Source organism: Methylovorus mays, from assembly GCF_020531915.1.
GTDB lineage: Bacteria > Pseudomonadota > Gammaproteobacteria > Burkholderiales > Methylophilaceae > Methylovorus > Methylovorus mays.
In genome coordinates this window covers 1-114,615 of sequence record NZ_JAJAVG010000003.1, presented here as the reverse complement: position 1 = coordinate 114,615, position 114,615 = coordinate 1, and the positions used below count along the sequence as shown (strand labels likewise).

Genomic DNA, 114,615 nt, shown 5'->3' with positions numbered 1-114,615 from the left:
TTCAAACTACGTGGTGTTGGTGGACACGGCGAACGCAGACGCACGCAAGCCCGCACCTGATCAGTAAAGTGTTATGCGCTTGATATAACCGACTTTTAGAAACAAAACGCCAACACAAGCTGCCCGATTTTTCCTCAGCGCGGTCATTGGAGTTGAGAGCTTCTCAATTCCAATGACCAAACTCAGGGAGTCAACCATGACAACATCTCCAGCGTGGGGCCGTGCCTCACTTTTACATCTCGCCATTGTGGCGTGCCTGTGCCAGATGACACAGGCCCATGCCGCCGATGCCAGCCCAGCCAGCCATTTACAAATCGCCGCTCAGCCTCTGGGGCAGGCTCTTACCGAACTGGCCGCCAAAACGGGCATGCTGATCGGAGTGGATGCCGACCTGGTGCGCAACAAGCAGGCCAAATCTATCAACGGGCAATACCAGCCGGAAGACGCCCTGACCGCGCTTCTCGCCGGGAGCGGTTTGCAGGCCGTAAAGGGCAGCAATGGCAGCTACACCCTCAAGCCCAATCCTGCCAATGTGGAAAAGCCGCAAAGCCATGCCGAACCCACCACGCTACCTGAAGTCAGCGTGTCAGCCGCCAAGGAATCCAGCGCTAACGTGCAAGATGAGGGCAAAGCCGCAGATGGCTATCGGGTCAAGACCATCTCCTCCGTCGGCGCACTCGGCAGCATGCGCCTGCAGGATACCCCGTATGCCATCAGCGTGATTCCGCAGGAGCTGATCCAGAATATCCAGGCACAATCTCCGGACGATGTGTACAAGCTGAACCCATCGACCCGCACCACCACGCCGCAGATCACGGGTTTCAGCCCCAATGTGAATATTCGCGGCTTTGACGGCTATAACACAGCGGAAGATGGCATGCGCCGCGCCTACAACCATGCTGCCACCATGGAAGACAAGGAACGGGTGGAAGTGTTGAACGGCCTTTCCGGCTTTTTATATGGCGCAGCAAACCCGGGCGGCATGATCAATTTCGTATACAAACGCCCGACCATGGAGCGGCTGAACAGCGTGACGGTAGGGAACTACGGTGGCAGCCAGGCCTATGTGCATGGCGATTTTGGCGGCCGCATTGACGACGAAGGCCGCGCAGGCTATCGGCTGAACGTGGTCAAGCAGGATGGTGGCACGGCGCTGGATCATCAGAGCATACAGCGCGAACTGGTCAGCGGCGCCATCGATTGGCAGATCACCGACAAGCTGCTGCTGGAGTTGAACGCGGTCTACAACCACTACAAAATTGATGCCGTCTCACCCTACTGGTATGTTGCCAGTGGCATTCAGCGCCCTTCCGCCCCGGACACCAGCAAATACTGGGGCCAGAAATGGAGTGGTGATGAGTTTCACAATACCAAGCTCATGAGCAAACTGACCTACCAGTTGAATGACCACATCACCCTGCGCGGCGCCTATATGCGCGACTACATCCATCGCGAAGGTACCGCAGGCACCTACAATTACCCGCAATCGGCCACCACTTATCAGCAACTGGCACTGGCCGGCGCCGACACCGAGGATGTCTATAACGCGGGGCAGGCGTTTGCCGATATCCGCTTTGATACCGGCAGCATTTCGCACAAGGTCACCACCGGCTACTACATGAATTCCGATCTTTACCGCGGATCGGATTACGACAGTGGCGCCAGCATGCTAGGGCCATTTTCCATGCGCAGTCCGACCTATGTCGCTAAACCAGCCTTTGCTGCGGACACCGCCTCGCTTTATACCAAAGGCCGCGATATCAATGAAAACCTGATGCTGGGCGACTTGGTCACCTTTAACGAGCAATGGTCCATGCTGGCCGGGGTAAACCGCAGCCGTATCCTCTCGCTGAGCTACAACGAAGACAACAGCAAGAGCTCCTCCTATGACAAGAGCCGCACCTCGCCTGCGATCTCCCTGATTTACAAGCCCATGCCATGGCTGACCTCTTACCTGAGCTACATCGAAGGACTGGAGGCAGGTGGTCGCGCGCCAACTTCACTGATTTATACAAACCATGGTGAGGTTATGCCACCCATGGTCAGCCGTCAGCAGGAGTTCGGCCTGAAAGCCAGTGTGGGCAAGGTATTGCTGACCACCGCCATCTTTGAGATCGAAAAGGCCTATCAATACACGGAGGTCATCGACAGCTCAAGCAGTGTCTATCGCCAGAATGGTCGCCAGAATCACAAGGGCATAGAATTCGGCGCCACCGGCAAAGCCACGGATAGACTCACCGTCATCACCGGCCTGACGCTGATGGATGCCACGGTGAAGAAATCGGAAAATGCAGGCAACGTGCCGATGAATGTGGCGCAACAGTTTGCCAAGGTCTATAGCGAGTATCAGATTCCTGGCGTTGAAGGCCTGACGCTCACCGGCGGGGTTTACTACACCGGCAAGCAATATGCGGATGATGCCAACACGGATCGCCTGCCATCCTTTGTCACGGCGGATATTGGCGCACGTTACCAAACCACGGTATCCAATCGCCCCCTGACCTTGCGCTTGAATGTGAATAACCTGTTCGACAAGGATTACTGGCTGAACGCCTACTACCTCGGCACCCCGCGCAGCCTGGCCTTCTCGGCACAGATGCAGTTCTAAGCCCCTCCCCCAGCAAACTGCCCGGTGCAATATCGGGCAGTTTGCCCTTTAGCCCCGTAGCGTCGAAATCTGGTCAGTTGGCATGGTATTTCGGCAGCGTTCTCTCCGGCGCCCGGATGTCGTCCGATAACACAACTATTAAAAATCAATTGTGCTATAAGACACGGTATTGTCTCTTTATTCGCACAATGATACATTGTGGTTTAATAACTTGGCATAAGTGCCTTAATTTGTTGGCAAATTATAAAAAAACATCGGTTTTTAGTAAAAAAATTAATGCACTCTAATTGGTGTTTTTCTAAGGGGGGTCTATATACCATGCGCCTTGCGAGCACGATTCTTGCGTCCTGCCCTTTTGTAGCCTCTTTCTGAAACGCGGACGTTGAATCCCTAAACCCATGCAGCAATCGCCTCACTACATGCCGGACCATCACGCGCAGATCGTACTGAATCACGTTACGATCAGCGCGTTGCCGTCCATTCCGCAGGTGCTGACGCGCATTCTGGAAATGCTGCAGGATGAAGATACCGACATGCGCAAGCTGGCGGACCTGATGGAAATGGATGTGGTGATCAGCGCCCGTATCCTGCAAGTGGCCAACTCGGCGGCCTTCCAGCGCGGGACCCAGGTATTGTCGGTGTACAGCGGCATATCCAATCTGGGCTGGGATCTGGTCAAGACCCTGACCCTGAGCATTATTTTCCAGCGCATGCTGAGCGATTACTTCAAGAGCAATCAGCAGGATCTTGCCAGCTACTGGTATCACTCGCTGCGCACCGCCGTGCTGTGCAAGGCACTGGCCGCCCGCACCAGCGCGGTTTCTACCGACGAAGCCTATATTTCCGGCCTGCTGCACGACATCGGTCGTCTGGGGCTGTTGAGCGGATTCAACGCCCAGTACCAGGCGTTTTTTGCCATCGACGAGTCCCTGCCCAACTACATCGAAAGTGAAGCCGCGCGCTTTGGCATCGACCACTGCGAGCTGGGCGCCTGGGTCATTAAGAACTGGCAGGTAAAATCCTTCCTGGAAGATGCGATTGCCTATCACCACCTGCCCGCGGCACAGCTGGAGCATTCCCCGGCGCTGATCAAGATTGTCTACCTGGCCAATCTGCTGGCGCAGCAGAATATCCGTGACAAACCCGCCCTGGCCGAACTGGCCGAGCGCTGGTTCAATCTGAGCGAAACCGCGCTGGATGAAATTGTCAGCATCAGCCACCAGCAGATTGATGTGCTGGCGATCTCGCTCAACCTGGAAGCCGAAAAACCGGCGCTGGGCATGGACAGCGCCCCGGAAGCCGAAGATATCGAAGCCCTGCTGGGCGCGCTGGGCAACCGCGCACAAGCGCCCCTCGCGCCGTCGTCCAATATTGATGACCGCCTGATGCAGGGCGTGGCAAGCAATGCGCTGATCAACCACATGGAAAGCACGCTCAGCCAGCAGCCGGATGAAGAAGCCCTGCTGCTGCAACTGCAAAAGCTGGCGCGGCTGATTTGCCACAGCAAGCAGCTGATGCTGTTTGTGCCAAATGAAACCCAGACCACCCTCATCGGCAAGCCGCTGCAGGCAGACCAGAAATGGGTGGCCGATTTCATTCTGCCGACCCAGCAGGATGTCAGCCTGATTGCCGATACCTGGCTTGCGCAGGCGGCCCGCCATAGTTTTGAGGCCTTCCGTGGCAGCAAAGCCACCCTGCCAGACAAGCAGATGATGCGCATGAGCAATGCCGCCGGCATGCTGTGCGTGCCCATGATGCTGAAAGGCAAGCCCATGGGCGTGATGGTGCTGGCACTGGATCAGCCCGAATTTCTGCTGCTGGACACGCAGATGTCCATCCCCACCGCCCTTGCCCGCATTGCCGCCAGCCGCCTGGCCGCCAGCGGACAACCAGCCGATGACATGCTGGCAGGCGAAGCGCAAAAAGAACGCCTGCGACGGTTTGTGCATGAAACCAGCAACCCGCTCACCACGGTTAAAAACTACCTCGCAATTTTAGAGCAGCGCATGCTGAAAAACGGCATGCAAAGCGATGACATCAGCATCGTCAATGAAGAGATTGACCGCATCGGCGTCATGATCGGCGAGCTGTATTCCAATGGCCAAAGCTACAGCGCCGCCAGTGTGGATATCAACCAGATGGTGCTGGACCTGATCACCCTGCATCGCCAGACTTACCTGGAACCCGCCGGTGTGGATGTGGTAGAAGCCTTGCATCCGAATCTGCCCGAAGTCACCACCATTCCATACCAATTGCGGCAAGTGCTGGTCAATCTGATCCGCAATGCCGCCGAAGCCATGCCGAATGGCGGCACATTAACCATTGCCACCCATGTGGAAAACCGCGCTGGCGAAGAACCCATGCTGCTGATTCAGGTCAGCGATACCGGCCACGGCATCCCGGATGAGGTAATGGCACGCTTGTTCAGCCCGCAAACCAGCACCAAGGGCGGCAACCATGGCGGCATCGGGCTCACCATCAGCAACGACATCATCAAATCCCTGCATGGCAGTATGGCCTGCCGTACATCCCCCCAGGGCACCAGCTTTGACGTGCGCCTGCCTCTGCAATCCGAAGCCAGCGATCTGGCATTAATGGAATAAAAGGGCACCATGTCGAGCATCTACCCCATCAACGCCACACCCAAGCCGGTTGCCGAGCCAGCACCGCTGGCAAGGCTGCTGATTGTCGATGACAATGTGCGGCTGGCCGAAAGCCTGAAATACCTGGTCGAAATCCATGGCTATGTCGCCCAGGTGTGCAACTCCGGCCAAGCCGCGCTTGATCTCGTGGCCGAGCAGCGCTTTGACCTGATGCTGCTGGATCTTTCCATGCCGGGCATGACCGGGCATGAGGTGCTGATGCAGCTGCCCAAGGGCAAGCAACGCATCCCCGTGGTCGTCATCAGCGGCACCAAAACCCTGAATGCCGCCATTGATGCCATGCGCCACGGCGCCTATGACTTTTTGCGCAAACCCTACCAGCCGGAAGAACTGCTGCGCACCATCGAAAATGCGCTGGAACATTCGCGGCTTGAGCTGCAGAACAAATCCATCCACGCCCGGCTGGAAGAATCGGAAACGCTCTACCAATACCTGATCGACAGCTCGCCCGACATCATCTACACGCTGGATGACAACGGCAACTTCACCTTCATCAACAACCGTGTGGAAACCCTGCTGGGCTATTCGCGCGAGACCATGCTGGGCAAACACTACACGCTGCTGATCCACGAAGAAGATTACGAGCGCGCGCACCACGCCTTCAATGAGCGCCGCACCGGCAACCGCGCCGCCAAGAACGTGGAGCTGCGCCTGCGCTGCCAGGAGCGCCGCAGTGAACGTCGCCAGCCCGACCAGAACTTCATCACAGTCGTCATCAATGCCATGGGCATTTATGGCACGCACCCGGAACATGGCACGCCATTCAATGGAACCTACGGGGTGGCGCGTGACATTACCGAGCGCAAAAAAGCCGAGCAGGCCATCACCCACCAGGCCTACCACGATACGCTGACCGACCTGCCCAACCGCATGCTGTTCAAGGACCGCTTGACGGTCGCCATCCATCACGCCAAACGCAACAAGCACAAGCTGGCGATCATGTTTCTGGATCTGGACCGTTTCAAATGGGTAAACGACACCCTGGGCCATCTGTATGGCGATGAGCTCTTGAAGCAAGTCGCCGCACGCCTGCGCAATTGCATGCGCGAGCAGGACACGCTGGCGCGCATGGGCGGCGATGAATTCACCATGCTGCTGCACGAGCTGAATCAGCCCGACGATGCGACCGTCATCGCCCAGAAGATTTTTGATGAACTGAAGCGCCCCTTCATGCTGGATGACCGCGAAATCTTCATCTCATCCAGTATTGGCATTGCCATTTACCCGGACCATGGCGACTCCATCGAAAACCTGATCAAGCGCGCCGATATTGCCATGTACCACGTCAAATGGCGCGGCAAGAATGGCTTCCAGTATTACGATCCAAGCATGAACAGCATGTTCCACAAAAAGCTGTCGCTGGAAAACGAGCTGCGACGCGCCATCGAAAAACGCCAGATCGTGCTGTACTACCAGCCCAAGATTCATCTGGATGGTCATTGCGTCATCGGCCTGGAAGCCCTAGCGCGCTGGCATCACCCTGAGCTAGGCCTGGTATCGCCGCTGGAATTCATCCCGCTGGCTGAAGAAACCGGCCTCATCCACGCCCTGGGCGAAATGCTGCTGGAAGAAGCCTGCGTGCAGATGCGGCAATGGCAGGATGCCGGGCTCAACAACTTCAGCCTGGCGATCAATATCTCGCCGCAACTGGTGGAAGAAGATGCCTTTGTCAGCCGTATTTTGACGCCGATACGCCACCACCAGCTGAGCGAAGACCTGTTTGAAATCGAGATTACCGAAAACCTGCTGATGCGCGATGTCGAAAGCTCCATCAGCAAGCTGAAAGAACTGGGCAGCCACGGCATCAAGATCGCCCTGGACGACTTTGGCACCTGCTACTCCTCACTTGCCTACCTGCGGCGCTTCCCCATTCACAGCGTCAAGATCGACAAATCCTTCGTCAGCGACATCAGCAGCACCAGCGAAAACGCCTCCATCATCTCGGCGATTGCCGGTATCGCCAACGGCTTCAAGCTCGACCTCATCGCCGAAGGCGTGGAAACCCTGCCACAAATGCACACCCTGCAATCCCTGGGCTGCACCAAGATGCAAGGCTTCCTGTTCAGCAAACCCCTGCCCGCCAAGGAAATGACACAGGTGCTGCACAATCCCTCCCTGTTATTCCAGGATGTCCCCGCGCCGCCACAGATGCTGCCCTTGTTATAGGGAAATCACGGCCACAGCCTCGGCAATCTGGCGCGTATCCAGTCCAACCGGGTGGGTGGCATGGCCATCCGCGTCTCAAATCCAGCGCCGTCACCATCCGCATAGATCAGGTAGTTGTTGCCATACTCAAGCTCGCGGAGTTCCCAGGCAAACTCGAAGTAGCGCTCGGCCAGTAGTTCGCCTTGCATGGAGTAAACACTGAGAAGGATTTCGTCATCCTGAATATTGCCTGGATCAATACCGCCAGCCAATCCACAAAGAACAATGTTGTATTGCTGCCCCTGAAAAGTATGGATGCCACCATTCATTTCTTCTGTATAGAGTTCACACTTTTGGTAATAAATGGGATCGGCCCGAATTAGAACTAACCAGAAAAAATAAGGAATAGCCGTCAGAATGAGTAGCCCTCGAAGTAATCGTTTGATAATCATCGTTTGAACTCCCAACAGATTTCACCCAGATCAACCACGATGGGTTTGTCTAATTTGATGCGCTTTAAATCCGAGTAGATCACAAAGTCACCTCCTCGATTTTTTAGCTCACGCCATTGACGGAAATCGCGGTTGCGGACCGGGTAATACACCTCCCCTTGGCGCAATTGGCTTTTGATGTCCACTGGCTTGTCGAGGTGGCCTGGAATGGAAGGCAGGTAGTAGCGGGCATCGTTGCCAAGTTCAAACTTCACGTTCGGAGAGACTTTTTTTGAGATGACATCAGCAATTGCTCCATCTAGAGCAATGATGACTCCGTTGCGGTTCCAATGGCCCAGATATTGAGAGACCGAGCTTACCCGATCGTTAAAGGAATACCGATCCATCACATAAACATACACATGGGTGATGGTAACGGTGGAATGCAGGCAATGCCGCCATGGGGCAGGATCATAACGGTTGTAACGGGCCACCCTGATTTCAGCACTGGCAATGGCGGCATACAGGGTGAAGTTGCCAATGGCGGCGGCGAGGTCGTTCATGCCCACGCCCTGATAGACGGTTTTGAGATTGGCAATCACATCCAGCATGGGGACATCGGCATGCTGAAACTGGAAGCGCTTGTGCAAAAGCTGCTTGTCATGGCCGCAGTTCGCCAGCGTATCCAGAGTGCCGGTGTACTGGTAATCGTAGCGCTTCATAAAGCGCTCAAATTTATTCACCAGCTCTTTTCGAGCAAAGCTGTTGTAAATATTTTCATGCGCCGTGGACTTCAGCTCGCTGTCCAGCAGCCAGTCGTAATGCTTGCGCACATCGCCAAAGCCCAGCACCCAGCTTAGTTTGAGGCTGTCGGTATCCACAAACGCTTCATCAAACATGGTGTCGGATTTATCGGGGATGACATGGGCACGGCCATTGAACCAGCGCCGGGCGCAGTAGGCGGCGTATTTGAAGCCCATGGCTGCCATGCCTTTTGGCAGATCGAGCATGTCGAACGGCGGCGGGCAGTCCTCTTCATCTTCTTCTTCGTCATCATCCACTTGCGATGACCGGGACGTTTGCGCGGTGGCGATTTATCCATGGCGATGCTGGCCTGGGCCTTGACCGGGCGGCAGCCAGCGACATGTTGCTTTAACACCCAGACCCGGCTTAAGCCGGACGTTTCGGTGGCAAGAAAGGGGTACCGCTCTTTTTTCAGTTCCTGCTGGTACTCTAAAAGTCTATCTGCAAGCCGCTCTAGCAATGACATGGTTCACCCCTGGGAAATGGAACAAATGGTTGAAATGCCCAAGGATGCTATGCAAGGAGAAAAGACGGCTCAAGAAAAGCCGTCACGCGCTTATTGGATAGTGATGGTCGCCCCTGCAGATATGCGAGTTGCTCAGTGAGCCTGGCCTGACGAATACGCCAGACTGAATGTCTGCGCTTTTTCAGGCTCGGCACGTTCATGCGCTTCCATGGGGGTGATCACGGCGGTAAAGCCTTGCAGGGTTTGCGCTACCTGCGGTGACAACACAATGCTGAAGGCGCTGGCGTAGGTTTTGCCGGAGGGCACGTGCATGACATGCCGGGCAGCGGCAGCATCCGTTGGCAAGCCTTGCAGGGTGAGCACATAGGTCTGCGCCTGGGCTTCTTTATTAGTGAGGCGCACGATATAGCGGCTCTTGAGATCACCATTGGACATGCGGGTCACCAGCGGCTGGTCTTGCTGGATATTGGCGACAAAGGGCTCCAGGTGCTGAATCTTGTAGGCAAAGAAGACAATCGCCAATGCCATCAGCGCCAGATAGCCATATTGCTTGAGGCGGCTGGCAAAACCGACGGTAGCGGATTTTGCCGCAGGCTCCACCGCCGCCGCCTGGCGGAAATCGATCAGGCCAGTCGGCAGCTGGATGGATTTCATGATGGTATTGCAGGCATCAATACACAAGCCACAGGCAATGCAGTCAATCTGAAAGCCTTTGCGGATATCCACCCCGGTGGGGCAGACATTGACGCAATAGCCGCAATCAATACAGTCACCCACGCCCTGCTGCTGACGAGAACCCGGCTCCTTGAGCGCTTTGGCAGGCGGCTGGCGGCCTTGGGTGCGTTCACCGCGGCCAGCATCGTAAACCACGGTTTTGGTCAGCGGATCCTGCATGGCGCTCTGGAATTTGCCATAGGGGCAAGCCACGCGGCATATGTTCTCGCGGGCAAAGCCGGCGGCGACATAAGTAGTGGCGGTAATGGTAGCAATCGCGGTATAGGCCGCCATGGGGGCATGGCCCTCCCAGATGGCGGATATCAGCTGGCGGGCATCGGCAAAATACAGGGTAAAGGTCACGGCAGTTGCCAGTGCCAGGACAAGCCAGAGTGCGTGGGTCAGCCCCAGCTTGGCGATTTTCTCCAGCCCCCAGGGCTGTTTCATCAAGCGGATGCGCGCTTGTGCTTCCCCCTGCACCCAGCCTTCTATCATGCGGAAGGCATCGGTCCACAGGGTCTGGAAACAGAAAAACCCGCAGAACACACGCCCGTACAGCGCCGCCGACACAAACAGCATGGTGGCCGCCATGACCATGATCGCCATCAGCACCATCAGGTCCTGCGGGAAGATCACGATATCAAACAAAAAGAAGCGGGAGTTGGCGAGGTCAAACAGCAAGGGCTGGCCGCTGCGCGCAGCGCCATGCCAGGTAAGCCAGGGCAGGCCGAAATAGACCGTGTAGGCCAGGAGCAGAATCCCAGTCTTGAGATGGCGATAGTTGCCCTTGACCGCATACGGCACGATGGGAATGATTTTTCTGGCGGGCTTGGCAGCACCGGCAATAACCGCTTGCATGGCTGGCTCCATTCATTTGAGTGTGTGCCATGTTAAAACTCGCCATCAAGATAAAACAGATGCAGAAACCACATAAAAAACCATATCAGATTTATACTGCCTGCATGATCAGCTGCAAGGCCCAGCCATGAAAAAATACGAGAAACTGGCGGAAGAGATTGCCGAATCCATACGCACCGGTGTGTTGCACAAGGGCGATAAACTGCCTTCGGTACGCCAGGCCAGCGCCAGCCATGCGGTAAACGCTTCCACCGTGTTTGAAGCGTATTACCTCTTGGAAGCGCGCGGCCTGATCACGGTGAAAGAACGCTCTGGCTATTACGTCAGTGGCGGCAGTCCCAACCTGCCTGAGCTGGCCGCGCACCCGGTGGCGCATCCCTATCTGACGCCGGTGGATGTGAGTGAGCTGGTGTTTGATATTCTGGGGGCCACCCGCAATCGTACGGTGGTGCCACTGGGATCTGCCTTTCCCAGTCCGTTGCTGTTTCCGCTGAAAAAACTGGGGCGCACCATGGCCTCCATCGCCCAGCACATGGATCCGTGGAGCTCGGTGCGCGACTTGAGCCCGGGCGATGAACACCTGCGTCGCCAGATTGCCGTGCGTTACATGATCGATGGGTTCAGCGTGCCCACCGATGACATCGTGATTACCAATGGCGCACTGGAGGCACTCAATCTCTGCCTGGCCGCGGTCTCCAAACCCGGCGATAGCATACTGATCGAGTGCCCGACCTTTTATGCCGCGCTGCAGGCGATTGAGCGTAACGGATTGAATGCCATTGAAATCCCCAGCCACCCCAAAACCGGCGTCAATCTTGATGCCATGGCGGCAGCGCTGGAACAGCACAAACCGGCGGCCTGCTGGCTGATGACCAATTTTCAGAACCCGCTGGGCAGCCTGATGCCGGAAGAGAAAAAGCAGGCCTTGGTGGCCTTGCTGCAGCGCTATCAGGTACCGCTGATCGAAGATGATGTGTATGGCGAACTGTATTTTGGGCAGCAGCGCCCCAAACCTGCCAAGGCCTTTGATACCGAAGGTCTGGTCATGCATTGCTCGTCGTTTTCAAAATGCCTGGCGCCGGGCTACCGCGTAGGATGGGTGGCGGCAGGTCGCTTTGCCAAAACCATAGAGCGCATCAAGCTCACCACCACACTTGCCGCGCCCGCGCCGGTACAGCAAACATTGGCGGCCTATCTGGCCATGGGCGGCTATGACCGCCACTTGCGCTCACTCAGGCATACCTTGCTGATGCAGCAGATTCGCTTTATTGAAACCGTCGAGCAGGTATTCCCCGCCGGTACCCAGCTGACGCGCCCGGCAGGTGGTTATTTTCTATGGCTGAAACTGCCGGAAGGCACCGATGCGCTCTCGCTGCATCAGCATTGTCTGGAGCATGGCATCAGCATTGCGCCGGGCCCCATGTTCTCGGCACAGCGGCAGTTTTCAGAATATATCCGGCTGAATTACGGTCACGAATGGACCAGCGAAATCGAGCAGGCCCTGCACACGGTGGCCAGGTTGATTCCCGAGCATATCCGCTGATCAGGCCAGCGCCAGCGTGGCCTGCATCTCATCCGGCACGCGCACGCTGCCATTGGTGTAGTACTGAAACAAGGCAATCGCAGCGCGGCCGGCATCGGCCAGCTGCTCGCGCGGCATGGCCGTGCTGATGGAGGCGGCGGAGAGCCGGTACAGGGGGGGCAATTCCAGGTTATTGAGCGAAGACAAGGCCTCAAAGCGAATACGTGCCACCTCGGCAACGCCCTCGTAAATACCGACCTCAAACATGCGCTCCACCGAAATGCGCAAGGTATTGCCCGAGGCAAACAGCAAGTCCTGATCTTTTTTGGTTACTGCCACAATCTGCATGAAAGCCCCAGCCTGGATAAACGAAGAGGCATCATAGTGCAGCTCGTAAAACATCAACAGATGCAGATGTCTCAACAAAAACCATATCAGTCACGCTAAAACCACGGCGCCATCCAGCTCAATCTACATGAAATAACGCGCAAGCCAGGTATACGCAGGAATCCCGATCAGGATATTGAGCGGAAACGTAATGCCCAGCGACATGCCCATATACAGCGCAGGACTCACCTCAGGTACCGCCTGACGCAAGACGGCAGGCACCGCAATGTATGAGGCACTGGCTGCCAGCACCATCAGCAGGATGGTTTCGCCCAGCTGCATGCCCACCAGCTTGCAAATGCCCAACGCCAGCATGGCATGCACGGGTGGCGCCACCAGACCATACACAATGGTCAGCCTGGGCACGCGCCTCAGTTGGCTGAGGTTTCTCGCCACCTGCAAGCCCATATCCAGCAAAAAGAATGACAACAGGCCCTTGAACAGATCGATCGAAAACGGCGTCATGGCTTTATGTCCGGCATCGCCACTCAGAATGCCGATCGCCATGGCTCCCAGCAGCAGCAACTGCCCACCATCGGTAAACGACTCATGCAGCACCTTGGACAGACTGGTGTGAGTGGACGTGCCGGCCGATTGCTGGGCTCTGGCCTTATTGGCGAGCACAATCGCCAGCACAATCGCGGGCGACTCCATCAGCGCCATCGCCGCGGCCATGTAGCCGCCGTAATGAATACCCTGCTGGTCCAGGCTTTGCGATGCCGTAATAAAGGTTACCGCACTGATGGAACCATAAGTGGCCGCAATCGCCGCTGCATCCAGTTTATTGAGCCACTTGCCCAGGATGAAATACGCCACAATGGGAATAAACACGGCAAGAAAAATCGCGAGGCCCAGGGCCAGGCTGACTTCGGAGGTAATGCCGGAATGATGCAGGGCAAAGCCGCCTTTCAAGCCCAGCGCCATCAGGAGATACAGCGATAAAAAGCGGGAAATGGCATGCGGGATTTCCAGGTTGGACCGGGCAAACCCGGCCAGCACCCCGAATATGAAAAACAGTATGGCTGGATCAGCAAAATTGCTCACGTATACACCCCCCTTGAAAGTGAGCGCAGTATAAGAAGCAATATCCATAGTGTAAAATAGATAATAATCAACATTTGCATAGATAAAAACTATGAACGTCACTTTTCGCCAATTACGTTTGCTGCTGGCCCTGGCTGATACCGGTAGCGTGACAGCCGCAGCGAGGCGGATGCACATCACCCAGCCTACCGCCTCCATGCAACTGAAGGAACTGGCGAGCACTGTAGGGCTGCCGCTGTTTGAGGTCATCGCCAAAAAAATCCACATGACCGAGGTAGGGCTGGAGCTGGCCAACAGCGCACGCATCATGGCCGCTGAATGGGAAACCTTTGAGCAAAAGGTCATGGCGCTGAAAGGCGTGACGCGCGGCCGCCTGAAGATTGCAGTCGTCAGCACCGCCAAATACTTTGTGCCACGGGTATTGGGGTCGTTTTGCCAGCGTTATCCGGAAATTGATATTGCGCTGGAAGTGTTGAATCGCGAGGGGGTTATCGAGCGTCTCGAAAAAAACATGGATGACATGTACATCATGTCGCGGCCGCCGCTGCATATCGAGATTGAGGACGAAGTCTTCATGCCCAACCCGCTCGTCATCATCGCCAATAAAGCCCACCCCTTGGCGCATCAGCCTCACATCACGCTGGATCAGCTCAGCCAAGACCGGTTTATCCTGCGCGAAATGGGCTCAGGCACGCGCATGGCCTGCGATATGCATTTCAAGGATATGAAATTCACGCCGAACATCCGGCTGGAGCTGGGAAGCAATGAAGCCATCAAGGAAGCCGTCGCCAGTGACCTCGGCATCGGTGTGATCTCCATTCACGCCATTCATGATTACCCCCATCAAACCGACATCACCGTGCTGGATGTGACGGGATTTCCCATTCATGCCAACTGGCACATCGTCACGTCCAAGGGCAAAAAGTTATCGCCCATTGCCAGCATTTTTCATGATGAGCTGCTGCTTGAGGGGCAACGACTTTCCGCCAGGCACCCCACCGACGACCCTGTGTTCGCTGTGGCAACCTGAGCGATTCATCCGGGCTTCAGGCACTTTTACCAGCAGGCGCTGGTCATCAAGTACATCTCCCTCCGCGGAAAGCATGCGATGCCCGATACCCCGCTTGATGAATGTACGGTCCAGCTCAACGACGCCCTTGGCGCCGAATTGCATGGCGACATGGCGCTCTCTGCCGAAGCTGCGCGGCTGCGCTATGTGAATGACGGCACGCCCGGCTTTGCCCGCAAGCGCACGGCCAAGGGCTTTCGTTATGTGGACCGGCAAGGCCGCCCCTTGCATGACAAAACGCATCTGGCGCGCATCCGGGCACTCGCCATTCCGCCCGCCTGGCAACAGGTGTGGATATGTCCGTATGCCAATGGGCATATCCAGGCCACCGGGATAGACGCCAAGGGCCGCAAGCAGTATCGCTACCACAAGGAGTGGCGCGCCATTCGCGATGAAGCCAAATATGCGCATATGCTGGATTTCGCCCTGCATCTGCCGCTGATACGCGAACAGGTAGATGCGGACCTTGCCAGGCCAGGCTTGTGCCGGGAGAAAGTGCTGGCGCTGGTCATCGCCCTGCTGGAAAAAACCATGATACGCGTGGGCAATGATGAATACGCCCGCACCAACCGCTCTTTTGGCCTCACCACGCTGCGCAACCGCCATGTGGATGTGCAAGGCGGCCGCATCGCCTTTCACTTCCGCGGCAAAAGCCGGGTAGAGCATGCCATCGAGTTGCAGAACGCCAGGCTCGCAAGACTGGTGCGCAAGATGAAAGACCTGCCCGGGCAAGCGCTGTTCCAATATGTGGATGATGCGGGCGAACATCATGCGGTAAGTTCATCGGACGTGAATGCCTATCTCAAAAGCATCACTGGACGCGACTACACCGCCAAGGATTTCAGAACCTGGTCTGGCACCTTGCATACCTTTCAGTCGCTCACCACGCTGGATGCCTTTGAAAACCAGACCCAGGCCAAAAAGAATGTGGTGCAGGCCATCACCGAAGCCGCCCGCAAGCTGGGCAACACCCCCACCATCTGCCGCAAATGTTATGTGCACCCGCTGATTATCGAGACCTATATGGCCGGGAAATTACTGGCGGCCGTGGAGCTGGAAACCACGGATAAGGATGCGCCCTGGGCGCTGGATGCCATTGAGCGGCACGTGCTGCATTTGCTGCAACACCAGATCGCCGATGCACGAAAAAGCGAGGCGGCCTGACGAGGGTTGAGTTGCTGGATTGGGCTGCTTCAACATGCCCGGCAGCCCGGGCCGAAAGCCTTAACGGATATCCCACCAGGTGGGCAGCAGGGCGCGCACCTCGGCTTGCGAATAGCGGTCATCAATCAGGTAGATGGCCCCCGTGTCCTCCCGCGTGCGAATCACACGGCCCGCGGCCTGTACCACTTTCTGCAGGCCGGGGTAGAGATAGGTGTACTCATAACCCGCGCCAAATATTTCTTCCATGCGTTCCCGCATCTGCTCGTTTACCTCGTTGATCTGCGGCAAGCCTATGGTGGCGACAAAGGCGCCCACCAGCCGATCACCCGGCAAATCGATGCCCTCGCCGAAAGCGCCGCCCAACACGGCAAATGCAATGCCTTCTGAGGTTTCAGTAAAGCGATTGATAAAGGCTTCCCTGTCCTGCTCCGTCATCATGCGCGATTGCTGCCGCACCGGAATATCGGGATAACGCTCGGTGAATAGCGCGTATACCTGCTGCAGATAATCAAAGCTGCTCACGAACAGCAGATAGTTGCCCGGCCGGGCTTTGTATTGTTTGGCCATGAGCTGGGCTATCGGCATCACCGAGTGGCGCCGCCGCAGGTAGCGCGTGGAAATATGCGTCACCAGCCGCACATCCAGCTGCTCCGGGCTGAATGGCGATGGCACATCGATAAACGGCGTTTTATCCGGCAGGCCCAGCATGTCACTGTAAAAATGCGAGGGGCTGAGCGTAGCGGAAAACAGCGTGGCCGATTGCGCGGCGTCAAAGCGCGTCTTGAGAAATGGCGCGGGCACGATATTGCGTATGCACAGCACGGTGTTTGCCTGCAACAGATTAGCGCGCCCCTCTTTCAGCGTGATATCGAACATGGAATGTGGGCCAAAGGCATCGGCCAGCGTGACAAACTGCAGCGCATCAAAATAGAAATTCAGCAGGCTGGCGGCGTTATCGGTCGGGTGCAGCGCCAGATAATCGGTGATGCGCGTGACTACCCGCTGCAGGGAAAGCTCAAAGTCTTCCTCAATCGCCGGATAGACTTCATACGGCGCCACCTGCGGCTGCACCATGCTGCTCCAGGCCTGGCTGAGTTTTTCCAGCGGCGTTTTCAGCGACTTGGGGGCTTCCTGCCGCATGGCTTCAAACGCCTGCTGATCCAGCTCGGCGCTATACATCTTGCGGCCGCGCTCTATCATGTTGTGCGCCTCATCCACCAGGATACTGACGCGCCATTCATTCATCACCGTGCCCGCATACAGCACGGCATAAAGATCAAAGTAGTAGTTGTAATCGCCCACCACCACATCACTCCAGCTCACCAGATCCTGCGCCAGATAATAGGGGCAGATCTGATGTTGCCGCGCTACCGCCGCCAGTGCCTCGCGGTCCATCATGCCGCGCTCAAGTGCTTGTATGCGCGCTTGCGGCAAGCGATCGTAAAAACCCTTTGCCAGCGGGCAGGAATCCCCATGGCAGCTTTTGTCAGGATGTTCGCAGGCTTTTTCGCGCGCCACCAGTTCCAGCGTGCGCAAGCTGAGGTCAGGGTTGGCCGCGTGAATCACATGAATGGCATCGAGCGCCAGTTTGCGCCCGGAGGTTTTCGCGGTGAGAAAGAAAATCTTGTCCAGCTTCTTTTCCGGCATGGCTTTCAGTAGCGGGAAAAGTGTTCCCAGCGTTTTGCCGATGCCGGTGGTGGCCTGCGCCATCAGGCATTTGCCCAGGCTCGCGGTCTTGTATACCGATTCCGACAGCACGCGCTGCCCGGTGCGAAAGGTGGGATGCGGAAACTGCAAGGCCGTAAGCTGCAGGTTGCGGCGCAAACGATGCGCCACCTCGCGGTCCGCCCAAGTGCGCAGCTGAGCACACTGCGCGTTGAAATACGCCGCCAGCGCCTCCGCCGTATAAAGCTCGCTTAGCGGCTCTTCCGTCTTGCTCGATACGTTGTAATACACCAGCGCGGTATTGATCTCGCGCAGCTCGCGCTCCTGCGACAGCAACGCGGCATATACCTTGGCCTGCGCCCAGTGCAGGAAGCGATGATTTTCCGGCATGCGCTCCAGCAGGCCCTTGAAGGTCTTGATCTCCTCCAGCTGGTTGAGCTCCGGGTCATAGCCATCTGCCCGGCCCCGCACAAAAATATTCTGGTATTCGCCGGTGAGCGCAATCTCGGTCTCGTAGCTGGCATTGCGGTTGGACGTGACCGAGGTATGCCCCATCATCCCCTCCAGCGCCGTGGGCGCAGGGGTAAAGCGCTGATCCAGATCGCCGCGACGGGCAACCAGATCGCACATGGCACGTACAGAAATAATGTACCGGAACGGATCCGCAGGATTTTCGGAAACGACCAGGCTGGGAGCGAGCTTAATGTTGAATCCTTGTGAGGTCAGGCAATGTGGAGGCCAGACGAGTGAAGATCACATCACGATTTTCCACCTGACTGGCGTGAGGTCTCATTGTATCGCGAAGCGAAGGAGGCATGCCCGCGATCCAGCCCGACAACACTACTCGACCTTGACGAAGCTGCCCTGCGGCTTGTCTTGCAACAGATTCAGCAAGTCCGCTGACTTCAATGCCAGCGCATAACCCAGCACGCCACTGCCGATCACCACCGTCTCATACGCAGAAACACTGCTATCCACCAGCACCCGCAAACCCTCAGGCAAAGCAATCGGCGGCACCGCGCCCACCACATACCCGGTCGCCTCCGGCACCTCGGCATACTCCGCCATGCGGCACTTGCGCTCCCCCAGAAAGTTACGCAACAAGGCCCAATCTGCCCGTCCACCACCGGCCACCGCCAGCAGGCAAAACCCGCTCTGTTCCCCTTTGAATACCACGCTACGCACCACCGACTGCGGGTCCAACCCCTGCGCAGAAAGCAATTCCTCAAGACTGCGGATGGGCTTTTTGTCTTCGCTAAGGGGAATTTCGATGATCTTGAAATCGATGCCTTTGCTTTCCAGCAAGGCAGTGACATTGGATTGAATCGACATGCTCGTGTGTTCCTTTCAAATTGCCAGATAGCGTTGTTTCATGCGTCGCCAACACCGGTGGGATGTGTTGTCTGCCCCATCCAGGCTCGGCCAGGCATTTATCGTAACATCCCGATTGTACTGCTGCCTTCCTCTAAGACGTGTCACGTAAAAGCTTCCGCAGTTGACATTGCCCGCAAAGTTTGATGAACTGACCGCCGTCATTAAAAGGCAAACCTGCTGAAAGGCAGGGACGCAAAGTTACCGGTCTAAGGGCATCAGCCTAAGACAGCGGGACCGCCGTTTACCGCAAGGGTGAATGTATCCGGCGTTTTTCACTTTTCATGATGTGCCCAAGCAGACGATGGCAAACGACCACCATGGCCTGGGGGAAGTATTGTCATATGGATGACCTTGCCCCGACGGTGGTCATGCCTAACCAGATACGAAAGTATTAAGTGATCAGCAGAATAAAAACACGCCATCAGCATGCCGCAGAGCACACCGCGGCTCGCCCCACCCGACGAAGACCAGCGCCATCTTTTCATTCAAGTGTTTGCCAACCGCCATGCCACATTTAAAAAACCTACCCATGCAATTCCGGCTCCTCTCCAGACTGCTCAAAGGTGATTTTTTGTCATACCCGCAGGAGCCGCACAACCTGCGCGTGAGACTGTTGCTGGCCATCGGCGCCTGGTCACTGATCATCCTGGGGGGTACTTGGGGGGTGTATTACCTGTGTCATGCAAAATGGCTGTTAATGGCATGCCATCTGTCACTCGTCAGCCTCGGCTTGTATGCCCTGAGGCTAATCAACGCCGGGCGCGAGCGGTTTGTCGCCATCTGCATGGCGCATGGATTATTCGTCATCATTTCGATGATCTGCATTCTGGATGTGCCCATAGAGAATGCGGTCAGGTCAGTGCACATGTATTTTCTGCCGGTGGCCGCGGGTGCTTCCCTCATCTTTCGCAAGGACAATCTCTATTTAAGGCTGATTCTGCCCTTCATCATACTGGCGGCCTGCCTTGCCTTCGGGCCATCCCACATCGGCATTACACGGCCAGACTTGATTGCTGATCAGGAAATCCGCTCGATCGGGGCGTGGATCAACAACCTGGCCGCCCTCGCGATTCTGGGCGTGGCGCTCATCGTCATGCAGACCGACATCACCATTCGCAACTCGCTTTACGCCGACATGCGCGAAGCCCTGGCGAAAGGCCATTTCTGCTTGCACTATCAGCCCCAGGTGGATGCCGAGGGGCATATTTTCGGAGCCGAAGCGCTCCTGCGCTGGCAACACCCGACGCGCGGCATGATACCGCCCGGCGTATTCATCGCCGTGGCAGAAGAAACTGGCCTGATCCAGCCCATTGGCACCTGGGTACTGAAAGAAGCCTGCGCCCAATTGGTAAAGTGGTCGAAAGACCCGCAGACGGCACATCTCAGCATCGCCGTAAATGTCAGCGCATCGCAGCTCAGGCAACCCGACTTTGTGCAGGAAGTCATCGAGATCGTCACGCGCAGCGGCGCCACGCCCGCCCACCTGAAACTCGAACTCACCGAAAGCATGCTGGCAAAGGATGTCGACACCACCATCCAGAAAATGAAAGCCCTGCGCGCCTTCGGCATCAGCTGGTCACTGGATGACTTTGGCACCGGCTACTCCTCACTCAACTACCTCAAGCACCTGCCGTTTGAGCAGCTGAAGATAGACCAATCCTTTGTGCGCGACCTGCTGACCAACGAAAGTGACAAGGCGATTGTGGAAACCCTGGTCGTGCTCAGCAAAAACCTCAACATGATGCTGATTGCAGAAGGCGTGGAAACCACCGAGCAGCTGAACTACCTGCTAAATAAAGGTTGCATGAAATACCAGGGGTATCTGTTCAGCAGGCCCCTGCCGATTAATACGTTTGAAGAGTTCCTGCCCGCATTTCATGCATCCAAGGCTTACATGCAACTCAAGGCGCAACTGACATTGCTTTAGGACGGATGGTGCCATCTACAACCTCACTGCCAACCGGTAAAATAGCATCTGAAGTGTATAGCCATGACTCATGGCCATACACTACCGCAAGAAAAAGACTCACCCCTCTCTTGAAAAAACCCACCCTCGCCCTTATTATTAGCACTCTATAGGGTTGAGTGCTAAACATTATCCTGACCCTACCCGAATACTGATCAACCCAATGTCAAAAAATGACTTTATTAAGGAGAGTAACTCATGGCAATTCGTCCTTTGCATGACCGCGTGATTGTTAAGCGCTTGGAAGAAGAACGTAAAACAGCATCCGGCATCGTCATTCCAGATACTGCTGCAGAGAAGCCCGATCAAGGCGAAGTGATCGCTGTTGGTCCTGGCAAGAAAGATGACAGCGGCAAGGCTATCGCTCTGGATGTGAAAGTGGGCGACAAGGTGTTGTTCGGCAAGTATGCAGGCCAGGCTGTGAAGGTTAACGGCGAAGAAGTGCTGGTGCTGCGTGAGGAAGACATTCTGGGCGTTGTGGAAGCTTAATTGCGACGCATCCCTTAACCGAATCTAGATTCAGGAGAATTAACAATGGCTGCAAAACAAGTAATTTTTGGCGATGAGGCACGTGCCAAAATCGTTAACGGTGTGAACATTCTGGCAAATGCCGTTAAGGTAACGCTGGGCCCTAAAGGCCGTAACGTGGTGCTGGAGCGCTCTTTCGGCGCCCCTACCGTGACCAAGGACGGTGTATCCGTTGCCAAGGAAATCGAGCTGAAGGACAAGCTGGAAAACATGGGCGCGCAACTGGTGAAGGAAGTGGCTTCCAAGACTTCCGACAACGCTGGTGACGGCACCACGACCGCTACCGTACTGGCTCAAGCCATCGTGCGTGAAGGCTTCAAATACGTTGCTGCCGGTTTTAACCCAGCTGACCTGAAGCGTGGTATCGACAAGGCTGTTGTGGCCATCGTGGAAGAAATCAAGGCGATCTCCAAGCCAACCACCACCAGCAAGGAAATTGCTCAAGTGGGTTCCATCTCCGCCAACTCGGATGCTGACATCGGCCAGATCATTGCGGATGCCATGGACAAGGTAGGCAAAGAAGGCGTGATCACCGTGGAAGACGGTTCCGGCCTGGAAAACGAGCTGGACGTGGTTGAAGGCATGCAGTTTGACCGCGGCTACCTGTCTCCTTACTTCATCAACAACCCAGAGCGTCAAATCGCCCTGCTGGAAAATCCATTCGTGCTGCTGCACGACAAGAAGATCTCCAACATTCGTGACCTGCTGCCAGCCCTGGAGCAAGTAGCGAAGTCTGGCCGTCCTCTGCTGATCATTGCAGAAGATATCGAAGGCGAAGCACTGGCTACCCTGGTAGTGAACAACATCCGCGGCATCCTGAAGACTGTGGCTGTCAAGGCTCCTGGCTTTGGTGACCGTCGCAAGGCCATGCTGGAAGATATCGCCATCCTGACCGGCGGTACCGTGATTGCTGAAGAAGTGGGCCTGAAGCTGGAAAGCGTGACCCTGAACGACCTGGGCCAAGCCAAGCGTATTGAAGTGGGCAAGGAAAACACCACCATCATCGACGGTGCTGGCGTTGAAGACACCATCAAGAGCCGCATTGACCAGATCAAGAAGCAAATCGAAGACGCTACCAGCGACTACGACCGTGAAAAACTGCAAGAGCGCGTAGCCAAGCTGGCTGGCGGTGTTGCTGTGATCAAGGTTGGCGCGGCTACCGAAATCGAAATGAAGGAAAAGAAAGCACGTGTGGAAGATGCATTGCACGCTACCCGCGCTGCTGTTGAAGAAGGTATCGTGGCTGGCGGCGGCGTTGCTCTGCTGCGTGCTCGCGCTGCCATCAAGGAACTGAAGGGCGACAACGCTGATCAGGACGCCGGTATCAAGATCGTGCTGCGCGCGATTGAAGAGCCTCTGCGCCAGATCGTGGCTAACGCTGGTGACGAGCCATCTGTGGTGGTTAACAAGGTACTGGAAGGCAAGGGTAACTACGGTTACAACGCTGCCAACGGCACTTACGGTGACCTGGTTGAACTGGGCGTTCTGGACCCCGCCAAGGTAACCCGTTCCGCACTGCAAAATGCAGCTTCTGTTGCATCCCTGATTCTGACCACCGATGCACTGGTGGCAGAACTGCCTAAGGAAGACGCGCCTGCGATGGGCGGCGGCGACATGGGCGGTATGGGTGGCATGGGCGGCATGATGTAATCAAGCCCTGATGCAGAGGCTGCAAGCCTCGCCATCAAAGTAAAAAGCCCCGGGAAACCGGGGCTTTTTTTATGGTCAGTGGCAATGGCCTGAGCGACATGTCCCGTCACCCCATCGTCATGACATCAGCCTTGCATCGCGATGCTGACTCAGGGCGCCGGATTTGACGATGAACTGGCTGCCCCCTGTTTCTGGATGGCAATGACCATCAGCACCCCGTTCAGCCGCTCGGCACGAAACACCACCTGATCGCCTTCAGCCAGACCATTCAGCATGGCTTTATCCTGCGCGACAAACACCATGGTCATGCCCGGCATCCCCAGATTTTTGATATCGCCATGGCGCAGCGTGATAGTGCCTTGCTCCAGATTGATCTTGCGCACTTCGCCTGGGGTAGCGCTGATGTCGGCCTCTGCGGTAGCCGTCGCCGGTGCATCATGCGTCACTCCTTCATGCGCGAATACCGTTAGCGGCAAGGCCATCATGCCGATCAGGTTAAAAGTCCATAAAACACGCTTCCCAGTTTTGCTCATCCGTAACATCCCTTCAGATTAATGCTGCATGTGGTCGCCAGGTTTGCGCACCTGCACTTCAACACCACCCTGGGCATCGTTGTCTGCGGGACGCTCAACTGGCGGAAGATCATTTTCCACTTCCCAGGCCACGGTACCGGCGGGATGCTGGTAGTGGCCGGGGTCGCGATAATCATGTTTGGCGATGCCCTTGCGGATTTTGACGGTGGTAAACATGCCGCCCATTTCCACCCCTCCAAACTGGCCCTGGCCCGACATCATCGGCAGGGTGTTATCCGGCAGTGGCATTTGCATCTCGGCCATCTCCGCCATGCCGTGCTGACCCATGGCCATGTAATCCGGCAACAAGCCTTGCAGCTGTTGTTTCAGATCGCGCTGCTCCACGCCCAGCATGGTGGGCACCTCATGCCCCATGGCATTCATGGTGTGATGGCTTTTGTGGCAATGAAACGCCCAGTTGCCCGGCGCATCCGCCTTGAATTCCAGTGCCCGCATCTGGCCCACGGCAATGTCGGTCGTCACCTCGGGCCAGCGCGCGCTGGGCGGCACCCAGCCACCATCGGTACCCGTCACCATGAACTCGTGCCCATGAATATGAATGGGATGATTGGTCATGCTGAGATTGCCCACGCGAATGCGCACGCGGTCGCCCTGATTCACCACCATGGGGCTGATCCCCGGAAACACCCGGCTGTTAAAGGTCCACAGATTGAAATTCAGCATGGTGTTAATGCGCGGTGTGTAGGCACCGGGGTCGATATCGTAGGCATTGATCAGGAACACAAAATCGCGGTCCACCGCCATGGTGGCGGGGTTTTTCGGATGCGTGACCCAGAAGCCCATCATGCCCATCGCCATCTGCGTCATTTCATCGGCATGCGGGTGATACATAAAGGTGCCTGCGCGTTGCGCGACAAATTCATAGGCAAAGGTCTTGCCGGGCTTGATACCCGGCTGGGTCAGACCGGTGACGCCATCCATGCCATTGGGCAGGCGCTGGCCATGCCAGTGCATGGAAGTATGCTCGGGCAGACGGTTGGTGACATAAATGCGCACGCGGTCACCTTCCACCACTTCGATGGTCGGGCCGGGGCTCTGGCCGTTGTAGCCCCACAAATGCGCTTTCATGCCGGGCGCCAATTCGCGCACTACCGGCTCGGCCACCAGATGAAACTCCTTTACGCCATTGCGCATGCGCCACGGCAAGGTCCAGCCATTGAGCGTGACGACCGGGTTATATGGGCGGCCAGTATCCGGCATGCGTGGCGCCTGGGTGTCGGCATCGCTCACCGAGATGATCTCCGGTAACGCCGCCATGGCGACCTTGCTGACCGTGGCGACGGTAGCGGCTACCCCGGCCAGACTGGCCCCTTTGAGAAAATCACGCCTAGACACCATATCGTTATCCTGTCCTGTTGATCACTTGCGCCTGGGTTGAGCTGGCTTTATTGGGCGACCATAGCCGGACCTGGCGCGGAAAAATCCGGCTTGCCGATCAAGGCCATTTCCATATCGCTTTGCGACAGCCAGAAATCGCGCAAGGCTTCGATGTAGCTATTCACACTGGCAATCTGCGCCCGCGCATCCGCCAGCAAATCAAACACGCTGACCAGCATGCCGTTATAGCGCAGCTGGTTTTCTTCGGCGATTTTCTGACGGATAGGCACCACACTATCGCGATAATGCCGGGCAATATCGTAGCTGGCACGGTAACGCCCATAGCCCTCACGCACTTCTGATCTGGCTTCCACCGCCACCTGTGCCAGCTGGTTCACGACCTGCATGTAGGTGGATTCCGCCCTCGCCACGCGAGCACTGCCCCAGTCAAACAGGGGAATCTCCAGCGAAATCTCCACCCCATTTTTGTAGGGATCCGAGCGCCGTCCTTCCAGCACGCGGGCAGGGCCCAGCTCCAGCACATTGATAAACCGCGTGGTTTTGGTAAGGCCCAATTGACCGGCCAGGGCTTCGGTTTGCAGCTTCATCATCTGCACATCCATGCGCTGTTGCAAAGCAGTCTGCTCCAGATTGGCCGCCTCTTCTGCATGCGCGGGCAAATCCGGCATGCGCTCGGGCAAGGTGTAATGCGTGTGATCCAGGCCCATCAAGCGGGTGAGTTGCTCGGTGGCCTGCAAGCTGGCCTGGCGGGCACGGCTTGCGCCTAACGTGGCATCGGCATAAAAGCCCTGTTCACGCGCTTCATCCAGTGTGCTCCAGTTGCCGGCCTGCTTCATGCGTTGCGCCAGCGTGGCACTGGTCTCGGCTGCCCGCATCACCTGCTGCATGTAGCGTTCGGATTGCGCGGCAGCCAGCGCGGTGAAATACGCTTTGCGGGTAGCCGTCGCCAGTCGCAATACCTCCAGCGATACCTGACGCTGGGTTTGCTCAAAGCGGCGACGCTCGATGGCAGTGGCCTTGGGCATGGTCACCAGCGAAAAGATATTGAAGGTCAGCGCCTGTTCGATCTTGTATTCGCCGTCACGGCTGGCGCGCAGCATGGAGAAACGCGGATTGGGCAAGCGGCCGGCCTGCACCAGGTCAGCCTCTGAAATACCCAGCTCGGCATACGATGCCTGCAGGCCACGGTTATTCAGCAAGGCAATCTGCACGGCATCGTCCACGCTGATGGGCTGCTGCAACAATTCCGCGATACGCGCATCCAGGGCGTGGCGCTCGTCTTCAGATTTGACCCAGCGTATCTCCTTGCCGGTTTTGGCTTTCACCGTGGAAGCCACCTGATCAAATCCACCATCACGCGAAAATGTGGCGCAGCCGGGCAACAGGCTGACAAACATCAGGGGCAGCAACAGCCGCACACTTGCCATGCGTATCATGTCAGCGCGGGGCGAGCGGATAGACGGGGACAATTTCATGCTGACCAGCATGGCATGGCCCGCCCAACAGCCAGCTGACACCCAGATTACATTTTTGTCATCTTGCTGCCAGGCAGCATGGTTTGCGGCACAATCACTGTCTACACCACAACCTGACCACTCCATGCGAATTCTTGTAGTCGAGGATGAACACAAAACCGGCGAGTATTTGCGCAAAGGCCTGACCGAGGCAGGATTTGTCACGGACCTGGTTCATGATGGCCTGGATGGGCAGCATATGGCGCTGGCTGAACACTACGACCTGATCATTCTTGATGTCATGCTGCCGCGCGCCAGTGGCTGGCAGATCATCGCTGCCCTGCGTGAGGCGGGCAATCATACGCCCGTGCTTTTTCTGACGGCGCGCGATCTGGTTGAAGACCGGGTAAAAGGCCTGGAACTGGGCGCGGATGATTACCTGGTCAAACCGTTTGCCTTTTCTGAATTGCTGGCCCGCATACGCACGCTGTTGCGTCGCGGCAGAACGCGCGAAGCCGATGTGCTGCAGGTCGCCAATCTTGAAATCGATGTGCTGCGGCGGCGCGTGCAGCGCGATGGCAAAAAAATCGAGCTCACGGCCAAGGAGTTTGGGCTGCTGGAATTGCTGGTACGTCGCCGTGGCGAAGTGTTATCGCGCTCGCTGATTGCCTCGCAGGTGTGGGACATGAATTTTGACAGCGACACCAATGTGATCGAGGTGGCCATGCGGCGCCTGCGCGCCAAGATTGATGATCCGTTCGAGCCCAAGCTGATTCACACCGTGCGTGGCATGGGCTACGTGCTGGATGTGCCCGAGGCATCCTGAACATGCACGCCTCCATCATTACCCGCATCACCCTGATTTTTGCAGCGCTCTCCACGGTGGTCATGATCGCCATCGGGGCGATTGCCAGCTACGCGGTCGGTAGCCACTTTGCCGAAGAAGACCTGATCGAAATAGAAGGCAAGCTTGAACTCATCCATCATGCATTGAACTCGGCGCCAGAGATGGAAGGGCAACCTCTGCCACAGCGCCTCAACGACGCGCTGATCGGCCATCACGCTCTTTCTGTCATGGTCTATCGCCCGGACAAGCAGCTGATCTATCGCTCCATGGAGGCCAGCTTCCCTTCCGGGTTGCTGCTTCCGAATCCGCCGGCTTATGCTCCGCGTAGCGCGCATCTGCAGCGCTGGCAGCAAAACGGGCACGCCTATCGCGGCCTGGTGGTGCAGTTTCCGGCAAGCGCTCAGCGCACTTCCTTGAATGTGGCGATTGCCGTCGATATTGGTCACCATGACCATTTCATCCATCACTTCCAGCGTTCCTTGTGGCTTTATCTCACCACCGGCATTCTGTTTCTGGTGGCGGTCGGCTGGATCGCGGCCCGCCGTGGCTTGCGGCCGATTCGCGACTTCGTGCGCATGGCGGGCAATATCTCGGCCAGCCGTCTGGGTGAAAGAATCGACGTCACCTCCCTACCGCGTGAGCTAGTCGAGCTGGGGGTATCGTTCAACGCCATGCTGCAGCGTCTGCAGGAGTCCTTTCTCCGGCTATCCGAGTTTTCATCCGATATTGCCCATGAGCTGCGCACGCCGGTCAGCAACCTCATGACGCAAAGTCATGTGGCGCTCTCCCAGGCGCGTTCGGCGGGGGAATATCAGGAGATTCTCTATTCGAATATTGAAGAGTATGAACGGCTCTCGCGCATGATTGCGGACATGCTGTTTCTGGCCAAGGCAGACAATGGCTTGCTGGTACCGCATCGCGAAACCATGGATGTGGGCATGGAAATTGATGCCGTCATTGAGTTTTACGAGGCGCTCGCGGCTGAAAAACAGCTGTTGGTCAGCCGCCATGGCACCGCCACCTTGGCCGGAGACCGGCTGATGATACGCCGCGCTTTCAGCAACCTGCTCTCCAACGCCGTGCGCTACACCCCGGTGGGGCAGACCATTACGATCACCATCCAGAATGCCAATACCGAATGGATAACAGTCTGGGTGGACAATGCCGGCGAGCCTGTCCCGGAAGACGCATTGGCGCGGCTATTTGACCGCTTTTATCGGGTGGACCCATCGCGCCAGCGCGAAAGCGAAGGCACAGGCCTGGGGCTTGCCATTACCAAGTCGATAATCGAAGCGCATGGCGGCAACATTCGTGCATTGTCCCTGGACCACTCCATGCGATTTGAACTCAACCTACCCAGCGCCTGAGATGATCCATCTCTCGTAAAAAAGCGCTTCAGGGCATAATCGCCAACGGTCTGCACAGGCTGATATCTATGCAGCTCATCCATTTCAGGCCATACTTACACGTATAAATAAAGAACGGGCGCTTACGGGTAACCCGTCATGTTTGATTGACTAGGGGTTGTTAAATTTACCGTTTCGCATCATTTCCAGGCCTCCACTGCGGCCGCCTTGATTCTTTGCTACTGGCATGGCTGGGTTTTGCCTGCCTGCTGCTAACGAGCCAGATCAGCCATGCCGCCGCCAGCGATGACATCGCACGCGGCAAACAGGTGGCGCAAATTGTGTATGGCATCGTCAGCTATACCCGCTGGCCTGCGCCATTTCCTGAACTCCAGCTATGCATTACCGGCAACTCGCGCTATGCCGATGCCTTGATAGCGGGCACACCCAACCCCATGCACCCCCGCATTACGGTCCGCCAGCTTGGCCTGCATACCCCCGAAGCCGTGGCCCAATGCCAGATTGCCTACATAGGCACCATGGAAAACAGCGAGCGTGAATCGCTGCTGACCCAACTCATCGGCCAGCCAGTACTCATCATCAGCGAACCGCCGCCTTCGTGCAGCGCAGGTGGCATGTTCTGCCTGCTGTTCCGGGAAAACAATGTCTACTTCGAGGTCAATCTTGATACGATTGCGCGCAGCGGTTTGCGTGTACACCCCAATGTACTCCAGTTAGGAAAGCGCCAATCTTCGCCATGACCATTTCCCGCTCTTCACTCCCAGGACTGGATCAGGTATTGCGGCGCGCGCATCTAAGTGTGGCGCTGATCGCGGTCATTTCCTCCGGGCTTACCCTCACGCTAGCCGGCATCTATGCCTTGCAGGCGTATGCCACGCAAAACATGCAGCTGGTCGCGCGCTCCCTGAGCTATACGGTCGAAGCAGCCGTCGTGTTCAACGATGCGCTGGCGGTGCAGGAAGCCCTGGACAGGGTCGGAAAACGCGAAGATGTTGCCGAGATTCGTGTGGTCGGACGCAGCGGCATGCCGCTGGCAAGCTGGAAACGGCGGGAGACCGGCCCGTTTGTGCAGCTCGAAAACTGGCTGGCGAGCATCGTCATGCCTGAACCTTATTACTATCCGGTCACCCACGACAATATCACCATTGGCCGTATTCGACTGGTGCCCCACAGCCGCCTCCTGGTGCAATATCTGATGACGGGTGTGGCCAGCGTGCTGGCCTGCATGGCATTCAGCACCTTGCTGGCACTAGCCTTCTCGCGGCGCATGCATGCGGGCATTTCAGGTCCACTGAGCAAGCTTGCTGATACCGCCCACCGCGTACGCCAATATCGCAGTTTTGGTTTACGCGCCCCTGCCGCCGATATTGCAGAGCTCGATCAGCTGAACCAGGACTTCAATGCCTTGATGGATGAGCTCGCCACCTGGCAACGCCATGTAGAACGCGAACATGACACTCTGGCCTATCGCGCCAATCATGACAGCCTGACCGGACTGTGCAATCGGGGATTGCTCGAATCCGAACTTGAGCATGCTGTGCGCGATGCCCGCTTCCACAACAATTCAATAGCACTGATGTTCATGGATGGTGATCACTTCAAGGAAATCAACGATACTTATGGGCATGGCGCCGGTGATGAAGTCCTCAAGATCATGGCGCTACGCATCAGCGGCCAGTTGCGCGAGAGTGATATTGTGGCCCGCTTGGGAGGAGATGAGTTTGCAGCACTGCTGAAGCCCATCAAGCACCCCGAGGATGCGGTGCATATCGCCGAAAAAATCGCCATCCAGATGCAATCTCCCATCACGCTGCCAAGCGGCGAAAAGGTCACCAGTTCGGTCACCATCGGCATCGCGCTCTACCCTGATCATGCCCGCACCGCACAAGAACTGCTGGCGGCGGCAGACGAAGCCATGTACCGCGCCAAGGATCAGGAGCGTGGCAGCTGGGCCATGGGTTTGTAATTACAGGTTCATAAGAATTGATAAATAAAAGCCATTGATAAGGCTTGGTTTGTGAGCGGACGGGGCTTTCCAACATACAGGGGTATCTGAAGACTCTATCCATGACGAGGTTTAAATTGCATTCTTTGTTACGTTCCATCCTAACTTATGCCATGTTGGCAGTTTCTTTCTCCATGACATTGACTGCCTGCCAGTCCACCCCACCCGCTGAGCCAGTACAGGAAAGCCTGCGGCAAAAGCAGATTCGTACCCTGCAGGAGCAAGGCTTTATACAGACGGATGAAGGCTGGGAACTCAGCTTTGCCGATAAACTGCTGTTTGATAGCAACCAGTATGTGCTGAATGATAAAAGTCGCGCTGTTGTCACCAAAGTGAGCAAGGCACTGCTCTCGGTGGGCTTGGTCAAGATGCGCATTGAAGGCCATGCCGACAAGTCAGGACGCGATGCCTACAATACGCAGCTTTCGGAGCAGCGCGCCAACGCGGTGGCCGACGCTTTCACCCAGACCGGCATTCCGCGTGAAGGTCTGCTCGTGCGCGGCATGGGTACGCAAAAGCCGATTGCGGATAACGCCACCCCTGAGGGAAGGGCTGAAAACCGGCGCGTGTGCATTATTATTGTCACGGATTAACGCATCAGCCTGCCCCATGACAGGCCCTCATGCGGGCCTGTCATGGGACATCAAGCCTGGGCAAGAAGACCTTGTTACATTTTTTTACAATTTAATCTTGCCCGAGGTATAATCAGTTCCAGAAACGCTTCCGCGCCGGAATCCGCGAGGATTTACAAGAGCGACAGGCAAAAAAAACCCCGATTAAAGGGGAGTAAAATCGGGGATCAAGCAGCCTCATCAGATAAGGCTTCCCGCTCAGGGAGGAGAAGCGGGAGATGACTTGCGCCATCTGCAAAGTAAGACGAAGTCACTCGCGTTTAGTTCCGACAATTTCTAAAATTGTCAGACATGATCCCCGATTTTTCATTTTTTAACATTCCCAGCCCTACCCTCCGGTTTTAGGTTCTCTTCCCCAGTGTGACCTGCGATAATTAGCGCATGAACGCACAACACCCCTCTACCTCCCTGCTCGAAGGCCTGAACGACAAGCAACTTGAGGCGGTCACCCTGCCGCACCAATCTGCCCTGATCCTTGCTGGCGCGGGCAGCGGCAAAACCCGGGTACTGACGACGCGCATTGCGTGGCTGATCCAGACCGGTCAAGTGTCGCCCAATGGTTTGCTGGCCGTGACCTTTACCAATAAAGCAGCCAAGGAAATGCTGACGCGGCTGTCCGCCATGCTGCCGATCAATGTGCGCGGCATGTGGGCCGGCACATTCCATGGTCTGTGCAACCGTTTGCTGCGTGCGCATCATCGCGAAGCCTTGCTGCCTGCCACCTTCCAGATTCTCGACACGGCCGATCAGTTATCCAGCATCAAGCGCCTGATGAAGCAGATGAATGTGGACGATGAAAAATTTCCACCCAAGCAGGTCATGGGCTATATCAACAGCTGCAAGGAAGAAGGCTTGCGGGCGAACGCCGTGGATGCCTATGACGCGCATTCCCAGCGCATGCGGGAGATTTTTGAAGAGTATGACCGTCAATGCCAGCGCGAAGGGGTGGTCGATTTTGCCGAGCTGCTGCTGCGCTGCTATGAGCTGCTGAGCCGCGATGCCAGCATACGCCAGCACTACCAGAGCCGCTTCAAATACATTCTGGTCGATGAGTTTCAGGATACCAATCGCCTGCAATACCTGTGGCTGAAGCTGCTGGCCGGAGCGGACAATTGCGTGTTTGCCGTGGGCGATGACGACCAGTCGATTTATGCCTTCCGCGGCGCGCGCGTGGGCAATATGCGCGACTTTGAGCAAGACTTCAATGTACGCAACATCGTCAAGCTGGAGCAGAACTACCGCTCCCACGGCAATATCCTGGATGCCGCCAACGCCATCATCACCCATAACCGCAACCGCCTGGGCAAGAACCTGTGGACCTCGGCTGGCAAGGGCGAGCCGATACGCGTGTATCAGGCGTACAACGATATTGATGAAGCCAACTTTATCGTCGACGAGATCAAATCCCTGCACAGCGAAGGCACCGAGCTAAGCGAGATCGCCCTGCTCTATCGCTCCAATGCCCAGTCTCGCGTGCTGGAGCATGCACTGTTTTCAGCTGGCCTGCCTTATCGTGTTTATGGTGGCCTGCGCTTTTTTGAACGCGCTGAAATCAAGCATGCGCTGGCCTATCTGCGCCTGATCGCCAACCCGAATGACGACACCGCATTGCTGCGCGTGATCAACTTCCCCACCCGCGGCATAGGCGCCCGTAGCCTGGAGCAATTGCAGGAAGCCGCCCGCGCCGAAGATTGCAGCCTGTGGCAGGCCGCCATCAACAAGATGGGCAATGGCCGCCCCGGCAAGGGCGTGGAAGGATTTGTCGCACTGATCCGGCAGATGGCGGAAGAAGCCACCGGGCTCACCCTGCCGGAAATGGCCGAGATTGCCACCACACTTTCCGGCCTGAGAACCCATTACCAGAATGAAAAGGAAGGCGAAGACCGCATCGCCAATCTGGATGAATTAATTTCGGCGGCCGTTACCTTCGTCAATAACAATCAGGATGCCGGCACGCTGACGGATTTCCTCACCTTTGCCAGCCTCGAAGCAGGCGAACATCAGGCAGAAGTCGGCCGCGATGCCTTGCAGCTGATGACCGTGCATGCCGCCAAAGGGCTGGAATTCCGCACGGTATTTATCAGCGGGCTGGAAGAAGGCCTGTGCCCGCATGAGCAAAGCCTGTACGAAACCAATGGCCTGGAAGAAGAGCGGCGCCTGATGTACGTGGCCGTGACGCGCGCGCGCCAGCGCCTTTACCTGAGCCACGCACAAAGCCGCATGCTGCATGGCCAGGTGCGCTATGGTATTTCATCGCGCTTTCTGGATGAAATACCCGAAGCCTTGCTGAAACGGCTGAATACCCGCGCCAGCCCTGGCCGCGGTGGCTATGGCGAGTCACCAGTACCACAAGCCGCCACCAGCAGCGAGCAGAAAAACAGCATGCCATGGAAAATAGGCCAAGCCGTAGCGCACAGCAAATTTGGGCAAGGCGTGGTCGTGAATTACGAAGGCAATGCCAACGACATGCGGGTGCAGGTAAACTTTGGCAGCGAAGGCATGAAATGGCTCATGCTGGAATACGCCAAGCTGGAAAAGGTATAAAACAAAAGGCCCGCTTATGCGGGCCTTTTGTTTGCAATGTGTGAGACTAAGGAGGAGCTGTGATGGCGGCGTCGCCACTCAGAATCTTATATGGCAGAGGGTTCCAATGTCTTTGCATCCAGCTTCTTGGCAAAGATGTCGCGATAGCTGACATATTGCAAACCCAGCATCAGCGAGGTCGCCAGCAGCAAAAAGGCCAGCAGTGTCAGCGAAGTCAGGATCAGGCCAACCGGTTTGATAATCGCGGTCACCAGCGCCACCACTATCCCCGTCGCCATCATGCAAAGTGCCAGGCCGGCAGTGAGCAGTATCCAGGCAAAGGTCAGTGACAACACACTGGTCAGGCAGCCCGCAATACTGGACTTGATGGCTTTCCAGACTGAGAACTGGTGATGCGCCACCAGCATGGGGGCAAACCAGGTCGACATGAAAATCGGCGTCATCAACACCAGCATCTTGATCGCCAGTGGCACGGCGCGTGTCGCCAGTGCCTCGGCATCGGCCTTGGCGTTTACCATATCATCCAGTGCCTGCATATCGCCCGAGGTCACATAGCTGATGAGGATGCCATACACCATGCAAGCGCCGCCCAGGGCCACCAGCTTGCCCAGTTGCGGCTTCACTTGTACCACGATGTCACTGAATTCGGTATCGCGTCCATAGTCGGCTTCGCGGTAGAGCGTCAGCGCCAGCACCAGGAAGAAGGGGCCCATGATTACTACCAGCAATTTCACGATCACAGGCAGGAAGACCATCGCTGGAATCACCATGAACAGCAACACATAGCTCAGGGCCACCAGCATCCACATGGCCGGATTCTGCCGGAAGATACCCAGGCAATCCTTTACCCAGTGGAATGCTTCTCTGGCGCTACGCTTGAACATGATGTCTTTCCCCCATTTGACTTTTCTTCGGCCGCCGCCTCAGGCGGGTAGCGGTCCTAGCACTGACGGTTCGGTCATGCGCTTGTGTAATATATTTCTGAAATGGCCCGGATCCTTGGCATGCGTCAGCTCCCCGGCACTCGGGAAATGCAGGTCATGCAAGCGTGATAACCAGAAACGCATGGCTGCCGTGCGCAACATGCCGGGCCACGCCTCAACCTCGGCTGCCGTCAGCGGGCGTATGGCATGGTACGCGCCCACCAGCGCCATGACCCTGGACTGGTCCAGGCTGCCATCGGCATGCACGCACCAGTCGTTCACGGCAATGGCCACGTCGTAAAGCAAGGCATCCTGGCAAGCATAGTAAAAATCAATGATGCCACCCAGTTCGTTGCCATCAAACAACACATTGTCGCGGAAGAGATCGGCGTGAATCACACCGCTTGGCAGATATTCCGAATCCGCCTCGGCCTCGAATGCCAGTTGCGCATCCAGCAAGGCTTTGTCTGCCGCCCGCAGTAAAGGAGCGACTTTGGCAGCGGTCTGTTGACGCCACTCGCCATCACGCAGGTTTTTCATGCCCGCAGGAAAGCTCAGGCCGGCCAGATGCATGTTTGCCAGCACACGGCCGATCTCAGCGCACTGCTCAGCAGACGGATGCTCAAGGGATTTGCCGCGCAGGCAACTCACCAGGGCCGCCGGTTTGCCATTCAGCTCGCCCAGGCTGGCACCCGCATGGTTTTTGACCGGGTGTGGACACGGAATGCCGCGCTCGGCCAGATGGGTCATGAGATCCAGAAAGAACGGCAGCTCTTCCGCCGTATTTTCTTCAAACAGGGTGAGTACATAACGACCAGTATCGGTCGTTACGAAATAATTGGTGTTGGTAATGCCGGAAGCGATGCCCTGCAGATCCCGCAGCTGGCCCAGCGGATAAGCTTCAAGCCAATGGCTGAGCTGCTCGAAAGTAACGGTAGTGAATACGGACATAACGCTTATCGTGAGATGGCGAAGAGATGAACTCTTCGCACCGGGATTCTAGAATCGGAACAATACCCACTTTGGAATGGAGATGGGTGGGGTTGGTCCATTGGAACGTGCCCAATCGCTTTGCTCGTCATCCTTGGTCAGGTAGTAAGGCACGCCATGTGCAGGCGTCACCTTCATCATGTAGAGCTCACCGTTCATGCGGTACTCTTCAATGGTGTCCTCACCCTTCTTGGTGATGGTGACTTCTGGCTCAGGCGTGTTTTCATAGCCTGGAGGCGGTGGCGCCTCTGGCAACGGTTCAAGATTCTTGGGCAGGTCCGCGGCATGGGCGAGCCATGGCAATACCAGTGCTAGAACAACTAAATGACGAAGCAGTCGCATAATCACCTCAGGCTTTGAGCCGCCTTCACAACGAAAGCGGCGGGATGAAGGCATTCTAGCAAAAACCACCCCAAGCCGGGAAAATGGATATGCAGAACTTGTCGCCTGGAAATCACAGATAAAGCTGAATTTGGCGCTCGGCTGGCGACAATTCGAAACCACGGGTTTCGTAGTGTTTGAAGATGGCTTCCACCACGGCGGCCGGATCATCAATCACCTGCACCAGATCCATATCATCCGGTGACACCATGCCTTCGGCCACCAGCGTATTGCGGAACCAGTCCAGCATGCCTCTCCAGAAAGGCTCATGCACCAGAATGATAGGAATCTTGCGCGACTTGCCGGTCTGTATCAGCGTCAGTGCTTCCATCAGCTCGTCCAGGGTGCCAAAGCCGCCGGGCATCACCACATAGGCCGAGGCGTATTTGACGAACATGACCTTGCGCATGAAAAAGTGATGGAAGGTCTGACTGATATCCTGATACTGATTGCCCTTTTGCTCGTGCGGCAATTCGATATTGAGGCCGATGCTGGGCGAACGGGCGTAATACGCGCCCTTGTTGGCCGCTTCCATGATGCCGGGGCCACCGCCCGAAATCACGCTGAAGCCTGCCTCGGAGAGCTGACGCGCGATTTCTTCCGTCAGCTGGTAATAGGGATGATCCGGTGCCGTGCGGGCACTGCCAAAAATCGAGACTGCCGGGGTTATCTGTTTCAGGCGTTCGGTGGCATCGACGAATTCTGACATAATCTCGAGTGCATGCCAGGCCTCGTGCGATGAACGTCGATGCTCGATCAGATCCGGGTCCATCAGTTTCGGGATTTTTTTTGCAGCAGACATGGGGCTTAACCTTGCGTGTTGAGGGCCTGGAAAAATGCGGGACTGGCGCATGGCATCCTGAATATCGGCATGCGTCAGAAGTCAGTTTATGAAGGCACCTTATGAAAACATTGTTATTGGTTGACGGCTCATCCTATCTTTACCGGGCGTTTCATGCCATGCCCGATTTGCGCAACAAGCAAAACGAGCCGACCGGCGCCATTCAGGGCGTGCTCAACATGCTGCGCCGCCTGCATAAAGATTATCCGGCCGATTATAGCGCTTGTGTGTTTGATGCCAAAGGCAAAACCTTTCGTGATGACATCTACCCCGAATACAAGGCCAATCGCGCCTCCATGCCGGATGATCTGCGCCTGCAGATAGAGCCGTTGCACACGGCCATTCAGGCCATGGGCTGGCCGCTGATTGTGGAAGACGGCGTGGAAGCCGATGACGTCATCGGCGCGCTGGCCAAGCAGGCCGAGCGCGAAGGCATGCGCGTCATCATCTCCACTGGCGACAAGGATATTTCGCAGCTGGTGAATGAGCACATCACCGTCGTCAACACCATGCGCGATGCCTTCCGCAAAACCGATGAAGTGCTGGACCCGGCAGGCGTCGAAGCCAAATTTGGCGTGCCGCCCAGCCTGATGGTGGATTATCTGATATTGATCGGCGACAGCTCGGACAATGTGCCTGGCGTGGAAAAAGTCGGCCCGAAAACCGCCGTCAAATGGCTGACCCAATATGGCTCGCTGGAAAACATCGTTGCGCATGCCGACCAGATTAGCGGCGTGGTGGGCGAAAACCTGCGCAAGGCCCTGCCCTGGCTGCCGACGGCGCGCGAGCTGATCACCATACGCTGCGATGTAGGCATACAGGAGAGCCTGGAGGATCTGGCCCCACGCCCGCAGGACCGCGAAAAGCTGATCGAGCTGTTTGACCGTTTTGAATTCAAGACCCTGCGCCGCGAGCTGGACCTTGCCGTTCCCGCCGCACAAGCCCCGCTGCCTGCTATGGCGGCACAGCCAGCAGGCAGCTCGGCGGATCTGTTTGCCGCCGCTGGCGTCACTACCCGCCAGTTTGAGACCATCCTCGAGGAAGCCAGCCTGCAACGCTGGCTGGATAAGATCAGCAGCGCGGCACTGGTGTGCTTTGATACCGAAACCACCTCGCTGGACCCGCTGACCGCCAAGCTGGTTGGCATGTCGTTTTCGATCAAGGCGGGCGAAGCCGCTTATCTGCCGCTGACGCATGACTACCCAGGCGCGCCGGATCAGCTGCCATTTGCCGCCACATTGGCGCGTATCAAGCCGCTGCTGGAAAACCCCGCCATCAAAAAAGTCGGGCAAAACCTCAAATACGACAAGCACGTGCTGGCCAACCACGGCATTGTGCTCAATGGCATTGCGCACGACACCCTGCTGCAATCCTATGTGCTGGAAAGCCACCGCACCCATGGCATGGATGATCTCGCCATGCGCCACCTCGGCGTGCAGACCATCACCTATGAACAAGTCGCGGGCAAAGGCGCCAAGCAGGTGTCGTTCAGTCAGGTGGCTCTGGAGCAAGCCAGCGAATACGCCGCCGAAGATGCCGATGTCACCCTGCAACTGCATGAAAATCTCTATCCGCAGGTAGCGGAAGATGCCAAGCTGGAATTCGTCTATCGACAGATCGAGATGCCGGTGCTGGATATCCTGTTTACCATCGAGCGTAATGGCGTGCTGATCGACAGTGACATGCTGAATCGCCAGAGCCATGAAATCGGCCAGAAGCTGATGGCGCTGGAACAACAGGCTTACGAACTGGCGGGCCAGCCTTTCAATCTGGGCTCGCCCAAGCAATTGCAGGAAATCCTGTTCGGCAAGTTGGGCATCAAGCCCCTGAAGAAAACCCCGAGCGGGACGCCTTCCACCGATGAAGATGTGCTGCAGGAACTGGCGCTGGATTACCCCTTGCCCAAGGTCTTGCTGGAATATCGCGGCCTCGCCAAGCTGAAATCTACCTACACAGACAAGCTGCCACGCATGATCAACCCGACCACCGGCCGTGTGCATACCAGCTACAGTCAGGCCGTAGCGGTGACCGGTCGCCTCTCCAGCTCGGACCCCAATCTGCAGAATATTCCGGTACGCACCGCCGAAGGCCGCCGCATTCGCGAAGCCTTTGTGGCGCCCGCGGGCGGGCACATCGTCTCCGCCGACTATTCGCAGATTGAGCTGCGCATCATGGCGCATTTGTCACAGGATGACGGCCTGTTGACCGCCTTTGCCGCCGGTGAGGATATTCACCGCGCCACCGCTGCCGAAATCTTTGGCGTGGAACGCGACGCCGTCAGCAGCGAACAGCGCCGTTACGCCAAAGTCATCAACTTCGGCCTGATCTACGGCATGAGTGCCTTCGGCCTCGCGCAAAACCTCGGCATCGAACGCCAGGCCGCGCAGAACTACATCGAGCGCTATTTCACCCGCTACCCCGGCGTGCGCGATTACATGCAAAACACGCGCGAGCGCGCCAAAGCCCAAGGCTATGTGGAAACCTTTTTCGGCCGTCGCTTGTGGGTGCCCGAGATCAACAGCCCCAACGGCATGCGCCGCGCCGGGGCCGAACGCGCTGCCATCAACGCCCCCATGCAGGGCACCGCAGCCGACCTCATCAAGCTCGCCATGATAGCCGTGCAAGGCTGGCTGGAAACCGAAAAGCTCGCCACCAAACTCATCATGCAAGTGCACGATGAACTGGTGCTGGAAGTACCGGATAACGAGCTGGCGCTGGTGAAGGAAAAACTGCCGCAGCTGATGCAAGATGTGGCAAAACTGGATGTGCCATTGCTGGCAGAAGTCGGGGTGGGGAGTAACTGGGAAGCGGCGCACTGATCGTTCAGCACGTGGTTCAGCACCACAGATGTCGGCAGGCGAAGATGGTTCGGCCCTAAGACTCCTCTGCCGGTGCCTCCGGACTATCGCCCGCAGGCGGCTCGGCCGAATCCGGCTGGGCCGCAGAAACGGGCGCAGCCCCCGCGCCCTCTTCCTTAAGCTCCTTAAGATACCACTCGATATCCCATTCACAGCCGCCACAGCCAGTCAGCGCGCCGGTCCAGCGCGAGATGCCCTCCAGATCGCGCCCTTCCAGAAAAAGCGCGCGTATCTGGCCGCGCTTGGTGCCGCTGCAGTGGCATAGCACTTCGTTATCGGGGTTGTCTTTGTCGGTGGTCATAAGCTAAATCAAGGTAAATATGCTGCCAAGTATATGACATGGCGCCCGGGTTTATGGCCTTGCATAAGGTCGGATCTTGCAAGCGCCAGCACATCGAGCCTGCATTGCCGGGCAGGATATAATGCAATTTTCGATAACGTCCATACACCATGCCAACCTTCGGTGCCTACATCATTGGCGATGAAATCCTCTCCGGCAAACGGCAGGATGCCCATCTTTCACGCGTCATCCAGACCCTGGCCGCACGCGGCCTGCAGCTCGGCTGGGCAGAGTATCTGGGCGATGACCAGTGCCGTATCGCGCAAAGCCTCAAACGCAGCATGGACCGCGGCGACATCGTGCTCAGCTTTGGCGGCATAGGTGCCACGCCGGACGACTTTACCCGCCAGGCCGCCGCCGAAGCCGCTGGCCTGCCGATTGAGCGCCATGCGGGCGCGGTGGCTGAAATCGAAGCGCGCTTTGGCGAGGCCGCCTACCCAAAGCGCGTGCTGATGGCCGACTTTCCCCAGGGCGCTGACCTGATTCCCAATCCGGTGAACCGCGTGGCGGGCTTTTCACTGCGCTCGCATTACTTCATGCCGGGCTTCCCCGAGATGGCGTGGCCGATGATGGAATGGGTGCTGGATACGCACTACGCCCATCTGTTCCACCAGCATGTGCTCACCGAAAGCGCGATTGTGGTGTGGGATGCCGGTGAGAGCCAGCTGATCGATCTCATGAACCACATCGTCGCCACCCACCCCGAGGTCAAACTGTTCAGCCTGCCCAAGCTGGATACGCGCCGTACCATTGAGCTCGGCGTCAAAGGCCAGCCCGATCAGGTAGCCGCCGCCATGATCGACATCACGCAAGGCGTGACGCAAGCCGGTTTCCCCTGGCAAGCCATGTAATGGATTGTCGCCCGGACTGCGGCGCCTGCTGCATCGCCCCCTCCATCACCAGCCCTATCCCCGGCATGCCGCATGGCAAACCAGCGGGCGTGCGCTGCATACAATTAACGGATGACCTGCGCTGCGCCATCTTCGGCCAGCCCGAGCGCCCGCACTTTTGCGGCGGCCTGCAACCGGAACCCGCCATGTGCGGCACCAGCCGCGAGCACGCCATCCGCTGGCTAGGCGAACTGGAACAACTTACCCAGCCCGCGCCCTGAGCCCCAGCACGGCCAGCGCGCTCAACCCCGCCATCACCGACACATAGCCGCCTACCCAGGCCAGCCCGCCCTGCTGCACTAGTGCTTGCGAAATGGCGGGGGCCAGCGAGGCGCCGAGGATGCCGCCCAGGCTATATGCCAGTCCGGCGCCACTGTAGCGCACAGGCGCCGGGAACTGCTCGGGCAAAAATGCGCCCATGGGAGCAAAGGTCACGCCCATGAGGAATAACAACAATGCGAGATACGCCGTCACCAGCAACAAAGAATCGCTCTGCAAGGCAGGTGCCAGCAGAAACCCCGCAACCATGGCGGCCAGCGCACCGCGTAGCAAGACCGGTCGACGGCCGATACGATCACTCCAGGCAGCGGCCAAGGGTGTCGCCAGCGTCATCGCCAGAATCGCCACGCACAGCATGCCCAGAAAAACCGGGCGCGGTATGCCCAGCGTGCTAGTGCCATAGCTCAGGCAAAACACCGTCGCGGTGTAAAACAGGTTGTAGCACACGCCCATCGCCAGCGCGCCCAGCAACACGGCACGCGCATGGGTCTTCAGCAAGGCTCCCACCGGCAGGGCATGGGTGGCTTTGTGGGCCAGCACGGCGGCAAAGGCCGGGGTTTCGGCGAGCGTAAAGCGTACATAAAGCCCCACTACCACCAGCAAGGCGCTGGCAATAAACGGCACGCGCCAGCCCCAGGCCTTGAATTCAGCATCTGTCAGCCACAGGCTCAAACCAAGAAAACTCAAGGTCGCCAGCAAAAAGCCCACGGATGGCCCCAACTGCGGAAACATGCCAAACCAGGCACGCCGCCCCTCCGGCGCATGCTCGGTGGCCAGCAGGGCCGCACCACCCCATTCGCCGCCCAGCCCCAGCCCCTGACCAAAGCGCAACAGGCACAACACCACCGGTGCCCACACCCCCCATTCGGCATAGCCCGGCAGCACACCAATCAGTAACGTGCTGACCCCCATCAACAACAGCGAAGCTGCCAGCGTGACCTTGCGCCCCACGCGGTCACCAAAATGCCCGAACAGCACCGCCCCCAGCGGCCGCGCCAGAAAGGCAATGCCAAAGGTCAAAAAGGCATTAAGCGATTGCGCCGCCGGCGCCTCCGCCGGGAAGAACACCTGCCCGATCACCAGGGCCGCCGCCATGGCGTAGATGTAAAAATCATAGAATTCGATGGCAGTGCCGATAAAGCTGGCAAAGGCGATGCGGGTGGTGGGGGGAGTAGTCGTCGGCTGCTTGTTCATCGGAATATGGGGTTATGGTATCGGGTTGGCGCCAGCATAAAGCATCCATCGCGTGACGCCCACTTTTTAGCGATGCTGACAGCCGTCTATCTGCTTACGCAATGAAGGTATTTTTGCCTCACCATGCTCGGGAACAGCGCGGCAAGCAATCTTGATAGTTTTAAGGGAATCAACAAGCTAGCAGATGCGTGCTTTTACTCATGTCAAGTCCACCAATTACAATTTTTCGTTTTGCGCGGCTGCGGTTTGCATATAAAATAGGCAGCTTTTCCACAATCATCGTACGGACATTGTCCAAGGTTTCAGCTTCAGTGCAAATCGGCCCTTACAAACTAAAAAACAATCTGGTGGTTGCGCCTATGGCAGGCGTGACGGATCGGCCTTTCCGCATGCTATGCAAGAAGCTGGGGGCTGGGCTGGCTGTTTCCGAGATGGTGACGTCGAACTCGCTGCTGTATGGCAGTGCCAAGACCTTGCGTCGCGCCAATCACGAGGGCGAAGTGGAGCCGATTTCGGTACAGATCGCCGGGGCTGACCCGAAGATGATGGCAGAGGCCGCCAAGCACAATGTGGATAACGGTGCGCAGATCATCGACATCAACATGGGTTGTCCGGCCAAGAAGATTTGCAATGTGATGGCTGGCTCGGCCCTGCTCAAGGATGAGCCGCTGGTATCGCAGATTCTGAAAGCGGTGGTGGCCGCCGTGGATGTGCCAGTGACCTTGAAAATCCGTACCGGCTGGGATAAGAACAACCGCAACGCCGTGGCCGTGGCGCGCATGGCAGAAGACATCGGCGTACAAGCCCTGGCCATGCATGGCCGCACCCGGGCTTGCCTGTATAACGGCGATGCCGAGTACGACACCATTGCCGCCGTCAAGCAGGCCATCAAGATTCCGTTGATCGCCAATGGCGACATCACCACCCCGGAAAAAGCCAAGTTTGTGCTGGAATACACTCAGGCCGATGCCGTAATGATAGGCCGTGCAGCTCAGGGTCGCCCCTGGATTTTCCGTGAAATCGCGCATTATCTGGAAACTGGCGAGCACTTGCCGCCACCCGAAGTGAGCGAAATCCATCAGGTGATGCTGGACCATGTGCAGGATCTGTATGACTTTTATGGCGAGCTGACCGGCATGCGCGTGGCGCGCAAGCATATCTCCTGGTATACCAAGGGGCTGAAGGATTCCGCGAATTTCCGCCATCACATGAATCAGTTGCAAACCGTAGACGAGCAACAGGCAGCCATCAGCCAGTTCTTCAGCCAGTTGCTGCAGCACGACCAGCGTCTGCAATATGTCCCCGAGACTGACTCCTCCGACGACCAAGCGATGGCGGCCTAAAAATGAGTAACAAAGACGTCGCCGCCTGTATCCGGGCTGCCCTGGATGAATATTTCAAAGACCTGGATGGCCAGCCGCCCCATGCCGTGTATGACATGGTGATGGGCTGCGTGGAAAAACCCATGCTCGAATACGTGCTGCATCGTGCCGGGGGCAACCAGAGCAAGGCTGCCGAGATTCTTGGCCTCAATCGCAACACCCTGCGCAAGAAGATGCAGCTTTATCAGATTGAATAACCGCCAGGCGGCCATAGCCGCTTCCTGCTGTTCTTAATATGTTTTCCTGTTTTATTTTTCCCGCTTCAATTTAACGACGCATATTTACTGACCCTCACTGACATCAACTGACATCATGGCCATCATCAAAAGAGCACTCATCAGCGTTTCCGACAAGGCAGGCATCGTCGAATTTGCCCAAAGCCTGCACGCCTTTGGCGTCGAAATCCTCTCGACTGGCGGCACGGCAAAGCTGTTTCGCGATCACCAGATTCCCGTGATTGAAGTCAGCGATTACACCGGCTTTCCTGAAATGCTGGATGGCCGCGTCAAAACGTTGCATCCGAAAGTGCATGGCGGCCTGCTGGGTCGCCGCGACTTGCCCGAACATGTGAGCGCCATGCAGGCCGCAGGCATCCCCAATATTGATTTGCTCTGCGTCAATCTTTACCCGTTCGAAGCCACCGTCGCCAAGGCCGACTGCACGCTGGAAGATGCGATTGAAAATATCGACATCGGCGGCCCGGCCATGGTGCGCTCCGCCGCCAAGAACTGGAAAGACGTGGTGGTGCTGACCGATGCATCGCAATATGCTGCCGTGCTGGATGAGATGAAGAGCACAGGTGGCGCGACCAGCCAGGCCACACGCTTTGCGCTGTCCGTCGCCGCGTTCAACCGCATCAGCAACTACGATGCCGCCATCAGCGATTATCTTTCCTCCATCAATACCGATGGCACCCGCAGCGCATTCCCCGCCCAAACCAATGGCCGCTTCGTCAAGGTGCAAGACCTGCGCTATGGCGAAAACCCGCACCAGCAGGCTGCGTTCTACCGCGATTTGTACCCGGCACCTGGCTCACTGGTCACCGCCGAGCAATTGCAGGGCAAGGAGCTTTCCTACAACAACATCGCCGATGCCGATGCCGCCTGGGAATGCGTGAAGAGCTTTGACAGTGGCGCCTGCGTCATCGTCAAACACGCCAACCCTTGTGGCGTTGCCGTGGGCGCGACCGCGCTCGAAGCCTACAGCAAGGCTTTCCAGACCGACCCGACCTCGGCTTTCGGCGGCATTATCGCCTTCAACCAGACCGTGGATGCTGCCGCGGCAGAAGCCGTTGCCAAGCAGTTTGTTGAAGTGCTGATTGCCCCTGACTTTACTGCGGATGCGCTGGCGATTTTCAAGGCCAAGGCCAATGTGCGCGTGCTCAAGATTGCATTGCCGCCCGGTGGCAGCAGCGCCTGGGAGCAAGGCCGCAACTCGCATGACACCAAGCGCGTGGGTTCGGGCCTGCTGATCCAGACCGCAGACAACCACGAGCTCAGCCTGTCTGACCTCAAAGTGGTTACCCGCACACAGCCTACACCGCAACAGCTGCAAGACCTGCTCTTCGCCTGGCGCGTAGCCAAGTATGTCAAATCCAATGCCATCGTCTTCTGTGGCAATGGCATGACGCTGGGCGTGGGCGCGGGCCAGATGAGCCGTGTGGACAGCACCAAAATCGCCGCCATCAAGGCACAAAATGCAGGGCTTGCCCTGCAGGGTTCTGCCGTGGCCTCCGATGCTTTCTTCCCGTTCCGCGATGGCGTGGACGTGCTGGCCGAAGCGGGTGCCGCTTGCGTTATTCAGCCAGGTGGCAGCATTCGCGATGAAGAAGTCATTGCCGCCGCGGATGAGCATGGCATCGCCATGGTGCTCACCGGCATTCGTCATTTCCGTCACTAACATATGCCATGCCCTGCGCATCTGGAGGGGCTTTCCGATTATGCGGAAGGCCCATGTTCAGACCGCAGGGCATTGTTCACATAGCACAGGGTTAACAACATGAAAGTACTCGTCATTGGCAGCGGTGGCCGCGAACACGCACTGGCCTGGAAAGTTACGCAAAACCCCAATATCAGCCGCGTCTATGTGGCGCCGGGCAATGCCGGCACCGCCCTTAACCCGGACATGGTCAACGTCCCCGCTTCTTCGGTAGCCGATCTTCTGGAGTTTGCGCTCAAGGAGCAGATCGCCCTGACCATCGTCGGCCCGGAAGCCCCGCTTTCGCAAGGTGTCGTGGATGCTTTCCGTGCCAATGACCTGAAAATTTTCGGCCCGACCAAGGCCGCTGCCCAGCTGGAAAGCTCCAAGGATTTTGCCAAGGCCTTCATGATTCGTCATAGCATCCCGACCGCGGCTTATGCCACGTTTACCGATGCCGCCGCCGCCCACGACTATGTGCGTGCGCAAGGCGCGCCTATCGTCATCAAGGCCGATGGCCTGGCTGCCGGTAAGGGCGTGGTGGTGGCGATGGACGAAGACGAAGCGCATGCCGCCATTGACGCCATGCTGGCCGACAACAAGCTGGGAGCTGCCGGTGCCCGCGTGGTCATCGAAGAATTCCTGACGGGCGAAGAAGCCAGCTTTATCGTGATGGTCGACGGCAAAAATATCCTGCCACTGGCCACCAGCCAGGACCACAAACGCCTGCTGGATGGCGACCAGGGCCCCAACACCGGCGGCATGGGGGCTTACTCCCCCGCTCCTGTCGTCACGCCGGACATTCACGCCAAGGTGATGCGCGAAATCATTGCCCCCACCGTGGCGGGCATGGCAAAGGATGGCATTCCCTACACCGGCTTTTTGTATGCAGGCCTGATGATTACGCCCGAAGGCGACGTCAAGACGCTGGAATTCAACTGCCGCATGGGCGACCCGGAAACCCAGCCCATCATGCTGCGCCTCAAGACGGATCTGGTCGGGCTGGCCGAGCATGCCGTCAACGGCACGCTGGATCAGGCGACGGTGGACTGGGATCGCCGCACCGCGCTGGGCGTGGTGATGGCAGCGGCCAATTACCCTGACACCCCACGCACGGGCGATGAAATCACCGGCCTGCCGCGTGATCTGCAGGATGCCCATGTGTTTCATGCCGGCACCCGCCTGGAAGATGGCCGTGTGCTGACCAGCGGTGGCCGCGTACTCTGCGTCACCGCGCTGGGCGAAACCGTGAAATACGCGCAAAGCCGTGCCTATCAGATCGCCGAAGAGATTCGCTTTGATGGCGCCCAGATGCGCAAGGATATCGGCTACCGCGCCGTCAAATCCTGAGTGTAAACGGCGATGATGAATGCACGCGAGCTGCGGCATTACCTGCGTCAGGGCGGGGTCATTGCCTATCCTACCGAATCCTGCTTCGGGCTCGGCTGTGATCCACATAGCCGCCTGGGCGTGCAACGCATATTGCGTCTCAAAGGGCGGCCGCAGCGCAAAGGGCTGATCCTGATCGGGGATCAGCAGACGCGTTTCAAGCGCCTGATCGCACCGTTAAGCGCCGAGCAGCAAGCGCGCGTTGCCACTACCTGGCCAGGCCCGCATACCTGGCTGGTGCCACACGCAGAAGACTGTCCCATCTGGCTGCATGGCAGGCATCCCTCGCTCGCCGTGCGCGTCACAGCACACCGCTTGTCGGCAAGACTTTGCCGCATGGCAGGCATGGCGCTGGTCTCTACCAGCGCCAACAAGGCAGGCCATGCCCCGGCCAAAACCACCCGTAAATGCCGCCAGCTTTTCGGACAACGTGTGCGCGTGATTGCCGGGCTCACCGGTGGCGCGCGCAAGCCTTCGACCATACAAGACCTCATCACCGGACGCATTTTGCGCCCCTAAACCGGAGCACCGCATGAATTCCGACGCCGTATATGACTATCTGCAAGGTCTGCAAAACCGCATTGTTGAAGCGATTGAACTGATTGATGGCAAGAATTTCCTCAACGACAGCTGGCAGCGGCCGGAAGGCGGCGGTGGGACTTCCTGCCTGCTGGAAGAAGGCCATGTGTTTGAACGTGCAGGCGTAGGCTTTTCGCATGTGATCGGCAACAAGTTGCCACCCTCCGCCAGCGTGGCACACCCCGAAGCGGCGGGCCGCAGCTGGAAGGCCATGGGCGTCTCGCTGGTGTTTCACCCGCGCAATCCTTACATCCCCACCGTGCATATGAATGTGCGCTTTTTTGTCGCGGAAAAACCTGGTGAAGAGCCGATCTGGTGGTTCGGTGGCGGCATGGACCTGACGCCGTATTACGGGTTTGAAGAAGACGCCATTCACTTTCACCGTCTTTGCCGCGAAGCGCTCGCGCCGTTTGGCAGCCAGTATTACCCGGCGTTCAAGCAGCATTGTGATGAATATTTCCACCTCAAGCATCGCAAAGAGCCACGCGGCATAGGCGGCATCTTCTTTGATGATTTCAATGAGCTGGGCTTTGAGCAGAGCTTTGCGCTGATCCGCAGTGTGGGCGATGCCTTCATTCAGGCTTACATGCCTATCGTGCAGCGCCGCAAAGACATGGCGTATGGCGAGCGCGAGCGCGACTTCCAGGCCTATCGTCGTGGCCGCTATGTGGAATTCAACCTGGTGTATGACCGCGGCACGCTGTTTGGCCTGCAATCCAATGGGCGTACCGAATCCATCCTGCTTTCCATGCCTCCCATCGTCAAATGGCGCTATGACTGGAAACCAGAAGCAGGCTCGCCTGAAGCCCGTCTCTACAGCGACTTCCTGATCGATAAAAACTGGCTGGGTTAGCTTGATCGGCGCGGTTTGTGCTTATAATCCCTGTAAAAAGGGAGTGATAAATGCAAACCATTGAAAGCGTCATCGCCACATTATCCAGCTGGATCTGGGGGCCGCCCATGCTGATCCTGCTGGTGGGCACCGGCCTCTATCTGACCGTGCTGCTCAAAGGTTTGCAGTTCCGCACCCTGCCACTGGCATTCAAGCTGATTTTCAAAAAAGAAGTCGGGCACGACGGCGATATCAGCCATTTTGCCGCGCTGATGACCGCGCTTGCCGCGACCGTGGGCATAGGCAATATTGTCGGCGTTGCCACCGCCATTACCCTGGGCGGACCCGGCGCCGTGTTCTGGATGTGGATGACCGGCCTGGTCGGCATGGTGACCAAATATTCAGAAGCCGTCCTCGCCATCAAATACCGTGAAAAAGGCCCACATGGCATGCGCGGCGGCCCCATGTACTACCTGGCAAAAGGCGTGGGCATGCCGTGGCTGGGCGCGCTGTTCGCCTTTTTTACCGCCTGTGCCGCCTTTGGTATCGGCAATATGGCGCAGGCCAATGCCACGGCTGAAATCTTCAAATCCACCTTTCACATCCCCACCGAGCTCACTGGCTTTATCCTGATGGTGCTGACCGGCTTGGTGATCATTGGTGGCATCAAGTCCATCGGCAAATTCACCTCTTATCTGGTGCCGCTGATGATCGTGGTTTATGTGGGCAGCGGCCTGGTGGTGCTGGCCTACAACGTTAGCGAAATCCCGCATGCGTTTTACCTGATCTTCCATCATGCCTTCAGCCCGGCAGCCGCCGGTGGTGGTTTTGCCGGGGCCACGGTCGCCGCCGCCATGCGTTATGGCATTGCCCGCGGCGTGTTTTCCAATGAATCCGGTCTGGGCTCGGCCCCCATTGCCGCCGCTGCGGCTCGCACCAAGGACCCGGTCAGCCAGGCACTGGTGAGCATGACGCAAACCTTTATTGATACGCTGGTGGTCTGCACCATGACCGCGCTCATCATCCTCACCGCCACCGCCTGGAAGCACGGCGTCAGCGCAGGCCAGCTCACCAGCATCAGCATGGCGGAAACCCTGGGCGACACCGGCAAATACATCGTCGCCATTTCCACCGCGCTGTTTGCCTACTCCACCCTCATCGGCTGGAATTACTACGGCGAAAAAGCGGTGGAATACCTGTTTGGCTTCCGCAGCATCAAGATTTATCGTCTGGTGTTCACGCTGGCGGTCGCCGTTGGCGCCAGCATCAGCCTGGAACTGGTGTGGAATTTCTCGGACCTGATGAATGGCATGATGGCGATTCCCAACCTGATCGGCCTGCTGGTACTTTCCAAGGTGATCAAGGCGGAAACCGACCGCTACTTCAAGGGATAGGCATACATCATGAGCCAAGCCCGCAGTCACTGGTCAAATCGCTGGACATTCATGCTGGCTACTGCGGGTTCTGCGATTGGTCTTGGCAATATCTGGAAATTTCCCTACATGACCGGCGTCAACGGCGGCAGTGCTTTTGTACTGGTATTTCTCGCCTGCATCGCCATGGTCGGCATCCCGCTCATGATGTGCGAAATCATGCTGGGGCGCCGCGCCCAGCGTAACCCCATCGATGGCATGCATGCACTGGCGCAAGAGGCTGGCAGCAGCAGGCACTGGAAATGGGTGGGGGTCATGGGGCTTGTTGCCGGCATTTTGATTCTGGCTTTTTACAGTGTGATTGCGGGCTGGATTCTGCATTACGTGGTGGAAGCGGCACGCGGCAGTTTCATCGGCATGGATGGCGAGCGATCGGCAAGCGCCTTTCAGCAGTTTCTGGCATCCCCTCTTGAGCTTGCCGTGTGGCATACCATTTTCATCGGCATGACGCTGGGCGTGGTGGCACGTGGCGTCAATGCCGGACTGGAGCAGGCCAACAAGATACTGATGCCTTCCCTGTTTGCCATTTTGCTGGTACTGCTGGGCTACAGCATGTCGGTGGGTGACTTTCAGGCAGCACTTCATTTCATGTTCACGCCCGATTTTTCCAAGGTCACCCCTACTGCGGTGCTCTCTGCGCTTGGTCATGCGTTTTTCTCCCTGAGCCTGGGCATGGGGGCTGTCATGGTCTACGGCTCCTATCTGCAACGTCATGTCTCCATTGCCCGCACTTCCATTTACATTGCCTTGGCCGATACGCTGGTCGGCCTGCTGGTTGGTATCGCCATTTTTGCACTGGTGTTTGCCAATCATCTGGAACCAGGGGCAGGCCCCGGCCTGATTTTCCAGACGCTGCCCATCGCCTTTGGCCGCATGCCCATGGGCACAGTCATGGGTGTGCTGTTTTTTGTTCTGGTGGCGTTTGCTGCCTGGACCTCGGCAATTTCGCTGGTGGAGCCCGCCGTTGCCTGGATCACGGAAAACAGCCGCTTGACTCGCAAACAGTCAGCCTGGCTGATTGGTATTGCCGACTGGCTGCTGGGCATCGCCGTCGTACTTTCGTTCAATCTGTGGCAAGACATCAGGCTGCTATTTGGCCTCGGCATTTTTGATACGCTGGACAAACTGACCACCACCATCATGCTGCCACTGGGCGGACTGTGCATGGCCGTGTTTGCGGGCTGGTACATGAAGACCTCGCATGTGGCAGAAGAGCTGGACATTTCACCCCTAGCTTATCGTGCATGGCGCTTTACCATACGTTATATTTCACCCTTGGCGATTGTTGCCATTTTCCTATACCTGACCGGGCTGCTTTAGCCTGGCGTTTGATCTTACTTTTCACAGGCATACCATGTCCGACCTTCAACGTTTACATCCCGGTGCCCGCTACAGCGAGGCCACCATTTTCAACGGCACGATTTACCTGGCTGGCCAGGTGGCGAATGATGGCAGCCTGGATATCCAGGGCCAAACCGCAGAAGTGCTGACCATGGTCGATAACTTGCTGGCAGAAGCTGGCAGCGATAAATCGCGCATCCTCATGGCGCAGATTTATCTGGCTGATCTGGCTGATTACGACGGCATGAACAAGGTGTGGGATGCCTGGGTGCCCGCCGGAGCGGCCCCACCACGCGCCACAGTAAAGGCGGCCCTGGCCAGGCCCGAATGGCGGATTGAGATCGTCATTACGGCAGCCCAACTGTAGGCTATAAGTCGCCTACGGCCGAGAGTGAGCCGCTCTCCATTGCGCACCGCGGGCAACAAAAAAGCCGGTCTTTTGAACCGGCTTTTTTGTTTGAAAACTGTAATCCGTAATTACAGTGTCAGAATCCATTCAACGATAGTCTTGATGTCTTCGTCTTTTACGTGCGGGCTGTTAGGCGGCATTGGGATTGGGCCCCAAACACCACTGCCACCAGCCTTGACCTTGGCGATCAGCTTTGCTTCTGCCGTTTTGTCGCCCTTGTACTTGGCAGCAACGTCCTTGTAAGCAGGACCCACTACCTTGTTGGCGATGCTGTGACATGCCAGACAGCCATTTTTCTGAGCCAGGGCTTCAGCTGCCTTGGCATCCGCTGCGCTTGCTTGTCCAGCCAGCATCAAAGAGCCGGCGGCTGCAACCGTCATTAATAAACCTTTCATGCTTTCTCCTTCATCTCGGTCTTGTAAAAACTACGTTAATACAACTTGTAATGATACCTAGGATTGCGGCGCCTTGGAAAGTGCTTAAGCGTTTTATTAACCCTGTCAATCTCGTGCATCACTTACAACACTCAATCAACGTCAATCCTGCCGAAACGTTGACCTTGTCCTGTCATGCATCACTTGCACATGCATCATTCTGACTTACCTGCCTGGGAGCAGTTCCACCCCGACGCCTGGGACCGTTCAGCCCCGGTGTCGGCTATATGTAATATTCGGTGCTGTATTCCACTTCCAGCGTGTGGACTTCACCCGGTGCAACGGTGATCACATTGTCGGTGGCGTTGGCAGACTCTACGCAGACCATGTGACGCCAGCCCGAATGGCTGCCCAGATCACCAATCTCGGCCGCTTTCTGCCCCCAAGGATTCCATACCACGGTGGATTTGCTGCCAGACTTCTGCACAGTGATACGGCGGCGCAATCCTGGGTCTTCAATCACACAGGTACTCTCGGTATTGATGTACACCCGATCGGTTTCTTCAGTAAAGCGAATGTCACCCTGCTGCTGCTTGACAGCATACCCTTCCACCTTGTCCTGATACTGCGTGTCCTGCAAACCGCTGATCTTGATGACTTCAATATCGCTGACATGAAAATAAGTATGCAAGGCCTCCCCCAATACAAAGGGCGCGGTACCCGTATTGGTCGTTGTGAGCTGCATACGCAACGCTGAGCCCACAATCACCGTGAGTGTCACTTCGCAATGATGTGGCCATTGCTTGCCGAGCTGCTGGGTTTCAATGAGTTGCATGATGATGCGCGTAGCACCATCCGGATCAATCACCGTATCGACGATTTTCCACTGGGCCACCCGGGCAAAACCGTGCGGACAAAGCGTTTCGTCGGTGGCATGTGCACCAAACCAGGGCCAGCATACCGGCACACCACCGCGAATCGAGCGGCCACGAACAAAGCGCGCCTGGTCCGACAGCCACAACACGGGCTCTTCAGAGTGATGGGGTTGCCACTCCATGACATGCGCGCCTTGCAGGGCGATCTTGGCCGAAGCATGAGGATTTTCAATATGAACCGTTACCAGACCATTCTGATCGGAATAGAAATGGATTTTCTGGCCAACGCCGTAACGCGCATTCAACTGCTGTATGGATTGCATCCGACTCTTGATCCTTACGATGTTATTTTTCGATCTGGCTTACATCGCGCACAGCTCCACGGGCTGCCGAGGTACTCATGGCGGCGTAGGCACGCAGGGCGGGTGACACATGACGCTCACGCGCCTGTGGCTTCCAGGCATCCTTGCCGCGTGCCTCCATGGCAGCACGACGATGCGCCAGGACTTCATCGCTGACGGCAAGATGAATGGTGCGATTGGGGATATCGATTTCGATGGTATCGCCTTCCTCCACCAGACCAATGGCGCCGCCTTCAGCCGCTTCAGGTGAGGCATGGCCGATGCTAAGGCCAGAGGTGCCACCGGAAAAACGTCCGTCCGTAAGTAAAGCACATTCCTTGCCAAGGCCTTTGGACTTGAGATAGGACGTCGGATACAGCATTTCCTGCATGCCTGGGCCACCACGCGGACCTTCGTAACGAATCACCACCACATCGCCCGCGACGATCTTGTCACCGAGAATGCCTTCAACGGCTGCATCCTGCGATTCAAAAATGCGCGCACGCCCAGTGAATTTGAGAATGCTGTCATCGACACCAGCGGTCTTGACGATACAGCCGTCCAGCGCAATGTTGCCGTACAGCACGGCGAGGCCGCCATCCTGCGAGTAGGCGTGTTCCTTGTTGCGGATGCAGCCTTCTTCACGATCCGTATCCAGCTCAGGCCACAGCATGGACTGGCTGAAGGCAATGGTGGTGGAAATGCCGCCAGGCGCAGCGCGATAGAATTTCTTCACATCTTCGTCGGTGGTGGTAGTGATATCCCACTTCGCCAGTGCATCACCCAGGGTTGGGCTGTGCACGGTAGGCGTATCCGCGTGGATATTTCCGGCGCGGTTCAGCTCGCTCAAAATCCCCATCACGCCACCGGCGCGGTGCACGTCTTCCATGTGGTACTTGGCGGTGGCAGGCGCTACCTTGCAGACACAAGGCACATTGCGCGAGATACGGTCAATGTCGGCCATGGTGAAATTCACGCCCGCTTCATGTGCTGCAGCCAGCAAATGCAGTACGGTATTGGTGGAGCCGCCCATGGCCACATCCAGGCTCATGGCATTCTCGAAGGCCTTGAAGTTGGCAATATTTCGCGGCAGCACGCTTTCGTCGTCCTGCTCGTAATAGCGCTTGGTGATCTCGACTATCAGACGCCCCGCCTTGAGGAACAACTCCTTGCGGGCCGCATGCGTGGCGAGCGTGGAGCCATTGCCTGGCAATGACAGACCCAACGCCTCGGTCAGGCAGTTCATGGAATTGGCGGTAAACATGCCGGAGCAGGAACCGCAGGTCGGGCAGGCCGAACGCTCAATCGCCTCGGACTCCGCATCACTGACCTTGCTGTCAGCGCCGGCCACCATGGCATCCACCAGATCCAGCTTGTGGAACGTGCCTTGCCAATTGACCTTGCCTGCTTCCATCGGGCCACCCGACACGAATACCACCGGGATATTCAGACGCAGTGCCGCCATCAGCATGCCTGGGGTGATCTTGTCGCAGTTGGAGATGCACACCAGCGCATCGGCACAGTGGGCATTGACCATGTACTCCACGCTATCGGCGATGAGGTCGCGGCTGGGCAGGCTGTAGAGCATGCCACCGTGGCCCATGGCGATGCCGTCATCCACGGCAATGGTGTTGAATTCCTTGGCAACGCCGCCAGCACGCTCAATTTCACGGGCGACCATCTGGCCTAGGTCCTTGAGGTGGACATGGCCAGGCACAAACTGGGTAAAGGAATTGGCAATGGCAATAATTGGCTTGGTGAAGTCTTCTTCCTTCATGCCGGTAGCCCGCCACAAGGCACGGGCACCCGCCATATTGCGGCCATGGGTGGTAGTACGGGAACGGTATTCAGGCATGGCGTTAATCCGAGTGGAATCAAAAAAGTAAATTTTAACCCAGATCAACGTCGAGGACGTGAGATGTCGTTATCTTGCTACATTTGAGCGGCCCAAGCAGGCCTTTACGTTGCATCAACGCAACGACTGGTTGAAGGTCTCCAGTGGCACCGGACGTCCGTAGTAATAGCCTTGCACATACTGGCAGCCAAGCAGGCTGAGGAGTTCGGCCTGCTCGGCAGTTTCCACGCCCTCGGCCACCAGATCCTTACCCAGGCTGTCGGCCATGGCGATGATGGCTTTAACCAGCAGGGCCGATTCGGTATTGGTAGCAATATCACTGACAAATGAACGATCAATCTTGACCTGGCTGACCGGAAACTTGTTGAGATAGCCCAGCGCGGAATAACCGGTACCAAAATCATCAATGGCGATGGCAATGCCGATCGAGTGCAACGCCTCCAAGGTCTGGCGTATATGGTCACTATCATGCAGCAGCAGGCTTTCGGTAATTTCAAACTTGAGCCACTGCGGATGGCATCCGGTTTCCTGCAGGCAGTCGGTAATCATGGTCAGAAAATCCTGCTGCATGAACTGCCGCGAAGACAGATTGATGGCCAGCACATAGGGCTGGCTGCGCAGCGCATTCCAGGCCGCTGCAGTACGGCAGCCCTCGCGCAGCACCCAGCCACCAATCTCGACGATCATGCCGCGCTCCTCGGCAATGGGGATGAATTTATCCGGCCCCACCATGCCGAGGTCAAAACTGTTCCAGCGCAGCAGAGCTTCGGCGCCATACATCTCGCCCGTCGCCAGCTCCATGATGGGCTGGTAATACAACTGCAACTCGCCTTTGCCCAGCGCCTGCCGCAACAGATTTTCCATGAGCAAACGCTCGGCCGCATTGACCGTCAGCTCCTGATTGTAAAACTGGAAATTGTTACGGCCCTGCCGTTTGGCGTGGTACATGGCAAGATCGGCATGCTTGAGCAAATCATCCAGATGGCTGCTGTCCTCGGGGTAAAAGGCAATGCCCATGCTGGCAGACACGAAAAACTTGATGCTGGACACTTCAAACGGCACGTTCAGTGCATCGATGATGCGCGCTGCCAGCAGGGCAGCATCCAGCCGGGACAGGCAATGCGGCAGGGAAATGGCAAATTCGTCGCCCCCCATGCGCGCCAGCATGTCGTCTTTGTCCAGCAATTGGCTGATACGCCGCGACACTTCAATCAGCAACTTGTCACCCACTGAGTGGCCCAGGGTGTCGTTGATGGTCTTGAAGTTATCCAGATCAATAAACAGCAGGCAGAAACCATGCGTCTGGGTTTTCGTCTGTTCAATCAGCACTTGCAGTTGCTGATTGAACAGCAAGCGATTGGGCAACTCCGTCAGGATATCGTGGTAAGCCAGCTGTTCGATACGCTTGCGGTAGCGGCTGTTTTCCGTGACATCACTCGCCACCGTCATGGCGCCGATAACCTCTCCGGAGGACGAGCGCTCCGGCACGATGCGAACCAGATGCACCAGCTGCTCCTCGCCATACTGCGTGATCAGTTCCAGGGTATCAGGCTCGCCAGAATCCATCACGTTGAGGATACGTTTCTGGTAATCCTCGGCAGTGATATTGATGATATTGCCGCTCCAGTACTCTACCGGTGACTTGCCCATCACCTCACTGATACGCTGCTGCAAACTTTCACGCATCGCACAATACGAGTTTACAAACACGCGCCGGCACTCGCGGTCATAGCGCACTATGGTCAATGGCAGATTCTGCACCAGCATGGAGTATTCGTTCTCGCGCCGGATAATCTCCGCCTCCAGCCGTCGCTCCGCCGTAATGTCACGGGCAAACCCCACGGTGCCAATCACTTCGTCATCAATCACCACCGGCGATTTATAGGTTTCGGCCCAATGCAGTTCCCCGTCACTGTTGCGGATGGGCTCCACCAGCATCTTGGCCATCCCCGAGGCCAGGACTTCCTGATCGTCATCGACATAGCCTTGCGCCATGGTCTCGGGAAAATAATCAAAATCGGTTTTGCCGCGCATATCCTCTTCATTCAGCTGCAGCATGCCAGCAAAGGCTTTATTGGTCGCAAGGAAACGACTTTGCTTGTCTTTGAGCCACACCATGAACGGAAACGTATCCAGCACCGCCCGCTGATATTGCTCGCGGCGGCGAATCTCGGCGCCCTCTTCAAAATCACGCTGATCGGTTTGCCGACCAATCGCCAGTACACCCAGCATTTGCCCTTGAGGGTCGCGCACGACACTGAAGTTAACGAGGTCGCAGACCTCCTTTGACCCTATGGTGTAATGGGCGAGGCAGCTTGCGGGCTGTCCAGTTCTGATCACGTTTTCCAGCGTCTCGCGGTAATGCCAGAAAAAAGAATGCATCACGACATCGGCCACCCCACCAAAATGGGCAGGCAAATGCGCTTTAAGCATGGGGTTGATATAGAGGGTTTCGGCGTTGAGGTTGTAGAGGGCAACCTTGTCTTGCACATGCTCGAACAGAATGGCTGCCCACTGACAGATCAGGGAAAGAGTGACGGCTGCGTCCTCCGGCGAAGCTTCGGCCGAAGACGTTTCCGAACCTGACTGTTGCATGCAATGTCCCCCAAAACTGGTATCGCCACCATCAAACGCTGGATGTGCGATCCTGAATGTCATTATTTTCAGTTACCATAGCACATCGTCAATTTAAACAGAACCACGGCAAACGGATATCATTTTTGCTCTGGTAGATCCCTATTCAAGCCATGCTTATACACCCTGAATTCGACCCTATTGCCATTCATATCGGCAGCTTCGGCATCCACTGGTATGGCCTCATGTACCTGCTCGGTTTCCTGAGCCTGCTGTGGCTGGGCAAGTGGCGCATACGCCGCAATCCCAATTCTGGCTGGAAGGTCAGCGATGTCGATGACATCCTGTTTTACGGGGCGCTGGGCGTCATCATCGGCGGGCGACTTGGGTATGTCATGTTTTACCAGCCCACTTACTTCAGCCAGCATCCGCATGAAATCCTTTACCTGTGGCAAGGCGGCATGTCATTCCACGGCGGGTTTCTCGGCGTACTGGCGGCCATGGCGCTGTTTGCCCGCAAAACCGGCAAGCGCTGGCTGGAGATCATGGACTTTGTAGCACCGCTGGTACCGATAGGCCTGGGCGCCGGGCGCATGGGTAACTTCATCAACGGCGAGCTGTGGGGCCGAGCCACCGACATGCCCTGGGGCATGATTTTCCCCAAGGTCGATCAAGTGGTGCGCCACCCCTCGCAGCTCTATGAGTTTGCGCTGGAAGGTGTCATGCTGTTCCTGATTTTATGGATATATTCCAGCAAGCCCCGACCACGCGGCACCGTCTCGGCACTGTTCCTCATCGGCTACGGCAGCTTCCGCTTTCTCGCGGAATACACGCGCGAGCCGGACAGCTACCTTGGCTTGTTATCGATGGGATTGAGCATGGGCCAGTGGCTGAGCGCGCCTATGGTAATCGCCGGGCTGGTGATGTTTTACCTGTGCCGGAAGCCGCGTGCTTAAAACTGTGGCCGCTGATGGCGGGCGGTGCTGTGTCTGAGACTAACCTAGAGACCTGCCCCTGATTATACGATCTGCTCTTCCGTAAACTTTGATCTCGTCACAACACAACCTCCCCTCTGCTTGGTGAAAATTGTGCCGAAATTTCCATTTTCTAATGGTGCGGTAGAGGGGGAGCAGGTCAAATCAGCTTCATTTGCTCTTGATTGCCCAACGTTTGACGTGAGGGGCCGCCGTAGCGACGAAGCCGCGAAGGGAGCCCACAACCGCAGCTTGTGGGCGGCCCCTCACGACGGAATTGTTAGAGGCTCGGCTCATGGTTCTTGTTGAATGCCAACAGAGAGAGAATTTGGCCATAAGCTGAATACAAATGGTGAGTGCCCGGGCCGCTCCATTTTCTGAAATCACCACATCCAGAAGGCTTGCCATCTAACTGTGAATGCCACGGAGAGCCATAAGCAACGATGACTTTCTCGTCGATCTCTTCAAATTGATCTGCCGTGATATCAACGACAAGACCTTCCGACTCAAGCCATGCATGCGTGGACCAAGTTCTATCTTCTTTTACGCCACGCTCCCCACAGACATACTGAAACTCTGTTATTCCGTTGTCTGCAAAGTAAGCACCAAGCAAAAGCGTGGCGTCACCGCATGCGCCTTTGGGGAAGTGCGACATTGGAAGCGGGAGCTTGTCTTTAGGGATGGATTCGATGGCCATCCGCATTCCAGTAGCAAGCTGATTAATAAGAGTGATGTCCATACTAAGCCGCTAACGTTTAACGTGAGGGGCGGCCGTAGCAGCGAAGCTGCGGAAGGCATTTTTAGATGCTTTTGCACGCTGAATTTCAGCTTTATCTATTTCTGGTACGTTTTTCCAATCAATGTGATCTGCCAGTAACAGATCCACGCCTAGACCGGAACGAGCAACCGAAACGATTTGCTTGTACCACTGAGTACAAGACCATTCCCTCATTGGCGTGGATTTGAAGCCTTGAAGCGCTGGATCCCAATACACCCCTGCAGCTTCTCGATAGATGTATTGATACATTGACTTACCTTTTCCCTCGATCCCGAGAAAGAACTCGCCTGTGTCAAGCACTTCAATTCGATTGACTGTTTCGCGATTCATGGACTGCCATCTAACGTTTGAATTCACCGGCCTGCGCGGCGTTTCGCGCAGGTCCGGTGGAATGATGGGTAGCCATTGAGCTTCTCGAGCACATATTGCGCCGGAGAGCCTTCAATGCCGTCGCAGAAGTGAATTACATTCTTGTTGAACTCGTCAGCCTTGTTCTCTAGGTGCAATTTGAATGCCTTAAGGGATTCACCGATTCGATTGTCTTCGCTAGCTAGCTGGTTTATCGATTGTGCATTCACGCCATCGTTAACGAACGCCAAATAAATATCAAAGGAATCTCTTTCTCTCTTTTGCTTCTGGCAACTATCCATCTTCGTAACAAACATTCCTTCAAAAGTCACCAACGAAAAACTTGCGCCGTCGATGCTCTCAACGGTGTGCATATTCTTTTGGAATAGCACTTCAGAATTCGGAAGCGCAACGGAACAAATTTCCTTCAGCCGGCGCTCCGCATTGTTCAAAGGAATATCGAGTTCAAGATGATCGACGAAAAGGCCCACGGAGTCTATGTCTTCGAGCATTCTTGGATGAAGCAGATCAATGTTGTAAATAAGGGCCTTGCCATTGACAATTTGTTTCTTGAGCAACTGAAATGGATGCTTGGCTGAAGGATCGAAACCTGATTGAACTAACTGCTCAATTACATTTGACAAAAACCCTGGGCTATTCGAATCTCTAAACAGGATGTCGACGTCCAGAGTTCCTGGATGAGGGATGCTCGACTTGTTTCTGATTACGGGACACCATCCCCCGATGATCGTGTGTTCGATCTTGGGAAATTGCGAAAGCACTGTCGCTACATCTTTCAGCAGTGCTCTGGCACCATCTTCTACTGAGCTCAGCATGCAATGATTCCAATAGCTAAAGTTGAATCAAAGGAGCGCCGTTAGGCGTCCCGCTTGAATGAGGGGTTAGAGGCTGGACTGGTCACGAACACGTCCAATCATTTGTTTTTCTAACTCTTGGAGCTCGTTATATAGATTGCCTGCTTGCTTATTAGCTTCTGCGCTTACATCCTCACCTATGGCATCAAATTTTCCATATCCTGCATCAGATATGGCATCAGTTAAGATTTTTCGCTCACCATCAGTTAGAACTGCACCATACTTTGCTAAAAAATCATTAAGTTTGCTTTCGATACTCCCGAAGTTTTGTGCGATGACATCACAGGCTTCGTACCAATCCATCATTGGGTGGTTGAAACCAGGATGTATTGATTGCATTAATCTGGAAAACTCTGATGCCGCTTCAAATTCTTTCTGAAAAATAAATTCAGATTTTTTTAACTTAACTTTGTAGCTTTCAACTTCTCGCAAGAAATCTGCTTTGATGCGTTCTAATGCTTGGGTATTTGAAGCCTTTAATTTTTCGCCAAGACGTTCTGCCCACACTTTTCCCAGCCAGCTAGACAGGCTTAAAACAATTATCCCACCACCGCCTAGAGCAGTTAGTAAGCCTAATACTGTTTGCCAAAGTGGTGATTCCATTTTTAGCCTCTTAAATAGCATCCAATATATTACTTAATATTTTATTGGGCTGGTTGATATTAGTTTAATTATTGTTGTTCTCTATTTAAATCGTTGAGTAGAGTAGGTTTAGTGCAACTTTAATTCTTATCTTTAACTGAATCACACAGCATGATGCCATCCGCAGGGAATTCCAGTCGTCCACCAAAATTGCTTGAACAAGTCGCAGGTCGCATCCAGATGATGCACTATAGTATCAGAACCGAAAAAGCCTATGTGGCCTGGATCAAGTGCTTGATTCTATTCCACAATAAAACCCTCCACCAAACCTTAAAGTGAGAATATGTGGAGGCTTTCTTAACACATCAGGCGGTTGATAGGCATGTGTCGGCATCCACGCGAGCTACTTAACGCGCACTTTGAGCGCGTGAAAATACGGATAGTTATCTGAGATTGTTATCGATGGGGCTGAGCCTGCCCATGGTAATTGCGGGGCTGGTGATGTTGTACCTGTGCCGCCAGCCACGCCCTTAGAACTGCGGCACCCGATGGCGGGCACGATGCCGCGCCACCTCGGGGCTGCGCAAGGCGGCATGCTTGGTGGCTCGCCCCTGCATGCGCTTGCGCCATAACCTGAACGCGGAGCTGCCCAGCTGCCGTCGCATAAGATCAATCACCGCAGCTTCCGATAAGCCAAATTGAAATGCAATGGCCTCGAATGGCGTGCGATCTTCCCACGCCATTTCAATCACCCGGCCAATATCGGCTGCGCTCAGCTCCTGACCGGAGATGGCGGGCTCAGCGGTATCCCGAGTTAGCAGCACCGCTTCACGCCCTTCCATTTGCCATCCTGCCATTGCTTGAAAAAGGCTTCGCGCGTCAGCGGCGGCTCGTCCACGTGCTGCTCGGCGTGATGGCGCAGATAACGCTCGTAGGCATCATCGCCTGACAGGCGGCGCACGACGCGCCAAAACGCTTTCAATTTGTTCAGCATGTTCAATCCCTTACCCATTGGGCATTCAGCGGTGCTGGTTCGTGTGGGTGCTCGGTCGATGGCCGCACCGGCTTGCCTGCCAGATAGCGCCAGCACACGCGCAGCATATCCAGTATCACCACCCACAGTATCACGACAAAAAACAGCGTCAGCCAGGCATCGAGCTGTTGGTTGAAAATCAGTTGCGGTGCCACGGCGGCTTTTTCTGGTGGCAAAGCACCTGACGCCAGCTTGGCCGCCATATCATTGGCGGCGGCAAAAAAGCCCACGCGCACATCATCGCTCATGATTTTCTGCCAGGCGGCGGTACTGGTAATAATGACTAGCCAGGTGAGCGGAAGTGCCGTTACCCAGGCAAATTTGAGGCGGCCGGATTTGACAAAAATACCCGTGGCAACCGACAAAGCAATGGCCGCCAGCATCTGGTTGGAAATACCAAACAGCGGCCACAGGATATTGACGCCGCCATTGGGGTCAATCACGCCGATGTAGAGGAAATACCCCCAGCCTGCGACCACCAGCGCGCTGGTGAACAATACCGAGGGATACCAGGAGGTCTCGCCCAGTTTGGGCCAGATATTGCCCAGCATGTCCTGCAGCATGAAGCGGCCGACGCGGGTGCCGGCATCCAGCGTGGTCAGGATGAAAATCGCCTCGAACATAATGGCAAAGTGATACCAGAGCGCCAGCAGGCCTTGGCCAAACGCGCTGCCAAAAATGCTGGCCATGCCGACTGCCAGCGAAGGCGCACCGCCGGTACGGGCAAACAGCGTGGCCTCGCCCATCTCGCGCGCCAGCGTGTCCATTTGCGCCACGGTGACCGGGAAACCCCAGCCGCTGATGGTGGCAACGGCATCGGCCGCTTCCTTGCCGACGATGCCCGCCGGGCTGTTGATCGCAAAAAACACGCCGGGATCAAGCACGGTGGCGGCAATCATCGCCATGATGGCAACGAAGGACTCCAGCAACATGGCGCCATAGCCGATCATGCGGATATCGCGCTCGTTTTCCAGCAGCTTGGGCGTGGTGCCAGAGGCAATCAGTGCGTGGAAACCGGAAATGGCGCCGCAGGCGATGGTGATAAAGACAAAGGGGAACAGCTTGCCGCCGAAAATGGGGCCAGTGCCATCAATAAACTGCGTCAGCGCCGGCATTTTGACTTCCGGCTGCAGCATCAGAATGGCAATCGCCAGCACGATCACCGTGCCAAGCTTCATGAAGGTAGATAGATAATCGCGCGGCGCCAGCAGCAGCCAGACCGGCAGAATAGCGGCAGCAAAGCCGTAGGCAATAATCCACCAGGCCAGGGTCAGGCCTTCATGGTCAAACCATACGCGCAAGGTCGCGTTGTGATCCACCCAGCCGCCACCCGCTACGGATAGCAGCAGCAGGATCACGCCCAGCGCCGAGGCTTCCAGCACCTTGCCCGCACGGAAGTGGCGCATGTATAAACCGACAATCATGGCGATGGGAATCGTCGCCGCCACGGTAGAGGTCGCCCATGGGCTGTGCTTCATGGCATTGACCACCACCAGCCCGAGCACGGCAATCAGGATGATCATAATGGCAAAGGTGCCAACGAGGGCGGCAGTGCCGCCTATCGCGCCCAGTTCCTCACGCGCCATCTGGCCCAAGCTGCGCCCATTGCGGCGCGTAGAGAGGAACAAGGTCACCATATCCTGCACGGCCCCACCCAGCACAGCGCCAAACAATATCCACAAGGTGCCGGGCAGATAGCCAAACTGGGCGGCCAGTGTTGGCCCCACCAGCGGGCCAGGCCCGGCAATCGCCGCAAAGTGATGGCCGAAGACGATCCATTTATTGGTTGGCACAAAATCGCGGCCATTATCGAGGCGCACGGCAGGGGTCGCCCGCGAGGCATCCAGCATCAGCACCCGGGCGGCGATCCATGCCGAATAAAAACGATAAGCCAGTGCATACACACACAATGCCGCCGCAATAAACCACAGGGAATTGATACTCTCGCCGCGATGCAGCGCGATGCCTCCCACCGCCGCTGCACCAGATAGCGCAATCAATAGCCACAGACAATTCTTAAGGATGGTTTTCATAATGACCGTGAGTGATGTGCAATGGGCTCACAGTATAAAACAGACCTGAGCGATATGCCGTTTCTAGCGAGGAGGCCATGGATGGATATGCCCCCTGCACTCTGGATGCATAAAAAAGCCGGAGCAATCATGCTCCGGCTTTTTCTACTTATCGCCACCCTGTGGTGCCAGGCACCTGATGGCCTCCTCCCTACTTTTTATCTTTACCCACCTGATTGCCGATAATGCCGCCTACGGCAGCACCACCGACCGTACCGACAGCACTGCCGCCGGTCAACACAGCGCCTGCCGCGGCGCCCACACCTGCGCCCACGGCCGTATTCTTGTCACGCGCCGACATATTGCTACAGGCGGAAAGACACGCCACCGTCAACACAATGCCGGTCACCCGCCAGGTTTTATTGAGGATATCCATGTCTATCTCCTAACGCTGTTTACTTGTTTATTTATTAGCACGCTGACTAGATGCGACCGGTGAGCAACAGGATCAACAGAATGATGACGATCAATCCTAAACCGCCACTCGGGCCATAACCCCAATTGCGACTATGTCCCCAGGTCGGCAACGCACCCAGCAACATCAGGATCAGTACAATAAGCAAAATGGTCGTGATGGACATAAATTCCCTCTTTTCTTCAAATTAGTGAGCAGGTGATCTGCTCAGGTTATGGGGCAATTTCTGATGCGTTTTGCCAGCCGGGGCCAGCGGTGTTAATGCAACAAGAGCTGTGCATTAATTCAGTGCATGAAAAAATAGATGATGATGAGCAGGAATGCGGGTACACCCAGCAGCCAGGCAATAAAATATTTAATCATCAGAATTCCTCCTTAATTTTTTAAGCGTTTGTTTGTTGAGACGCACCTCTACTGTATAGAGGCTGCCCTGCGAAGCGCATAGGGGTAGGTCTGATACTGCTGTCAGTGAAGCCTTACAGGCATAGGCAGCAATCACCCATGGCAGGCAGCCTTCGTGCTTGCAAAATGATTAGTGGAGTACCATCTCAATAATGGAACGTTCCCAACCTTCACAAGGTCTGCGCATAGATGACCACCTCGCCTGATATCCAAGACATGAATGCCGACATACCCACGGCTCCCGCCCCATCCAAACGCCTTTCCGCCTTGAGTCGGTTATGGCCCTTTTTGCGGCCTTATCGCTGGCAGATCATCCTCGCGCTGGTTTTGCTCAGCCTTGCCAGCGCTACCTTGCTCGCTGTGCCGCTGGCATTCCGAGATCTGGTGGATTTTGGTTTTGATAAACCACCACAGCAAGGGCCCAGCGCCAATGGCGATCTCAACAGCCACTTCCTGCTGTTGTTCGGGCTGGCCTGTGCCTGGGCCATGCTGGTCGCGGCACGTTATTTCACCGTATCGTGGGTGGGGGAGCGGGTAACGGCTGATTTGCGCAGTGCCGTCTATGCCCGCGTCCTGACGCAATCGCCACAATTCTTTGAAACCCTGCAAACGGGCGAGGTGCTGTCACGGCTGACCACCGACACCACGCTGATCCAGACCGTGGTTGGCAGTTCCGCCTCCATGGGCCTGCGCAGTCTGTTCCAGTTTGTCGGTGGCATGGTGATGCTGGCCGTCACCAGCACCTATCTCTTCTCCATCAACCTCGGGCTGATGTGCCTGCTGGTCCTGCCTATCATGCTGATCGGCCGCTCCGTCAAAAAGCTCTCGCGCGAATCGCAGGACAAGATCGCCGCCAGTTCGGCCATGGCGGGTGAAATTCTGAATGCCATGCCCACCGTGCAATCCTATACGCAGGAGCAGCGCGAGATCGGCCGCTTCAAGCAAAGCACCGAGCTCAGCTTTGATACGGCCATCCGTCGCGTTCGCGTGCGCGCCGCACTGACCGCGCTGATCATCACCGCCGTGCTGGGAACCATCGTGTTTGTGCTGTGGCTGGGGGCGCGCCAGGTCAGCGAAGGCGCCATGACAGGCGGCGAGCTGGCGTCGTTTGTGTTGTATGCCGCCATGGTGGCAGGGGCGGTGGGCACCATGGCCGAAGTCTGGGGCGATATCATGCGGGCCGCGGGTGCCACCGAGCGCCTGCTTGAACTGCTGCAGGCCGAACCTGCCATTCAGGCACCGGCAGAACCCATGGCATTGAAGTCGACCACGGAAGCCACCATCGGCTTTCACCATGTCAGCTTTCATTACCCTTCCCGCCCCACCCAGCCGGCATTGCAAGAACTGACGCTGGAGATCGCCGCTGGCGAAAACATTGCGCTGGTCGGCCCTTCCGGTGCCGGCAAGACTACCCTGTTCCAGTTGCTGCTGCGCTTTTACGACACCAGCGCAGGCAGCATCACCATCAATGGTCAGGATATACGTCAGCTCAGCCTGGAAAGCCTGCGCGGCCTGATTGCCGTGGTGCCGCAAGACCCGGTGATTTTCTCGGCCAATGCCATGGAAAACATACGCTATGGCTATCCCTATGCCACCGATGCCGAAGTGCTGATGGCCGCCAAGGCCGCCCAGGTCGATGAATTCATCCATCGCCTGCCCAAGGGTTACGACACCTTCCTTGGCGAGCGCGGCACGCGACTGTCTGGTGGGCAACGTCAGCGCATTGCCATCGCCCGCGCCATTCTCAAAAACGCGCCTATTCTGCTACTGGATGAGGCCACCAGCGCGCTGGATGCGGAATCAGAAATCCTGGTACAGCAAGGCTTGCAGGCCGCCATGCAGGGCCGCACCACCCTGATCATCGCGCACCGCCTGGCCACTGTGCAGCAGGTGGACAGGATTATCGTGATGGATCAGGGGCGCATCGTGGAAACCGGCACGCCGGCAGAATTGCGTCAGATGGGCGGACTCTATGCGCGTCTGGCCAAACTGCAGTTCCACGATACCGAAGCCTCCGGCAACGCGCCCTCCGCAGCCCCCATCCCTGCCGATGTAGCCGGCGTCCCTCATGAATAAGCCCTGAAGCAATGCAAGCGGGCGCGCCTGAACTTGCGCCCGCACCGCATGCTCCCAGTGCTCATGATGACCATGCGCCATTTCTTTTTCCGCTGGCTGCTGGCTTTGTTGCTGGCCGCCGCCATGCCAGCCCTGGCCGAGCCTTGTGATGCGGTGCTGCAGCGCTGGCAAACGCAAGAAAATGCCGTGCTGGCCGAGCTTGCGCCAGTATTCCAGCAAGGACGCGAAGATGGCACCATTCAGGTCGAACTGCGCTCGCTGCCCGACTGCGCCACCGAATTACGCCTGCAACTCCCCGCCTCCGACCTGCAGCAAACCCGTCAATACCTGGAGCAGAACCCTGCCAAACGTATCCTCATGAGCGCACAAGGCTATGCCATCCCCGAGCAGGCCGAAAGCGTGGTCACCATCGCGGCCAATGATGCGCACCCTGCCGAACTGAAAGCGCTTAACCAGGGGCTGGAGTTCATGTATCAGCTGCTGACCCAGCTGCGCGCCCATATCCCGGACGGCCAGCAAAATCAGCAAGCCTGGCCCTTGTCCCTGCAGCAATCGCAGCTGCATGCCTGCCGCCAGGCCTGGCAGGCCACCGATCTGACATCCGCCTGTCAATGCCGGCTGCAGCAGTTATCGGCCAGTATTCCCCCGCGCCAGATGGCCCTGATTACCTACCTGCAACAGCAGCCTTATGCCACGGCTACCGGCGCACTTTCCAGCTTCAATACCCTCAGCCAGTCCATCCTGCACAGCTGCCAGTTACAGCCGCGTTAATCCCGCAAACCCGCCGATTCTGCTGCTGAACAAGCCTCACCGGCGCGCTGGATGCCGCATCAGAAATATGGGCGGTTTGTATCGCTGGCTCACTAAGCTACAATTCGGCGAATCATCAGCCACCTCACGACGTCTCGCAGTGCAAACGGCTCCATGCTCATGCGCTAACTATATTGAGCACTGTTCTTGCTTGCACTGACTCACCATGCAGAATATTTCACCTGACAATACGATTTTATTGGCTAAAACCCGCCATATCGAAGAGCTGGAACGGCTCTCCGCCAGCATTCAATTTGTCGAAAGCATAGGCTGGATGGTGCACCAGCTGCAGGCTGAGCGCGGCGCCAGCTGTCTTTATCTGGCCTCTGCCGGTAGCCGCTTTGCCAAAGAGCGCAGTGAAATCATTGAGCAAAACCAGGCCTCGGAGTCTGGTTTCAACGAGGCCTTGCAACGCTATCTCAACCATAACACCTCGGCTGATGCCAAACAGCTCACCCTGATTTCATGGGTCTTGTTGGGGTTTGAGCAGCTCAAGCCCTTTCGCCATCAAGTCACGCTATTAAAAATACCCTTCAGTGACTGCATACAATCCTACACGCGGTTGATAGGCAGTTTGATTTCGCTCATTTTTGAAATCACGGACAATACCGTCAACAGCAAGATCGCTACCTATCTGGTCGCCCTCTACAACCTGGTGCAAGGCAAAGAATTTGCAGGGCAGGAGCGCGCAGTGGGCTCGCATCTGTTTGGTTCGGGTTATATGCAACTGGAGCACCAGCACAAGCTGCTGGAACTGATCGCGCAGCAAGACCGGCATTTTGAGCTCTTTTGCCAATTTGGCACGGACGCCTTGCGCGAGGCCTGGCGTGCCTCGCTGACGACCGAAGCTCACCGTATGCAGCACGACTACCGCAGCAAATTGACGGTGGCCAAAGACCAGCAGGCACTGCAGAGAACCGATGGCGATGCCTGGTTTGAGTTTTGCAGCAAACGGCTCACGGAAATCTGGCATATCCAATGCCAATTGGTGGCTGCCATGCATGACACGCTCGACAACTTGAGTAGCCAGGCCAAACTGGATCTGGAAAATACCCGCCAGCATCTGGACGAGTTAAGAGCCCGACAAACACCCGCGACCAACGTAGATAGTACGTTTTTCAATTTGGCCATTCCGCTGGAGAATGCCTTTACTTTCCTTGCCCATGATGAGCTGGCGCCCTACCCCATGGAGTCCATCATTGCCTTGCTGCAACAGCAGTCACAGCAACTGGCGGAAATTGAAAACGAGCTGTCGGAAACCAAGAAATCACTGGCGGAAAGAAAGCGTATCGAACGCGCCAAAGGCCTGCTGATGAGCAAACTGGGCCTGACCGAAATGGAAGCCTATAAAATGCTGCGCAATACCGCCATGGAGCAGAATCGCAAGCTGATCGATATTGCGGAAAACATCATCACGCTATCCAGCCAGGGTAGCAATTAGTTATTCAAGCTGGTGCACCTGCACTCAATAAGTGCGATGCATCACATTCACGCCATCCCTCCCCCTCCCCTGAAAATTTTTTAAATATACATAAATTCAATCACTTATTTTAATAATGTAGATTGGCACAGCATTTGCTTATGTCTTGACAAAAGGTCAGGCCAACGGCGGTCTGGCGTTTATGCAGGCTTGTGCATATCAACGCAGATATGGCATCGCCAGCAATGCAACAACACATTGGCTCTACTTCAGAGCGGGTAAGGCTGACAAAGCAACACATTAAACGAAGCGATTAAGCTTCCACGAATATGGACAAAGGCGTCCAGCATGTAGACAGGAAACTGTTTGCAGGCTGGACGCCTTTTTTTGTTTTGCGATTTTGATTTTGATACGTGATGGACCACTTTTAAGGGAGCAGACATGAAAAAAACACCAGAAACTGCAGCAGATAACGCCGCACCTGCCGTCGACACCAGTCGTCGCCAGTTTTTCAAGAACGCCGCCGCAGGTGCGCTTGGCGCCGCCGCCATGATGAACATGGTGCCCGCCGCCATCCGCAATCAGGCATGGGCTGCAGGCTCGGACGCTCCAGAACTGACCGAAGTCAAAATCGGCTTCATCCCGCTGACCGATTGCGCACCTATCGTCGTAGCTGCCCAGATGGGCTTCGACAAGAAATACGGCATCAAGATCGTGCCATCCAAGGAAGCCTCCTGGGCGGGCGTGCGCGACAAGGTGGTCAATGGCGAACTGCATGCCGCCCATGTGCTGTATGGCCTGGTGTATGGGGTACAGATGGGCATAGGCGGTCAGCAGAAAGACATGAACGTGCTGCTGACGCTGAACAACAACGGTCAGGGCATCACCCTCGCCAACCAGCTGAAGGACAAGGGTGTCACCGGGGGCGCCACCCTGAAACGCCTGCTCGACAATGAAAACCGCGACTACACCTTCGCCCAGACCTTTCCTACCGGCACCCACGCGATGTGGCTCTACTACTGGCTGGCGACGTATGGCATTCATCCCTTCCAGGATGTGAAGACCATCGTGGTACCGCCACCGCAAATGGTTGCCAACATGCGTATCGGCAATATGGATGGTTACTGTGTGGGTGAACCATGGAATGCACGTGCCATTTACGACAAGGTCGGCTTCACTGCTGCCACCACTCAGGATATCTGGACTGACCATCCGGAAAAGGTGCTGGGCACCACCGCCGAATTTGTCGCCAAGAACCCCAACACGGCACTGGCCATCACCAAGGCGATTCTGGATGCCTGTCGCTACATCGACGCCACGGCCAACCGCCCCGCGGTTGCCAAACTGATTGCCGGCAAGGCTTATGTGAATGCCCCGGAAGAAGTGATCGAAGGCCGCTTCCTTGGCCATTACGACAACGGCATCGGCAAAAAGTGGGAAGACCCCAACTACATGAAGTTCTTCAACGACGGCAAGGTGACCTTCCCCTACCTGTCGGATGGCATGTGGTTCCTCACCCAGCACAAGCGCTGGGGTTTGCTGAAAGCCGACCCGGATTACCTGGGGATCGCCAAAAAGGTCAACCGTATCGACATCTACACCGAAGCAGCCAAATCCCTGGGCATTGCCGTGCCAAGCGACCCGATGCGCAGCAGCAAGCTCATCGATGGCGTGGTGTGGGATGGCAAGGACCCGAAAGCCTATGCCAACGGCTTCAAGATCAAGGCCTGATAAACACGCGGCGGCCCGGCAATGTCGGCCGCCAGTCCTGAACCTGTGATGCGAGGCAAATCATCATGAGTGCAATCGGTATCAGTAAAGAAGACATCAAGACCATCATGAACAATGAGCAAACAGTAGCAAGCAATCCTGTCGCGAGCCCAAAGGCGGCAGCAAAAAAAGCAGCCCGTCCGGCAGTGGCAAAACGCCCCTCTGCGCTCGCCCTGAAAATGCGCGCCTTTTTCCAGTGGCTATTGCCGCCGATATTTGGCCTGCTGCTAATGGGCGCTGTGTGGACCCTGATTTCCCATCAATCGCCCAACCTGCCTGGCCCCGTCAGCACCTGGCATTCGGCAGTGGAGCTGTTCAGCGACCCGTTCTACACCAACAGTCCCAATGACCAGGGCATAGGCTGGAACATCCTGGCCTCGCTGGAACGTGTGGGCCTGGGCTTTGGCCTGGCCGCGCTGATCGGCATACCGCTGGGCTTCATCATCGGCCGCTTCCAGTTCATGTCGCGCATGGCAGCGCCCATCATCGGCATCCTGCGCCCAGTGTCACCGCTGGCCTGGCTGCCTATCGGCCTGCTGGTATTCAAGGCGGCCAACCCCGCGGCCATCTGGGTGATTTTCATCTCCGCCATCTGGCCCATGATCATCAATACCGCCGTGGGCGTGAGCAAGGTGCCACAGGACTACATGAATGTCGCCAAGGTGCTCAACCTCTCCGAGTGGAAGATCGTCACCAAGATTCTGTTCCCCTTTGTGCTGCCTTACATGATGACCGGCGTGCGCCTTTCCATCGGCGTGGCCTGGCTGGTGATCGTGGCGGCAGAAATGCTGACTGGCGGCGTGGGCATCGGCTTCTGGGTGTGGGATGAGTGGAACAACCTGAATGTGGAGCACATCATCATCGCCATCTTCGTTGTCGGCATCGTCGGCCTCTTGCTCGAACTGGCGCTGACCTCCCTCGCTCGCCGCTTCAGCTACGAATAAGGAACCCATCATGGAAAAAATCGTGCAGGAAAAATACGTACAGCTGGAAAACGTGAACATGACCTTTTTCACCAAAAAAGGCACGTTTGAAGCGCTGAAAAATGTGAACTTCAGCATACGCGAAGGCGAGTTCATCTCCATCATCGGCCACTCCGGTTGCGGCAAATCCACCGTGCTCAACCTGATCGCCGGCCTGTTGCAGCCCACTGACGGCAACCTGTTCTGTGCAGGCCGCGAGATTGCTGGCCCCGGCCCTGAGCGTGCCGTGGTGTTCCAGAACCACTCGCTGCTGCCCTGGCTCACCTGCAGTGAAAATGTCTACCTGGCGGTGGAACGCGTCTTTGGCGCCACCGACACCAAAGACCAGCTGAAAAAACGCACCCAGGCCGCGATTGAGCTGGTGGGCCTCGCCCATGCCGCCGACAAACGCCCGAATGAAATCTCCGGCGGCATGAAACAGCGCGTGGGCATTGCCCGGGCGCTGGCCATGGAACCCAAGGTGCTGCTGCTGGATGAGCCGTTTGGCGCGCTGGACGCCCTCACCCGCGCCCATCTGCAGGACGAGCTGATGACCATCATGGCGAAGTCCGGCTGCACAGCGGTGATGGTGACACACGATGTGGACGAGGCCGTGCTGCTCTCAGATCGCATTGTGATGATGACCAACGGCCCGGCCGCCACCATCGGCGACATTCTGGATGTGGAACTCGCACGTCCGCGCAAGCGGCTGGAGCTGGCAGAAGACGGCCACTACAACCATCTGCGTAGCGAAGTGCTGAAGTTTTTGTATGAACGCCACGCAAAGAAGGCGGCTTGAGAAGGCAATACGAGCAATTAAATAATCAGGCAAAAAAGTGGCCCGTCGGTCAGGACGGGCCGGTACTACCCGTTACCCCTCATCAGAAAAAAGGAGCAACACATGCAAAGTAATTCGAGTTTCACACTGAGTCAAGCCAGCATTGCCCTGCTGTTGGGCATGGCTGCCCTGCAGGCTCCCGTGGCCAGCGCCGAAGAAGCCCTGCCGGAATATACCTTCATGGACGCCATCAAGACCGGCAAGAACCTCACCAGCTTTCGCCTGCGCTATGAAAACGTGGATCAGGCCAACCGCTCGGAAACCGGCGAAGGCCTGACACTGCGCAGCCTGGTTGGCTGGCAGACGGCGCCTTACAAAAACTTCAGTTTTGGCATTCAGCTGATCAATGTCTCCAAGGCGATAGATGACTATGACGACCGTGCCATGAACCAGCCGCAGCCTGGCATGGGCAATTACCCCGCCATCGTTGATCCGGACAACACCGATATCAACCAGGTGTATGTGGACTGGACGGGCATCAAGAACAACAAGATCCGCCTGGGTCGCCAGTCAGTGAAGCTGGATAACGTCCGTTTCATCGGCAATGTCGAGTTCCGCCAGGTCATGCAGGTGTTTGATGGTATTGCGCTGGAAAACAAGAGCATCAAGGACACCGAAATCTATCTGGCGCACTTTGAACGTGTAAAGCAGATCACGGAGAAAATGCGCAATGGCAATCTCGACATTGCCAATATCAAGTACCGCATTTCTCCCAGCGAGTCGCTTGTGGGTTATGGCTACTTCAACAACTTCAACGATCTCGGCTTCAACCAGAACAACAACCTTGGCGCCGGCGCCGACGCGTCAAACAAAACCCTGGGCCTGCGCCTCGACGGCACCCGCAAGGTCAATGACGACTGGAAAGTGCTCTACACCGCCGAGTACGCCAAGCAGACCGATTACTCCGGCGGCGACAAGAACATCGATGCCCACTATGCCCGTCTTGGCGGCGGCGCCATGTACGGCACCTGGTATGTGCGTTTCGATCACGAGCTGCTTTCGAGCAACGATGGCTTGTATGCCTTCCAGACCCCATTCGGCACCAACCACCTGTTCCAGGGCTGGGCCGACCAGTTCCTGGTCACGCCACGCTTCGGCATCAAGGACAACTACATCAGCTTTGGCGGCAAGCCTGTCGACAGCGTGTTGCTGCAGGCCGAGTACCACGTGTTCACCTCGGATGAGGATTTTGCCAAATTTGGTGGTGGCTTTGGCGACAAGTACGGCAAAGAGCTGGATCTGGGCGCGACCTGGAACGTGAACAGCAAGCTGATGCTGAAAGCGGAATATGCCAACTTTAAGGAAGACGATCGCCTGGCGCTGGCAACCGCACGTAAGGCCGATACCGAGAAGGTGTGGCTGACTGCCATGTATACCTTCTAGCCCTTGCTGAAGGAATAGCCCATGGGTATCTGCATCCTGCGATGCAGATACCGTTTACCAACCCCACGATGGATGCATGCATGAATACTGTTTTACAACATCGCCGCCCGCACCGCGCAGAGCCCAAGGCCGTCAGCGCCGAGACATTCAGCTCGCTGATCAACCTTGCCGGGCGCCAGCGCATGTTGTCGCAACGCATCATCCTCAACGCGATTCTGGCCACGCAACAGCATGAAGAAGCCGTGGCCGTGGCCCAGCAGGCACTCGCGCTGTTTGAGACCAGCCATGGTGAGCTGACCAAAGGCAATGCCACCTTGCCCGGGGTATTTTTCCCCGCGCTGCAGGCCATCTATTTTGGCGAACAGCAAGCGGACAAACGTATCCGCGCGTTCATCCTGCAAGCCCGGTCAGCAATAGAGGCCCTGGGCACGCAAGCTGCCGTCGCCCTGGTAGAAGAACTTGGCAAGCAGGCCACCCCGCTGGTGAACCTGCTCAACCAGATTACACAGGTGTATGAGGCGGAAGCCAAACAACATGCCCATGCCCAGCAAAAAGAGCACAGGGCGCTGATGGGCAACATCCAGCAGATCGCCAAGCAGGCCAAAATCGTGTCGGTCAATGCGCAGATCATGGCAGCGCGGGCGGGCGATGCTGGCAAGGAATTTTCGGTGGTGGCCGGTGTGCTTACCGCCATCACGGGCGAGCTGGACGAGCTGATCGTCAGCGCCATGAAGTCGGCCCAGCGCTAATGCGACGGGCCTTGAACACAATGTATCAAGATTGAAACGGTGAATGCGATGGCAGGAAAAGTGTATTTGATAGGGGCAGGTCCCGGGGATCCAGAGCTGATCACGCTCAAGGCAGTGAAGGCATTGCAGGCAGCCGATGTGGTGCTAGTGGATGACTTGGTGAACCGCGCCCTGCTGGCGCATGCACCCCAGGCGCGCATTGTGGAAGTGGGCAAGCGCGGCGGCTGCAAGTCGACTCCGCAGCACTTCATCAATCGCCTGATGGTATCGCTCGCCGAGCAGGGTCAGATCGTGGCCCGCCTCAAGGGCGGCGATCCCTTCCTGTTCGGCCGTGGCGGTGAAGAAATGCTGGAGCTGCGTGCCGCTGGCATTGCAGTCGACATCATCCCCGGCATTACCAGTGGCATTGCTGCCGCGGCGGCGATTGGCGTGCCGGTCACACATCGCGAGTACACGCATGGCGTCACGCTGGTGACCGGCCATACCCGCGATGGCGAGCAACCCAACTGGCAGGCACTGGCCGCCAGCGGCACTACGCTGGTGATTTACATGGGCATGAAGCATCTCGCCAGCATCGTCAGTGAGCTGCTGGCAGCGGGATTATCGGCGGAGACGGCGGCGGCGGCGATCCAGCAAGGCAGCTTGCCGGAGCAGCAGCAAGTCGTCACCAGCCTGGGCATGCTGCCCATGGCGGTAAAGCAGGCGGGCCTGGGTAGCCCGGCCATTATCGTGGTGGGCGATGTGGTACGCCTGGCACAACTGAACCTGGACGTGGCAGCCGTTGCTGCTGCGTGATTTTTAAGAGGTAGGAGAAGAGTATGAAGAAAATGAAACTGGTCGTTGTCGGCAATGGCATGGCTGGCATGAGAACCGTAGAAGAGCTGCTTAAGATAGCCCCGGATCTCTATGAAATCACCGTGTTTGGCGATGAGCCGCACCCCAACTACAACCGCATCATGCTCTCGCCCGTATTGGCAGGCGAGCAGACCATCGATGACATCATCCTGAATACACGCGAATGGTATGCCGAGCACAACATCACGCTGCATACCGGCAAGCGCATTGTGAAGATAGACCGCACGCGCCGCATTGCCTATGCCGAAGATGGCACCGAGGCCGAATACGACCGCATGCTGCTGGCCACCGGTTCTACGCCGTTCATGCTGCCGATTCCCGGCAAGGAGTTGGATGGCGTGATCGGTTTCCGCGACATTAAAGACGTAGACACCATGATAGAGACCGCCAGGACGCACAAGCATGCGGTAGTGATTGGCGGCGGCCTGCTGGGCCTCGAGGCTGCCAACGGTCTCAAGATTCAGGGCATGGATGTCACCGTGGTACATATCGGCAGCTGGCTGCTGGAACGCCAGCTGGACAAGACCGCAGGCAAAATGCTGCAAAAATCGCTGGAAGCCAAGGGCCTTAGCTTTCTCCTGGAAAAGCACACGGAACAGATTCTGGGTGAAAACGGCCGGGTGACCGGCGTGCGTTTCAAGGATGGCAGCGAGATTGCCGCCGATCTGGTGGTAATGGCGGTGGGCATACGTCCCAACTATGCGCTGGCCGAATCGGCTGGCATCCATTGCAACCGCGGCATTGTGGTCAATGACACCATGCAGACCTATGATCCGCGCATCTACTCCGTAGGCGAATGCGTGGCCCACCGCGGCATCAGTTATGGTCTGGTCGCCCCCTTGTTCGAAATGGCAAAAGTCTGCGCCACCCATCTGGCCAATTTCGGCATTGGCCTCTACAAGGGCTCGGTGACCTCCACCAAGCTCAAGGTGACGGGCATTGATCTGTTCTCGGCAGGCGACTTCAGCGGGACGGAAGGCTCCGAGGAAATTGTTTTACACGATGCAGTTGGCGGGGTTTACAAAAAACTCGTCATCAAAGATGACAAAATCATCGGCAGCGTGCTCTATGGCGACACCACCGACGGCAGCTGGTACTTCCAGCTGCTGCGCGATGGCAAGCCTATTCACGAGATTCGTGACCACCTGATGTTCGGCCAGGACAGCCTGGGCAATACCGGCCACCAGGGCCAGGATAAAGCCTCCAGCATGACCGACGAAATGGAAGTCTGCGGCTGCAATGGCGTATGCAAGGGCACCATCGTCAAGGCGATCAAGAGCCAGGGCCTGTTTACCATAGATGAAGTCAAGAAACAGACCAAGGCCGGCTCCAGTTGCGGCTCCTGCACCGGGCTGGTCGAGCAGATTCTGGCTTCCACGCTGGGCGGCGGCTATGCCCCGCCTTCCACCTCCAAGGCGGTATGTGGCTGCACCGACTTCAACCACGAAGAAGTGCGCGATGAAATCCGCAAGCACAAATACCTCAGCATTCCCGATGCCATGAAAGGCATGGGCTGGCGGACGCCGAATGGCTGCGCTACCTGCCGCCCGGCGCTGAACTACTATCTGATCTCTACCTGGCCGCACGAAGCCAAGGATGATCCGCAATCAAGATTTATTAATGAACGCGTGCACGCCAATATCCAGAAAGATGGTACGTATTCCGTGGTGCCGCGCATGTATGGCGGCGTCACCACGCCAGACCAGCTGCGCAAGATTGCCGATGTGGCCGACAAGTATGCCGTGCCCATGGTCAAGGTCACCGGCGGTCAGCGCATTGACTTGCTGGGCGTGAAGAAGGAAGACCTGCTGGATATGTGGAAAGACCTCGACATGCCGTCCGGCTACGCCTATGGCAAGAGCATCCGCACGGTGAAAACCTGCGTCGGCTCCGAGTTCTGCCGCTTTGGCACGCAGAATTCCACCCAGCTCGGCATTGATATCGAAAAAGCCTTTGACCACATGTGGGCGCCACACAAGGTGAAATTTGCCGTCTCCGGCTGCCCGCGCAACTGCGCCGAATCCGGCATCAAGGATGTGGGCGTGATTGGCGTGGATTCCGGCTGGGAAATTTATGTCGGCGGCAACGGCGGCATCAAGACCGAAGTTGCGCAGTTCCTGTGCAAGGTAAAAACGGCGGAAGAAGTCATCGAGTATTCCGGTGCCTTTATCCAGATTTACCGTGAAGAAGCGCGCTACCTTGACCGCACTGTGCACTGGATAGAACGCGTGGGTCTGGATTATGTGAAGAAGCGCATTCTGGAAGACGCCGAAGGCCGCAAGGCCGCCTATGAGCGGCTGATGTTTGCCCTGCAGGGCGCCACAGACCCGTGGGCGGAACGTGCCAACCAGCGCGAAACGCACAAGGAATTCGACACCATTACCGTTTAACGCACCGCGTGCCATGCGTGGCCCAGGCTTGTGGTAGCCTGAGTCTGCGCTGGCACCCGGCATTGCTGAGGAGATTCGCATGCAAACAAGTTTCTGGCAGGCCGGGCACAAGCCCACCCTGTTTTCATCCTTCCTGTACTTTGACCTGAGCTTCATGGTCTGGGTATTGCTGGGGCCATTGGCCGTGCAGATCGCCACCGACCTGCAACTCACACCTGCGCAAAAAGGCCTGATGGTAGCTACCCCCGTACTAGCAGGCGCGCTGCTCCGCATCGTCATGGGCGTGCTGGTAGACCAGATCAAGCCGAAAAAAGCCGGACTGATCGGCCAGCTGATTGTCATCGCCGCGCTCTTGGTGGCATGGTTGCATGGCATACACAGCTATCAGCACACTTTGCTACTGGGCGTGTTTCTCGGCTTTGCCGGGGCGGCCTTTGCCGTGGCGCTGCCGCTGGCTTCGCGCTGGTATCCGCCTGAACATCAAGGCACGGCGCTGGGCATTGCCGGGGCAGGCAATTCCGGCACCGCGCTGGCCGCCCTGTTTGCGCCTGGGCTGGCGATTGCCTTCGGCTGGAACAATGTATTCGGCCTGGCGCTGATCCCGCTGGCGTTTGCGTTGGTGGTGTATATGCTATTTGCCAAGGATGCGCCGGATGCCCCCGCCGCCAAGTCCATCAGCCAGTACGTGGCCGTGCTGAAGGACCGCGACGCCTGGTGGTTCATGTTTTTTTACAGCGTGACCTTTGGCGGTTTTGTCGGCATGGCATCGTCGCTCACCATTTATTTCCACGATCAATATGGCCTGTCGCCGGTGCATGCCGGTTACTTTACGGCGGCATGCGTGTTTGCAGGCTCCCTGGTACGTCCGTTGGGTGGCAATCTGGCCGACCGCATCGGTGGTATCCGCACGCTGACAGCGATGTATATGATCGCGGCGTTTTTCCTGTTTATCCTGAGCTTTGGCCCTGCGCAACAAGTGGCTGGGCTGGCTGTCGTCATCGCCGCCATGCTGGCGCTAGGCATGGGCAATGGCGCCGTGTTCCAGCTGGTACCGCAACGCTTCCGCAAGGAAATCGGCGTGATGACCGGACTGGTAGGCATGGCCGGAGGTGTGGGTGGATTCTATCTGGCTTCCAGCCTGGGTTACTCCAAGCAGGTCACGGGCAGCTACCAGATCGGGCTGACCGTGTTTGCCGGTCTGGCCATCCTGGCGGTGATCGGCCTCACCAGCGTCAAGAAACGCTGGCGCACTACCTGGGGCTCGGCGGCGGTAACGTCAGCCAAGGTCTAGGGTTTTCATGTCGCTGCAATTGCTGCTCGGCCAAAGCACGGCCACCGGCCCGCGTGAACGCAATGAAGATTTTGCGGGCATGGTGACGCCGGCCGGCATGCAGCTGCAAACCAAGGGCGCGCTGATCGCACTGGCCGATGGCGTCAGCGGCAATGCCGGTGGACGCGAAGCCGCCGAAATGACCGTGCGCAGTATCTTGTCCGATTACTACGCCACGCCCGATACCTGGGAAGTGCATAGCGCGCTGGACAAGGTGATCATCGCCGCCAACCGCTGGCTACTGGCGCAAGCCGCGCAGCACAAGGATTTTGCTGGCATGGCCAGCACACTTTCGTTGATCGTGTTTCGCGGCCAGCGCTTTTACTCGGCGCATGTGGGCGATACCCGCATTTACCGTCTGCGCCATGGTGAATTGCAACAACTCACCACCGACCATGTGTGGGAACGCCCCGACATGCGGCATGTGCTGAAACGGGCCATCGGCCTTGATCAGCATTTGTCCGTCGACTATGCCGATGGCGCCCTGCAGGTAGGCGATGTTTACGCGCTGATGAGCGACGGCGTATGGGATGTGCTGGACCAGGCGACGCTGCATCATGTCATGGGGCTTTACGATAACCCACAGCTGATCTGCGACGAGCTGACCCGGCTGGCGATTGCCCAGGGTGGCCACGACAATGCCACCGTGCTGGCGGCGCATGTGGTGCAACTGGGTGAGGAAACCCTCACGGACCTCTTGGCCGAGCACCGCCATTTGCGGGTACCGCCCAAGATGAAAGCAGGCGACGTCATCGACCAGTTTGAAGTGCTGAGCGTCTTGCATGAGTCACGCGCCAGCCTGATCTATAAAGTGCGTCACCGCATCACCACCCAGTTGTGGGTACTCAAGACCCTGCAACCCTTGCTGGCGGAAGACCGCGACAGCTGCCAGGCCCTGCTTAATGAAGAATGGCTGGCCAAGCGCGTGGTATCGCAATACCTGCCGCAAGTGCTGCCACTGACGGCCGAACAGCGCAGCCAGCTGTATTACGTGATGAGCTGGCATGAGGGCGCCACCCTGCAACACCGGCTGGATAACGGCCATCACTTCACCACCGCGGGCATTACCAGCATTGGCATTGCCCTGCTGCGTGGCCTGGGCGCCCTGCACCGCCTGCAGATTCTGCATCGCGATATCAAGCCCGCCAATCTGCATATGGCGATGGATCAGCGTTTGCGTATCTTGGATCTGGGCGTGGCCCTAAGCCCGGTCACCGGCCATATTGCCAGCATGGATAACCCCGGCACGCCCAGCTTCATGGCCCCCGAGCTGTTTGATGGCGCCGGCGCCTCGGTCAGCAGCGATCTTTATGCGGCGGGCGTGACCCTGTATTACCTGCTGACGCGCAAATATCCGTATGGCGAGATTGAGCCTTTCCAGCATCCGCGTTTTGGCGAGCCGGTGCCGCCTACGCGTTATCGGCCGGAGATTCCGCGCTGGCTGGAAAATATTCTGCTGAAAGCGGTGGCGCGCCTGCCCGAGCACCGTTTTGAAACCGCCGAAGAAATGCTGCTGGCATTGGAGATCGGTGAAACCCGGCCGATTTTGCCGCCACCGCGCACGCCGCTGATTGCCCGCGCGCGGCTGGTGAAATGGCAGTGGATTGCGCTGGTTTCACTGATGGTGAATTTCATGCTGCTGTACCTGTTGATCGTCTCGTAATGCCGCCGGGGTGAGGCGAGTGCAAGACAGCCCTTGTTGAGTCTTTTAGTAAGTTTTGTGATTGTGTTTTTGTTGTTGAGTTGTCATCTCTTGATTTGGAGTTTTTTATGAGTACCTGGACCAAAATTGCCCCTTTGACTGATATTCCCAAGCTGGGCTCGCGTGTCGTACGCACAGCCAAAGGCGATATCGGCGTATTCCGCACCGAGGATGACCGCGTATTTGCCCTGAATAACAGCTGTCCGCATAAAGGTGGCCCGCTGTCGCAAGGGATTGTGTATGGTGACAAGGTGGCCTGCCCGCTGCATAGTTGGAAAATCAGCCTGATCGACGGCAAGGCCGAAGAGCCGGATGTCGGTGAAACCGCCTGCTTTGCCGTCAAGGTAGAAGACGGCATGGTCTTCCTGGACATTCCGTCCTGAAGGCAGTCCGCCCCATGCATTTGATCATGCAACACGGATATGGAGGATCAATGTCACCCGCCCGGCTTGCCCGTCATGCACAGGCGCGGGCTATCCTTTCCTCTCGTGTTGGCCTTAACCAGCGGTACCCAGAATCATGTTAAAAGAAACCAGATCCACCTGTTGTTATTGCGGCGTTGGCTGCGGCGTCATCATCACCAGCGAACATGACCGCATTACCGGCGTGCGCGGCGATCCCGACCATCCGGCGAACTTTGGCCGCCTGTGCACCAAAGGCTCCACGCTGCATCTCACGGCCAAGCTGGATACCCGCGTCTTGCAACCCGAAATGCGCACCAGCCGTCAGGCGCCGCGCCAGCCTGCCGATTGGGATACGGCGCTCGACCATGTGGCAGACCGCTTCGCCGAAACCATACGCCAGCATGGCCCCAACAGCGTGGCGTTTTATATCTCCGGCCAGCTGCTGACCGAGGATTATTACGTCTTCAACAAACTGGCCAAAGGCCTGATCGGCACCAACAACGTTGATACCAATTCGCGTCTGTGCATGAGTTCCGCCGTGAGTGGGTACAAACTGACGCTAGGTGCCGATGCACCGCCTGCCTGCTATGAAGACATCGACCACACCGCCTGCCTTTTCATCGCCGGCTCGAATACCGCGTATGCCCATCCCATCATTTTCCGCCGCATTGAAGATGCCAAGGCCCGCAATCCGGACATGAAAATCGTGGTGGTCGACCCACGCCGTACCGATACCGCCACCTTTGCTGACCTGCACCTCGCCATCCAGCCGGGCACCGACGTTGCCCTGTTCAACGGCATGCTGCACATCATGCTGTGGGAGGGCATGCTGGATCAGGCCTTTATCCGCGAGCACACCAACGGCTTTGATGCGCTCAAGGAAACCGTGCGTGAATACACGCCGAAGATGGTGGCGGACATTTGCGGCATCCGCGAGGCCGATCTTGTCACGGCAGCCAAGTGGTTTGGTAGCGGTCCCTCACTTTCCATGTATTGCATGGGGCTCAACCAGTCTATTCATGGCAGCGATAAAAACGCCGCCCTCATCAACCTGCACCTCGCCACCGGTCAGATCGGCAAACCGGGCGCCGGGCCCTTTTCACTTACCGGCCAGCCCAATGCCATGGGCGGCCGTGAAGTGGGCGGCATGGCGAATCTGCTATCCGGCCACCGTGATCTGGATAATCCGCAGCACCGCGCCGAGGTGGCCGCGCTGTGGGGTGTGGAGGATGTGCCCGCGACGCCAGGCAAGACGGCCGTCGACATGTTCGATGCCCTGAAATCAGGCGAAATCAAGGCAATCTGGATCGCCTGCACCAATCCGGCGCATTCCATGCCTGATCTCAACCAGGTACGGGCCGCGCTGGGGAATGCCGAACTGGTGGTATTGCAGGATGCCTATGGCAATACGGATACGAATATCTATGCCGATGTGGTGCTGCCCGCCACCAGCTGGGGAGAAAAAGAAGGCACCGTCACCAACTCGGAGCGGCGCATCACCCACATCACCCCAGCCGTCGCCAAACCGGGATCGGCCCGCCATGACTGGGAGATCGTGGTCGACTTTGCGCAACGTCTGGAACAGCGCCTGGGCAAGGCAAACACGCTGTTCAACTACCAGGTGCCAGAGACGATCTTCAATGAGCACCGCGAATCCACCCGCGGTCGTGACCTGGATATCACCGGCCTGAGTTATCAGCTGCTGGATGCGCAAGGACCACAGCAGTGGCCGCTCAATGAGAAGGTGAGCACTGGCTTACAACGCTTATACAGCGATGGCATTTTCCCCAAAGCCGATGGTCGCGCGCAATTTCATATTGCGCATTACAAGCCCACTGCGGACAAAACCGATGCGCGGCAACCTTTGCATTTGTTGACCGGACGCCTGCGCGACCAGTGGCACGGCATGAGCCGCACCGGCACCGTCGCCCAACTGTTCAACCATGTGGATGAACCCGTGATCTCGCTGAACCAGAACGACATGGAGCGACGTGGCATCAAGCCCGGCGACCTGGTCAAGGTGAGCAATAAACGCGGCAGCCTGACGTTGCGGGCGCAACCATCCGATGAGATCCAGCCTGCACAGAGCTTTATTCCCATGCACTGGGGCAGTCAGTTCATGAGCGGGCTGGGCTGCAATGCGCTCATGCCCTCCGCCTTTGACAAAATCTCACGCCAGCCCGAACTCAAGCACACCGCGGTCAAGCTGGAGAAAGTCGAGCTGCCATGGCAGATGACGGTCATGCGCAACTGCCACGACATGCACTTGCTGGAAGCGATTCGTCGCCTGCTGCCCGGTTTCGACTATGCGAGTTGCGGGCTTTATGGGCGCGGCAACGGCATGGTCGTGCTACAAGCCGCCCATCATGCGCCACCTGACGCAGCGGTGATTGATGCGCTGGATGCGCTGCTGGGCATGACAGAAGGCGCGCCCATGCTGAATTATCAGGATGCGCGGCGCGGCATCAGCAAGCGTATTCTGGTGGAGCCCGACGCCGCGACAGGTCGCCAGCAAGTAACCGGGGTGCGGCTGATAGGCGAAACCCTGGCCGCCGAATGGCTGCGCGAAGTGATGACGGAAGGCCAGTTCAGCGATGAACTCAGGCGCTGGGCACTGGCGCCGCTGAGTGCACCGCCCACCGGCCAACGGAGTCGCGGCAAAATCGTGTGCAATTGTCTGAATGTGGCAGAGAACGAAATTATTGATACCATAGAGATGGGCGCTGATTTCATTACCCTGCAAAACAAGCTCAAGTGCGGTACGCAATGCGGCTCCTGCGTGCCCGAACTGAAAAAACTGGTACAACTGCACGGCAGAACTGCCGCTTAATACATAAGGACAATCCATGAAATTCGTATACCTCGGCCTGCTGCTGGCCGCCCTCACTCCTTTTGCTCATGCCGCTGACAGTGAGCCGCAAGACATCACCGGCACCACCGACAAGGGCGAGAAAGTCGTGTTGCACCCGAATGGCCGCTGGAAATTCGTGGATACGGCAAAAGCAGCAGAAGCCAAGGAAATCGCCAAGCAGTTTCCGGAAAACCAGGGCTGTCCATCCAATATGCAAGGCGGCTTCCTCGGCTTTGGTCGTTGCATTCCGCAAGGCGACAAGGATTACAACCGCGGCTCCATGAGCGGCAAGGGTCGTTAAGTCATTCCTGATACGTGCCCTTTGAAATGGCTTCATTTTTTAAAGAGCACGGTTTAATTCCTCGATCCAGCGCATACTACCAGCCAAGTTAGTCTTCACTCCCGGTGTGCGCTGGGCTGAAGCAATACCACGCTATTCCCCCACAGCCTGAAAACAGGCTCAGCAGTCGTTTGCTGGCATGGTTCATGCTGGTATTCATGGCCGTGGCAGGTCATGTTGGCCTGCCATCTGAATAAGTCCAAGAACGTTCGTGACCCAAAGATTCGTGATTCAAAGATTCGTGACCCAAGACTTGTGAACTTAAGAACAGTTGTGAAGGATTCGCATGGCCATACGCGTTGCATTGCACCACAAGACCAGCTACACATTTGACCGTCTGGTTAATCTCTCCCCGCATGAAGTACGACTCAAACCCGCGGCCCACGCGCGCACGCCGGTGTTGTCTTACTCACTGACGGTGAACCCGGAAAAGCACTTCATCAATTGGCAGCAGGATCCGTACGGCAATTACATTGCACGCTTTGTGTTCCCGGAAAAAGTCACCAGCCTCGATTTCACGGTGACCCTGGTGGCCGACATGACGGTCATCAACCCGTTCGATTTTTTCGTGGAAAAATACGCTGAGCAATTCCCTTTTGCCTATACCGAACAACTGGAATACGAACTCGCCCCCTACCTGAAAGCAGAACCGGCAGGCCCCAGACTGGCCAAATGGCTAGACGACACGCGCAGTCAGTTATTGACGGCGCCGCTCACCATCGCCAATTTTCTGGTCGCCATCAACCAACGTCTGCAAGGCGATATCGGCTATCTGGTACGCATGGAACCCGGGGTGCAAACGCCGGAAGAAACGCTGGAAAAACGAAGTGGCTCCTGCCGCGACAGCGCCTGGTTGCTGGTGCAGATCCTGCGTCATCTTGGTCTGGCGGCGCGCTTTGTCTCCGGCTATCTGATTCAGCTCACCGCCGACATCAAGGCATTGGATGGCCCCAGTGGCACCGAGGTGGACTTCACCGATCTGCATGCCTGGACCGAAGTGTATATTCCCGGCGCCGGATGGATAGGCCTGGACCCGACCTCCGGCTTGCTGGCTGGCGAAGGCCATATTCCGCTGGCGTGTACCGCCATGCCCGCCTCGGCTGCGCCGGTGACCGGCTTTACCGATATTGCCGAAGTCACGTTTCACCATGAAATGAGCGTCACGCGCATACACGAAGACCCGCGCGTCACCAAACCCTACAGTGAAGAAGACTGGGAAAAGATAGACCAGATTGGTCAGCAGGTAGACCGTGATCTGCAAAAGCAGGATGTGCGGCTGACACAGGGCGGCGAGCCCACCTTTGTATCGATAGATGACATGGATGGCCCGGAGTGGAACACCCAGGCGCATGGCGACAAGAAACGCGAGCTGGCTGGCAAGCTGGCACTCCGGCTGAAAGAGCGCTTTAGCCAAGGTGGCCTGCTGCATTATGGCCAGGGCAAATGGTACCCAGGCGAGCCTTTGCCACGGTGGGCCATCAATATGTATTGGCGTGTGGATGGCCAGCCCATGTGGAATGATGCCTCGCTATTTTCCAGGGATGGCCAGCCGGAGAATTACGATGTGGCCGAGGCCAGGCAATTCGCAAGCAGTCTGGTAGACACATTGGGCCTGCCCGCGGCCTGCATGATAGAAGCCTATGAGGATGTCATGCAGCAAGCCTTGCTGGAGCAACGTCTGCCAGACAACATTGACCCCCTGCAGGCCGACCTTGCTGCCAGCGAAGAGCGCAAACGTCTGGCACAACTGCTGGAAGTCGGACTCGGCAAGGCCGCAGGCTATGTGATTCCGCTCAAACCGGAATCCTCCAGTAAATCCACCACCTGGCGCAGCAGCAAATGGCCATTGCGTCGCGAACATCTTTACCTGTTGAGCGGCGACTCGCCCATGGGCCTGCGCCTGCCGCTCGCCTCACTGCCCTGGGTGTTGCCAGACGACGTCGAACCTGAATTTGCGGTAGACCCCTTTGAAGCCAAAGAAGCGTTGCCGGAAAAACCTTTGGCACGCAACAAGCCGGGCAAAGCCAGCATCAAACCTGAAGCCCGCGAAGTGGTGCACACCGCGCTTTGCGTGGAGGTGCGTGGCGGGCGGCTGCATGTATTCATGCCACCCGTGTCACGCATTGAGGACTACCTGACTCTGGTGGCTGCGGTTGAAGCCACTGCGGCCAAACATCAGTTCAAGCTTTGGCTGGAAGGCTACCCACCACCACGCGATGCCCGCATCAAGTCGCTCAGCGTCACGCCTGATCCCGGCGTGATCGAGGTCAATATTCACCCGGCATCGAGCTGGCAGGAATTGGTAGGTAACGTCACGACGCTGTATGAAGAAGCCCGCCAGACCCGACTGGGCACCGAGAAATTCATGCTGGATGGCCGTCACACTGGCACCGGCGGCGGTAATCATGCCACCCTGGGCGGTGCCACCCCAGCCGACAGCCCCATGCTGCGCCGACCGGATGTGTTGAAAAGCCTGATTACCTACTGGCAAAACCACCCGGCCTTGTCCTATCTTTTTTCGGGGACTTTTATCGGCCCCACCAGCCAGGCGCCACGGGTGGATGAAGCGCGTGACGATAATCTTTATGAACTGGCGATTGCCTTCCAACAGATGGACAAGGTATTGCCGGATACCAAGGAGAGCGAGCGCCCGTGGCTGGTAGACCGCCTGCTGCGCAATCTGCTGGTGGATCTGACGGGGAATACGCACCGCTCCGAATTTTCCATCGACAAACTCTATTCGCCCGATGGCCCGACCGGCCGCCTGGGTCTGGTGGAGTTCCGCGCCTTTGAAATGCCACCTCATGCCCGCATGAGCCTGCTGCAAATGCTGCTGTTGCGGGCGCTGGTCGCGCACTTCTGGCGCAAGCCTTATCAGGGCAAGCTGGTGCATTGGGGCACCGAACTGCATGATCGCTGGATGCTGCCGCATTTTATTGCGCAGGATATTGCCGATGTAGTGGCTGATCTGCGCGAGGCAGGCTATGCCTTTGAAAAACACTGGTTTGATCCTTTTGTCGAATTCCGCTTCCCGCGTTACGGCACGGTGAATTACCACGGCGTGGAGCTCGAACTGCGCCAGGCCATCGAGCCCTGGAATGTACTGGGCGAAGAAATGAGCGGCGGCGGTACCTCGCGCTATGTGGATTCCTCGGTTGAGCGCATGCAGTTGCGCGTGCGCGGCCTCACGGATGGCCGCCACATCGTTACCTGCAATGGCAGGCCCTTGCCGCTGCAGGCCACCGGCATTGCCGGCGAGTATGTTGCGGGCGTACGCTTCCGCGCCTGGAGCCCCTGGTCCGCGCTGCATCCCACCATCGCGCCGCATGTGCCGCTGGTGTTTGATCTGGTCGATACCTGGAGCGGCCGGGCAATAGGTGGCTGTACCTACCATGTCAGCCATCCCGGTGGACGCAATTACGACAGCTTCCCGGTCAATGCCTTTGAGGCCGAAGCCCGACGCTTTACCCGCTTCTGGGATCATGGACATACCCCGGGCCCGGTCTCGATTGCAGAAGAGCCGCGCAACCCGAAATTCCCGTTTACGCTCGACCTGCGGTGGCAAGCTGTTTAATATTGCGCCATGCTGTCTTCGATACTGAACGAATACCCGTTTGCGGCAAACTCTCATAACGAGCTGCTGCAATCGCCTGGAACGCCTCGCCCTCACTGGCAGCCACTCATTGACTCCTTAAGTGGTGAAGAGCCTGCCGAGATGCGCAAGCGCGTTGAAAACGTGCGTCGACTGGTCTACGAAAACGGCCTGACCTATAACGCCTACGCCGACACCCAGGGCGGTCAACGCCCGTGGGATCTGGACCCCCTGCCGTTTATCCTGCCGCAGGATGAATGGGCGCATATTGAAGCCGCCGTCATTCAGCGCGCCACTATCCTCAATACCGTACTGCGCGACATTTACGGCGAACAGACGCTGATGGCGCAAGGCATGCTGCCGCCAGCGCTCATACACGGTAATGCTGGTTTCCTGCGCCCCTGCCATGGCATTCCACAACCGGATGGCGTCGCCTTGCACATGTATGCCGTAGACCTCGCGCGCTCGGCCGATGGCCGCTGGTGGGTGGTATCGGACCGCACGCAGGCACCTGCGGGCACTGGCTATGCGCTGGAAAACCGCATGGTCATTTCCAGTGTGTTTCCCGATCTGTTTCGTGATCTCAATATCCAGCGCCTGAGCGGATTCTTTGCCAGCCTGCGCGATAGCCTGGCCCACTGGGGGCGCGCCTGCGCTTATCGACAGTCGCAAGCCAACCCCAACATCGCCCCACTGAGCCCGAGTGAGCAGCCCCTCACGGTCATCCTGACGGCGGGGCCGTTCAATGAAACCTATCATGAGCAATCCTATCTGGCAGGTTATCTGGGCTTTCCATTGGTACAGGGAAATGATCTCACCGTACGCGAAGGCGTGGTCTGGCTGAAAACACTGGCAGGCCTCAAGCCTGTGCATGCCATCCTGAGGCGGCTTGACGATATTTACTGCGACCCGCTGGAATTGAATGCGGAGTCCCTGCTGGGCATTGCAGGCCTCACCGAAGTCGCCCGCCGCGGTCATGTACTGCTGGCGAACAGTCTCGGCAGCAATGTGCTGCAATCGGGCGCGCTGATGGGCTTTTTACCCGCGCTCAGCCAGCATCTGCTCAAACAGCCGCTGATGTTGCCCTCGGTGGCCACCTGGTGGTGCGGCGAGCCCCAGGCACTGGAAACCGTGATTGCCAATCTGGATCGCCTCCTGATCAAGAATGCCTTTTTGCATACGCGTGAAATCATGATTTACGGCCAGGATCTGGACGGCGCAGCACGCGAAGAACTGATCGCCCAATTGCGTGCGAACCCGGAAAACTACCTGGCGCAGGAGCTGGTCAAGGTATCGCAGGCACCGGTCTGGAATAGTCAATTGCAGCAAATGCAGGCGCAGTCGGTAGGGCTGCGGGTATTTGCCTGTGCCACGCCCAACGGCTATATCGTCATGCCTGGCGGCCTGACGCGGGTAGCCAGCAGCGCCAACAAACGCGTGATCACCATGCAAGGCAGCGGCTGCAGCAAAGATACCTGGGTGATCACGCCCGAGTTCAAGCCCAATACGCCTAGCCTGCTGCGCAAGACTACTTCCAGCGCCGGGCTGGTACATGACAACATTCACCTTTCCAGCCGCGTCATTGAAAATCTGTTCTGGTTTGGCCGGCATTCGGTACGCAGCTACCATGCCACGCGACTTCTGCGCACAGCCATCCACTACCTGCTGGATTTCTCGCCCGAGCATCGCGCCGTGGAGTGGCCCACAGTCAAGGCCATGTGCATCTGGTATAACCTGATGCCAGCCGATGAAGATGAAGACAACGATAACAATTACCCGCTGTTCGCCGAGGATGAAAATGCCATCGAATGCCTGCTGATTGCGGCCATTTTTGCCGATGACAGCTCCAGCCTTGCCAGTCATATCACGCAGTTCTTCCAGCTGGCTTTCAGTTTGCGCGAGCGTCTGTCCGGCGACCACTGGCGGCTGATCAACCAGCTGCATCTGCGCTTTGCCGAGCGACATTCGCAAGCATCCCTGAGTGAGGCGCTGGCGGTATTGGATGAAACCAATATGTCGCTGGTGACCATCTCCGGCTTTACCCTGGATAGCATGACGCGCGATCAAGGTTGGCGCTTTCTGTCGCTGGGGCGCCGCATCGAGCGCTTGCAGTTTTTGTGCATTCTGTTGCAGAAGGCATTGGCCATGCCTGCTGAAAGCAGCCTGGACTGGCTGCTGGAGCTAACGGACTCCATCGTCACCTATCGCGCACGCTATGCCGCGCAGCCAGAATGGCTACCGGTGCTTTATCTGTTGCTGATTGATGAAAACAATCCGAATGCGATGATGTTCCAGTTGCGTGGACTGGTGAAATACCTGTCGCAAATATCATCTGCCTACAACGGCGGCGGCGGCGAAGGACGCATGATGGAACGTATGGAAAGCCTGCGCGCGTTTGATGTGGATGCATCTTTTCATCACAACAGCCCGGAACTGATGTCTTGGCTGGCGGATACCTATCAGGCCAGCGTGGAAATTTCCCTTCAGCTGGGACATCGTTTTTTCAGCTTCTCGGACACCACCGCCAACTAAACCGCCATGCGCTATCACATCCAGCACCAGACCGCGTACCAGTACGATTTTGATGTGACCTTGTCACAGCACATGCTGCACATGACGCCAAGGCACCTGGCCTGGCAAAACACACTGGCGCATCAAATTACCATCTCCCCCAATCCCAGTGAGACATCACAGCGGCTGGATTACTTTGGTAATTCCCGCTTGTATTTCTCCATTTACAGCCCACACCAGACGCTTTCCGTGACTTCCGAATCCACCGTGGAAGTACTGCCCCGCCTGCTGCCGGCGTCATTAAGCCAAAGTCCGAGCTGGGAGTTTGTGAAAGAGGATCTGATACAGCATTACAACACGCATATTGAGGCTCAGCCATTTCTGTTCAGCTCGCCCAAGGCGGGCCGCCACCATACCCTGGCGAACTACGCAGCCCCCAGCTTCACGCCTGGCAGACCCTTGCTGGAAGCCGCACTGGACCTGACCCAGCGTATCTACCAGGATTTTGAGTTTGACGATCAGGCCACCAGCATTTCCACCCCATTATCGGAGGTGCTGGCCGGGCGCCGTGGCGTATGCCAGGATTTTGCGCATCTGATGATTGCCTGCCTGCGCAGCCTGGGGCTGGCCTGCCGTTATGTCAGCGGTTATATCCTGACAACGCCTCCAGAAGGTCAGGAGCGTCTGATCGGCGCCGATGCCTCGCATGCCTGGGCCTCGGTTTACTGTCCGGATATGGGTTGGGTGGATTTTGATCCGACCAACAATTGCGTGGTGCAGACGGATCACATCACCATCGCCTGGGGGCGGGATTTCAGCGATATTTCGCCCATGCGCGGCGTGGTATTGGGTGGGGGCGCCCAGCAGCTGGATGTCAGCGTCACCGTGACCCCCATCGAGCAGCATTAAGCCCGCTTCAGCGAGGCGCCATCTTAGAGCAGGCCGCGTTCCGCAAACGACAAGGTGGTATTTCCCGCCACGACAAAATGATCCAGCACGCGCACATCCACCAGATCCAGCGCCGTCTTCAACTGTGCCGTGATCATTTCGTCAGCCCGGCTGGGCTCGGCGACACCGGAGGGGTGATTGTGGGCGAGGATCACCGCGCCCGCGTTGTAATACAGCGCACGCTTGACGATTTCGCGCGGATGCACGCTGGTTTGTGTCAACGTCCCCGCAAACATCTCCTCATGCGCCAGCACGCGGTTTTGCGCATCCAGAAATATCACCAGAAACACTTCGCGCGGCAGCCCTCCCAGCTTGAGGCTAAGAAAATCGCGCACTTGTTGCGGCGAATTCATGACATCGCGCGCCTGCATTTCCTCCGCGAGCGCACGCCTGCTCATTTCAAAGATGGCCTGCAGCTGCACATACTTGCTGCTACCCATACCCTTGATCTGCGAAATCTGTTCCAGGCTGGCGGCAAAAATACCGTTCAGGCTGCCAAACACCTGCAATAGCTCACGCGCCAGATCAACGGCACTTTTGCCAACGACGCCTACGCGTAAAAAAATAGCCAGCAATTCAGCATCTGACAGTGCGCTGCTACCCTGCGTCAGCAGTTTTTCGCGCGGACGCTCCCCTTCCGGCCAATCAATAATTGCCATACGTTATGTTTCCTCATGGTTGCCATCCAATTTCCCTGGCTGTGAGGTCCCCCACCAACGTCTGTGACAAATTTGCCGGAATATGCGCGCCATGCTGGCTGTCTGGAATACGTCCAGCCATGAGTTCAGCGAAGCGTTGCGGATACAAGGGCTGCCGGTCCGGCTCGGCGTATCCCTCTGGGTAATGCGGCTGTGTGGTATTCAGGTCATATTTGTCGCGGGCGCCCACGGTGTGCAGCAGTTCATGGGCAATCACCATGTTGTTCTGGGCGGTTTGTCCGGGGGCGGCATACACATTCACCAGCCCGACGCGGCCTTTGCTGAGAGCGGTGGAGTGCGGCAAGGTGGGATGACCCGCCACATCAAAATAGAGCAGATAGAGGCGAATATCGGCTTTCACCGGCGTTGATGGACTGTGACGCCAGGTCCACCAGCGAAAGTGCAGGCTCCAGGACATGGTAGACAGCATGCCGGCATTGCGCGGCGGTGGCGGCGGAATATCTGCAACCACAGGCCCAAGATGCACGGCAAACGGCTGTGCCAGCGCGAGATGGTATCGTTTGCCCTGTTCGGCAAAGTATTCTTCAATCTGCGTCAGTTGCGCTTGGTTAAGGCGGCGTATCGCCACGTTAGAGGCTTCACTGAGATCGGCATTCACGGGGTATAGCGTGACATAAAGCGTCCTGTGCCAGTCGGGCTGCCCGTTTTTAAGCCAGGCTTGCTGAGCCACGGTCACCAACACAAACAGCAATACAAATATCCTGAGTTTTCGCCACATACCCTTCATCCCCGTTTAAATCGTGCAATCGGCAGACTGGCGCTGCCGTAATTTGTATTAAAATGAGCCCACTAATTCAAGAATTTATCATGACTCGTTCAATTCAACATCTGGTTGTCGGCATGACGGGCGGAATTGCCGCCTATAAAACCGCCGAACTGGTACGCCTGCTGGTAAAGCAAGGCATACGGGTAGACGTGGTAATGACGTCGGCAGCCACACGTTTTATCACCCCACTGACCATGCAGGCATTGTCTGGTCGCCCTGTGTATACCGACCTATGGGATGAGCGCATTGCCAATGGCATGCCGCACATCGAGCTTTCCCGTCAGGCGGATGCCATTCTGGTCGCCCCTGCCAGTGCTGACTTCATGGCAAAACTGGTGCACGGCGCTGCCGATGATCTGCTTTCCACCTTATGCCTGGCACGCGATTGCCCCTTGATCGTGGCCCCAGCCATGAACCGCCAGATGTGGGAGCACCCTGCGACCCAGCGCAATGTTGCACAGTTGCAGAGAGACGGCGTACGCCTGATCGGTCCGGATAGCGGCGAACAGGCGTGTGGCGAAACCGGCCTCGGCCGCATGCTGGAACCGCAATCCATAGTCGATGCGCTGCAAGTTGCATGCCCAAGCAACTTGCTGGCAGGCAAACGTATTCTTGTCACGGCTGGCCCCACCATCGAAGCGATTGATCCGGTACGCGGCATTACCAATTTCAGCTCTGGCAAAATGGGCTACGCCATTGCCCAGGCGGCCATTGAGATGGGCGCAAATGTGACCCTGATCAGCGGGCCGACGGCACTGTCAACGCCGACACACTGCACTACCATTCAAGTCACCAGCGCCCAGCAAATGCATGATGCCGTGATGGCAGAAGTGAGCGGCCAGGATGTCTTTATCGCGGTGGCCGCCGTCGCTGACTATCGCCCGCGCGAAATGCAAAACCAGAAGATCAAGAAACATGCAGATACGCTGCAGCTCGAGTTGGTACGTAATCCGGATATTCTGGCCGCTGTAAGCAGCCTGCCTGATCGGCCATTCTGTGTCGGCTTTGCCGCCGAGAGCGATCGGTTGCTTGAGCATGCGCGCAAAAAGCGGCTACAGAAAAATGTTCCCTTGCTGGCAGCCAACCTGGTCAGTGAGGCCATGGGTGGCGACGATAGCCGTATCGTGCTGATTGATGATCATGGTGAACATCCGCTCCCCCCTGGCTCCAAGACCATGCTGGCACACCTGCTGCTGCAACATATGGCCGGTATGCTGCCTCCTTCAACCACTTCTGACGCGAGTACACCAGAATGAGCTTACAAGTTGACTTGAAAATCCTTGATGACCGTTTGCATCACATGATGCCGGGCTATGCCACCCCGGGTTCTGCCGGGCTGGATTTACGCGCCTGTATCGAACATACCCAAACCCTGCATCCAGGCGAGACCACGCTGATTCCCACAGGCATGGCAATCCATCTGGCTGACCCTGGTTATGCGGCCATGATCCTGCCTCGCTCAGGCCTTGGCCATAAGCACGGCATCGTGCTGGGTAATCTGGTCGGGCTAATAGATTCGGATTACCAAGGCCAGCTGCTTGTCTCCTGCTGGAACCGTGGCAAGGAAACCTTCCTGCTGAACCCGATGGAGCGCATCGCCCAGCTCGTGATCGTGCCTGTCATGCAAGCCAGCTTTAATATCGTGCAGGACTTCACCAGTAGTGAACGTGGCGAAGGCGGCTTCGGCAGCACTGGAAAACATTAAAAACTAGCAATTTAACTTGAAAAGCCGCTTAGTTTCATGGTATAAATGCGGTCTTTTCGAATTTCGGAGTCCGCCATGGCACGCGTATGTCAGGTAACCGGCAAAAAGCCGATGGTTGGGAATAACGTTTCCCACGCAAATAACAAGACCAAGCGTCGTTTCTTGCCTAACTTGCAAAACCGCAAGTTCTGGGTTGAAAGCGAAAACCGCTGGGTTAGCTTACGTATCACCAACGCAGCCTTGCGTACAATCGACAAGAACGGCATTGACGCTGTTCTGGCCGACCTGCGCGCCAGCGGCGAAAAAATCTAAGGATTCATCATGCGTGAAAAAATCAAACTGGAATCTAGCGCTGGCACTGGTCACTTTTACACCACGACCAAGAACAAGCGCACCATGCCTGAAAAGATGGAAATCAAGAAGTTTGATCCTGTCGCTCGCAAGCATGTGATGTACAAGGAAACCAAGCTGAAGTAATTCGGCAAAGGTCTCAATAAAAAAGCCCGCTTATGCGGGCTTTTTTATTGACTAGCGCTTTTATACCATCGACGATGTTTTTTTAACGCGCTTCATTACGAAGTTATCAATTGGGGCAGCATCAACACCGCCCCAAACCAAAAATATATTTATGCCATGCGGTAGCAACGCAGGCGTCGCGAGAACTCTTCCAGCGCCGCTATGCCACTTTTCTCGGCACGCTGACACCAGTCCTCAAGGCCCTTGAGCAATTGCTCCTGCGAAGCTGTGGAGCGCGCCCAGACCTGCGACAGCTCCTGCTTGAGCTGATAGATGGTTTGCAACCGCGCGCTATGTGTCAAAGCCTGCTCTAGCGCTTGCTTGTCCTGCACTTCAAGATCCTTGGCGTCCAGATGCAACCAGTGACGCAAACGCTCAAGTACGGTCGTTTCGTGGCCGTGCTGTTGATAGGCCAGGCGAATCTTGCTGATCTCTTCCTTGTAAGCCTGCTTGAGCATCACGCCATACTTGCCCATGACATCGAACCGATGCGTAATGACCGCTTGCAAGGTATCGAGATCACAACGTGTCTTGGCCCAGTCAAACTTGACCTTGGGTGCTATTTTCTTGACCTTGGCCAAGCGACTCATCTGCATGAGGCGGATATACATCCAGCCTATATCAAACTCATACCACTTGCTGGATAAACGTGCGGAACTGGCATAGGCATGGTGATTATTGTGCAGTTCTTCACCACCAATGATGATGCCCCAAGGCACGAGATTGGTACTGGCGTCTGCCGCTGCAAAATTGCGATAACCCCAGTAGTGGCCCAGTCCATTGATGATGCCGGCGGCGGTCAGGGGAATCCAGGCCATCTGCACAGCCCAGATGGTCAGTCCGAGTGGGCCAAACAGCAGCACGTCGATGATCAGCATCAAGCGTATGCCAAGGCCACTGTGACGACTGTAGACGTGACGTTCCATCCAGTCATCGGGTGTGCCACTGCCATATTTCTGCAGGGTCTCCTCATTGGCCGCTTCTTTGCGGTAAAGCTCGGCACCTTCACGCAACACTTTCTTGATGCCGAGGATCTGTGGAGTGTGAGGATCGTTCACCGTCTCGCAATGCGCGTGGTGTTTGCGATGAATGGCCGCCCACTCCTTGGTCACCATGCCGGTGGTCATCCACAACCAGAAGCGGAAAAAATGACTCACGATGGGATGCAAATCCAAGGCACGATGGGCCTGGCAACGATGAAGGTAAATAGTAACGGCAGCAATCGTAATATGGGTGAGACCCAAGGCCACCAGAATGTAGCCCCACCATGGCAAGTCAAACATCCAGAATGTCATGACGATCTCCTTTATATAACCGACTAGCGAATGGACGCGAACTTATCCTTGAGCAGCAGGGATTGTAGGCGCCCCAGCATTCAGTATACGCACTTCGCGCTGCGGATATGGAATACTGATGTTGTTCTTCTGGAATGCGCGCCAGATATCCAGGTAAATATCGGATTGCAGCCGTCCGGATCCCTCTTCCGGGTCGGGTATCCAGAACGTCAGCGTCAGATCAATGCCACTCTCGCCAAAGCCGGCGATCTTTACATCCGGCAGCGGATCTTGCATGACGCGATCTTGTGCCATGGCAGCATGCTGCATGATCTCCATCGCTCTTTCCAACGGGCTCTCGTAACTCACCTGCAAAGGCATTTTGACCTGCGCCTTGCGTTCGCTGTAGGAGTGATTGATAACGGCACTGGTGATGAGCGTTTCGTTCGGAATGACGACCTGGGTTCCATCCAGCTTGCGCAGCACCATGTACCGGGAGCGCATTTCACTCACCACGCCATAATGTGCATCCACCGTAATCACGTCACCCATGTGCATGGAGCGATCAAGCAAAATGATAAAACCGCTCACGTAATTGCTGGCGATTTTTTGCAGGCCAAAACCAAGACCAACGCCCAATGCACCGCCAAAGACCGACAGCAATGTGATATCCAGCCCCACCGCTGATAGCGCCATCAGAATAGCAATAAATGACAACCCTATCCTGATCAGCTTGCTCAATACCACGCGCACATTCATGTTGATCTGCTGGGCACGCATCAAGCGATTTTCCAGCCAGCGACTAAGCCAGAGCGCGATAAACAGGGTGATTAACACGGTTAACAGCCCTTGTATCAGAAGCAGCAGGTTCATCTTGCTCTTGCCGATATTGAAGCTGATGTCTTCGAGCGTGTGCAGTATTTCCGGCAGAATGCCACTGACATGAAGCGCCAAAACCAGCCACACTGTGCTGGATATGGCATTTTCCATCGTGCTTACCCAGGCACTGGGGGAGAATACATACCGTAAGGCATATACCACCAGCCGGATAACGGCCATGGCAACCAGCAGATTCATGGCAATCAGTAGCATGCTGGTATGCTGCCAATGCTTCAGTATCAACTCACTGATGTAGATGAATATGAGAGATGTCAGTGGGAACAGCACTCTATTAATGCCGCCAATGCCGACTTTCCAGGTTTCGGGGGCCTTGCGCATGACATAGGCCCGCAGGACTCCATTCATGGACCAGGCAAAGAGCAGGCCGGCAATGATGATCCCCATTTGCCAGGTGAATGCAGGAGTTGCCAGATCGGCAAGAAACTCCTTCCAAAGTTGCTGCATGTCGCTGTTCATAACAAGAAAATCGTTGCAAGTCCCAGGAAAATAAAGAAGCCACCACTATCCGTCATGGCAGTAATCAATACGCTTGAACCCACCGCGGGATCACGGCCCACCTTGGTCATGACCAGAGGAATCATGACACCCATGATGGCAGCGAGTAACAGATTTAAGGTCATCGCCCCGGTCATGACCAGCCCGAGGGCAATATTGTGATAAAGCGCATACGCTACCACGCCCAACACACTGCCCCAGAGGAGACCATTGAGCAATGCCACCCCCAACTCTTTCTTGAGCAATGACTTCATGTTGTGTGAAGCAATCTGGCCCAAGGCCAACCCGCGCACAATCATCGTGGTTGTCTGATTACCCGAATTGCCACCTATGCCAGCCACGATGGGCATAAGTGCCGCCAGCGCTACGATTTTCTCAATGGAATCTTCAAACATACCAATAACACGAGAAGCTACAAACGCTGTGACAAGATTGATGGCCAGCCAGGTCCAACGGTTTTGTACGGACTTCCAAACAGAGGAGAACAGATCTTCTTCCTCGCGCAAACCGGCCATCGAGAGCATGTCGCTTTCAGCTTCTTCACGGATGTAATCCATGACGGTATCCACCGTAAGCCGGCCAACCAGCTTGTTATTCGCATCAACAACCGGTGCGGTAACCAGGTCATACCGCTCAAACGCCTTGGCCGCCTCATCCGCTTCATCTTCAGGATGAAATACCACCGCATCATCGGCCATGATATCGGCCACTTCGGCATCAAGATCATTTACCACCATGCGCTTCAGCGGCAGGACCCCGCGCAAGATGTCATAGCGATCGACCACAAACAATTTGTCGGTATGGTCTGGCAAACCACCAATACGGCGCAGATAGCGCAAGGCGACTTCCAGGGTAATGTCTTCACGGATAGTGACGATATCAAAGTCCATGAGGGCGCCCACCGTGTCATCCTCGTAACCCAGCGCTGACTGCAGGCGTTCACGATTGCGAATGTCCAGGCTATCCAGAAGCTCTTGCAGCACATCTTTAGGGAGATCGGGGGCCAGATCGGCCAGCTCATCTGTATCCAACTGCTCAGCAGCTGCGAGCAGTTCGTCGCTGTCCATGTCCGCAATGAGGGTTTGCCGGACGGCATCGGATACTTCAAGAAGGATTTCGCCGTCACGCTCAGCCTTGACCAGCTCCCACACATCAAGCCGCTGCTCAAGAGGCAGGGCTTCAAGGATGTAAGCAACGTCAGCCGGGTGAAGGGCATCCAGTTTTTTCTGCAGCTCGGCCAGGTTCTGTTTGTGAACCAGGGTTTCAACCAACTGCTGCTTGGGCATATCCTGCTTATGGATCAGGTCTTCGACCAACCGATGTTTGCTCAGCAGGGTAATGACCTGCTGTAAACTTTCCTGCAAGCTTTCTTTTGATTCTTGAATATCAGCCATTCTTTAAAGCCCGCCAAGAAATACTTAATACATCAGGAAAATCCAGCCTGCGCGATGCAGGTAACCTATGCGTCCATCATGCAACTTCGTTATTATGGAGCTTTTTAAAGTTAACGAAAACCTTAAATTCATTACCCAAGGCAATCTGCCACCACTCCATCCCCATGACGGATACAAGCGCATGATTCAATTGAAACTATATGGTACTGAAGGTTGCCATTTGTGCGATCACGCATTTGAATTGATAACCCAGGCTACTCAGCCATATGACAACATCACACTCCACTACATCGACATTATCGAAGACGAGGAGCTGATGAATGCCTACGGCACGAAGATTCCTGTACTTACCGTGCCCGACAAAACCAATCTGTACTGGCCATTTTCGATCGGAGAAATAACACAACTCATTGAAAGCGCCCAATAAAAAAGGCCGGTGAAACCGGCCTTTTTTACAGCAACGTTGTGACTAATTACTCAGCAACAACAGCTTCAGTGCTCAGATCTGGGCGGTCAACCAATTCAACCAGTGCCATAGGCGCATTGTCACCAACGCGGAAACCGCACTTCAGAATACGCAAATAACCACCATTGCGTGTCAGATAACGTGGGCCGAGTTCATTGAACAATTTACCAACGATATCACGATCACGAAGGCGACTAAATGCCAGACGGCGGTTTGCCAGAGTCGCATTCTTGCCCAAAGTAATGAGTGGCTCAGCGACACGACGCAACTCCTTAGCCTTGGGTAAGGTTGTTTTAATAACTTCATGGCGCAGCAGTGAAGTGGCCATGTTCCGCAACATTGCCTGACGATGGCTGCTGGTGCGGTTTAATTTACGATTGCTGTTGCGATGACGCATAGTGATACCCTCACACCTTTGCTGTTATGCTTTTTCCAGGCCAACAGGTGGCCAGTTTTCAAGTTTCATGCCCAGTGTCAGCCCTTTAGAAGCCAACACGTCCTTAATCTCGTTCAGAGATTTGCGGCCCAGATTAGGCGCCTTCAACAGCTCGTTCTCACCGCGCTGAATCAAGTCACCAATGTAATAAATATTTTCTGCTTTCAAGCAGTTTGCCGAACGCACAGTCAACTCCAAATCATCAACTGGGCGCAACAGGATAGGATCAACCTGTGGCGTGTGCTTTACTTCGACTTCGGTTGGAGCACCTTCCAGATCAGCAAATACAGACAACTGACCCATCAGAATACGCGCTGCATCACGAATAGCTTGTTCAGGCTCAACCACGCCGTTGGTTTCAACGTCCATGATCAGCTTGTCCAGATCTGTACGCTGCTCAACGCGAGCACTTTCAACATGGTAACTCACCTTGTTGATTGGGCTGAATGATGCATCGACCATGATGAAACCCAGCACGCGGTCTTCATCTGTCTTTTGGCGAGCTGGAACTGGCTGATAGCCACGGCCCATTTCAACCTTGACTTCAAGGTCAATCTTGCCGCCTTTGGTCAGATGCGCAATCACATGACCAGGATTAGCGATCTCAGCATCGTGACCAGTATCAAAGTCACCAGCGGTTACAACGCCTTCAACTGACTTTTTCAGCGTCAGGGTAGTTTCCGATTTGCTGTTCAACTTCAGGGCAACACCCTTCAGGTTCAGCAGAATGTCCACTACATCTTCCTGAACGCCGTCCAGTGTGGAATATTCATGCACCACACCGTCTATCTTGACTTCAGTAATAGCAAAGCCAGGAATTGAAGAAAGCAATACGCGGCGCAGCGCATTACCCAGCGTATAACCAAAGCCACGCTCCATCGGCTCAAGCGTCACCCGTGCACGCACAGGCGAAATAACTTCAACGTCAACAACGCGAGGCTTCAAATATTCGGTAGGACTGTTTTGCATAATGTTCCTTACGGCCCTGGATTACTTAGAGTAAAGTTCAACCACGAGCGATTCGTTAATGGTAGCAGGCAGTTCATCACGCTGAGGCTTAGCTTTGAAGGTACCCTTCAGAGCCTTGACATCAACTTCGAGCCACTCGGGGAAACCACGTTGTTCAGCAGCTTCCAGAGCACCCTTGATACGCAGTTGCGACTTGGAAGCCTCTGCAACCTGCACCACATCACCAGGACGAACCTGATATGAAGGAATATTTACGCGCTTGCCGTTCACCAGAATACTGTTATGGCGAACAATTTGACGCGCTTCAGTACGGGAAGAACCCAGACCCATACGATATGCAACATTGTCCAGACGGCACTCCAGCAACTGCAGCAGGTTTTCGCCGGTGATGCCCTTCAGGCGATCAGCCTCAGCGTAGTAGCTGCGGAATTGGCCTTCGAGGATGCCATAGATACGACGTACTTTTTGCTTTTCACGCAATTGCACACCGTAGTCGGACAAGCGCTGATTACGGCGCTGACCATGCTGACCAGGTGGGAAATTACGCTTTTCAATCGCGCATTTGTCAGTGAAGCACTTTTCACCTTTCAGGAAAAGCTTCTCGCCTTCGCGGCGGCACTGACGGCACTTTGGATCAAGATTTCTAGCCAAGGTATTCTCCTAGTTCTATCAGGCGCGGCTTAGATGCGGCGCTTTTTGGGTGGACGGCAGCCGTTATGTGGGACTGGCGTCACATCAGAAATGCTGGTGATTTTAAAGCCAACAGCGTTCAGTGCGCGAACAGCAGATTCGCGACCTGGACCTGGGCCCTTGATACGAACTTCAAGGTTCTTCACGCCGCACTCCTGAGCCGCCTTGCCAGCTGCTTCAGCGGCAACCTGAGCTGCAAAAGGAGTACTTTTACGTGAGCCTTTGAAACCTGCACCACCAGAAGTCGCCCATGACAAGGCATTACCCTGACGATCAGTAATCGTAATAATCGTGTTGTTAAAAGAAGCGTGCACGTGGGCAATGCCCTCGGCAATATTCTTTTTGACTTTCTTGCGTACGCGTACGTTAGCTTTAGCCATGTTGCATTATTCCTTACTTGGATGCCTTAATAGGCTTAATAGGACCCTTGCGTGTGCGCGCATTGGTCTTGGTGCGCTGACCACGAACTGGCAGGCCACGACGGTGACGTACACCGCGATAGCAACCCAAATCCATCAGACGCTTAATGTTCATGGTAACTTCACGACGCAAGTCACCCTCAACCTTCAGCTTGGCGACTTCGTCGCGCAGCTTTTCAACTTCTGCATCATTCAGATCCTTGATCTTGGCAGTGCCAGCAACGCCAGCGGCCAAGCAGATCTGCTTCGCAGTGTTACGACCCACACCGTAAATCGAAGTTAATGCGATTTCAGTGTGCTTATGATTTGGGATGTTTACCCCTGCTATACGAGCCATGTACCTACTCCAAAATAATGGCGCATTTAATTTTTTTACAAATCGCCAAAAAAGCCCAAAATTTTAACAGCTTGTCCGAGTTTTAACAATCGTATTCGCTGATTTCACAACTAATTTGCGTTGCCTGATTAACCTTGGCGCTGCTTGTGACGTGGATCAGTACAAATAATACGTACCACACCACGGCGACGAACCACTTTACAATTACGGCATAACGCCTTGACTGAAGCACGAACTCTCATATTTCACCTCTTCGCAAAAACTTTATTTGGCGCGGAAAATAATCCGCGCACGCGATAAATCGTAGGGGGTCATTTCAACTGTTACTTTGTCCCCTGGAAGAATACGGATGTAATGCATCCGCATTTTCCCAGAGATATAACCCAGCACTACATGACCGTTTTCCAGCTTAACTCTAAACGTTGCATTCGGAAGGTTCTCAAGAACCTCGCCTTGCATCTCGATTCTGTCTTCTTTTGCCATGCCGCTACCTGCGCCTGTTTAGCGAGTAATACCCGCACCGCCTTTAAAATTGGCTTTCTTGAGTAAGCCTTCGTATTGATTGGACATCAAATGCGCTTGAACCTGTGTCATGAAATCCATGGTCACAACAACAATAATCAGCAATGAAGTCCCACCAAAGTAAAACGGTACGTTCCATTTCAATATCAGGAACTCAGGCAATAAACATACGGCAGTAATATAAAGTGCACCTACTAAAGTCAAACGACCCATGATGCGATCAATATATTTGGCGGTTTGGTCACCAGGACGTATGCCTGGAACAAAAGCACCACTCTTCTTCAAGTTATCTGCTGTTTCTTTTGGATTGAATACCAATGCCGTATAGAAGAAACAGAAAAACACGATCGCTGTAGCGAAGAAAATTATGTAAAGAGGCTGACCAGGCGATAAGGTGGTACCAATATCCTTAAGCCAGGAAAAATTCTCACTACTTCCAAACCAACCAGCCATGGTGGCAGGGAACAAAATAATGCTTGAAGCAAAGATGGGAGGAATAACACCTGCCATGTTGAGCTTCAGAGGCAAATGACTTGTCTGCCCACCAAACACCTTGCGACCAACTTGACGCTTGGCATAGTTCACAGTGATCTTACGTTGACCACGCTCTACAAATACTACAAATGCAGTTACCAACACAGCAGCGGCAAACAGGAAGATCACCAGTGGGATGGAGAATGCACCTGTACGGGCCAACTCCAAGGTCCCGCCAATAGCGTGTGGCAAACCAGCGACGATACCGGCAAAAATGATAATTGAAATACCATTACCGATTCCCCGTTCCGTAATCTGCTCACCCAGCCACATCAGGAACATCGTGCCACTTACCAGCGTAATCACCGCTGTGAATCGGAACATCAGACCAGGATCCAATACCAACCCTGCTTGCCCCTCCAGAGCAATCGCAATACCCAAAGCCTGGAAAGTAGCCAGGAACACAGTGCCGTAGCGCGTGTATTTGGTAATTTGCCGACGCCCAGCTTCACCTTCCTTCTTCAACTGTTCCATACGCGGGGAAACCACCGTCAGCAATTGCATGATAATGGATGCCGAAATATAAGGCATGATACCCAGCGCGAATACAGTAAAGCGGGAAAGAGCGCCACCTGAGAACATGTTGAACATGCCCAGAATGCCACCGCTTTGCGATTCAAATAACTTGGCGAGCACATCCGGATCAATACCTGGAACCGGAATGTGCGCACCTAGGCGATAGACAACGAGGGCACCAAGCACAAACAGCAAGCGGCTTTTCAGCTCACTGGTCTTGCTTACCGCACCTAAAATATTATCTTTAGCCAACTTGCAATTACTCTACGATCTTGCCGCCAGCGGCTTCAACTGCAGCCTTGGCGCCTTTGCTCAGCAACAAACCCTGCACAGTGATCGCACGGGAAAGATCGCCAGAAAGATATACTTTTGCAGCACGAGCAGAACCAGGAATTACATTGGCTTGCTTCAATGCCAACAGATCCACAACGTCAGCTTGAACCTTGTCCAGTTCGCTAGTACGCACGTGAGCGGTATCAGCTTTGGTCAACGAGTTAAAACCACGCTTCGGCAGACGGCGTTGAATAGGCATTTGACCGCCTTCAAAACCAACCTTGTGGAAACCACCAGTGCGAGACTTTTGACCCTTGTGACCACGACCTGCAGTCTTACCCAGGCCAGAACCAATGCCGCGGCCAACGCGACGCTTAGCGTGCTTGCTGCCTTCAGCGGGCTTGATGGAATTCAGTTTCATTATGCTTCAACCTTTAACAGATAGCCGACTGTATTGATCATGCCGCGATTTGCTGGGGTATCCAGCACTTCAACGGTCTGATGCAGACGACGAATACCTAGGCCGCGAACACATGCACGATGCGATTGAATACGGCCAATGGTACTTTTTACCAAAGTCACTTTTACTGTAGCTGCTGCTTTTTTTGCCTTAGCCATGATTAACCTCTGATTTCTTCGACGGTCTTGCCGCGCTTTGCAGCAACTTCAGCCGGGGTATTCATAGACTGCAAACCATTTAAGGTAGCACGCACAACGTTGTAAGGATTGGTAGAACCAATGCACTTAGCCAACACGTTAGTAATGCCCATTACTTCAAAAATAGCGCGCATTGCGCCACCAGCAATAATGCCGGTACCTTCAGAAGCTGGCTGAATGAATACTTTGGCAGCACCGTGAACACCGGTGACTGCGTGATGCAATGTACCGTTATTCAAGCTTACCTTAACCATACCGCGACGCGCTTCATCCATTGCCTTTTGTACAGCAACTGGAACTTCACGTGCCTTGCCCTTGCCCATGCCAACGGCACCGTCGCCATCACCAACCACAGTCAGTGCAGCGAAGGACATGATACGACCGCCCTTAACCACTTTAGTGACGCGGTTGACCGAGATCATTTTCTCGCGCAAACCATCGGTTTGCTGTTGTTCAATATCTTTAGCCATCATCAACCTCGTAATTAGAAGGACAGACCGTTTTCGCGCGCGGCATCAGCCAGCGCTTTGATACGGCCGTGGTATTTGTAACCCGAACGGTCAAAAGCCACAGAAGTAATGCCGGCAGCCTTCGCCTTTTCAGCAATACGCTTACCGATCACGGCAGCAGCAGCCACATTTCCACCATTCTTGATGTCTTTGCGAACTTCCACCTCAACAGTAGAGGCACTTGCCAATACCTTGTCACCGGTTTCCGCAATGATTTGGGCATAAATATGGCCATTACTGCGATGAACGCTCAAACGCGTTACCTTTAATTCTGCGATTTTGGCACGGGTTTTACGTGCGCGACGCAGGCGTGAATTTACGTTATTCATGGCTTAAACCTTACTTCTTCTTGGTTTCTTTGATAGTGACCACTTCATCGGAATAACGAACACCCTTGCCCTTATAAGGCTCTGGGGAACGATATGCACGAATCTGGGCAGCCACCTGACCAACAACCTGCTTGTCGACACCTGTCAGCAAGATTTCGGTTTGGGTTGGCGTCTGCACGGTCACTCCTTCTGGCATCTTGTGGTTAATCGGATGGGAAAAACCCAGATCCAGATTAAGAGTTGCGCCTTGCGCTTGAGCCTTATAGCCCACACCAACCAGATTCAGCTTGCGGGTAAACCCTTGCGATACACCTTGCACCATATTGGCCACCAGGGCACGTACGGTACCTGACATTGCACGGGAGTGCTGGCTGTCATTAGCCGCAGCAAATGTCAGACTGTCACCTTCGCGAACAATGTTAACCACACCAGTCAGCGCTTGATTCAGCTTACCCAGTGGGCCGCTGACTGCGATGTTGCTTGCAGTCAATGCAACTTCAACCTTGGCAGGAATAGCGACTGGGTTTTTAGCTACACGAGACATAGTATTCTCCTTAAGCTACTACGCAGAGCACTTCGCCACCAACACCGGCAGCACGCGCTTTACGATCAGTCATCACACCCTTGGATGTAGACACGATAGTCACACCAAGACCATTCATTACCACAGGAATATCCTGGTTGCCGCGGTAGATACGAAGACCAGGGCGGCTTACGCGCTCAATCTTCTCAATCACTGGGCGACCAGCATAGTACTTGAGGCTGATATTCAATTGTGGCTTGCCATCTACAGACTGCACCGCAAAATCATCGATATAACCTTCATCTTTCAGAACGCTAGCAATAGCGCCCTTCAATTTGGAAGAAGGCATAGAAACAGTTTGCTTGTTGGTGCTCTGCGCATTACGAATGCGCGTCAGCATGTCGGCAATCGGATCACTCATACTCATCGTCTAATTCCTCCGTTACCAGCTGGCTTTTGTAACGCCTGGCACTTCGCCACGCATCATCAATTCGCGCAGCTTGCCGCGCGCAATACCAAACTTACTAAACACACCACGAGGACGGCCAGTCAGAGCGCAACGATTGCGCAAACGAACCGGACTGGAGTTACGTGGCAGACTTTGCAGCTTAAGGCGTGCAGCGCGACGCTCTTCAGGGCTCGCTGCAGCATTATTCATAGCAGCAGTTAATTCAGCGCGCTTAGCGGCAAATTTTTCTACTGTGTCGCGACGTTTTTGTTCGCGTTCAATCAAACAGGTTTTAGCCATTGTTAGCCTCAGTTCCTAAACGGGAAGTTGAACGCTGCAAGCAGTGCACGCGCTTCTTCATCGGTTTTTGCTGTTGTCGTGATGGTGATATTCATACCACGCAAAGCATCAATCTTGTCGTACTCGATTTCAGGGAAAATGATCTGTTCGCGCACACCCATGTTGTAATTGCCGCGGCCGTCAAATGACTTAGCGGAAATACCGCGGAAGTCACGAATACGTGGAATAGCCACAGTAATCAAACGATCCAGGAATTCATACATACGCTCACGACGCAAGGTGACTTTGCAGCCAACAGGATAATCATCACGAATCTTGAATGAAGCAATGGACTTACGGGCTTTGGTGATGACCGCTTTTTGACCAGCAATCTTCTCCATATCCCCAACGGCGTTTTCCATTACCTTCTTGTCAGCAACTGCTTCACCAACACCCATGTTAAGAGTGATCTTCTCAATGCGTGGAACCTGCATTGGCGAGGTGTAGCCGAACTGTTCAGTCATAGACTTGACCACAGTATCTTTATAAAAATCTTTTAAACGAGCCATGATTAACCCTTACGCGTCCACAACTTCGCCGCTGGACTTGAAAACACGGACCTTGCGGCCATCATCCAGTGTCTTAAAACCCACGCGATCACCTTTTTGAGTGGCGCGGTTAAATAAAGCAACATTAGACACATCAACAGGCATTTCCTTGCTGATGATACCGCCAGCCACACCACGCATTGGGTTTGGCTTGGCATGCTTCTTAACCAAATTCACGCCTTCAACTACCACTTTGCCCGAATCCAGAATGCGCAGTACGGTACCGCGCTTGCCTGCATCCTTGCCAGTATTCAGAATTACTTCGTCACCTTTGCGAATCTTACTCATCTCAACGCTCCTACAAGACTTCTGGGGCTAGAGACACGATCTTCATGAAACGCTCACCACGAAGCTCACGGGTCACAGGCCCGAAAATACGCGTACCGATAGGCTCGAGCTTGTTATTAAGCAACACTGCTGCATTGCCATCAAACTTCACCAGAGAACCATCTGGACGACGAACACCCTTAGTGGTGCGAACCACTACGGCACTATATACCTCGCCTTTTTTAACACGACCGCGGGGCGCAGCATCCTTGATAGTGACCTTGATCACATCACCGATACCGGCGTAACGACGCTTGGAGCCACCCAATACCTTGATACACATTACGGAACGCGCACCAGTATTATCGGCAACATCCAGCCGAGATTGCATTTGAATCATGAGAATAATCTCCAACTTAATCCGTTAAACCAACACCGGCCGCGAGCATCACGGCCGACAGCACTACGGTCAGTATTGGGGCGCCAGCTTGCATGGGCGCCAAAAAGTCCGTCATTATATATTGCATCCCAGACGGGATGCAATATAAATTATATGTTGCGTGTTTTTTCTACGATCTTGCTGACTTTCCAGGTTTTGGTCTTGGAAAGCGGACGGCTTTCCTCAATCACTACCAGGTCGCCTTCCTTGCACTCATTGTTTTCGTCGTGTGCATGGAACTTGTTAGAACGGCGAACGACCTTGCCGATCAGTGGGTGCTTAACCTTGCGCTCCACCAATACGGTTACGGTCTTGTCCATTTTGTCGCTGACTACGCGACCAGTCAGACTGCGAACAACTTTATCTGCTTGTGTATCGGTCATCATCTACTCACCTTAAGCTTGCTTAGCTTTTTCAGCCAGCACGGTACGTACACGAGCGATATCGCGGCGCACCTTGCTTACCTGATCAACTTTGTTTAATTGCTGAGTAGACAATTGCATACGCAACGAGAATTGAGCACGACGCAGGTCGATCAACTCATTGTTCAACTCATCAACAGACTTGTTTCTTAAATCACTAGCTTTCATCTTTAACTCCCGATATGACGAGTTGTGAAAGTAGTTTCGATTGGCAACTTAGCTGCCGCCAAGCGGAACGCTTCGCGGGCCAACTGCTCACTCACACCATCCATCTCGTATAACATCTTGCCCGGTTGAATTTCAGCAACGAAGTATTCCGGACTACCTTTACCGTTACCCATACGAACTTCAGCAGGTTTGCTGGAGATTGGCTTGTCGGGGAAAATACGGATCCAGACACGACCACCACGCTTGATGTGACGTGTCATCACGCGACGAGCAGCCTCAATTTGACGTGCAGTCAAACGGCCACGGCCAACAGCTTTCAGACCAAACTCACCAAAGCTCACCTTGTTACCGGTAGTAGCAATGCCTTTGTTACGGCCCTTCTGCTGTTTACGGAATTTCTGTCTAGCTGGCTGCAGCATTTTTCGCCCCCGACTTTCTTACTTTCTTTTCTGGTTCAGCAGGTACTGCAGCTTGCTGTTCGGCATGAGTGCCAAACACTTCGCCCTTGAATACCCACACCTTGATGCCGATGATACCGTAGGTGGTTTTAGCCTCAGCTACGCCGTAATCGATATCAGCACGCAGAGTATGCAATGGCACACGGCCTTCGCGATACCACTCAGTACGCGCGATTTCGATACCATTCAAACGGCCCGAGCTCATGATCTTGATGCCCTGAGCACCCAGACGCATTGCGTTTTGCATTGCACGCTTCATTGCACGACGGAACATCACACGTTTTTCAAGCTGTTGAGCAATGCTCTCAGCGATCAGCGTTGCGTCAATTTCAGGCTTGCGAACTTCTTCGATGTTCAAGTGAACTGGAACACCCATCAAACCTTGCAGGCTGGAGCGCAAGGATTCGATATCCTCACCCTTTTTACCAATAACGACACCTGGGCGTGCACTGTAAATGGTGATCTTTGCGTTCTTGGCAGGACGCTCGATCACGATCTTGCTGACAGCAGCGTGCGAGAGCTTCTTCTTGAGGAAGTCACGTACCTTGATGTCGCTATTCAGCATAGCTGGGAAGTTCTTGCTGTTGGCGTACCAACGAGATGACCAGTTCTTCTGGACACTCAGACGGAAACCAAACGGATGAATTTTCTGACCCATAACGATTCCTTTAATTACCGACAGTCACTGTAATGTGACATGTAGGCTTAATAATCCGTCCAGCACGACCTTTGGCACGCGCACGAATACGTTTAAGAACGATACCCTTGTCGACATAGATTGAAGTCACCTTCAACTCATCGATATCGGCACCTTCGTTGTGTTCAGCGTTAGCGATAGCGGACTCAACAACCTTCTTGATGATCTCTGCACCCTTTTTAGGTGTGAAATTCAGAATATTGAGTGCGTAATCAACTTTCTTGCCGCGAATCAGGTCAGCAACCAAGCGAGCCTTTTGCGGGGACAGATGAACACCTTTTAATACTGCGGATACTTGCATCGTCATCTCCTACTTCTTGGCTTTTTTATCGGCAGCATGACCCTTGAACGTACGGGTCAGCGCGAATTCGCCGAGCTTGTGGCCTACCATGTTTTCCGAGATCAGCACTGGCACGTGTTGGCGGCCATTGTGCACAGCGATCGTCAGACCAATAAAATCAGGAAGAATGGTGGAGCGACGAGACCAAGTCTTGATCGGCTTTCTGTCGCGAGCAGCAACAGCCACTTCCACCTTCTTAGCCAAGTGCCCATCAATAAATGGGCCTTTTTTAATTGAACGTGCCATTTTCCTTACCTCTTATTAGCCGGACGACGGCTTACGCGCATGTTGTCGGTGCGCTTGTTGCTACGTGTACGATAACCCTTGGTAGGCGTACCCCATGGGCTTACTGGATTCATACCAGCAGCGGTCTTACCTTCACCACCACCGTGCGGGTGATCAACAGGGTTCATTACCACACCGCGAACGGTAGGACGAACACCGCGCCAACGCATCGCACCAGCTTTACCGATGGAACGCAATGAATGCTCTTCGTTACCCACTTCACCGATGGTTGCCTTGCAATCCACGTGAACGCGACGAACTTCGCCGGAACGGAGACGCAACTGAGCATAGCTGCCTTCGCGAGCCAGAAGCTGCACGGAAGTACCTGCAGAGCGAGCAATTTGCGCACCCTTACCAGGCATGATTTCCACGCAGTGAATCGTGCTACCAACGGGAATATTGCGCAGAGGTAAAGCATTACCCACCTTGATCGGAGCATCAGAACCACTTACCAGTTGCGCACCAGCGGAAACGCCACGTGGCGCAATGATGTAACGACGCTCACCATCCGAATAAACCAGCAGAGCGATATGCGCGCTACGGTTTGGATCGTATTCCAGATGCTCAACCTTGGCGACAATGCCGTCCTTGTTGCGACGGAAATCGATCACGCGATAATGCTGCTTGTGACCGCCACCTTGGTGACGAGTCGTGATATGGCCGTTGTTGTTACGACCAGCTTTTTTGCTTTGCTTCTCCAGCAGAGGCGCGTAAGGCTTACCCTTGTGCAACTCAGGTGTAACAACCTTAACGACTGCGCGACGGCCAGGGGAAGTCGGCTTGACTTTAATCAGTGCCATAATATCTCCTATTCGCCTGCTGCAAAGTTAATTTCTTGGCCTGGCTTCAGGCTTACATAAGCCTTTTTCCAGTCCTTACGACGACCCAGCACACGGCCTGCGCGCTTCACCTTACCCTTAACATTGGCGACAGTAACAGCGGCAACTTCAACCTTGAAAACCAGTTCAACAGCAGCCTTGATTTCAGGCTTGGTTGCGTCAGTGCGCACCTTGAATGCGATCTGTTGGTTTTTGTCGGCAACATAAGTTGCTTTTTCCGTGATTTGCGGAGCCAGGATGACTTGCAGCAAACGATCTTGAGTAGCGATCTGGTTCAGATTTGCGCTCATGCCAGCATCTCCTCTAATTTCTTGACTGCAGCCTTGGTAGCCACCACATTGGGGAAGCGAACCAGACTGACAGGATCAGCGTATTGAGCTTCAACAACCAGAACGTTAGGCAGATTGCGTGCCGAGAGGTACAGGTTTTCATCAAAACCATCCACCAACACCAGAACACCTTCACCGTAACCCAGACCCTTGATCTTTTCGACCAGCGCTTTGGTTTTTGGAGTCTCAACCACAAACTCTTCAATGACACTCAAACGATCCTGACGAACCAGCTCGGACAGGATGGAGCGCATACCAGCACGGTAAACCTTGCGGTTAACCTTATGGCTGAAGTTTTCGTCAGGGCTATTTGGGAAAGCGCGACCGCCTCCACGCCAGATTGGGCTGGAGCTCATACCCGAACGTGCACGGCCAGTACCTTTTTGATTCCATGGCTTATGGGTAGTGTGGCTAACTGTGCCGCGGCCCAATTGTGCACGCGTCGCAGTACGCGCATTTGCCTGATATGCAACAACCACTTGATGCACCAGGGCTTCGTTGAATTCGCGACCGAAGGTTACTTCGGAAACTTCAACACCGCTTTTGGCCGGCTTGCCATTTTTATCGATTAACTTGAGTTCCATTATGCACCTGCCTTAACAGCGGGACGAACCACTACGTCGCCACCCTTGGATCCTGGAACAGCACCCTTAATCAGCAACAGATTACGCTCAGCATCCACGCGAACGATTTGCAGATTTTGAACGGTAGTCTTCACAGCACCCAGATGACCAGGCATGCGCTTACCAGGGAACACACGACCTGGATCCTGCGCCATACCGATAGAGCCGGGAACATTATGCGAACGGGAGTTACCGTGAGAGGCACGGTTAGAACTGAAGTTGTGGCGCTTGATTGCACCAGCAAAACCCTTACCAAGCGAAACGCCAGTAACGTCAACGTACTGACCAGCCTGGAAAAGCTCAACGGTGATCTGACCGCCAACGGTATAGTTGGCCAGAACATCTTCAGCAACAGCGAATTCTTTGATACCAGAACCAGCAGCAACGCCAGCTTTGGCATAGTGACCAGCCAGCGCCTTGGTGACACGGCTAGCACGACGCTCACCATGCGCAACCTGGAGACCAGCATAGCCGTCGCTAGACGGCGTCTTAACTTGTGTCACACGGTTTGGTACAACTTCCAGCACAGTTACCGGAATGCTTTCGCCTTCATCGGTAAATACGCGGGTCATACCCACCTTGCGACCAATAAGCCCTAAGCTCATGATCATTTCCTTATAATAATTAAAAGGCCGATTACAATTGATCGGCCGATTTTTAATGCAAGCCCGGGATTATATCCGAGCTCGCAACCAAACACAACTTACTGTTGTAAATTACAGCTTGATTTCTACATCAACACCAGCTGGCAGATCCAGCTTCATGAGCGCGTCCACTGTTTTATCTGTAGGATCAACAATGTCCATCAAGCGCTGATGGGTACGAATTTCGAATTGGTCACGCGAAGTCTTGTTTACGTGAGGAGAACGCAGCAAGTCAAAACGCTCAATACGTGTAGGCAAAGGAACTGGGCCCTTGACAACTGCGCCGGTGCGCTTTGCAGTTTCTACTATTTCAAGAGCGGACTGATCGATCAGACGATAGTCAAATGCTTTGAGACGAATACGGATTTTTTGAGCAGCCATGTTACTTTCCTTAAAGAGCGATATTTCTAAAGAACAAAAAGGCCGCAAGCAGAAGCTTGCGGCCTGACAAGTATTAATTACTCAATAATTTTCGCGACGACGCCGGCACCAACGGTACGGCCACCTTCACGAATCGCAAAGCGCAGACCGTCTTCCATCGCGATCGGGGCAATCAGTGCCACGGTGATGGATAC

General features: G+C 55.8%; 117 protein-coding genes and 1 riboswitch (1 of these 118 only partly in view). Of the genes, 53 read left to right on the top strand and 64 right to left on the bottom strand.

Annotation, left to right across the window (positions count from 1 at the left end; all coding sequences use genetic code 11):
* The 4 genes from LG203_RS01120 to LG203_RS01105 form a co-directional block, all read left to right on the top strand.
* Positions 1–67, top strand: the 3' portion of a protein-coding gene (locus LG203_RS01120) for a FecR family protein (protein WP_230344114.1). 950 nt of this gene lie to the left of the window's left edge; only the last 67 of its 1,017 coding nucleotides appear in the window; its start codon lies beyond the left edge, outside the window; the stop codon is at positions 65–67.
* A gap of 129 nt (positions 68–196) precedes the next feature.
* A complete protein-coding gene (locus tag LG203_RS01115; RefSeq protein ID WP_230344113.1) occupies positions 197–2,608 on the top strand; it encodes a TonB-dependent receptor in 2,412 nt (803 codons plus the stop codon).
* A gap of 398 nt (positions 2,609–3,006) precedes the next feature.
* The gene (locus LG203_RS01110; RefSeq protein WP_230344112.1) at positions 3,007–5,211 is read left to right on the top strand and encodes an HDOD domain-containing protein; all 2,205 of its coding nucleotides are present in this window, start codon (positions 3,007–3,009) and stop codon (positions 5,209–5,211) included.
* A gap of 9 nt (positions 5,212–5,220) precedes the next feature.
* Complete coding sequence (locus LG203_RS01105; protein WP_230344111.1) at positions 5,221–7,437, top strand: EAL domain-containing protein; 2,217 nt, start codon at positions 5,221–5,223, stop codon at positions 7,435–7,437.
* Between the two features lie 5 nt (positions 7,438–7,442).
* On the opposite strand, the gene LG203_RS01100 is transcribed toward LG203_RS01105, so the two are convergent.
* From LG203_RS01100 to ccoG, 3 genes are all read right to left on the bottom strand, one after another.
* Positions 7,443–7,745: a hypothetical protein gene (locus LG203_RS01100; RefSeq protein WP_230344110.1), complete on the bottom strand. Its 303-nt coding sequence runs from the start codon at positions 7,743–7,745 to the stop codon at positions 7,443–7,445.
* Positions 7,746–7,864: 119 nt separating this feature from the next.
* Positions 7,865–8,908 (bottom strand): DUF6402 family protein, encoded by a 1,044-nt coding sequence (locus LG203_RS01095; RefSeq protein WP_230344109.1) that lies wholly within the window; start codon positions 8,906–8,908, stop codon positions 7,865–7,867.
* 341 nt (positions 8,909–9,249) lie between these two features.
* On the bottom strand, positions 9,250–10,689 hold the full coding sequence (gene ccoG / locus LG203_RS01090) for a cytochrome c oxidase accessory protein CcoG (protein WP_230344108.1): 1,440 nt from the start codon (positions 10,687–10,689) through the stop codon (positions 9,250–9,252).
* 127 nt (positions 10,690–10,816) lie between these two features.
* Here ccoG and LG203_RS01085 point away from each other — a divergent pair, with 127 nt between their 5' ends.
* Entirely contained in the window at positions 10,817–12,232 is a 1,416-nt protein-coding gene (locus LG203_RS01085; protein WP_230344107.1) for an aminotransferase-like domain-containing protein, read from the top strand.
* Here LG203_RS01085 and LG203_RS01080 read toward each other — a convergent pair whose 3' ends face one another.
* A complete protein-coding gene (locus tag LG203_RS01080; RefSeq protein ID WP_230344106.1) occupies positions 12,233–12,637 on the bottom strand; it encodes a hypothetical protein in 405 nt (134 codons plus the stop codon). It lies immediately after the preceding gene.
* Between the two features lie 45 nt (positions 12,638–12,682).
* On the bottom strand, positions 12,683–13,642 hold the full coding sequence (locus tag LG203_RS01075) for a sodium-dependent bicarbonate transport family permease (RefSeq protein WP_230344105.1): 960 nt from the start codon (positions 13,640–13,642) through the stop codon (positions 12,683–12,685).
* Positions 13,643–13,733: 91 nt separating this feature from the next.
* Here LG203_RS01075 and LG203_RS01070 point away from each other — a divergent pair, with 91 nt between their 5' ends.
* Complete coding sequence (locus tag LG203_RS01070; protein ID WP_230344104.1) at positions 13,734–14,672, top strand: LysR family transcriptional regulator; 939 nt, start codon at positions 13,734–13,736, stop codon at positions 14,670–14,672.
* A 78-nt stretch (positions 14,673–14,750) separates the two neighbouring features.
* Positions 14,751–15,875: a DNA topoisomerase IB gene (locus LG203_RS01065; RefSeq protein ID WP_230344103.1), complete on the top strand. Its 1,125-nt coding sequence runs from the start codon at positions 14,751–14,753 to the stop codon at positions 15,873–15,875.
* A 60-nt stretch (positions 15,876–15,935) separates the two neighbouring features.
* On the opposite strand, the gene LG203_RS01060 is transcribed toward LG203_RS01065, so the two are convergent.
* Positions 15,936–18,170 carry an ATP-dependent DNA helicase gene (locus LG203_RS01060; protein WP_230344102.1) on the bottom strand — a complete coding sequence of 745 codons (2,235 nt, stop codon included), beginning with the start codon at positions 18,168–18,170 and terminating at the stop codon, positions 15,936–15,938.
* A 210-nt stretch (positions 18,171–18,380) separates the two neighbouring features.
* The gene (locus tag LG203_RS01055; protein WP_230344101.1) at positions 18,381–18,872 is read right to left on the bottom strand and encodes an aminoacyl-tRNA deacylase; all 492 of its coding nucleotides are present in this window, start codon (positions 18,870–18,872) and stop codon (positions 18,381–18,383) included.
* 199 nt (positions 18,873–19,071) lie between these two features.
* A riboswitch (cyclic di-GMP riboswitch) is annotated at positions 19,072–19,156 on the top strand.
* Between the two features lie 287 nt (positions 19,157–19,443).
* Here LG203_RS01055 and LG203_RS01050 point away from each other — a divergent pair.
* The 3 genes from LG203_RS01050 (at position 19,444) to groL (ending at position 23,058) form a co-directional block, all read left to right on the top strand.
* Complete coding sequence (locus LG203_RS01050) at positions 19,444–20,841, top strand: putative bifunctional diguanylate cyclase/phosphodiesterase (protein WP_230344100.1); 1,398 nt, start codon at positions 19,444–19,446, stop codon at positions 20,839–20,841.
* Positions 20,842–21,078: 237 nt separating this feature from the next.
* The gene (groES, locus tag LG203_RS01045; RefSeq protein WP_013441226.1) at positions 21,079–21,369 is read left to right on the top strand and encodes a co-chaperone GroES; all 291 of its coding nucleotides are present in this window, start codon (positions 21,079–21,081) and stop codon (positions 21,367–21,369) included.
* Positions 21,370–21,414: 45 nt separating this feature from the next.
* Positions 21,415–23,058 (top strand): chaperonin GroEL, encoded by a 1,644-nt coding sequence (gene groL / locus LG203_RS01040; RefSeq protein WP_013441225.1) that lies wholly within the window; start codon positions 21,415–21,417, stop codon positions 23,056–23,058.
* Between the two features lie 149 nt (positions 23,059–23,207).
* Here groL and LG203_RS01035 read toward each other — a convergent pair whose 3' ends face one another.
* Genes LG203_RS01035 through LG203_RS01025 form a run of 3 tightly spaced genes read right to left on the bottom strand, consistent with a single transcriptional unit; the run spans position 23,208 to position 26,425 of the window.
* Complete coding sequence (locus tag LG203_RS01035) at positions 23,208–23,591, bottom strand: copper-binding protein (protein WP_230344099.1); 384 nt, start codon at positions 23,589–23,591, stop codon at positions 23,208–23,210.
* Between the two features lie 18 nt (positions 23,592–23,609).
* Positions 23,610–24,989, bottom strand: a complete 1,380-nt coding sequence (locus LG203_RS01030; protein ID WP_230344098.1) for a multicopper oxidase domain-containing protein — start codon at positions 24,987–24,989, stop codon at positions 23,610–23,612.
* A 47-nt stretch (positions 24,990–25,036) separates the two neighbouring features.
* Positions 25,037–26,425 (bottom strand): TolC family protein, encoded by a 1,389-nt coding sequence (locus LG203_RS01025; RefSeq protein ID WP_230344300.1) that lies wholly within the window; start codon positions 26,423–26,425, stop codon positions 25,037–25,039.
* A 163-nt stretch (positions 26,426–26,588) separates the two neighbouring features.
* Here LG203_RS01025 and LG203_RS01020 point away from each other — a divergent pair, with 163 nt between their 5' ends.
* The 6 genes from LG203_RS01020 (at position 26,589) to uvrD (ending at position 33,838) form a co-directional block, all read left to right on the top strand.
* Positions 26,589–27,269 carry a heavy metal response regulator transcription factor gene (locus LG203_RS01020; protein ID WP_230344097.1) on the top strand — a complete coding sequence of 227 codons (681 nt, stop codon included), beginning with the start codon at positions 26,589–26,591 and terminating at the stop codon, positions 27,267–27,269.
* A gap of 2 nt (positions 27,270–27,271) precedes the next feature.
* On the top strand, positions 27,272–28,657 hold the full coding sequence (locus LG203_RS01015) for a heavy metal sensor histidine kinase (protein ID WP_230344096.1): 1,386 nt from the start codon (positions 27,272–27,274) through the stop codon (positions 28,655–28,657).
* Positions 28,658–28,872: 215 nt separating this feature from the next.
* Entirely contained in the window at positions 28,873–29,397 is a 525-nt protein-coding gene (locus LG203_RS01010) for a YfiR family protein (protein WP_230344095.1), read from the top strand.
* On the top strand, positions 29,394–30,623 hold the full coding sequence (locus tag LG203_RS01005; protein WP_230344094.1) for a diguanylate cyclase domain-containing protein: 1,230 nt from the start codon (positions 29,394–29,396) through the stop codon (positions 30,621–30,623). The genes LG203_RS01010 and LG203_RS01005 overlap by 4 nt, the downstream gene beginning before the upstream one ends.
* Positions 30,624–30,775: 152 nt before the next feature.
* A complete protein-coding gene (locus LG203_RS01000; protein ID WP_230344093.1) occupies positions 30,776–31,255 on the top strand; it encodes an OmpA family protein in 480 nt (159 codons plus the stop codon).
* A gap of 420 nt (positions 31,256–31,675) precedes the next feature.
* On the top strand, positions 31,676–33,838 hold the full coding sequence (uvrD, locus tag LG203_RS00995; RefSeq protein ID WP_230344092.1) for a DNA helicase II: 2,163 nt from the start codon (positions 31,676–31,678) through the stop codon (positions 33,836–33,838).
* An 86-nt stretch (positions 33,839–33,924) separates the two neighbouring features.
* On the opposite strand, the gene LG203_RS00990 is transcribed toward uvrD, so the two are convergent.
* The 4 genes from LG203_RS00990 to LG203_RS00975 form a co-directional block, all read right to left on the bottom strand.
* A complete protein-coding gene (locus tag LG203_RS00990; protein ID WP_230344091.1) occupies positions 33,925–34,722 on the bottom strand; it encodes a BPSS1780 family membrane protein in 798 nt (265 codons plus the stop codon).
* 39 nt (positions 34,723–34,761) lie between these two features.
* Positions 34,762–35,712: a homoserine kinase gene (gene thrB / locus LG203_RS00985; RefSeq protein WP_230344090.1), complete on the bottom strand. Its 951-nt coding sequence runs from the start codon at positions 35,710–35,712 to the stop codon at positions 34,762–34,764.
* A gap of 48 nt (positions 35,713–35,760) precedes the next feature.
* Positions 35,761–36,093 carry a DUF2782 domain-containing protein gene (locus tag LG203_RS00980; RefSeq protein WP_015829313.1) on the bottom strand — a complete coding sequence of 111 codons (333 nt, stop codon included), beginning with the start codon at positions 36,091–36,093 and terminating at the stop codon, positions 35,761–35,763.
* A gap of 112 nt (positions 36,094–36,205) precedes the next feature.
* Positions 36,206–36,934 (bottom strand): LOG family protein, encoded by a 729-nt coding sequence (locus tag LG203_RS00975; protein ID WP_230344089.1) that lies wholly within the window; start codon positions 36,932–36,934, stop codon positions 36,206–36,208.
* A gap of 101 nt (positions 36,935–37,035) precedes the next feature.
* Between LG203_RS00975 and polA the strand changes: the two genes are divergently transcribed.
* Positions 37,036–39,792, top strand: a complete 2,757-nt coding sequence (gene polA, locus LG203_RS00970; RefSeq protein WP_230344088.1) for a DNA polymerase I — start codon at positions 37,036–37,038, stop codon at positions 39,790–39,792.
* Positions 39,793–39,847: 55 nt separating this feature from the next.
* Here the strand turns inward: polA and LG203_RS00965 are convergent, their stop codons facing one another.
* Positions 39,848–40,132, bottom strand: coding sequence for a (2Fe-2S)-binding protein (locus tag LG203_RS00965; protein WP_328486237.1), 285 nt, complete (start codon positions 40,130–40,132; stop codon positions 39,848–39,850).
* 149 nt (positions 40,133–40,281) lie between these two features.
* Between LG203_RS00965 and LG203_RS00960 the strand changes: the two genes are divergently transcribed.
* Together LG203_RS00960 and LG203_RS00955 are read left to right on the top strand one after the other, a co-directional pair.
* Positions 40,282–41,022, top strand: a complete 741-nt coding sequence (locus LG203_RS00960) for a competence/damage-inducible protein A (protein ID WP_230344087.1) — start codon at positions 40,282–40,284, stop codon at positions 41,020–41,022.
* Entirely contained in the window at positions 41,022–41,282 is a 261-nt protein-coding gene (locus LG203_RS00955) for a YkgJ family cysteine cluster protein (RefSeq protein ID WP_013441208.1), read from the top strand. Before LG203_RS00960 ends, LG203_RS00955 begins: the two co-directional genes overlap by 1 nt.
* Here the strand turns inward: LG203_RS00955 and LG203_RS00950 are convergent.
* The gene (locus LG203_RS00950) at positions 41,263–42,534 is read right to left on the bottom strand and encodes an MFS transporter (protein WP_230344086.1); all 1,272 of its coding nucleotides are present in this window, start codon (positions 42,532–42,534) and stop codon (positions 41,263–41,265) included. The genes LG203_RS00955 and LG203_RS00950 overlap by 20 nt on opposite strands.
* A gap of 311 nt (positions 42,535–42,845) precedes the next feature.
* On the opposite strand from LG203_RS00950, the gene dusB reads away from it, so the two are divergent.
* From dusB to LG203_RS00905, 9 genes are all read left to right on the top strand, one after another.
* Complete coding sequence (gene dusB, locus LG203_RS00945) at positions 42,846–43,877, top strand: tRNA dihydrouridine synthase DusB (protein ID WP_230344085.1); 1,032 nt, start codon at positions 42,846–42,848, stop codon at positions 43,875–43,877.
* 2 nt (positions 43,878–43,879) lie between these two features.
* Positions 43,880–44,113 (top strand): Fis family transcriptional regulator, encoded by a 234-nt coding sequence (locus LG203_RS00940; RefSeq protein WP_013441204.1) that lies wholly within the window; start codon positions 43,880–43,882, stop codon positions 44,111–44,113.
* 115 nt (positions 44,114–44,228) lie between these two features.
* The gene (purH, locus tag LG203_RS00935; RefSeq protein WP_230344084.1) at positions 44,229–45,815 is read left to right on the top strand and encodes a bifunctional phosphoribosylaminoimidazolecarboxamide formyltransferase/IMP cyclohydrolase; all 1,587 of its coding nucleotides are present in this window, start codon (positions 44,229–44,231) and stop codon (positions 45,813–45,815) included.
* A gap of 99 nt (positions 45,816–45,914) precedes the next feature.
* A complete protein-coding gene (gene purD, locus LG203_RS00930) occupies positions 45,915–47,183 on the top strand; it encodes a phosphoribosylamine--glycine ligase (protein WP_230344083.1) in 1,269 nt (422 codons plus the stop codon).
* 12 nt (positions 47,184–47,195) lie between these two features.
* On the top strand, positions 47,196–47,741 hold the full coding sequence (locus LG203_RS00925; RefSeq protein ID WP_230344082.1) for an L-threonylcarbamoyladenylate synthase: 546 nt from the start codon (positions 47,196–47,198) through the stop codon (positions 47,739–47,741).
* Between the two features lie 13 nt (positions 47,742–47,754).
* On the top strand, positions 47,755–48,654 hold the full coding sequence (gene hemF, locus LG203_RS00920) for an oxygen-dependent coproporphyrinogen oxidase (RefSeq protein ID WP_230344081.1): 900 nt from the start codon (positions 47,755–47,757) through the stop codon (positions 48,652–48,654).
* 50 nt (positions 48,655–48,704) lie between these two features.
* Positions 48,705–50,027 carry an alanine/glycine:cation symporter family protein gene (locus tag LG203_RS00915; RefSeq protein ID WP_230344080.1) on the top strand — a complete coding sequence of 441 codons (1,323 nt, stop codon included), beginning with the start codon at positions 48,705–48,707 and terminating at the stop codon, positions 50,025–50,027.
* A gap of 9 nt (positions 50,028–50,036) precedes the next feature.
* Entirely contained in the window at positions 50,037–51,386 is a 1,350-nt protein-coding gene (locus LG203_RS00910) for a sodium-dependent transporter (RefSeq protein WP_230344079.1), read from the top strand.
* Between the two features lie 34 nt (positions 51,387–51,420).
* Positions 51,421–51,774, top strand: coding sequence for a RidA family protein (locus LG203_RS00905; RefSeq protein WP_230344078.1), 354 nt, complete (start codon positions 51,421–51,423; stop codon positions 51,772–51,774).
* Between the two features lie 110 nt (positions 51,775–51,884).
* On the opposite strand, the gene LG203_RS00900 is transcribed toward LG203_RS00905, so the two are convergent.
* The 4 genes from LG203_RS00900 to LG203_RS00885 form a co-directional block, all read right to left on the bottom strand.
* Entirely contained in the window at positions 51,885–52,211 is a 327-nt protein-coding gene (locus LG203_RS00900; protein ID WP_230344077.1) for a c-type cytochrome, read from the bottom strand.
* Positions 52,212–52,473: 262 nt separating this feature from the next.
* Positions 52,474–53,388, bottom strand: coding sequence for a D-hexose-6-phosphate mutarotase (locus LG203_RS00895; protein WP_230344076.1), 915 nt, complete (start codon positions 53,386–53,388; stop codon positions 52,474–52,476).
* A gap of 22 nt (positions 53,389–53,410) precedes the next feature.
* Positions 53,411–55,261, bottom strand: a complete 1,851-nt coding sequence (gene ilvD / locus LG203_RS00890; protein ID WP_230344075.1) for a dihydroxy-acid dehydratase — start codon at positions 55,259–55,261, stop codon at positions 53,411–53,413.
* 114 nt (positions 55,262–55,375) lie between these two features.
* Positions 55,376–57,919, bottom strand: a complete 2,544-nt coding sequence (locus tag LG203_RS00885) for an EAL domain-containing protein (protein WP_230344074.1) — start codon at positions 57,917–57,919, stop codon at positions 55,376–55,378.
* 89 nt (positions 57,920–58,008) lie between these two features.
* On the opposite strand from LG203_RS00885, the gene lgt reads away from it, so the two are divergent.
* The gene (gene lgt, locus LG203_RS00880; protein WP_230344073.1) at positions 58,009–58,791 is read left to right on the top strand and encodes a prolipoprotein diacylglyceryl transferase; all 783 of its coding nucleotides are present in this window, start codon (positions 58,009–58,011) and stop codon (positions 58,789–58,791) included.
* Between the two features lie 298 nt (positions 58,792–59,089).
* Here lgt and LG203_RS00875 read toward each other — a convergent pair whose 3' ends face one another.
* The 4 genes from LG203_RS00875 to LG203_RS00860 all read right to left on the bottom strand — a co-directional run bounded on the left by LG203_RS00875 (position 59,090) and on the right by LG203_RS00860 (position 61,413).
* Positions 59,090–59,548, bottom strand: coding sequence for a hypothetical protein (locus LG203_RS00875; protein WP_230344072.1), 459 nt, complete (start codon positions 59,546–59,548; stop codon positions 59,090–59,092).
* A gap of 9 nt (positions 59,549–59,557) precedes the next feature.
* Entirely contained in the window at positions 59,558–59,917 is a 360-nt protein-coding gene (locus tag LG203_RS00870; RefSeq protein ID WP_230344071.1) for a hypothetical protein, read from the bottom strand.
* Between the two features lie 23 nt (positions 59,918–59,940).
* Positions 59,941–60,771, bottom strand: coding sequence for a hypothetical protein (locus tag LG203_RS00865; RefSeq protein WP_230344070.1), 831 nt, complete (start codon positions 60,769–60,771; stop codon positions 59,941–59,943).
* A gap of 66 nt (positions 60,772–60,837) precedes the next feature.
* On the bottom strand, positions 60,838–61,413 hold the full coding sequence (locus LG203_RS00860; protein ID WP_230344069.1) for a hypothetical protein: 576 nt from the start codon (positions 61,411–61,413) through the stop codon (positions 60,838–60,840).
* Positions 61,414–61,563: 150 nt separating this feature from the next.
* Here LG203_RS00860 and LG203_RS14455 point away from each other — a divergent pair, with 150 nt between their 5' ends.
* Positions 61,564–61,731, top strand: coding sequence for a phage integrase N-terminal SAM-like domain-containing protein (locus tag LG203_RS14455; RefSeq protein ID WP_407665330.1), 168 nt, complete (start codon positions 61,564–61,566; stop codon positions 61,729–61,731).
* A gap of 191 nt (positions 61,732–61,922) precedes the next feature.
* Here LG203_RS14455 and LG203_RS00855 read toward each other — a convergent pair whose 3' ends face one another.
* The 5 genes from LG203_RS00855 to LG203_RS00835 form a co-directional block, all read right to left on the bottom strand.
* Complete coding sequence (locus tag LG203_RS00855; protein ID WP_230344068.1) at positions 61,923–62,234, bottom strand: TIGR03643 family protein; 312 nt, start codon at positions 62,232–62,234, stop codon at positions 61,923–61,925.
* On the bottom strand, positions 62,207–62,386 hold the full coding sequence (locus LG203_RS00850) for a YbdD/YjiX family protein (RefSeq protein WP_190274883.1): 180 nt from the start codon (positions 62,384–62,386) through the stop codon (positions 62,207–62,209). Before LG203_RS00850 ends, LG203_RS00855 begins: the two co-directional genes overlap by 28 nt.
* A 2-nt stretch (positions 62,387–62,388) precedes the next feature.
* On the bottom strand, positions 62,389–64,458 hold the full coding sequence (locus tag LG203_RS00845) for a carbon starvation CstA family protein (RefSeq protein ID WP_230344067.1): 2,070 nt from the start codon (positions 64,456–64,458) through the stop codon (positions 62,389–62,391).
* A gap of 190 nt (positions 64,459–64,648) precedes the next feature.
* Positions 64,649–64,873 carry a glycine zipper 2TM domain-containing protein gene (locus LG203_RS00840; RefSeq protein ID WP_230344066.1) on the bottom strand — a complete coding sequence of 75 codons (225 nt, stop codon included), beginning with the start codon at positions 64,871–64,873 and terminating at the stop codon, positions 64,649–64,651.
* 46 nt (positions 64,874–64,919) lie between these two features.
* Positions 64,920–65,078, bottom strand: coding sequence for a DUF3309 family protein (locus tag LG203_RS00835; RefSeq protein WP_230344065.1), 159 nt, complete (start codon positions 65,076–65,078; stop codon positions 64,920–64,922).
* Positions 65,079–65,503: 425 nt separating this feature from the next.
* Between LG203_RS00835 and LG203_RS00830 the strand changes: the two genes are divergently transcribed.
* The 18 genes from LG203_RS00830 to LG203_RS00745 all read left to right on the top strand — a co-directional run bounded on the left by LG203_RS00830 (position 65,504) and on the right by LG203_RS00745 (position 92,206).
* Entirely contained in the window at positions 65,504–67,390 is a 1,887-nt protein-coding gene (locus LG203_RS00830; protein WP_230344064.1) for an ABC transporter transmembrane domain-containing protein, read from the top strand.
* Positions 67,391–67,453: 63 nt separating this feature from the next.
* Positions 67,454–68,161: a hypothetical protein gene (locus LG203_RS00825; protein WP_230344063.1), complete on the top strand. Its 708-nt coding sequence runs from the start codon at positions 67,454–67,456 to the stop codon at positions 68,159–68,161.
* 205 nt (positions 68,162–68,366) lie between these two features.
* A complete protein-coding gene (locus LG203_RS00820; RefSeq protein ID WP_230344062.1) occupies positions 68,367–69,641 on the top strand; it encodes a nitrate regulatory protein in 1,275 nt (424 codons plus the stop codon).
* A 420-nt stretch (positions 69,642–70,061) separates the two neighbouring features.
* Entirely contained in the window at positions 70,062–71,351 is a 1,290-nt protein-coding gene (locus tag LG203_RS00815; protein WP_230344061.1) for a CmpA/NrtA family ABC transporter substrate-binding protein, read from the top strand.
* A gap of 65 nt (positions 71,352–71,416) precedes the next feature.
* Positions 71,417–72,334: a nitrate ABC transporter permease gene (gene ntrB, locus LG203_RS00810; protein WP_230344060.1), complete on the top strand. Its 918-nt coding sequence runs from the start codon at positions 71,417–71,419 to the stop codon at positions 72,332–72,334.
* Between the two features lie 10 nt (positions 72,335–72,344).
* Entirely contained in the window at positions 72,345–73,151 is an 807-nt protein-coding gene (locus LG203_RS00805; protein ID WP_230344059.1) for an ABC transporter ATP-binding protein, read from the top strand.
* A gap of 102 nt (positions 73,152–73,253) precedes the next feature.
* Positions 73,254–74,573 (top strand): alginate export family protein, encoded by a 1,320-nt coding sequence (locus LG203_RS00800; RefSeq protein ID WP_230344058.1) that lies wholly within the window; start codon positions 73,254–73,256, stop codon positions 74,571–74,573.
* 80 nt (positions 74,574–74,653) lie between these two features.
* Entirely contained in the window at positions 74,654–75,322 is a 669-nt protein-coding gene (locus LG203_RS00795; RefSeq protein WP_230344057.1) for a type IV pili methyl-accepting chemotaxis transducer N-terminal domain-containing protein, read from the top strand.
* A gap of 48 nt (positions 75,323–75,370) precedes the next feature.
* Positions 75,371–76,117, top strand: a complete 747-nt coding sequence (cobA, locus tag LG203_RS00790) for a uroporphyrinogen-III C-methyltransferase (RefSeq protein WP_230344056.1) — start codon at positions 75,371–75,373, stop codon at positions 76,115–76,117.
* 23 nt (positions 76,118–76,140) lie between these two features.
* The gene (nirB, locus tag LG203_RS00785; protein ID WP_230344055.1) at positions 76,141–78,567 is read left to right on the top strand and encodes a nitrite reductase large subunit NirB; all 2,427 of its coding nucleotides are present in this window, start codon (positions 76,141–76,143) and stop codon (positions 78,565–78,567) included.
* Positions 78,568–78,646: 79 nt separating this feature from the next.
* Positions 78,647–79,858 carry a nitrate/nitrite transporter gene (locus LG203_RS00780; RefSeq protein ID WP_230344054.1) on the top strand — a complete coding sequence of 404 codons (1,212 nt, stop codon included), beginning with the start codon at positions 78,647–78,649 and terminating at the stop codon, positions 79,856–79,858.
* A 7-nt stretch (positions 79,859–79,865) separates the two neighbouring features.
* A complete protein-coding gene (locus LG203_RS00775; RefSeq protein WP_230344053.1) occupies positions 79,866–81,560 on the top strand; it encodes a bifunctional protein-serine/threonine kinase/phosphatase in 1,695 nt (564 codons plus the stop codon).
* 107 nt (positions 81,561–81,667) lie between these two features.
* Positions 81,668–81,982, top strand: coding sequence for a nitrite reductase small subunit NirD (nirD, locus tag LG203_RS00770; protein WP_013441169.1), 315 nt, complete (start codon positions 81,668–81,670; stop codon positions 81,980–81,982).
* A gap of 136 nt (positions 81,983–82,118) precedes the next feature.
* Entirely contained in the window at positions 82,119–84,833 is a 2,715-nt protein-coding gene (locus LG203_RS00765; protein ID WP_230344052.1) for a nitrate reductase, read from the top strand.
* A gap of 16 nt (positions 84,834–84,849) precedes the next feature.
* Positions 84,850–85,155 carry a hypothetical protein gene (locus LG203_RS00760; protein ID WP_230344051.1) on the top strand — a complete coding sequence of 102 codons (306 nt, stop codon included), beginning with the start codon at positions 84,850–84,852 and terminating at the stop codon, positions 85,153–85,155.
* 325 nt (positions 85,156–85,480) lie between these two features.
* Positions 85,481–88,768, top strand: a complete 3,288-nt coding sequence (locus LG203_RS00755) for a transglutaminase family protein (protein ID WP_230344050.1) — start codon at positions 85,481–85,483, stop codon at positions 88,766–88,768.
* 9 nt (positions 88,769–88,777) lie between these two features.
* Positions 88,778–91,318 carry a circularly permuted type 2 ATP-grasp protein gene (locus LG203_RS00750; protein ID WP_230344049.1) on the top strand — a complete coding sequence of 847 codons (2,541 nt, stop codon included), beginning with the start codon at positions 88,778–88,780 and terminating at the stop codon, positions 91,316–91,318.
* A 6-nt stretch (positions 91,319–91,324) separates the two neighbouring features.
* Complete coding sequence (locus tag LG203_RS00745; RefSeq protein ID WP_230344048.1) at positions 91,325–92,206, top strand: transglutaminase family protein; 882 nt, start codon at positions 91,325–91,327, stop codon at positions 92,204–92,206.
* 23 nt (positions 92,207–92,229) lie between these two features.
* On the opposite strand, the gene radC is transcribed toward LG203_RS00745, so the two are convergent.
* Both radC and LG203_RS00735 read right to left on the bottom strand, forming a co-directional pair.
* Positions 92,230–92,904, bottom strand: coding sequence for a RadC family protein (gene radC, locus LG203_RS00740; protein ID WP_230344047.1), 675 nt, complete (start codon positions 92,902–92,904; stop codon positions 92,230–92,232).
* Positions 92,905–92,917: 13 nt separating this feature from the next.
* The gene (locus LG203_RS00735; protein WP_230344046.1) at positions 92,918–93,682 is read right to left on the bottom strand and encodes a hypothetical protein; all 765 of its coding nucleotides are present in this window, start codon (positions 93,680–93,682) and stop codon (positions 92,918–92,920) included.
* Positions 93,683–93,771: 89 nt separating this feature from the next.
* Between LG203_RS00735 and coaBC the strand changes: the two genes are divergently transcribed.
* The 4 genes from coaBC to rpmG all read left to right on the top strand — a co-directional run bounded on the left by coaBC (position 93,772) and on the right by rpmG (position 95,912).
* A complete protein-coding gene (coaBC, locus tag LG203_RS00730; protein ID WP_230344045.1) occupies positions 93,772–94,986 on the top strand; it encodes a bifunctional phosphopantothenoylcysteine decarboxylase/phosphopantothenate--cysteine ligase CoaBC in 1,215 nt (404 codons plus the stop codon).
* On the top strand, positions 94,983–95,435 hold the full coding sequence (gene dut / locus LG203_RS00725; protein ID WP_230344044.1) for a dUTP diphosphatase: 453 nt from the start codon (positions 94,983–94,985) through the stop codon (positions 95,433–95,435). The genes coaBC and dut overlap by 4 nt, the downstream gene beginning before the upstream one ends.
* Positions 95,436–95,510: 75 nt before the next feature.
* Positions 95,511–95,747 (top strand): 50S ribosomal protein L28, encoded by a 237-nt coding sequence (rpmB, locus tag LG203_RS00720; RefSeq protein ID WP_011478680.1) that lies wholly within the window; start codon positions 95,511–95,513, stop codon positions 95,745–95,747.
* A gap of 9 nt (positions 95,748–95,756) precedes the next feature.
* Complete coding sequence (gene rpmG, locus LG203_RS00715; protein ID WP_013441158.1) at positions 95,757–95,912, top strand: 50S ribosomal protein L33; 156 nt, start codon at positions 95,757–95,759, stop codon at positions 95,910–95,912.
* A 149-nt stretch (positions 95,913–96,061) separates the two neighbouring features.
* Here the strand turns inward: rpmG and LG203_RS00710 are convergent, their stop codons facing one another.
* The 3 genes from LG203_RS00710 to mgtE are packed head-to-tail and all read right to left on the bottom strand — an operon-like array spanning position 96,062 to position 100,014.
* Positions 96,062–97,246: a DesA family fatty acid desaturase gene (locus LG203_RS00710; protein ID WP_230344043.1), complete on the bottom strand. Its 1,185-nt coding sequence runs from the start codon at positions 97,244–97,246 to the stop codon at positions 96,062–96,064.
* Positions 97,247–97,288: 42 nt separating this feature from the next.
* Positions 97,289–98,581: a mechanosensitive ion channel family protein gene (locus LG203_RS00705; protein WP_407665327.1), complete on the bottom strand. Its 1,293-nt coding sequence runs from the start codon at positions 98,579–98,581 to the stop codon at positions 97,289–97,291.
* Positions 98,578–100,014 carry a magnesium transporter gene (gene mgtE / locus LG203_RS00700; RefSeq protein ID WP_013441155.1) on the bottom strand — a complete coding sequence of 479 codons (1,437 nt, stop codon included), beginning with the start codon at positions 100,012–100,014 and terminating at the stop codon, positions 98,578–98,580. Before mgtE ends, LG203_RS00705 begins: the two co-directional genes overlap by 4 nt.
* 94 nt (positions 100,015–100,108) lie before the next feature.
* On the opposite strand from mgtE, the gene LG203_RS00695 reads away from it, so the two are divergent.
* Positions 100,109–100,441 (top strand): glutaredoxin family protein, encoded by a 333-nt coding sequence (locus LG203_RS00695; RefSeq protein ID WP_230344041.1) that lies wholly within the window; start codon positions 100,109–100,111, stop codon positions 100,439–100,441.
* Between the two features lie 46 nt (positions 100,442–100,487).
* On the opposite strand, the gene rplQ is transcribed toward LG203_RS00695, so the two are convergent.
* The 30 genes from rplQ to LG203_RS00545 form a co-directional block, all read right to left on the bottom strand.
* Positions 100,488–100,877, bottom strand: coding sequence for a 50S ribosomal protein L17 (rplQ, locus tag LG203_RS00690; protein WP_015829266.1), 390 nt, complete (start codon positions 100,875–100,877; stop codon positions 100,488–100,490).
* Between the two features lie 24 nt (positions 100,878–100,901).
* Entirely contained in the window at positions 100,902–101,885 is a 984-nt protein-coding gene (locus LG203_RS00685; RefSeq protein ID WP_013441152.1) for a DNA-directed RNA polymerase subunit alpha, read from the bottom strand.
* A 21-nt stretch (positions 101,886–101,906) separates the two neighbouring features.
* Positions 101,907–102,536: a 30S ribosomal protein S4 gene (gene rpsD, locus LG203_RS00680; protein ID WP_013441151.1), complete on the bottom strand. Its 630-nt coding sequence runs from the start codon at positions 102,534–102,536 to the stop codon at positions 101,907–101,909.
* 29 nt (positions 102,537–102,565) lie between these two features.
* A complete protein-coding gene (rpsK, locus tag LG203_RS00675) occupies positions 102,566–102,955 on the bottom strand; it encodes a 30S ribosomal protein S11 (protein ID WP_011478671.1) in 390 nt (129 codons plus the stop codon).
* A 13-nt stretch (positions 102,956–102,968) separates the two neighbouring features.
* Positions 102,969–103,331, bottom strand: coding sequence for a 30S ribosomal protein S13 (rpsM, locus tag LG203_RS00670; protein WP_015829265.1), 363 nt, complete (start codon positions 103,329–103,331; stop codon positions 102,969–102,971).
* Positions 103,332–103,459: 128 nt separating this feature from the next.
* Entirely contained in the window at positions 103,460–103,573 is a 114-nt protein-coding gene (gene rpmJ / locus LG203_RS00665; protein WP_013147060.1) for a 50S ribosomal protein L36, read from the bottom strand.
* A gap of 22 nt (positions 103,574–103,595) precedes the next feature.
* On the bottom strand, positions 103,596–103,814 hold the full coding sequence (infA, locus tag LG203_RS00660; RefSeq protein WP_011478668.1) for a translation initiation factor IF-1: 219 nt from the start codon (positions 103,812–103,814) through the stop codon (positions 103,596–103,598).
* 18 nt (positions 103,815–103,832) lie between these two features.
* The gene (gene secY / locus LG203_RS00655) at positions 103,833–105,155 is read right to left on the bottom strand and encodes a preprotein translocase subunit SecY (protein WP_013441149.1); all 1,323 of its coding nucleotides are present in this window, start codon (positions 105,153–105,155) and stop codon (positions 103,833–103,835) included.
* 7 nt (positions 105,156–105,162) lie between these two features.
* Positions 105,163–105,597 (bottom strand): 50S ribosomal protein L15, encoded by a 435-nt coding sequence (gene rplO, locus LG203_RS00650; protein ID WP_013441148.1) that lies wholly within the window; start codon positions 105,595–105,597, stop codon positions 105,163–105,165.
* Positions 105,597–105,794: a 50S ribosomal protein L30 gene (gene rpmD / locus LG203_RS00645; RefSeq protein ID WP_013441147.1), complete on the bottom strand. Its 198-nt coding sequence runs from the start codon at positions 105,792–105,794 to the stop codon at positions 105,597–105,599. The genes rplO and rpmD overlap by 1 nt, the downstream gene beginning before the upstream one ends.
* Before the next feature lie 2 nt (positions 105,795–105,796).
* Positions 105,797–106,303 (bottom strand): 30S ribosomal protein S5, encoded by a 507-nt coding sequence (gene rpsE, locus LG203_RS00640; protein ID WP_013441146.1) that lies wholly within the window; start codon positions 106,301–106,303, stop codon positions 105,797–105,799.
* Positions 106,304–106,317: 14 nt separating this feature from the next.
* Entirely contained in the window at positions 106,318–106,671 is a 354-nt protein-coding gene (gene rplR / locus LG203_RS00635; RefSeq protein ID WP_013441145.1) for a 50S ribosomal protein L18, read from the bottom strand.
* A gap of 10 nt (positions 106,672–106,681) precedes the next feature.
* The gene (gene rplF / locus LG203_RS00630) at positions 106,682–107,215 is read right to left on the bottom strand and encodes a 50S ribosomal protein L6 (protein ID WP_230335820.1); all 534 of its coding nucleotides are present in this window, start codon (positions 107,213–107,215) and stop codon (positions 106,682–106,684) included.
* A 10-nt stretch (positions 107,216–107,225) separates the two neighbouring features.
* Positions 107,226–107,621, bottom strand: a complete 396-nt coding sequence (rpsH, locus tag LG203_RS00625) for a 30S ribosomal protein S8 (RefSeq protein WP_013441143.1) — start codon at positions 107,619–107,621, stop codon at positions 107,226–107,228.
* A gap of 15 nt (positions 107,622–107,636) precedes the next feature.
* Positions 107,637–107,942 carry a 30S ribosomal protein S14 gene (gene rpsN / locus LG203_RS00620; RefSeq protein ID WP_013441142.1) on the bottom strand — a complete coding sequence of 102 codons (306 nt, stop codon included), beginning with the start codon at positions 107,940–107,942 and terminating at the stop codon, positions 107,637–107,639.
* An 8-nt stretch (positions 107,943–107,950) separates the two neighbouring features.
* Entirely contained in the window at positions 107,951–108,490 is a 540-nt protein-coding gene (gene rplE / locus LG203_RS00615; RefSeq protein WP_013441141.1) for a 50S ribosomal protein L5, read from the bottom strand.
* 9 nt (positions 108,491–108,499) lie between these two features.
* Positions 108,500–108,817, bottom strand: a complete 318-nt coding sequence (gene rplX, locus LG203_RS00610; protein WP_013441140.1) for a 50S ribosomal protein L24 — start codon at positions 108,815–108,817, stop codon at positions 108,500–108,502.
* Positions 108,818–108,827: 10 nt separating this feature from the next.
* Positions 108,828–109,196, bottom strand: a complete 369-nt coding sequence (gene rplN, locus LG203_RS00605) for a 50S ribosomal protein L14 (RefSeq protein ID WP_013441139.1) — start codon at positions 109,194–109,196, stop codon at positions 108,828–108,830.
* A 149-nt stretch (positions 109,197–109,345) separates the two neighbouring features.
* Positions 109,346–109,621, bottom strand: a complete 276-nt coding sequence (rpsQ, locus tag LG203_RS00600) for a 30S ribosomal protein S17 (protein WP_013441138.1) — start codon at positions 109,619–109,621, stop codon at positions 109,346–109,348.
* Positions 109,622–109,630: 9 nt separating this feature from the next.
* On the bottom strand, positions 109,631–109,825 hold the full coding sequence (gene rpmC / locus LG203_RS00595; RefSeq protein ID WP_013441137.1) for a 50S ribosomal protein L29: 195 nt from the start codon (positions 109,823–109,825) through the stop codon (positions 109,631–109,633).
* A 2-nt stretch (positions 109,826–109,827) separates the two neighbouring features.
* A complete protein-coding gene (gene rplP, locus LG203_RS00590) occupies positions 109,828–110,244 on the bottom strand; it encodes a 50S ribosomal protein L16 (RefSeq protein WP_013441136.1) in 417 nt (138 codons plus the stop codon).
* Complete coding sequence (rpsC, locus tag LG203_RS00585; protein ID WP_013441135.1) at positions 110,228–110,941, bottom strand: 30S ribosomal protein S3; 714 nt, start codon at positions 110,939–110,941, stop codon at positions 110,228–110,230. The genes rplP and rpsC overlap by 17 nt, the downstream gene beginning before the upstream one ends.
* Positions 110,942–110,951: 10 nt before the next feature.
* Positions 110,952–111,281 carry a 50S ribosomal protein L22 gene (gene rplV, locus LG203_RS00580; RefSeq protein ID WP_015829262.1) on the bottom strand — a complete coding sequence of 110 codons (330 nt, stop codon included), beginning with the start codon at positions 111,279–111,281 and terminating at the stop codon, positions 110,952–110,954.
* Positions 111,282–111,290: 9 nt separating this feature from the next.
* Positions 111,291–111,566: a 30S ribosomal protein S19 gene (gene rpsS / locus LG203_RS00575; RefSeq protein ID WP_013441133.1), complete on the bottom strand. Its 276-nt coding sequence runs from the start codon at positions 111,564–111,566 to the stop codon at positions 111,291–111,293.
* Positions 111,567–111,571: 5 nt separating this feature from the next.
* Positions 111,572–112,405: a 50S ribosomal protein L2 gene (gene rplB / locus LG203_RS00570; RefSeq protein WP_013441132.1), complete on the bottom strand. Its 834-nt coding sequence runs from the start codon at positions 112,403–112,405 to the stop codon at positions 111,572–111,574.
* Between the two features lie 8 nt (positions 112,406–112,413).
* Entirely contained in the window at positions 112,414–112,734 is a 321-nt protein-coding gene (rplW, locus tag LG203_RS00565; protein WP_015829261.1) for a 50S ribosomal protein L23, read from the bottom strand.
* Entirely contained in the window at positions 112,731–113,357 is a 627-nt protein-coding gene (rplD, locus tag LG203_RS00560) for a 50S ribosomal protein L4 (RefSeq protein ID WP_015829260.1), read from the bottom strand. The genes rplW and rplD overlap by 4 nt, the downstream gene beginning before the upstream one ends.
* Entirely contained in the window at positions 113,357–114,001 is a 645-nt protein-coding gene (rplC, locus tag LG203_RS00555; protein WP_230344040.1) for a 50S ribosomal protein L3, read from the bottom strand. Before rplC ends, rplD begins: the two co-directional genes overlap by 1 nt.
* 111 nt (positions 114,002–114,112) lie before the next feature.
* On the bottom strand, positions 114,113–114,421 hold the full coding sequence (gene rpsJ, locus LG203_RS00550) for a 30S ribosomal protein S10 (protein ID WP_013441128.1): 309 nt from the start codon (positions 114,419–114,421) through the stop codon (positions 114,113–114,115).
* 77 nt (positions 114,422–114,498) lie between these two features.
* The coding region (locus tag LG203_RS00545; protein WP_456085625.1) for an EF-Tu C-terminal domain-related protein at positions 114,499–114,615 on the bottom strand (117 nt) is incomplete at its 5' end.

Excerpts from the sequence above, each read along its gene's own strand:
- LG203_RS01115 (WP_230344113.1), top strand. The coding sequence starts at position 197 with ATGACAACATCTCCAGCGTGGGGCCGTGCCTCACTTTTACATCTCGCC.
- LG203_RS01110 (WP_230344112.1), top strand. The coding sequence starts at position 3,007 with ATGCAGCAATCGCCTCACTACATGCCGGACCATCACGCGCAGATCGTA.
- LG203_RS01105 (WP_230344111.1), top strand. The coding sequence starts at position 5,221 with ATGTCGAGCATCTACCCCATCAACGCCACACCCAAGCCGGTTGCCGAG.
- LG203_RS01100 (WP_230344110.1), bottom strand. The coding sequence starts at position 7,745 with ATGAATGGTGGCATCCATACTTTTCAGGGGCAGCAATACAACATTGTT.
- ccoG (WP_230344108.1), bottom strand. The coding sequence starts at position 10,689 with ATGCAAGCGGTTATTGCCGGTGCTGCCAAGCCCGCCAGAAAAATCATT.
- LG203_RS01085 (WP_230344107.1), top strand. The coding sequence starts at position 10,817 with ATGAAAAAATACGAGAAACTGGCGGAAGAGATTGCCGAATCCATACGC.
- LG203_RS01070 (WP_230344104.1), top strand. The coding sequence starts at position 13,734 with ATGAACGTCACTTTTCGCCAATTACGTTTGCTGCTGGCCCTGGCTGAT.
- LG203_RS01065 (WP_230344103.1), top strand. The coding sequence starts at position 14,751 with ATGCCCGATACCCCGCTTGATGAATGTACGGTCCAGCTCAACGACGCC.
- LG203_RS01060 (WP_230344102.1), bottom strand. The coding sequence starts at position 18,170 with ATGTGCGATCTGGTTGCCCGTCGCGGCGATCTGGATCAGCGCTTTACC.
- LG203_RS01055 (WP_230344101.1), bottom strand. The coding sequence starts at position 18,872 with ATGTCGATTCAATCCAATGTCACTGCCTTGCTGGAAAGCAAAGGCATC.
- LG203_RS01050 (WP_230344100.1), top strand. The coding sequence starts at position 19,444 with ATGCAATTCCGGCTCCTCTCCAGACTGCTCAAAGGTGATTTTTTGTCA.
- groES (WP_013441226.1), top strand. The coding sequence starts at position 21,079 with ATGGCAATTCGTCCTTTGCATGACCGCGTGATTGTTAAGCGCTTGGAA.
- groL (WP_013441225.1), top strand. The coding sequence starts at position 21,415 with ATGGCTGCAAAACAAGTAATTTTTGGCGATGAGGCACGTGCCAAAATC.
- LG203_RS01035 (WP_230344099.1), bottom strand. The coding sequence starts at position 23,591 with ATGAGCAAAACTGGGAAGCGTGTTTTATGGACTTTTAACCTGATCGGC.
- LG203_RS01030 (WP_230344098.1), bottom strand. The coding sequence starts at position 24,989 with ATGGTGTCTAGGCGTGATTTTCTCAAAGGGGCCAGTCTGGCCGGGGTA.
- LG203_RS01025 (WP_230344300.1), bottom strand. The coding sequence starts at position 26,425 with ATGATACGCATGGCAAGTGTGCGGCTGTTGCTGCCCCTGATGTTTGTC.
- LG203_RS01020 (WP_230344097.1), top strand. The coding sequence starts at position 26,589 with ATGCGAATTCTTGTAGTCGAGGATGAACACAAAACCGGCGAGTATTTG.
- LG203_RS01015 (WP_230344096.1), top strand. The coding sequence starts at position 27,272 with ATGCACGCCTCCATCATTACCCGCATCACCCTGATTTTTGCAGCGCTC.
- LG203_RS01005 (WP_230344094.1), top strand. The coding sequence starts at position 29,394 with ATGACCATTTCCCGCTCTTCACTCCCAGGACTGGATCAGGTATTGCGG.
- LG203_RS01000 (WP_230344093.1), top strand. The coding sequence starts at position 30,776 with ATGTTGGCAGTTTCTTTCTCCATGACATTGACTGCCTGCCAGTCCACC.
- uvrD (WP_230344092.1), top strand. The coding sequence starts at position 31,676 with ATGAACGCACAACACCCCTCTACCTCCCTGCTCGAAGGCCTGAACGAC.
- LG203_RS00990 (WP_230344091.1), bottom strand. The coding sequence starts at position 34,722 with ATGTTCAAGCGTAGCGCCAGAGAAGCATTCCACTGGGTAAAGGATTGC.
- thrB (WP_230344090.1), bottom strand. The coding sequence starts at position 35,712 with ATGTCCGTATTCACTACCGTTACTTTCGAGCAGCTCAGCCATTGGCTT.
- LG203_RS00980 (WP_015829313.1), bottom strand. The coding sequence starts at position 36,093 with ATGCGACTGCTTCGTCATTTAGTTGTTCTAGCACTGGTATTGCCATGG.
- LG203_RS00975 (WP_230344089.1), bottom strand. The coding sequence starts at position 36,934 with ATGTCTGCTGCAAAAAAAATCCCGAAACTGATGGACCCGGATCTGATC.
- polA (WP_230344088.1), top strand. The coding sequence starts at position 37,036 with ATGAAAACATTGTTATTGGTTGACGGCTCATCCTATCTTTACCGGGCG.
- LG203_RS00965 (WP_328486237.1), bottom strand. The coding sequence starts at position 40,132 with ATGACCACCGACAAAGACAACCCCGATAACGAAGTGCTATGCCACTGC.
- LG203_RS00960 (WP_230344087.1), top strand. The coding sequence starts at position 40,282 with ATGCCAACCTTCGGTGCCTACATCATTGGCGATGAAATCCTCTCCGGC.
- LG203_RS00955 (WP_013441208.1), top strand. The coding sequence starts at position 41,022 with ATGGATTGTCGCCCGGACTGCGGCGCCTGCTGCATCGCCCCCTCCATC.
- LG203_RS00950 (WP_230344086.1), bottom strand. The coding sequence starts at position 42,534 with ATGAACAAGCAGCCGACGACTACTCCCCCCACCACCCGCATCGCCTTT.
- LG203_RS00940 (WP_013441204.1), top strand. The coding sequence starts at position 43,880 with ATGAGTAACAAAGACGTCGCCGCCTGTATCCGGGCTGCCCTGGATGAA.
- purH (WP_230344084.1), top strand. The coding sequence starts at position 44,229 with ATGGCCATCATCAAAAGAGCACTCATCAGCGTTTCCGACAAGGCAGGC.
- purD (WP_230344083.1), top strand. The coding sequence starts at position 45,915 with ATGAAAGTACTCGTCATTGGCAGCGGTGGCCGCGAACACGCACTGGCC.
- LG203_RS00925 (WP_230344082.1), top strand. The coding sequence starts at position 47,196 with ATGATGAATGCACGCGAGCTGCGGCATTACCTGCGTCAGGGCGGGGTC.
- hemF (WP_230344081.1), top strand. The coding sequence starts at position 47,755 with ATGAATTCCGACGCCGTATATGACTATCTGCAAGGTCTGCAAAACCGC.
- LG203_RS00915 (WP_230344080.1), top strand. The coding sequence starts at position 48,705 with ATGCAAACCATTGAAAGCGTCATCGCCACATTATCCAGCTGGATCTGG.
- LG203_RS00910 (WP_230344079.1), top strand. The coding sequence starts at position 50,037 with ATGAGCCAAGCCCGCAGTCACTGGTCAAATCGCTGGACATTCATGCTG.
- LG203_RS00905 (WP_230344078.1), top strand. The coding sequence starts at position 51,421 with ATGTCCGACCTTCAACGTTTACATCCCGGTGCCCGCTACAGCGAGGCC.
- LG203_RS00900 (WP_230344077.1), bottom strand. The coding sequence starts at position 52,211 with ATGAAAGGTTTATTAATGACGGTTGCAGCCGCCGGCTCTTTGATGCTG.
- LG203_RS00895 (WP_230344076.1), bottom strand. The coding sequence starts at position 53,388 with ATGCAATCCATACAGCAGTTGAATGCGCGTTACGGCGTTGGCCAGAAA.
- ilvD (WP_230344075.1), bottom strand. The coding sequence starts at position 55,261 with ATGCCTGAATACCGTTCCCGTACTACCACCCATGGCCGCAATATGGCG.
- LG203_RS00885 (WP_230344074.1), bottom strand. The coding sequence starts at position 57,919 with ATGACATTCAGGATCGCACATCCAGCGTTTGATGGTGGCGATACCAGT.
- lgt (WP_230344073.1), top strand. The coding sequence starts at position 58,009 with ATGCTTATACACCCTGAATTCGACCCTATTGCCATTCATATCGGCAGC.
- LG203_RS00875 (WP_230344072.1), bottom strand. The coding sequence starts at position 59,548 with ATGGACATCACTCTTATTAATCAGCTTGCTACTGGAATGCGGATGGCC.
- LG203_RS00870 (WP_230344071.1), bottom strand. The coding sequence starts at position 59,917 with ATGAATCGCGAAACAGTCAATCGAATTGAAGTGCTTGACACAGGCGAG.
- LG203_RS00865 (WP_230344070.1), bottom strand. The coding sequence starts at position 60,771 with ATGCTGAGCTCAGTAGAAGATGGTGCCAGAGCACTGCTGAAAGATGTA.
- LG203_RS00860 (WP_230344069.1), bottom strand. The coding sequence starts at position 61,413 with ATGGAATCACCACTTTGGCAAACAGTATTAGGCTTACTAACTGCTCTA.
- LG203_RS14455 (WP_407665330.1), top strand. The coding sequence starts at position 61,564 with ATGATGCCATCCGCAGGGAATTCCAGTCGTCCACCAAAATTGCTTGAA.
- LG203_RS00855 (WP_230344068.1), bottom strand. The coding sequence starts at position 62,234 with ATGGAAGGGCGTGAAGCGGTGCTGCTAACTCGGGATACCGCTGAGCCC.
- LG203_RS00850 (WP_190274883.1), bottom strand. The coding sequence starts at position 62,386 with ATGCTGAACAAATTGAAAGCGTTTTGGCGCGTCGTGCGCCGCCTGTCA.
- LG203_RS00845 (WP_230344067.1), bottom strand. The coding sequence starts at position 64,458 with ATGAAAACCATCCTTAAGAATTGTCTGTGGCTATTGATTGCGCTATCT.
- LG203_RS00840 (WP_230344066.1), bottom strand. The coding sequence starts at position 64,873 with ATGGATATCCTCAATAAAACCTGGCGGGTGACCGGCATTGTGTTGACG.
- LG203_RS00835 (WP_230344065.1), bottom strand. The coding sequence starts at position 65,078 with ATGTCCATCACGACCATTTTGCTTATTGTACTGATCCTGATGTTGCTG.
- LG203_RS00830 (WP_230344064.1), top strand. The coding sequence starts at position 65,504 with ATGACCACCTCGCCTGATATCCAAGACATGAATGCCGACATACCCACG.
- LG203_RS00825 (WP_230344063.1), top strand. The coding sequence starts at position 67,454 with ATGATGACCATGCGCCATTTCTTTTTCCGCTGGCTGCTGGCTTTGTTG.
- LG203_RS00820 (WP_230344062.1), top strand. The coding sequence starts at position 68,367 with ATGCAGAATATTTCACCTGACAATACGATTTTATTGGCTAAAACCCGC.
- LG203_RS00815 (WP_230344061.1), top strand. The coding sequence starts at position 70,062 with ATGAAAAAAACACCAGAAACTGCAGCAGATAACGCCGCACCTGCCGTC.
- ntrB (WP_230344060.1), top strand. The coding sequence starts at position 71,417 with ATGAGTGCAATCGGTATCAGTAAAGAAGACATCAAGACCATCATGAAC.
- LG203_RS00805 (WP_230344059.1), top strand. The coding sequence starts at position 72,345 with ATGGAAAAAATCGTGCAGGAAAAATACGTACAGCTGGAAAACGTGAAC.
- LG203_RS00800 (WP_230344058.1), top strand. The coding sequence starts at position 73,254 with ATGCAAAGTAATTCGAGTTTCACACTGAGTCAAGCCAGCATTGCCCTG.
- LG203_RS00795 (WP_230344057.1), top strand. The coding sequence starts at position 74,654 with ATGAATACTGTTTTACAACATCGCCGCCCGCACCGCGCAGAGCCCAAG.
- cobA (WP_230344056.1), top strand. The coding sequence starts at position 75,371 with ATGGCAGGAAAAGTGTATTTGATAGGGGCAGGTCCCGGGGATCCAGAG.
- nirB (WP_230344055.1), top strand. The coding sequence starts at position 76,141 with ATGAAGAAAATGAAACTGGTCGTTGTCGGCAATGGCATGGCTGGCATG.
- LG203_RS00780 (WP_230344054.1), top strand. The coding sequence starts at position 78,647 with ATGCAAACAAGTTTCTGGCAGGCCGGGCACAAGCCCACCCTGTTTTCA.
- LG203_RS00775 (WP_230344053.1), top strand. The coding sequence starts at position 79,866 with ATGTCGCTGCAATTGCTGCTCGGCCAAAGCACGGCCACCGGCCCGCGT.
- nirD (WP_013441169.1), top strand. The coding sequence starts at position 81,668 with ATGAGTACCTGGACCAAAATTGCCCCTTTGACTGATATTCCCAAGCTG.
- LG203_RS00765 (WP_230344052.1), top strand. The coding sequence starts at position 82,119 with ATGTTAAAAGAAACCAGATCCACCTGTTGTTATTGCGGCGTTGGCTGC.
- LG203_RS00760 (WP_230344051.1), top strand. The coding sequence starts at position 84,850 with ATGAAATTCGTATACCTCGGCCTGCTGCTGGCCGCCCTCACTCCTTTT.
- LG203_RS00755 (WP_230344050.1), top strand. The coding sequence starts at position 85,481 with ATGGCCATACGCGTTGCATTGCACCACAAGACCAGCTACACATTTGAC.
- LG203_RS00750 (WP_230344049.1), top strand. The coding sequence starts at position 88,778 with ATGCTGTCTTCGATACTGAACGAATACCCGTTTGCGGCAAACTCTCAT.
- LG203_RS00745 (WP_230344048.1), top strand. The coding sequence starts at position 91,325 with ATGCGCTATCACATCCAGCACCAGACCGCGTACCAGTACGATTTTGAT.
- radC (WP_230344047.1), bottom strand. The coding sequence starts at position 92,904 with ATGGCAATTATTGATTGGCCGGAAGGGGAGCGTCCGCGCGAAAAACTG.
- LG203_RS00735 (WP_230344046.1), bottom strand. The coding sequence starts at position 93,682 with ATGTGGCGAAAACTCAGGATATTTGTATTGCTGTTTGTGTTGGTGACC.
- coaBC (WP_230344045.1), top strand. The coding sequence starts at position 93,772 with ATGACTCGTTCAATTCAACATCTGGTTGTCGGCATGACGGGCGGAATT.
- dut (WP_230344044.1), top strand. The coding sequence starts at position 94,983 with ATGAGCTTACAAGTTGACTTGAAAATCCTTGATGACCGTTTGCATCAC.
- rpmB (WP_011478680.1), top strand. The coding sequence starts at position 95,511 with ATGGCACGCGTATGTCAGGTAACCGGCAAAAAGCCGATGGTTGGGAAT.
- rpmG (WP_013441158.1), top strand. The coding sequence starts at position 95,757 with ATGCGTGAAAAAATCAAACTGGAATCTAGCGCTGGCACTGGTCACTTT.
- LG203_RS00710 (WP_230344043.1), bottom strand. The coding sequence starts at position 97,246 with ATGACATTCTGGATGTTTGACTTGCCATGGTGGGGCTACATTCTGGTG.
- LG203_RS00705 (WP_407665327.1), bottom strand. The coding sequence starts at position 98,581 with ATGAACAGCGACATGCAGCAACTTTGGAAGGAGTTTCTTGCCGATCTG.
- mgtE (WP_013441155.1), bottom strand. The coding sequence starts at position 100,014 with ATGGCTGATATTCAAGAATCAAAAGAAAGCTTGCAGGAAAGTTTACAG.
- LG203_RS00695 (WP_230344041.1), top strand. The coding sequence starts at position 100,109 with ATGGAGCTTTTTAAAGTTAACGAAAACCTTAAATTCATTACCCAAGGC.
- rplQ (WP_015829266.1), bottom strand. The coding sequence starts at position 100,877 with ATGCGTCATCGCAACAGCAATCGTAAATTAAACCGCACCAGCAGCCAT.
- LG203_RS00685 (WP_013441152.1), bottom strand. The coding sequence starts at position 101,885 with ATGCAAAACAGTCCTACCGAATATTTGAAGCCTCGCGTTGTTGACGTT.
- rpsK (WP_011478671.1), bottom strand. The coding sequence starts at position 102,955 with ATGGCTAAAGCTAACGTACGCGTACGCAAGAAAGTCAAAAAGAATATT.
- rpsM (WP_015829265.1), bottom strand. The coding sequence starts at position 103,331 with ATGGCTCGTATAGCAGGGGTAAACATCCCAAATCATAAGCACACTGAA.
- rpmJ (WP_013147060.1), bottom strand. The coding sequence starts at position 103,573 with ATGAGAGTTCGTGCTTCAGTCAAGGCGTTATGCCGTAATTGTAAAGTG.
- infA (WP_011478668.1), bottom strand. The coding sequence starts at position 103,814 with ATGGCAAAAGAAGACAGAATCGAGATGCAAGGCGAGGTTCTTGAGAAC.
- rplO (WP_013441148.1), bottom strand. The coding sequence starts at position 105,597 with ATGAAACTGAATTCCATCAAGCCCGCTGAAGGCAGCAAGCACGCTAAG.
- rpmD (WP_013441147.1), bottom strand. The coding sequence starts at position 105,794 with ATGGCTAAGGCAAAAAAAGCAGCAGCTACAGTAAAAGTGACTTTGGTA.
- rpsE (WP_013441146.1), bottom strand. The coding sequence starts at position 106,303 with ATGGCTAAAGATATTGAACAACAGCAAACCGATGGTTTGCGCGAGAAA.
- rplR (WP_013441145.1), bottom strand. The coding sequence starts at position 106,671 with ATGAATAACGTAAATTCACGCCTGCGTCGCGCACGTAAAACCCGTGCC.
- rplF (WP_230335820.1), bottom strand. The coding sequence starts at position 107,215 with ATGTCTCGTGTAGCTAAAAACCCAGTCGCTATTCCTGCCAAGGTTGAA.
- rpsH (WP_013441143.1), bottom strand. The coding sequence starts at position 107,621 with ATGAGTATGAGTGATCCGATTGCCGACATGCTGACGCGCATTCGTAAT.
- rpsN (WP_013441142.1), bottom strand. The coding sequence starts at position 107,942 with ATGGCTAAAACCTGTTTGATTGAACGCGAACAAAAACGTCGCGACACA.
- rplE (WP_013441141.1), bottom strand. The coding sequence starts at position 108,490 with ATGGCTCGTTTAAAAGATTTTTATAAAGATACTGTGGTCAAGTCTATG.
- rplX (WP_013441140.1), bottom strand. The coding sequence starts at position 108,817 with ATGAGTAAGATTCGCAAAGGTGACGAAGTAATTCTGAATACTGGCAAG.
- rplN (WP_013441139.1), bottom strand. The coding sequence starts at position 109,196 with ATGATTCAAATGCAATCTCGGCTGGATGTTGCCGATAATACTGGTGCG.
- rpsQ (WP_013441138.1), bottom strand. The coding sequence starts at position 109,621 with ATGATGACCGATACACAAGCAGATAAAGTTGTTCGCAGTCTGACTGGT.
- rpmC (WP_013441137.1), bottom strand. The coding sequence starts at position 109,825 with ATGAAAGCTAGTGATTTAAGAAACAAGTCTGTTGATGAGTTGAACAAT.
- rplP (WP_013441136.1), bottom strand. The coding sequence starts at position 110,244 with ATGCTGCAGCCAGCTAGACAGAAATTCCGTAAACAGCAGAAGGGCCGT.
- rpsC (WP_013441135.1), bottom strand. The coding sequence starts at position 110,941 with ATGGGTCAGAAAATTCATCCGTTTGGTTTCCGTCTGAGTGTCCAGAAG.
- rplV (WP_015829262.1), bottom strand. The coding sequence starts at position 111,281 with ATGCAAGTATCCGCAGTATTAAAAGGTGTTCATCTGTCCCCGCAAAAG.
- rpsS (WP_013441133.1), bottom strand. The coding sequence starts at position 111,566 with ATGGCACGTTCAATTAAAAAAGGCCCATTTATTGATGGGCACTTGGCT.
- rplB (WP_013441132.1), bottom strand. The coding sequence starts at position 112,405 with ATGGCACTGATTAAAGTCAAGCCGACTTCCCCTGGCCGTCGCGCAGTC.
- rplW (WP_015829261.1), bottom strand. The coding sequence starts at position 112,734 with ATGAGCGCAAATCTGAACCAGATCGCTACTCAAGATCGTTTGCTGCAA.
- rplD (WP_015829260.1), bottom strand. The coding sequence starts at position 113,357 with ATGGAACTCAAGTTAATCGATAAAAATGGCAAGCCGGCCAAAAGCGGT.
- rplC (WP_230344040.1), bottom strand. The coding sequence starts at position 114,001 with ATGAGCTTAGGGCTTATTGGTCGCAAGGTGGGTATGACCCGCGTATTT.
- rpsJ (WP_013441128.1), bottom strand. The coding sequence starts at position 114,421 with ATGGCTGCTCAAAAAATCCGTATTCGTCTCAAAGCATTTGACTATCGT.